A 110,338-nucleotide genomic window follows, 5' to 3' on the forward strand; every position below is an offset into this window, starting at 1 on the left:
GCTCGGTGCCGGTACTGCATTTCTGCACCCCGGTTTCGGAGTTCAGCACGCAGTGCCGGGTCGTCGTCGCGGCCACCGCCGGAACGGCGCCGAGAAGGCTCACGCTCGCCGCCGCGGCCGCCGTCGTCATGGCTGTTCTGGTCCAATTGCACGCCATTGTTTTCCCCTTTCCAGGGAATCGAAAAGATCTTCCGTTCCGAAAGTACGACGGTCCCGGCGGATACGCGCGGGTGTTGCCCGTCGGGGCATCGGGGTCTGCCCATTCCCTCGCGGGGCCCGGAGCCGCCGTGCGGACCAACCGGGGCCGCGGTACAGTACGCCGTCCCGGTGACAGCTGACGTCGATCACGTCACCCTCGGTGACGCGATCATGAAAATTCATCCGGTCATAACTTGACTCATTCCAGAGAAGGCCCCTAGGGTGGCCGACGTGATGACCGACTTCGAGGCGCAGCTGCGAGCGGTCTCGTTGCGGGTGACGCGGCCGAGGCTGGCCGTGCTCACCGCGTTGCGGGACCACCCGCACGTGGACACCGAGACGGTGATCGAGCTGGTGCGGGCCGAGCACCCGACGGTGTCGCACCAGACGATCTACGACGTCCTGCGGGCGCTCACCGACACCGGCCTGGTGCGGCGCATCCAACCCGCGGGCGCGACCGCCCGGTACGAGTCCCGGGTCGGGGACAACCACCACCACGTCGTGTGCCGCACCTGCGGCGCGATCGCGGACGTCGACTGCGCCGTCGGCCACACCCCGTGCCTGACCGCCTCGGACGACCACGGTTTCGTGATCGACCAGGCGGAGGTCGTGTACTGGGGCACCTGCCCCGACTGCGCGGCCACCCGAACTCCCGAATGATCGCCGGCTCCGGAAGGAAGTAGATGAGCAACACCCAGGACAACACCCCCTCGAGCGCACAGGGTGTGGACCAGAAGGCGGCGGCCGGCTGCCCGGTCGCGCACGACTCGGTGACCTCGCACGGCAGTGAGAGCGAGAACCCGGCGATCGATTCGCCGCAGCCGAAGACGGGTGGCCGTCCGCGCACCAACAAGGACTGGTGGCCCAACCAGCTCGACCTGACGGTGCTGCACGCCCACTCGTCGAAGAGCAACCCGCTCGGCGAGAACTTCGCCTACGCCAAGGAGTTCGCGAAGCTCGACGTCGACGCCCTCAAGCGGGACATCACCGAGGTGCTCACCACCTCGCAGGACTGGTGGCCGGCGGACTTCGGCCACTACGGCGGCCTGATGATCCGGATGAGCTGGCACGCCGCGGGCACCTACCGCATCCACGACGGCCGCGGCGGCGCCGGTGACGGCGGCCAGCGCTTCGCGCCGCTGAACAGCTGGCCGGACAACGCCAACCTCGACAAGGCGCGCCGCCTGCTGTGGCCGGTCAAGCAGAAGTACGGCCAGAAGATCTCGTGGGCCGACCTGCTCGTGCTGGCCGGCAACGTGGCCCTGGAGTCGATGGGCTTCAAGACCTTCGGCTTCGGCTTCGGCCGCGTCGACACCTGGGAGCCCGAGGAGATCTTCTGGGGCCCCGAGGACGACTGGCTGGGTGACGAGCGCTACGTCAGCGACTCGGAGATGGCGCCCGAGGTCGGGGCGACCGAGATGGGCCTGATCTACGTCAACCCCGAGGGTCCCCGCGGCAGCGCGGACTTCGAGGCGGCGGCCCACTTCATCCGCGAGACCTTCGCCCGGATGGCGATGAACGACGAGGAGACCGTCGCCCTCATCGCCGGCGGTCACACCTTCGGCAAGACCCACGGCGCCGGTGTCGCCGACGACCACGTCGGCCCGGAGCCCGAGGGCGCGCCGCTGGAGGCGCAGGGCCTCGGCTGGCTGAGCACCCACGGCAGCGGCAAGGGCGCGGACGCGATCACCAGTGGCCTCGAGGTGACGTGGACCGACAAGCCGACCCAGTGGAGCAACCGCTTCTTCGAGATCCTGTTCGGCTACGAGTGGGAGCTCACGACGAGCCCGGGCGGCGGCAAGCAGTACGTCGCCAAGGACGCGCCGGAGATCATCCCGGACCCGTTCGACCCGGACAAGAAGCACAAGCCGACGATGCTCACGACGGACCTGTCGCTGCGCTTCGACCCGGTGTACGGCCCGATCTCGCGCCGGTTCCTCGAAAACCCGGACGAGTTCGCGCTGGCGTTCGCCAAGGCCTGGTACAAGCTGCTGCACCGCGACATGGGCCCGGTCAGCCGCTTCCTGGGCCCGTGGGTGGCCGAGCCGCAGCTGTGGCAGGACCCGGTGCCGGCCGTCGAGGGCGAGCTCGTCGACGACGCCGACATCACCGCGCTCAAGGCGAAGGTGCTGGAGTCCGGTCTTTCGGTGTCCCAGCTGGTTTCGACCGCGTGGGCGTCGGCCGCGAGCTTCCGCTCCACCGACAAGCGCGGTGGCGCGAACGGCGCCCGGATCCGCCTGGAGCCGCAGCGCGGCTGGGAGGTCAACGGGCAGGTCGGGCCGGTGCTCGACAAGCTCGAGGCCATCCAGCGCGAGTTCAACGAGGCGGGCGGCGCGCAGATCTCGCTGGCCGACCTGATCGTGCTGGCGGGCTCGGCGGCGGTCGAGAAGGCGGCGCGCGACGCCGGCGTCGAGACCACCGTGCCGTTCCACCCGGGCCGCACGGACGCCACCCAGGAGCAGACGGACGTCGACTCGTTCAAGGTGCTCGAGCCGCGCGCCGACGGGTTCCGCAACTACCTGCGGGCCGGCGAGAAGCTCCAGCCGGAGACGCTCCTGGTCGAGCGCGCGTACATGCTCAACCTGACGGCCCCGGAGATGACGGTCCTGGTGGGCGGCCTGCGCGCGCTGGGCACCAACGCGGGCGGCACCCAGCACGGCGTGCTGACCGACCAGCCGGGCGTGCTGACCAACGACTTCTTCGCCAACCTGCTCGCCCCGGGCACGAAGTGGCAGGCGTCGAAGTCCGAGGAGAACGTGTACGAGATCCTCGACGTGAGCACGGACAAGCTGAAGTGGACGGCCACGGCGGTCGACCTGGTCTTCGGCGCCAACTCCCAGCTGCGGGCCCTGTCCGAGGTGTACGCAAGCGACGACGCCCGCGAGAAGTTCGTGTCGGACTTCGTGTCGGCGTGGACGAAGGTCATGGAGCTGGACCGGTTCGACCTGGTGTGATCCTTGGCTTGTGACGGGCCCGGCCGATCTTCGGCCGGGCCCGTTTCGTTCCCCTATCGGCGGGCGGTGATTCCCACCGCCACCGCCAAGCCCGTTCCGGCGAGAGTTCTTCACGCCAGCGAATGCAGCACGTGTTACACAGGCCGCAATGCGTCGACGATCAGGTCGAGCAGCCGCGCGATCCGCTTCGCGTCCGGGTCGGCCGACGTCGACAGGAACACGCCGAGCAGCATCAGCGTGACGTCTTCGGGGTCGACACCGGCGCGGAACGTGCCGTCGCGCCCCCCCGCGGCGAGGATCGCGCCGATCGCCTCGGTGATGCGCCGCCGCGTCACCGGGGTTGTGATGCGGCCCGACGCCACGCTCGCGCGCAGGACGTCGCCCATCCCGCGTTTGGTCTCGATGAACGCCGCGTACCGGTCCATCCACGCGCGCAGTGCGGGCTCGGGTGGCAGCTCCGAAAGCAGCGCCGGGGCGCTCGCGGTGACGTCGTCGAGCTCGGCCGCGTAGACGGCTTCGACGAGCGCCTCGCGGGTCGGGAAGTGGCGGTAGAGCGTGCCGATCCCGACGCCGGCCTCCCGGGCGATCGCTTCCAGCGCGACGGTCCCGTCGGCGGCGCCGAAGGCGGCCCGCGCGACGGCGACGAGTTTCTCCCGGTTGCGGCGCGCGTCGGAGCGCACCGGCCGGTCAGGTTCCGGCGAAGGCAAAGCGGAGGCACCTCCGGTTGTGCTACGGTCGGTCTAGCGGAGGCTCCTCCGCTTCACCATCATCGCACGAAGACGGGACCACGCATGCCCTCCACGAAAAGCGCCCTGCTCGCCGGCCGCACCGTCGCCCGCGTCGGCTACGGGGCGATGCAGCTCGAACGCCTCCACACCGACCGCGACCAGGCCGTCGCGCTGCTGCGCCGCGCGTTCGACCTGGGCGTCGACCACGTCGACACCGCCCAGTTCTACGGCAACGGCTTCGTCAACGAGGTCATCCGCGAGGCCCTCCGGCCCGGGGACGACGTCCTGGTCGCCAGCAAGGTCGGCGCCGACCCCGACCCCGGCGGCCCGATCCCGCTGCGCCTCGCGCAACGCCCCGAGGAGCTGCGGGCGAGCGTTGAGGACAACCTCCGCTCGCTGGGCCTCGACCGGATCCCGCTGGTGAACCTGCGCCGCGCCGACCGGCGGCCGGGCGTTATCGCCGACGGAGACCAGCTGGTCGACCTCGACGACCAGCTCGCGGTCATGACGGACCTGCGCGACGAAGGCAAGATCGGCGCGATCGGGCTCAGCAGCGTCACCCTCGACGCCCTGCGCCGGGCGCTCCCGGCCGGCATCGCCTGCGTCCAGAACGCCTACAGCCTGGTCGGGCGCGACGACGAAGACATGGTCGGGCTCTGCGTCGCCGAGGACATCGCGTGGGTGCCGTATTTCCCCCTCGGCGGCGCCTTCCCCGGCCTGCCGAAGGTGACCGACGAGCCGGCGGTCCAGGCGGCCGCGCGCGACCTCGGCCACACGCCCGCGCAGATCGGCCTCGCGTGGCTGCTGCACCACGCGCCGAACGTCCACCTCATCCCCGGTACCGCCAGCGTCGATCACCTGGAGGCCAACATCGCGGCCGGCGATCTCGAGCTGGACGCGGACACCTTGGCCGCATTGGACGCCGTCCCGACGCGGTCGCTGGACGCCTCGCTCGGCTGACGCCGTCACCGCCAGGGCAGGACGGCTCCGTCGCGGACCAGCTCGCCGTACTGCGCCGGGTCGAGGGGCCGGAACACGAGCTCCAGCAAGGTATCCGCCGCTTGGGCGGGGCTCGGCGCGGTGCTGACGTCCCACCACAGCGCGGACGTCGGCGTGTTCATCATCCCGGGGCAGACGGCGGCGAGCAGGATCCCGCGGGCCAGGTCGTCGTCACGGCGCTGGGTGGCGAGCGCGCGCACGGCCGCGACCTGGCCGATCTTGGACGGGATGTTGACGAAGCCCGGCCAGTCGCCCGCGCGGGCGCTGCCGTCCTCGACCGCGTCGCGCCAGGCGGCGACCTGCTTGTCCACTTCGTCCAATGAGGACAGTGCGTCGAACCGGTCGTGCAGCGCGGGCGCCAGGTGCCGCAGGGTGCCGAACGAACTGGCGACGACGAGGAACCGGCCGTCGTCCCGCAGCAGCGGCGCGAAGGCGCGGAGCAGGCGGGTGGTGCCGAAGTTGTTCACCTCGGCGTAGTCGTGGACGACCGCGCGCGGGTCGTCGTCGGGGCCGACGCGCATGACGGCGTTCCCGACGACGACGTCCACGCCGCCGTGCTCCTCGGCCAGCCGCGCGGCGAGCCGGCCGGGGGCCGCGGGCTCGGCGACGTCGAGGACCTCACCGCGGACCTCGGCGCCGCCGGCGGGCATGGCTTCGACGGCTTGGGCGACGCGCCGGGCATCGCGGCCCGTGAGGTATACGGTGTCCTCAGTGGACAGACGCTGGGCGAGCCCCTCGACGAGCGCGAGGCCCAGGCCTTGGGTGGCGCCGGTGACGAGAGCGACTTTCGGGGTCATGCGATTCCTTTGGCGAGCAGGGTTTCCGAGAGGGTCCAGAGGCGCTCGGCGCCTTCGGGGTCGAGCGCGTAGCGGACCACGCCTTCCACGCGCGGTGCTTCGCGGCGGCGGTCGATGGTCATGGTCTCGTTGCAGTCGACGAAGTAGCGGCCGCCGGTGTGGCGCTGCAGGTTCGTGTAGATCGCGCCCGGCATCAGCGCGTTGGCGGTGATGCCGTCGCCGGCCCAGCGGCGCGTCGCCTCGACGGCGAAGAGCACGTTGGCGGTCTTGGACTGGCCGTACGCGAGCCACGGGTCGTACGGCCGGAAGGCGAAGTCGACGTCGTCGAAGACCACCGGGGACAGCTGGTGGCCGCTGGAGCTGACCACCACGATCCGGGCGGCGCCGTCGGTGGCGAGCGCGTCGTGCAGGCCGGTGGCGAGGGCGAAGTGGCCGAGGTGGTTGGTGGCGAACTGCAGCTCGCGGCCCTGCGGCGTGTGCTGCTCGGGCGTGGCCATGACACCCGCGTTGGCGACCAGGACGTGCAGCGGGCCGTCCCAGGCCGCGACGAACGCGTCGATCGAGGCGGGATCGGTGAGGTCCAGCGGCGCGACGCGCACCGAACCGGCGATGCCCGCGGCCGCGCGTTCGCCCGCCGCGACGTCGCGAACGGCCAGGGTGACCTCGGCACCGGTGCCGGCCAGGGCGCGCGCGGTCTCGACGCCGAGGCCGGAGGACGCGCCGGTCACCACGGCCCGGCGGCCGGACAGGTCGGCGCCCGCGGCGACCTCGGCCGCGGTGCTACCGAATCCGAAGGGGGTGCGGATCAAGTTCATGACTCCAAGCTAGGTCGGCCGGTCCCATGCGGAAAGCGAAAGATCCGCAGACCTGGTATGCGTAGACGTCATGGCCTTCTCCGACGCGTCCCTCACCGCCCTGCGGGTCTTCCGCGAGGTCGCCGAGCGGGGCACGCTCACCGCCGCGGCCGCCGCGCTCGGCTACACCCAGTCGGCGGTCTCGCGGCAGATCGCGTCGCTGGAACGCGCCGCGGGGACACCATTGCTGGAACGGCGCCACGACGGCGTGCGGCTCACCTCGGCCGGGCAAATCGTCGTGCGCCGGGCCGCCGGGGTGATCGACGCGCTCGACGCCACCGCGCGCGAGCTGGCCGGGTTGCCCGGTGAGCAGGGCACGGTCCGGCTGGGCTGGTTCCCGACCGCCGGCGCCGACCTGCTCCCCCGCGCGCTGGCCGCGCTGCGGCGCACCCACCCGGCCATCACCGTGCTCAGCCGGGAGGGTGGGACGCCGGCGCTCGTCCGCGCTCTGCGGGCCGGCACCCTCGACCTCGCGCTGGTCGCCTCGGCGCCGCCGTTCCGCCCGCCGGACACCGAAACTCCGGCGCTGGCCCTGCGGGTGCTCACCGAGCGCAGCCTGCGCGTGGCCGTCCCGGCGACGCACCCGCTCGCGCGCCGGGACTACATCGACGTCGCCGACCTGCGGGGGCAGCGCTGGATCGCCGGCTCGGGCGACGACCGGGTGCTGGGCGTGTGGCCGGGCCTGGACGAACGGCCCGAGATCGCCCACACGGCCCGCGACTGGCTGGCGAAGCTGCGGCTCGTCGCGGCCGGCTGCGGGATCACGACGGTGCCGGGTTCGCTCGGCGCGGTGGTGCCGCCGGAGGTCCGGGTGCTGGCCGTGCGCGGCGGCCCCGGTGAGCAGCGCCGCATCCTGCTGGCGCACCTGCCACGGCCCCTGTCCGACGCGGCGAGCTGTGTCGCCACGGCCCTGCGCGAAGCGGCGGTCAGCGAGTGACGCGGCCGGGGCCGCACCTGCTGGCGGCCATCCGCCCGGCGGTCGAGGGAACGGCGCCGGCGATGGTGGCCGAGGCCGCCTGACCGCAAAACCGCGGGCCACCGAACCGGCGAGCCCACCACCAGCCCCGGCGACGGTCACCGAGACCAGCTGACCACAGAACCGCGAGCCACCGAACCGGCGAGCCCACCACCAGCCCCGGCGACGGTCACCGACACCGCCTGACCACAGAACCACGGGCCACCGAACCGGCGAGCCCACCACCAGCCCCGACGATGGTCGCCGCGCTGCGGGCGGCGCACGAAACGGCCCCCTACGGAAGCCCCACCACCACCCGCGGCGTCAACCGCCCCTTCTCCGGGTCCCGCACGACCTCCCCCGCCGTGATCGCCGAAGTCAACGCTCCGATCGCGTCCTCCGGGCGGTAGATCGTCTCCAGCAACGTGAACCGCTGCAGCTCCGCCACCGAACACCTCCCCCGCCGCGCCAATTCCGCCGATAGGGCCCGGCGCAACGGCAGCAGCTGCGGTGTCAGCGAAATGTCCACCAGCGTGCGCTCGCCGTCGCGGGGGTCGCGGTAGCGGATGCCCGCGAACTCGTCCACCGCCCACAGCTCGCTCTTGAACGTCGCGAGGTGCTTGGTGTCCGCCGTCGCGAACAGCAGCAGGCGCGCCTCTCCGTCGTCGGCGACCAGCTCGACCGCGCACCCCGGCTCCGCGCGGGGGGCCTCGGGCGGCAGCGGTGCCGTGACCACCACCTCGTGCCCCTTGCCGCGGTTCATCGAGGCGAACTGCGGCCACGCGCCGGGACCGTCCAAATGGGTCAGCACCGGTCCCGCCGGGGTCAGCTCGGCGAGCGAGGAAATCATCCGCACGGAAAGCCCCGGAGGCGCCCCGGACGGCGCGGAGGAACCGACGACCACCAATTCCAGGTGGTGCCCGTCGAGCCGGTCGGCGAACTCGCCGAACACCCGGAGCGCGTCGGCCGCGAACCCGCCGCACTCGACGTACGTGCCGCCGCGCTGGGTCCGCAGTGCCTTCGCCGTCCACGCGTCGAGGTACCGCACCAGCACGTCCCGCTCCACCGCGGTATGCCCGGCCACACCTGAAGGTGTACCTCAGCAAACCGTTCGGCACCAGGGTCGCTACCCGATAGGCTCGGCCGATGCCGATCACCGCGGCCGACGTCGAAGACACCGTGCGCACGACCACCGCGACCCTCGCCGGAGCGCGGGACACCGGCTGGGACGCCCCCGCCGGCGCGATGGACTGGTCGTGCCGGGAGACCGTCGAGCACATCGCCGACAACTTCTTCTTCTACGCCGCCCAGCTCGGCCCGCGGGTCGCCGACACCGAGCGGTCGGTGCCGTTCGCGTGGGCCCAGCGCCGAAAAGGCGGCCCCGGCCTGGTCCTCTACGCCGACCGCGACGCGGGGCCGGCCGGTCTGCTGCGGTGCGTCGACGCGTGCGGCGCTCTCCTCGTGGCCGTGGTGCGGACGACGCCGCCGGACGTCCACGCGCACCACGACGACGGCGTCCTGGACACCGAAGGCTTCGCCGCGATGGCCATCGGCGAAACGCTGGTGCACATGCACGACGTCACCACCGGGCTCGGACTCCCCTGGGCACCGCCGGCCGATCTCTGCGCCCGGCTGCTCGCCCGCTTCTTCCCCGGCGCGCCCGCGGACACCGATCCGTGGGCGACGCTGCTCTGGGCGACCGGTCGCGGCGACCTGCCCGGCCACCGCCGGCAGACCGACTGGCGGTGGGGCGTTCAGCCCTCCGGGTAGAACAGGAACAGCGTGCAGCCGGTGGCGCTCGCGGGCACGTGCCACGAACCGGCCGGCGCGTGGATAAAAGTGCCCGCCGGGTAGTCGCGCGCGCCGTCGTCGAACGTCCCCTCGACGACGAACACCTCCTCCGGTCCCGGTTCGTGGACGTCCCGGCGCGGCCACGACGTACCGACGTCCATTTCCAGGACGCCCGCGTGCGCGCCGCCCGGACCGGTCCACAGTGGACGGAAGCGGACGCCGGGGAACAGGTCGCGCACCGGCGCTTCCCGGACGGTGGCGGAGGTGTATCCCGGCTGGTCGAGGATCTCGGGGTGCATGACCGCCACGATGCCCGCCGCCGACAGGGCTCGGCCAGTGTCCGGCAAGACACCTTGGGGTACTTTCCTGCCATGCATCGCGTGGTGGCCCTGGTGCGGCCGGTGCAGTCGACGTTCGAGCTCGGGTGCGCCGCCGAGGTGTTCGGCACGCCGCGCGACGGCGTGCCCCAGCACTACGAGTTCGAGGTCTGCGCGGAGACGCCCGGCCCGGTGCCGACGACGGCCGGGTACGCGATGGCCGTCCCGCGCGGCCTGTCGGCGCTCGACACCGCGGACACCGTGATCATCCCCGGCTGGGCGCCGGTCGAGGCGCCGCTGCCCCCGCGTGTCCGCCGCGCACTGCTGCGGGCCCATGCCCGGGGCGCGCGGCTGGTCACCATCTGCTCCGGGGTGTTCGCCCTCGCCCGCACCGGTCTGCTGGACGGCCGGTCGGCCACGACCCACTGGGGCCGCGCCGAGCAGCTGCGGCGGGAGTTCCCGCGCGTGCGCGTCGAGCCCGACGTGCTGTACGTCGACCACGGGGACGTCGCGACGAGCGCCGGGGCCGGTGCGGGGATCGACCTGTGCCTGCACCTCGTCCGCGAGGACCACGGCGCCGCGCACGCCGCCCTGGTCGCCCGGCACATGGTGATGCCGCCGCACCGCGAGGGCGGCCAGGCGCAGTTCGCCCCGCCTCCCCGGCCGCCGGACGCCCTCGACGGGCTCCTCGGCTGGGCGGGCGACCGGCTCGGGACGCTGTCCGTGGCCGGCCTGGCCGCGCACGCCGGGGTCTCCCAGCGCACGCTCGCCCGGCGCTTCGCCGCCCAGCTGGGCACCAGCCCGGGCGCGTGGCTGCTGGCCCGCCGGGTGAGCGAGGCCCGCACCCTGCTGGAGGACACGGACCTCCCGGTCGAGGCCATCGCGGCCCGGGTCGGCCTGACGTCGGCGGTCAACCTGCGCCGCCGCTTCCGCGCCCGGGTCGGCACGACACCCGGCGCCTACCGGCGGGCGTTCCGGACGCCGTAGCGGCGCTCGGTCCCGGCCCCCGTCCGCACGTGCCCGGGTGGCCCGGGAAAGCGGCGTTCCCCGGCCACCCGAGCCCGAATCACTTGCGGGGCAGGCCCCGCGGGTTGACCTCCGACGCGGGCAGCGCCTCGGACGCCAGGTTCCAGCGCTTGAGGACTTCCGCGTATTGCCCGTTCTTGATCACCGTGTCCAGCGCCTGCTGCAGCGCCTCGACCAGGCCGTCGTCCTTCTTGGTCATCGCCGCGATGTCCGCCGGGATGGTGCCGCCGCCGGAGACCGTGCCGACGATCTTCGTCTTGCCGTCGACCGCCACGTGGTAGGCCGACGTCGGGTTCGGGCCGACGTAGGCGTCGATGCGGCCGGACTGCAGCGCCAGGTAGTAGTCCGAAGTCGCCTGGTAGTACTGGAACTTCACCGGGGCCAGCCCGGCCGCCTTGTTCTGCTGGTCCCAGCGCAACAGGATCTGCTCCTGGTTGGTGCCCGCGCCGACGCCGACCGTCAGTCCGGCGATGTCCTTCGCCTCCTTGACCGCGATGTTCTTCTCGGTCTTGACCTCGAACGCGATCGTGTCCTTGCGGTAGGTCGCGAAGTCGTACTTGTCCTTGCGCTCCTCGGTCACCGTGATGTTCGAGAACCCCGCGTCGAACTGCCGGTTTTCCACCGAAAGGAAGAGGTTCTCCCACGACGACGCCCGCAGGTCGAGCTTCAGCCCGAGCACGTCGGCGACGAGCTGCGCGACGTCGGGCTCGACGCCGATGACCGTCTTGTCGTCGTCGGCGCGGAACGACAGCGGCGGCGTGCCGTTGCCGGTGGTCCCGACGACGAGCGTGCCGCGGGCCCGGATCTCCGCGGGGACGAGCGCGGCGATGGCGTCGACCCGCTGCGCCCGGATCCGGTTCTGGTTCGCGGTGGTGTCGACCCCGCCCGGCTGGTCCGCGGGCGCGGTGGTCGCGGCTTCCGGGCTGCCGCACGCGGCGAGCGCGAACACCGACGCGAGCAGCAGGGTTCTCAGTTTCATCGTTCTCCTCAAAGGACTTTCTCCACGAACGCGCGGGTGCGGGGGTGCCGGGGGTGGTCGAGCACTTCGGCGGGCGGGCCTTGTTCGACGACGCGGCCTTCGTCGAGGAAGACGACGGTGTCGGCGACCTCGCGCGCGAAGCCCAGCTCGTGGGTGACGACGACCATGGTCGTGCCCGCCTCGGCCAGGTCCCGCATGACTTCCAGGACCTCGCCGACCAGCTCGGGGTCGAGAGCCGACGTGGGTTCGTCGAAGAGCAGGACGCCGGGTTCGAGGGCCAGCGCCCGGGCGATCGCGACCCGCTGCTGCTGGCCGCCGGACAGCCGCCGCGGGTACTGGTCCGCCTTGTCCGCGAGCCCGACCCGGTCCAGCAGCTCGCGGGCCTTGGCTTCGGCTTCGGCGCGCGGGCGGCGTTGCGCGGAGATCGGCGCTTCGACGACGTTCTCCAGCACGGTCAGGTGGCCGAAGAGGTTGAAGTTCTGGAAGACGAACCCGATCTTCGTGCGCTGCTTGAGGATCTCGCGTTCCTTGAGCTCGTGCAGCCGGTCGCCGGCCCGGCGGTAGCCCATCAGCTCACCGCCGACGCTGATGAACCCGCGGTCGGCGCGCTCGAGGTGGTTGATCAGCCGCAGCAGCGTCGACTTCCCGGAGCCGGACGGTCCCAGCAGGACGGTCACTTCCCCTTGGCGCACCTGGAGATCGACGCCGTCGAGGACCTTCAGCGCCCCGAAGCTCTTGTGGACGCCACGGACGTCCACTGTGGACTCGGTGCTCATGCGCCCCGCCCCAGCCGACGCTCGACGTAGTACTGCGCGACCGACAGCACGGTCGTCAGCGCGAGGTACCAGGCGGTGGCGACCAGCAGCAGCGGGATCACCCGGCCACTGCGCGTGTAGATCACCTGGACCTGGTAGAAGAGCTCCGGCAACGCCATCACGTACACCTGCGACGTCGCTTTCAGCAGGCCGATGATCTCGTTGGCCGCGGTCGGCACGATCGTGCGCAGCGCCTGCGGCAGCACGATCCGGCGGAACTGCCGACCGGCCGGGAGCCCCAGCGCGGCGGCGGCTTCGCGCTGCCCCGCGTCGACCGAAAGGAACCCGGCGCGCACGATCTCCGCGGCGTACGCGCCCTGGTGCAGGGCGAGCCCGAGACCGGCGGCGAAGAACGGCGGGATCAGGCTCATCGTCCCGACCGAGACGAACGACGGCCCGAACGGGACGCCGAAGGAAATCTCGTTGTACAGGATCGCGAGGTTGTACCAGAACAGCAACTGGAGAATGAGCGGAACCGACCGGAAGATCCACGTGTAGGTCCAGCTGACCGCGCGCAGCAGCGGATTCCGGGAAATGCGCATCAACGCGAGCACGGTGCCCAGCAGGAATCCCGCGACGACGCCGAACACCGTCAGTTCCAGCGTCAGCGCGACGGCTTCCAAGATCGATTTCTGGAAGACGAACTTCGCGAAGGTGGGCCAGTCGAACGCCTTGTTGGTGACCAGCGCGTGGCCCGCCATCGCGACGAGGACGGCCACCACGGCGGCGGCGACCCAGGTCAGCGGGTGCCGCGCGGGCACGATCTTCAGCGACTCCTCCGGCGCGGCGGCGGGCGCGGGCCGGGTTCCGAGATCACTGGTCATCGCGGGCCAGGTCGGCGGGCAATGGCCGGACCCGCGGATCAGACCGGTCGACCCAAACGGATTCGGGCATTGGGGTACCTGCTCCGGAAAAGGAAGGGAAGAAAAGCGCGGGCGCTTTCCGCTGACGTCGTCGACTCTAGGAAGCGGGACCCGGGACGGTCAACGAGCCGGCGCCGGGTTCCAGATCCTGGACGACTTCGCGTCACCTTCGGCTGACGACGGCCGCCGCGGCCAGCGCGACCGCGAACACCGCGTAGGAGGCTGTCAACCCGCCGGCCGAACTCAGGGCGCCGCCGACCGCGCGGCCCAGCAGCTGTCCGACGCACTCGGCGGTGATCACGGCGGTGGCCAGCTCCGTCGCGGTGAGCCCGCTCGTCCCGGCGGTGCTCGCCCGGACGTACAACGCGGGATAGGCGAGCCCGACGCCGATCCCGGCCACCGTCCATGCGACGAGCACCACGGGAAACGGGCCGCCAATCGCCAGGACGGCCGTGCCGAGCGCGGTCAGGCCCAAGCCGGTCGCGGGAAAGTGCCGACGAGCCAGGAGGCTCGTCACCGCCCAGGCGAGCGGGGCGGCGCTCAGCACGATCGCCGCCTGGCCGAGGCCGACGTGGAAGCCCGTCGTGAGCAGCACGGTGATCAGGCTGTCGGCGCCGAAGTAGCCGACCGCGAACAGCGTCATCGCGGCGAGCGCGGCGGGCGCCCCCCGGCGCAAACGTGCCGTGCCCGCCGGCAGGATCGCCACCATCCCGGCCGCGGCGACGGCCGCGCCGGCGAGCGCGAGCGGCCACCACCCCTCGCTCAGCACGACACCCGCCGCGCCGAGGGGCACCAGCAGCGTCCGGCCGAGCGGCCGCGGCGACGTCTCCGGCTCGTCGCCGGCGGCCCGCACGACGAGCAACCGTCCGAAGAGGACGAACGGCACGGGCAGGAGCAGGGTCCAGCGCCAGCCCACGAGGTGCGCGAGGCCGAGCGTCGTGGCCGGGCCGACGAGGGCGGGCAGGATCCACATGGCCGACGACGCCGCGACGACCTTGAGGCGCAGCCGGTCGTCGAGGTGGCGGATCGCGGAGCTGATGCCGAACACCGCGAGCAGGCCACTGGCGAGACCGGTGGAAAGCTGGCCGAGCGCGAACGTCCACGCGTTCCGGGACGTGGCCGCCACGACGAGCCCGCCGAGGTAGGCGAGCATCCCGGCGGCGAGGGTGCCGCGCGTCCCGAGCCGGCCCAGCACCCGGCTCGCCAGCGGTAGCGCGACGAACAGCCCGAGGGTCGAGCCGGCGATGAGCAGCCCGAGCCGGTTCCCGGCGTTCAGGTCCCCGGCGACGACGGGCAGCAGCGTGGAGGCGACGAAGCTGGTGACCGCCGCGGCGAACTCGAGCGCGACGATCCCCGCCGCGAGGGGCAGGGACCCGGTCCGGGTCACGTGTAGAGGTCTCGCTCGTAGGCGTTGATCTGCACGGGGACGCCGTCGGGGTCGCGGACGCGGAGGGACCGGCCGAAGCCTTCGTCGAGCACGGGTCCGGGTTCGTACCCGGCTGCCCGCAGGCGGTCCCGCACGTCTTCGAGTGGTTCGTCGGTCTCGAAAGCGAGCTCGCACCGGCCCGCGTCTTGTCCTTTGTGGACGGCCAGGGTGCCGCCGCCGGCGGGGAGCTCGACCCAGCCGCCGGGCCGGGAGACGGGCCCGGTTTCCAGGCCGAGGGTGGTGTAGAAGCGCGTCACGGCTTCCACGTCCGAGGTGTAGCGGATGGGCAGCACTCGCATCATGGGCGCTCCTCGGTGCGGCGCAGGTGGTCTTCGAGAACGCGTTCGACGTAGGCCGACAGGGACTCGTCGGCGTCGACGGAGGCGTGCTTCACCCGCCGGATGAGCGCGACCGGCAGGTAGACGCTGAACTGCCGTTTGGCGTCTGCGGGCATGCCCACATGCTAGCAAATGAGCATGCCCTGTCGCCGGTCCCGGCCGGACTTCTCAGCCGGCCGTGGCCATCGCACCCGAAATCAGCAGCGTCAGCCCGTGCGCGAGCGCCGGCGCCAGCTCGAGGTGGAGCGTGGCCAGCGCCGGATCCACCTCGTAGGCGGCGAGGGCGCTCGGCGACGGGCGGCAGTGCGTCCACAGCCCGCCGGTCAGGATCATCGCCAGCAGGCAGATCGACGCCGCCTGGTCACCGACCTCGGGCACGTACCGGCGCATCAGCTCGGCCATCGCGTCCAGCCCGGAGAGGGCGGACCGCTTGAAGCGCACGACCGCGTCGGTGGACACGTTGTGTTCCAGGACACCGGCCTGCGCGCCGATGAGGTCGCACAGCACGGTGCGCCGGGCCAGCGAGTGGGCGACGACGGTGGAGAACCGCTCGCCCCGCTCCCCCGCCGGCAGCCCCGGGTCGACGCCGTCGGCGAGTTCGTCCGCCACCTCGGCGAGCCAGTCCCGCAGCGCCCGGTCGAGCAGTTCGAGCAGGACGGCTTCGCGGGATTCGAAGTAGCGCAGCACGTTCGACTTCGCCAGCCCGACGCGTCGGCTGAGCTCGTTGAGGCTCACCTCGGCCACCGGCATCTCGTCGAGCATCGCCAGCGCCGTGTCGAGGATCGTGCGGCGCCGCGCCTCCCGCTGCTCGGCACTGCGGGCTCGCTGGAACGTCATGCCACCCAGCGTAACGCCCGGCGGCCGAAATTGGAGACCGGCAGTCTCTTGACAACAGACCGACGGTTCCTTAGCGTCGAGGCATAACAGACCACCGGTCCGAAAGGGCCGACACGGAGGGAACCGCCATGGCCGAGAACTGGACCGAACGCGACGTGCCGAGCCAGAAGGGCCGGGTCGCCGTCATCACCGGCGCCAACACCGGGCTCGGGTTCGACACCGCGAAGGCGCTGGCCGAGAAGGGCGCGACGGTGGTGCTGGCCGTGCGTGACGTCGAGAAGGGCAAGCAGGCCGCCGCGCGGCTCGGCTCGACCGCCGACGTCACCGTGCAGGAGCTGGACCTGTCCTCGCTGGAGTCCGTCCGCGCGGCCGCGGCCGACCTGCACGGCTCGCTGCCGAAGATCGACCTGCTGGTCAACAACGCCGGCGTCATGTACTCGCCGAAGCAGACCACCCGCGACGGCTTCGAGCTGCAGTTCGGGACCAACCACCTCGGGCACTTCGCGTTCACCGGCCTGCTGCTGGACCTGCTGCTGCCGGTCGAGGGCTCGCGCGTCGTGACGGTCGCGAGCATCGCGCACCGCATCCGCGCGGCGATCCACTTCGACGACCTGCAGTGGGAGAACTCCTACGACCGCGTCGCGGCGTACGGGCAGGCCAAGCTGGCCAACCTGATGTTCGCCTACGAGCTGCAGCGCCGCCTCGCCCCGCACGGCACGACGGCGTCGCTCGCCGCCCATCCGGGTGTGGCCCGCACGGAGCTGATGCGCAACTCCCCCGCGATCGCGCGCGCGCTGTTCCCGGTGGTGGCGCCGCTGTTCACGCAGAGCTCCGAGCGCGGCGCGCTGCCGATCCTGCGCGCGGCCACCGACCCGGCGGCCCTCGGCGGCCAGTACTACGGCCCGGCGGGCGTGGGCGGCTACCGCGGGCGCCCGCAGGTGGTGGCGTCGACGCCGCAGTCGTACGACGCGGCGATCCACCGTCGCCTGTGGACGGTTTCGGAGGAGCTGACCGGAGTCAAGTTCCCGGTCGGCTAAAGCCAGTCGTGCTCGCGGGCGTAGCGGGCCGCTTCGTGGCGGGTGCGGGTCTGGGTCTTCTGCATCGCGTTGGACAGGTAGTTGCGGACCGTGCCCTCGGCCAGGTGCAGCCGGCCGGCGATCTCCGCCACCGAAAACCCCTCCCGCGTCGCACGCAGGACGTCGATCTCGCGGTCGGTCAGCGGGCAGTCGTCCACGACCGCCAGCGCCGAGACGTCCGGGTCGATCCAGCGCTTGCCCTCGTGCAGCGTCCGGATCACCGACGTGATGTGCGCCGGCTCCGCCGCCTTGCTCACGAACCCCTGCACGCCCAGCTTCAGCGCCTTGCGCAGCACTCCCGGCCGGGCGTGCCGGGTCAGCATCAGGATCACCTGCTCCGGCCGGGCCCGCCGGATCTCGGCCACCGCGCCGAGACCGTCCACAGTGGGCATTTCGAGGTCGATGACGAGCACGTCCGGGCGGTGCCGCAGCGTGGCGGCCACCGCCTGCTCGCCGTCCTCGGCCTCGGCGAGCACGGTGATCTCGCCCTCGAGCGGCAGCAGCGCCGCCAGTGCCTTGCGCAGCAGGGCCTCGTCGTCGGCGAGCACCACGGTGGTCATCGGCCGTCCTCCCACGCCGGGAACGCCGCCGCCGTCCGGAAGCGGCCGTCCGTACGCGACACGTGCAGCTCACCGCCGTGCTCGGCCAAGCGGTGGCGCAACGCCGAAAGCCCGCTCAGCTCGGGCTCGCCGTCTTCGGCCACGCCGTCGTTGACGATCTCGATCCCCGACCGCGACAGCGTGATCCGCACCTGCCGCGCCTGGGCGTGGCGCAGGATGTTGGTCGTGGTCTCGCGCAGGACCTGGCCGAGCAGCTCGCCGGCGCGGGTGTCCACTTCGGACTCCCGCTCGACCCGCACGTGGATGCCCGCGGCCTCGAACAGGTTCTTCGCGTTCTCCAGCTCGGCCGAGAGGTTCAGCCGCCGCTGGGCGTGGACGAGTTCCTTCGTCTGGACGATCGTGTCGCCGACCAGGCCGCGCACCTCCGCCAGCTCCGCGCGCGCCCGGTCGAGGTCGCTGTCCAGCAGCTTTTCGGCCAGGGCGACCTTCAGCTTCACGACGTGCAGCGTGTGCCCCTGGATGTCGTGCAGGTCGCCGGCGAACCGCGCGCGCTCCCGGGTCACGGCCAGCTCCGCCTCCCGCTCGCGGGACTGCTCCAGCTCGGCGATCAGGTCGAAAAACCGCTGGCTGACGAACATGAGCCCGGTCGAGACGAGCACGGCGGCCGCGGGGATGGCGGCGAACTGGATCAGCCGGGGTCCGACGCGGTCGTCGTGCACCAGCACGTTCGCCGCGCCCAGGACCGCGACCAGCGCGGTGAACCCGGCCAATGCCGCGACCCGGCGGCGCGGCAGCGGCGGGATGAGGAACGACCCGACCACGGACACGCCGAAGAACGCGGAGGGGTCGTCGATCAGCGCCCCGGCCAGCCAGACCACCGCGGTGACGGCGAAGCTCGGCCCGGCGACGCGCAGGTAGTCCCCCGCCGTCCAGCGTTCCGCGGTCGCCAGCGCCGCGACCAGCCCGACGACCTGAATGACGACGTGCCACCAGGTCCGGGCGGTCAGCAGGAGCAGCAGCACGCCGATGATCGCGAGCGGCGGGACCGTGGTGATCAGGTTGAGCCGGCGCAGCCGTTCCTGGACCGCCCCGCCGGTCCAGGTGCTCCTGCGCGCGATCGCCGGTACCTCCACGGGTCCGAGCGTATCGGGCACGGCGGCCCGCACCAGTGACACCACGTCATGTGTCGGGGTGACGCGGCCGCACTGCCGGCCGCGCGCCGATCCGGCTGGAATCGGAGCATGTCCACGACACCCGTCATCGACGTCGACCGCCTCACCCTCAACTACGGCGGCTTCCCTGCCGTGCAGGACCTTTCGTTCCAGGTGGAACGCGGGGAGCTGTACGCGCTGCTCGGCACCAACGGCGCCGGCAAGACCTCGACCCTGGAGACCGTCGAAGGCCACCGGGCGCCGACGTCGGGCGCCGTGCGGGTGTTCGGGAAGGACCCCCGCGACCGCGCCGCCGTCCGCCCGCGGATGGGGATCATGCTGCAGGAGAGCGGGTTCTCGCCCGATCTGACCGTGCGGGAGACCGTCCGGCTGATCGGGCGGCTCACCGAGCGGGCCGACGACGTCGGGCGCGTGCTCGGCGTCGTCGGCCTCACCCCCAAGGCCACCACCAAGGTCGGGCAGCTCTCCGGCGGCGAGAAGCGGCGGCTGGACTTCGCCACCGCCGTGTTCGGCTCGCCCGAGCTGGTCTTCCTCGACGAGCCCACCACCGGTCTCGACATCCAGTCGCGGGACGCGCTCTGGGACGCGGTGGACCGGCTGCGCGAGGACGGCGCCACGGTCGTGCTGACCACGCACTACCTGGAAGAAGCCCAGCAGCGCGCCGACCGCATCGGGCTCATGCACCAGGGCGCGTTCCACCGGGAAGGGACCGTCGCCGAGCTGACGCGGACCCTGCCCGCGACCATCCACTTCGGCCTGCCGCCGCGCGCGCCCGCGCCCCCGCTGCACGCCACCCGCCAGGCGGACGGCCACTTCCTCGTCGAGACCTTCGGCCTGCAGAAGGACCTGCACACGCTGCTCGGCTGGGCGCAGGACCACGCCGTGGAGCTGCGGGACCTGCGGGCCGGGCCGACGCGGCTCGACGACGTCTTCCGCGCCATCGAACACTCCTGAGAGGACACTCCCATGTGGACGATCGCTCGCGGCGAGCTGATCCAGATCTTCCGCAACCGGCTGGTGCTGGTCACCGCCCTCGTGCTGCCCGCCGGGCTCAGCGCGTTCTTCATCACCAAACACGACGTCTTCACCGAGGTGGGCAGCCTCGGCTACATCGCGACGCTCGCCTTGTTCTTCGTGACCGGCATCGGGCTCTACACGACGTCGGTGACGACCCTGGCGTCCCGCCGCCAGAACCTGTTCCTCAAGCGCCTGCGCTCCACCGCGGCGCGCGACGCCGGGATCCTCGGCGGCCTGCTGCTGCCGATCACCGTGCTGTCGGTGGCCCAGATCGCCGTCATCCTCGGCGCGTTGGCCGCCGTCGCCGGGCCGCCGGCGGACCCGGCGCTGCTGGTCGCGGCCGTCGTCGCGACCGGGGCCATGATGCTCGCGCTCGGGCTGGCGACGGCGGGGCTGACGAACTCACCCGAGCACGCGCAGGTCACGACGCTGCCGGTCAGCCTCGGCGTCATCGCCGTGGCCGGCTGGGTCGGCGTGACCGGCACCGGCGAGCTCACGCTGCTCAAGCGCCTGCTGCCCGGCGGGTCGGCGACCGAGCTGGTGCTGAACGCCTGGAACGGCGGCAAGCCGCTGACCGATTCGCTGGTCCTGTTCGGACCGACGCTGGCCTGGGTGGTCATCGCCGTCGCGCTGGCCACGCGGCTCTTCCGCTGGGAACCGCGTCGCTGACCAGCGGCGCGCACGAGAGAGGGGAAACACCGATGCGCAGGATTCTGCTCGCCACGGCCATCGCCGTGCTGGGTGCGACGGCGGTGGCGCCACCGGCGTCCGCCGCGCCCGAGGGGCTGACCTGGGGCCCGTGCCCGGCCGGGGCGTTCCCGACGCCGGACCTGGAATGCACGACGCTGAAGGTCCCGCTGGACTACCGGAACCCGGACGGCCGGAAGATCGACGTCGCGGTGTCGCGACTGCCGAGCAAGCACCCGGAGAAGCGGCGCGGCGTGCTGCTGACGAACCCGGGCGGGCCGGGCGGTGAAGGCCTGGACTACCCGCAGCTGCTGAAGCTCGTCAAGCTGCCGCAGGACGTTCTCGACGCCTACGACGTCATCGGCTTCGACCCGCGCGGCGTCGGGCGCAGCACGCCGGTGGCCTGCAATCTGACGCCGGAGCAGCTGGCGATCGGCAACCTGCCGTACGCGAACGGCCCGGCCGACGTCGTCAAGCAGGCGGCGGTCGCGAAGGCCGAGGCGAAGGAATGCGCGGCCGCTTCGACGGCGTCGATGCTGCCGTACGTCACGACGGCGAACACCGCGCGGGACATGGACCGCATCCGCCAGGCGCTCGGCGAGCCCGCGGTGTCCTACCTGGGCGCGTCCTACGGCACGTACCTGGGCGCGGTCTACACGACGATGTTCCCCGAGCGCAGCGACCGGTTCGTCCTCGACAGCAACCTCGGGCCGGGCGGGTACGACATCGACGCGATGCGCAACTTCGGCCGGGGCATGGAGGACCGCTTCCCCGACTTCGCGAAGTTCGCCGCGGCGCACCCGGAGTACGGCCTCGGCACGACACCGGCGCAGGTGACGGCGAAGTTCCACGAGCTGGCCGCGCGGCTGGACCGGGCACCGATCGACTGGGTCACGGGATCGGCCTTCCGCGGCTTGACGTTCCAGGGGCTCTACGCCACGAACCTGACCCAGCTGGCCGAGGACTGGCGGGGCCTGAACGAAGGCCGCGCGCCGAAGCCGCCGGACGGTTCGCTGACGACGTCCGTGCAGAACCTCTTCGCGGCCCGGTTCGCGGTGCTGTGCGGCGACACGGCGTGGCCGCGGTCGGTGGCGGGCTACCAGGTGGACGTCGCCGTGGACCGGATCCGCTACCCGCTGATCGGCGCGGCGACGGCGAACATCGCGGCGTGCGCGTTCTGGCCGTCGGCGCCGGTGGAGCCGAAGGTGCGGATCACCGGGCGGGGGCCGTCGAACGTGCTGATGGTGCAGAACGAGCGTGACCCGGGAACGCCGCTGGTGGGCGCCCGCAAGCTGCGCGCGGCGTTCGGCGACCGCGCCCGGATGGTGACGATCGACCAAGGCGGGCACGGGGCCTACCTGTTCGGGCCCAACCGGTGCGGGAACACCGCGGTGACGGAGTTCCTGGTGACGGGGTCGCGCCCGGCGCACGATCTGGCCTGCGCGGCGGAGACCGCCTGACGAGGGGGATGGGGCGGTGCGGCGGGCACGGGGGCTCGCCGCACCGCACCGCCGTCAGTCCGCCACGCGGATGATGGTCTTGCCCGGCCCGCGCCGGCGCCGGGCGAACGCGTCCACCGCCTCGGCGAGCGGGCGCACCTCGCCGACGAGGGGCTTCAACCGGCCGTCCCGCACCCGCTGGGCCAGCTCCGCGAGCCGCACCCGGTCCGGCTCGACCACGAAGAACACCGCGCGGCCGTGCTCCGGCCAGACCTTGGGCGGCTCGGCGATCGTCACGAGGGTGCCGCCGGGACGGACCAGCGCCGCCGACTGCGCGAGGACCTCGCCGCCGAGGACGTCGAAGACCACGTCGACGGGCTGCTCCCACTTCTCGGCGGCCAGGTCGACGAAGGCGTCGGCGCCCAGGCCGAGCACGAGGTCGCGGTCGCGGGCCCGGCCCGTGCCGACCACCCGGGCGCCGGCCTCGCGGGCGAGCTGGACGGCGAGCGATCCCACGCCCCCGGCGGCGCCGTGGACCAGCACCGTCTGGCCCGTGGTGAGCCCGGCGTGGTCGAACAGTCCTTGCCACGCGGTCAGTCCCGAGATCGGCAGGGCCGCGGCGACCGTGTGGTCGAGGTCGGCCGGCAGCGGCGCGAGGTTGCGCGCCTCCACGGCCACGTACTCGGCCAGGGAGCCGTTGCGCGCCCAGTCGGCGAACCCGAAGACGCGCTGGCCGACGGTCACGCCGGTCGTCCCGTAGCCCAGCTCGGTGACGACGCCGGACAGCTCGTGCCCCGGCACGCTGGGCGCGCGGTCGTGGCCGGCGCGGTCGGTCCACGTGGCCGGCCAGGTCAGCTCGCCGGGGGTGAACCCGGCGGCGTGGACCCGGACGACGACGTCGTTCTCGGCGGCGTGCGGGTGGGGCAGCTCGGTCAGGGTGAGGCCGTCGACGCCCGCGTCGGGACCGCTCGCGGTGATGGCACGCATGTCAGCTCTCCCAAGCGGAGCCGAGGACGCGCTCGACGGTCGTCGGACGCTTGAAGTCAGGCAGGAAGTGCGCCAGGACGTCGGCGTTCACCGTGCCGTTGGTGGTGTCCGGGCGGTCCTTCTGGCCCTCGAAGTAGGCGGTCAGGAACTCGTTCTTGAAGTCGCCCCGCGGGTGCGCCGCGACGACCTGCGCCAGCCGGCCGGCGTCCAGCTCGCCGAGGCCGAACCCGACGACGTCGGTCAGCACGCCGAAGTGCGTCGCGGCGATCTCCGGGCCCATCCGGCCGGGGATGCCGGGCGTGGTGTGCAGCGCGATCGCCGTCCACACGGTGTCCGCGGCCGCGGCGGTGAAGCCGTGTTCCAGCAGGAATCGGCGCGCGTGGTCGGCGCCGTCGACCTCGAAGCGCTGTTCCACGTCGGAGAACGGCGTCGCGAGGCCGGTGTCGTGGAACAGGGCGGCCAGGTAGAGCAGCTCGGGGTCCGGGTCGAGGCCGAGCCGTTCCGCGTGGATCCGGGCGAAGAAGTAGACCCGGCGGGAGTGGTGGTAGACGAGCGGGCTGGTGGTTTCCCGGACGAGCCGCGCCGCTTCGGCGACCGCAGCCGTCCCGGGGACTTCCACTCCCGCGATGACTTCCGTCATGACCTTTGCCTTTCCTCCTCGAGTACCGCGACGAGGTCGTACAGCAGCTTCCGCGCGGGTTCCGGGGTCTCCTGGGCGAAGGCGGTCTGCCGGCGCCGTCGCCGCGCGTTCGCCACCGACGCTAAACCGGCGTTTCGTTACACGCAAGTACTGTAACCCGTCTAACACGGGCGCCGGACTCACTTGGTGGAGGCGATGAAGTACACGACGATGCCGATCAACGCGAGCACCTCGCTCAGCACGAACGTCGAGTACCCGATCGTCTGCAGTTTCCCTCGCATTTCCGGCTGCCGCGCGGTACCATTGATGACGGCCGCGAAAATGAGACCGACGCCGATTCCCGGGCCGATCGCACCCAGTCCGTAGCCGATGGCGGCAAGGCCGGGGTTGATGTTGGCGGTCTGGGCCAGAACAACGTCGTTCATGGACATTCCCCTCACATCGGTCCACGCGCACACTCGCGTGGAGCAGCGGCTTCTGGGCGGAAGAATCGACGTCGGGAATTCACCGGAACCGATGGTTCGAACACGGCAAGGATATCAGAAAAAGGCATCCCTGGTCCGTGCACGGAATGCGTTACCCCGGTTCGCCCACAGCGAAAGAGGCCGCGAAAGGGAACCGTTCAGTCCTCGTCGGCCATCGCCGAGGCGAACGCCGCCAAGTCGTCGGTGAACCTCAGCAGCAAGTCGTAGAACGTCCGGCGATCCGTCGCCGACCACCCCGACAACGCCTCACCGAACCAGCCGAGCAACGTCGTGACGTACCGGTCGGCCAGCTCGGCGCCGTCCGGGGTGAGCTCGACCAAGCGGGCCCGGCGGTCGTCCGGATCGGCCAGGCCGCGCACCAGGCGGCGCCGCTCGAGCACGTGCAGGTGGCGCGTGACGTGCGGCCCGGCGACCTGCATCCGGTCCGCGATCTCGCCGACGCGCATCGCCTTCCCCGTCGCGTGCAGGGCGAGGATGATCGACAACCCGGGCCGGTCGAGGTCGGCGCCGGCCCGCTTCATCGCCCGCTCCCCCAGGCCGCTGCGGTTCAGCACCGTGCTCAGCTGCATGAGCCGGGGCAGCACCGAGCGCAGGTCGGGCCCGTCGCCGGCTTCGGTGTCGGCCATCACACTCCCTTAGATAGCTAAGTTAGGTATATAGTTGCGTCATGCCGCAACGTCCTCCGCGGCATTGTCGCACCCGCGACATAGATACCTAACTTAGCTATCGGGGGTTGCCATGAACACCACACGATCGGTCCTGATCTCCGGCGCGAGCATCGCCGGTCCCGCGCTGGCCTACTGGCTGCGGCGGTCCGGCTTCGCGGTCACCGTCGTCGAGAAGGCGACGGTCTTGCGCGACGGCGGCTACCCCATCGACGTCCGCGGGACGGCCTTGGACGCCGCCCGGCGGATGGGGATCCTCCCCCGCCTGCGGGACCTGCACATCTCCACCCGCCGGCTGACCTTCCTCGACACCGACGGCAGCGAGATCGCGGCGCTCGACCCCAACGTGGTCATCGGCGGCGTCGACGGCGAAGACGTCGAAATCCGCCGGGGCGACCTGACCCGCACGCTGTACGACCTGGTCCGCGACGACACCGAGATCCGGTTCGGCGACAGCGTCGACACCCTGGCGCAGCACGCGGGAGGCGTCGACGTCACCTTCCACAGCGGCCGGCAGGAGACCTACGACCTCGTGTTCGGCGCCGACGGCCTGCACTCGCGCACCCGCGAGCTGGTCTTCGGCGACGAAAAGCAGTTCCACCACTACCTCGGCTACAGCTTCGCCGGGTTCACCATGCCCAACGTCTTCGGCCTGCACCGCGAAGGCGTCGCGTGGAGCACGCCCGGCAAGGGCGCGGTGCTCTACTCGGTCCTCGACAGCGAAGAAGTCCACGGCTTCCTGGTGTTCGCGCGGCAGGACCCGCCGATCGAGGCGTTCCGCGACCCCGAGGCGCAGCGCGACCTGGTCGCCGAGACGTTCGCGGGCGAGGGCTGGGAGACCGCGCGCCTGGTCGCGGCGATGCGCGAGGCCGACGACCTCTTCTTCGACGTCGTCAGCCAGATCCACCTGCCACAGTGGACGGACGGCCGGGTCGCGCTCGTCGGCGACGCCGCCCACGCGCCGTCGTTCCTGACCGGGCAGGGCACCAGCCTGGCGCTGGTGGGCGCGTACGTGCTCGGCCACGCCCTGGCCACGATCCCCGACCACACCGCGGCTTTCGCGGCCTACGAGAGCCGGCTGCGGGACTTCGCCGAACGCAACCAGGCCAGGGTGTCGGAAGGCAAGTCGACGCTGTTCCCCGCGACGGCCGAAGACCTCGAACGCCGCAACGCCGCGCTCCGGCAGCTGGCGAAGTCCCCTGCCGGCAGCCCGCGGCCCGAGCACTCGGCGTTGACGCTGCCGGACTTCCCCTGACGGGGAGGGCGAGCGAACCGCAGTCTCCCCGGCGCCGGCACGACCAGGGGCCGATTTCCCGTCACCGGCGGGAAATCCGGATCGGGCCGGACCAGTCGCCGCCGGGGTCGAGCGGGCGGCCGCGCTGGGTCAGGCGGACCTCGCCGGACCCGGCCAGTTCGCGGGCCAGCTCGCGGGCCTCGTCCAGCAGCGGCCGCCAGTCGTCGGCCACCGCGCGCGCTGCGTCCGAGGGGCACGTGCTGCTCTTCGGTCCCCGCGCCGACGCCAGGGCCACGATCGCGGCCCGGAGCCGGTCGCGTGGGGACGTCGCCGTCAGCGCCGAGCGGGCGTCGTCCGCGCCCGGGCCGCCGCCGTCGCGGATCCGCTGCAGTTCACGCCGGGGTCCCGGCTGCTCGGGCATATCCTCAGCATCGCACCGATCACGCCGACGCACCGAGCCGTCCGACGAGCATCCGCCGGACCTCGTCCGCGGTCTCCGCGCCCGCGGCCTGCGTCACCGCCTCGGTGACCGCCGGGACCAGCTCGGCCACCAGCTTTCCTTCGAGCGCCGCAGCGAGCCGCTCGGAGTCGACCGGGTTGGCCGGGCTGTCGGTGATCAGCTTCGTCACCGCGTCGAGCGACGAGCCGAGCGCCGTGATCTTCGCGTCCATGTCCTTGATGAACTGGGCGTAGTTGCGGTTGCCCGCGGCGTCGAACGTGTTCCCCCACATCATGCGGACGAAGTCGTCGTTGCTGAATGGCATGTCACCCTCCGGGTCGAGCTGGTTGCCGGTGTAGGACTCGTCGAAGTCGACGGCGCCCGCCGAACCGGGCAGGCTGCCGCTGCTGGTGTACTGGTGGACGTCGTAGCGGCCCGGGTACCGGCCCGCTCCCGGCGCTTCGGGCCGGGCGCCGTACCGGGCGATCACGATCACCAGGTCCGGGACGTCCCACTGGTCCGGGCGCAACGCGGCGGCGAACGACGCGCTCATGTAGACAGCCGGCCGCAGGCCCGCGTCCCCGACGCGGCGGCAGAACGCCGTCCCGAACGCCCGCGCCGCGCTGTCCGGGCGGAACGGCGCCTCGAGGTCCAGCATCGGCGCGACGCCGGTCGCGCCGAGCCGCCGGACCTCGGCCAGGAGCAGGTCGGCCTGGGCCTCCGGGCCGAGGGTCAGCTGGGCGTAGTGGTACCCGCCGACCGGGATCCCGCGCGACTTCGCCCCCGCCACGTGCGTGTCGGGCCGGTAGACCACACCCCCTTCCGCGCGCGTGTAGGGCGCTCCCCCGTCGGAGACCTTCACCCACACGAACGCGAGGTCGCTCACCTGGTCCCAGCGCAGGCCGCGCTGGTAGAACGGATGGACGTCGGCTCCCCTGGCCATGGCGGGAACTCCCTTCGGTCACGAGCCGGGTCATCGACCCGGCGACAGCGGGGCCACCGGGCAGGTCGGCGCGACGTTCCACCGGTTGCCGGTCGAGACGATCGACGGCGGGAAGCCGCCCGGTGCCCGTTGCGAGCACTGCAGCGACCGGGCGGCGCCGCGCGAGGAGTTGAGCGCGACCGTGACGCCGCCGAACGGCCCGGGCCGTGAGTCGAGGCGGACGGCCGCGAAGTACGGGCTCGGGCCGGCGACCGTGTTGCCCGTGATGGTCGCGTCTTCGATCGGCCCGCTGATGCCCTGCAGCGCGATCCCCGAGCCGTCGGGCGCGGCGCCGGTGAACGTGATGTCGTTGTCCCGGACGCCGATCTCGCGCACCGAGTGGCCGTAGATCGCGTCGGCGTCGCCGTCCAGGGCGATCGTGTTCCCGGTGACGGTCACCTGGGCCGGGATCCCGCCGCTGTGCGGCGTGATCCGGATGCCGGAGCCGGAGACCCCGTGGCGGCGGATGATGTCGCCGGCGATCTTGTCGCCGGTGGTGGCTTCCCCGTCGAACGCGGTGTCGCCGATCTGCTCGCCGAAGTGGTTGCCCAGCACCGTCAGCGAGAGCACGTTGCGCTGCACACCGATCCCGGACCGCGCGCAGCTGACGAACGACCCGCCGATGATCGTCACGCGCTCGACCGCCGTGGCCGGGGTGTTGCCGAGCACGCGGACGCAGTCACCCTTGCGCGACCCGGCGATCGCCGGGTGGTCGAAGACGACGTCCCGCACCGTCACGTCCGCGACCGGCAGCGAACAGGTCCCGTTCGCGGTCGTGCAGACCCCGGAGCCGATCGCGATCGCGTGCGTCTGCTCGTCGGTGTTCGTCGCCGCCGAGGTGTCGATCGCCAGCCGCTGCACGGTGACGTCGCTCGCCCCCGGGTCGAGCGACACCACCGCGACCGCGCCGGCCTGCTGGTCCCCCACCAGTTCGAGCACCGTGCCCGGGCCGCCGAGGCAGACCGTGCCACCGCCCGCCGCGTCGATGGCGGCCTGCACCGGTGCGCGGTCGTCCACGCCGTCGTCCGGCACGGCCCCGAAGGCCGCGGGGTCGAAGCAGCCGCCGGCGCCGGAGCCGGCCCGGGGCACCGCGGCCGCCGACACGACGACCGCGGTCCCGAGCGAAAGGGTGGCGATCGCCGCGGTCACCAGCAGCGCCCGTCTTCGGATTCGTTTCACGGGAACACTTCCTTCACCAGAAGAAGATCCAGCGGCCGTCGAGGCACACCCCGTGGCCCTGGTAGGTCACGCGCCGCTGGTCCGGCGTGAGGCAGTGGGATCCGGAGATCCGGTGCAGCAGCTCGGATTCGGTGAACAACATCGTGCCGGTGCGGTAGGGCACCGTGATCGGCTGACCGCCGCCCCGCCTACCCGGCCGGGCATCGGGGGCGTCGGCTTGCAGGTCCAGCCCGCTTCCCCCGTCCGGCAACGCGAACGGCACGGTGAAGTTGACCACCGCGGTGATCTCGGCCCGGCGCGCGAACAACGCCGGCGTCTGCAGCTCCAGCGCATCGATGTGCCAGCCGCCGCCGTCGTACTCGCCGGGGGCCCCGAATTCGAACAGGTGGAAGCCGGGGACCGCGAGTTCGTCGGCGTACACGACCGGCAGGCCGTACCGGTGCTCGAAGAACGTCGCGACCCGGTCGTGGGCGAGGCGGAAGTGCCGGTAGAGCGGGCGGCTCTCCGCCCGCGCGCGCTCCTCGTAGTACGCGAGGCGCGCGCGGTTGCGGTAGAGCGGCTCGCCGATCGTGGCCATGCTCCTGGCCTCGGGCGTGCCCCAGCACTCGTGGCGCAGCCCGGCCGGCACCGCGTCCACGGCCGCGACGATCGCGGCGACCTCCGCCGGGGTGAACAGTTCGGCGCTGTGGACGGTCGCGCCGCCGAACCGGATCTCTTCCACCGCCTGGGTCGCGGTCATGAGGCACGCTCCTTGCACAGTGCCGCCGCGGCGAGCAGGCCGGCGATGGCCGCCGCGATCGGCTGGCCGGTGTTCGATTCGTAGTACGTGAAGCCCGGCGACGGGTTCACCTCGAAGCAGTACCACTCGCCGTCCGGGGTCCGGCGCAGGTCGATGCCGGCCACCGGGAGCGGCAGCCGCTTCGACAGGTCGAGGCAGCGAGCCGCGACGTCCGGCGGCAGCCCGGTTTCGGTCAGGACCGCCGGTGGATGGCCCTGCGCGCGTGCGTAGCGGTAGTCGTCGGCGTCGCTGCGCACCTCGGAGGCGAACAGCTCGGCGCCCACGACGTGCACCCGCACGTCCGTGCCCGGCACGTGCTTCTGGAACAGCGTCGGGCAGTTCCCCACATCCGCCAGCCGGGCTGCGTCGGCCGGCCCGACGCGGCGCACGCGGCTGCGCACGCCGCCGGCCGACTTGACGATGACCTCGCCGTGCTCGCGGACGAACGCCGCGACCCGGTCCGGGTCGTTCGTGACGAGCGTGACCGGCACGAGGAACCCGGCCGCGGCGATGCCCCGGAGCTGGTAGGCCTTGGACCCGTTGCCCGCGGCGGCCTCCGGCCGGTTCAGCACGAACGCGGCCGTGCGATCGGCCCACCCGTTCAGCGCCAGGTCCACGCCGGCGGCGTGGCCCCACCGCGGCGACGACCGCGGCAGCGTGCGCAGGGCGGCCAGCCGGGTGCTGTCGTACGGGCGGACGTAGGCGGCCCGCACGCGGTCGAGGTCGAACTCCTCGTCGCCGACGGTCACGGTGGTTCCCCCGCGCGGGCCGGCGTCGACGCGCACGGTCGTGTCGAGGACGCGACGCTGGTCCAGGAAGCGGACGGGGGCGCCGAGGTGCCGCAGATGCTCCAGCACCGCGGCGATCGGGTGGTCCCGGATCAGCCCCCACAAGAGGATCGTCATGCGGTCACCTCGGCGAGGTCGCCGGCCGGCAGCAGGGCCGCGAGGGCGTCGGCCACCTCGGGCCGCCCCACATCGGGCCAGGCCGAGATGTCCCGCACCGCCGCGCGGGGTCCCGGGCCGGACACCGTCGCGGTGAGGAGGGTTGTGTCCGCCGCCTTGGCGAGTGCGCACAAGCGCGTGCCGATCAGGGGGTGCACGGCTCCGACGCAGACGTCCCCGACGACGTGCGCGGGGATGGGGCTGGTCCACTCGAGCACCGGGACGGGTGGCTCGGCGAGGCTGAGCCTGCGGTGGACCGCACCGGCGCGCAGGCCGGCCGAAGCGGCGGCGTCCGCCCACTGCTCCGCCGACCACGCCGGGCCGTTGAGGCTCCGCGGGCCGGGCGGGTTCAGCACGGGGGCGGGACACGCGTCGAGCCAGGCCAGCAGGAACGCGGTCAGCTCGGCCGCGGCGTACTCCCGGTCGACCGGGTGCACCCTGGCCAGGTCGGCGGGCGAGATCCAGCCCAGCCGGTTCACCACGCCCGTCACGGGAACCGGGGTTCTGTCGGCAGCCGCCAGCTCCGCGGCGACCCGGCCGTCGACGGCGACGTCGAGGCGCCAGCGCCACCGGTGCATACCGGCGACGGTGAGCAGCAGCGCGCGGCTCCCCCACCGGGCGGCCAGCGCGCGGGCGGGGAGATCGTGGGCGTGGGCGAGGATCAGCAGCATCTCAGCTGTCCTCGTCCGGGTCGGCCAGGGCCCGGCCGCCGACCTCGGGGCGGTCGTCGAGCGAGATGAACGTGCGCTCGTCGCCGTCGGGATGGTCGAGCCTGGGCGCGGCGGCGCCCGGCGGGGTGAGGCCGGTGAGGTCGGTGCTCTCCTTGGACCCGTCCTTCGGGTGCTTCTCGCTCTCCTTGCCGTCCTTGTGTTCCTTGGGCTGCTCCTTGGTCTCCTTGTCGTCCTTGCCCTCCTTTTCCTTCTCCTTCTCCTCCTTGCTCTCCTTGCCTTCCTGCTTTTCCTTGCCCTCCTTGCCTTCCTTGTCCTTGACGCCGTCGAGCCGCGCGTCGATCTGGGTGATCTTCACCTGCAGCTCCTGGACCACCCCGAACAGCTCCAGCCGCAGCTCCTTCATGCAGTTGCTGACGGTGCGCAGGGCCTCGGCGACGGCGGCCAGGTCGTCCTCGATCGCGTGGAACCGGTGGTTGAAGCCGATCTCGCTGGGCGTCTCCCCCGCCTGCACGACCGTCACGCCGTCGATGAAGTCCGGGTGGGTGAACCCGGGCTCGAAGTGCACCTCGCACTGGGGTGCCAGCTGCGGGACCTGGGTCTGGAACACGAACGGCGGGGTCACCGCCGCGGCCAGGCCCGAGGACCGGGCGATGGCCCGGCCCAGCACCGCGATGACGTCCTCTTCCGCGACGCCCGCACCGCGCAAGGCGTCCACTATCGTGCCGGCCGGCACGCCGTAGACGAGCTGTTCGCGGCCCGGCCCTTCGGCTTCTCCGCTCATGAGATCTCTCCTTGTCCTGCCTGCGCGGAACGCGTCAGGCGGTAGTGCCGGTAGGCCCGGGCGGCGGCGATGGTCAGGACCGTGGGCTTGCCGGAGCCGTCCACGTCGACGTGGCGCCGCCGGATGGCGAACGTGTCGGCCCGCACGCCGACCGGGGTCACCAGCTCCACGACGTTGAGCAGGTGCTCGTACTGGCGCAGGGTCAGCAGCACCCCGTCGGGCAGCGCCGGGCGCCATTCGTAGGTGTCGTTCGCGCCGGTGTGCGGACCCACGACGCACGAGACGACGCTGATCCCGTCGTTGAGGATCGGAATGGTGACCGTGGCGCCGCGCCGGGGCGTCACGGCGGCGGACTGCGTCCCGAGCCCGCGCACCTGCCACCGGTGGACCACGGTGTGCTCGCCGGCCAGGTTGCTGCCGGCGAGCGGGAGCCCCGCCACCCCGAACACCAGCGCGAGCGTCCCGGCGGCGGTGGCCAGCGCGACCACGCTGCTCGCGCCGGCCGCGGCGGCGGTGGTGAACAGCGGGCTCAGCAGAGCCGGGTTCGCGATCACCGCGGCCGTGCGCGGCGCGCCGAGGTCGAAGAGCACGTAGTCGCGCGCGGACACCGTGCTCAGCTGCCGGGTGAAGGCTTCGACGTCGACCACCTTCGGCACCCCACGGGCGCTCAGCGCGGCGTCCAGGCCGGGAACGGTCGTGGTCGGGCGCGCACCGGCCAGCACCGCGGCGGGGTCCGCGACCGGGGTGAGCTGCGCTCCCGCGAGCGCGGTGATCACGGCGACCACCGGCACGTCGTGATCGGGATCGGCCGCCGACACGAGCCGCGCGGTCAACGTGATGGGAACGTCGCCGTCGGAGTCGGGGTCGACGTCCACGACGAGCGGCCCCATCGGCGCGGTGCTGGCGAACACCGTGCCGTCGGCCCCCTGCTCGACGGTGCGCATGCCGCACGCGCGCAGCAGCCACGCCCCGGCCGGATCCGCCGACCGCGGCTGGGGCACCAGGTTCGGGTCCTTCAGCCTGCCGGCCGCGGCGACCGCCGCGTCGAGCTGGGCGGCGACGGGCGCAGCGAGCAGCGCGCCGAACCCGAGCTCGAACCGGGACCCGCCCGAGTTGTCCTGTCCTTTGAGGACACGCGGCCACGGCCGGGCGCCCAGCTGAACGCACCGGGCGTCGAGCGTGGTCAGCGCCTCCGCCACGGCGGGTGCCACCGGCTGGAAGGATTCCACCTGCCACGTCGCGAGCGCCGCGCGCTGGACGTTCACGCGGGCCACCTCGTCCGGCGGCAGGAGGCGGGCCGCGTGCGTGTCGTCGCCTTCCGCGCTGTCGGCGGGCCAGATCAGGTGCACGCGCCGGATCGCGTTGAGCAGCGCGGGGATCGCCCCCGGTGCGCCGGGGGCGACCAGTCGCAGGGCGATCAGCTGCGGCTCCACCGATTCGTCGGCGGTCACCGTGCCCGTCACGCCGACGTCGGCGAGGAAGCCGTCGGTGCCGCCCAGCGCCGAGTCGATCCACGGCTTGCTGGGCAGCCGCACGCCGCGCAGGACGCGCAGCCGGGCCCGGTAGGACGCGTCGTCCTCGCGGGCGCCGGGCTGGAGCGGGCGGGTCGCGGCGGTCTGCTGGTCGGCGTCCCAGAACAGCTCGTCGGAGAACCGCGGGCAGGACAGGTCGGCACCGAGGCGGTCGAGCGCGTTGCCGCTCGCCACTTCCAGGGTCCGCATCGCCCGGAGCTGCCGTGCGGCGCGCCGGATCCGGCCCTTCTCGTCGAGCAGCACGGTGAGCAGCCGCCCGAGCACGCCCTCGACCAGGTCGAACCGGACGGCGGCGATCAGCTCCTCCGCGCTGAGCCCGGTGCCGTCCGGCCCGCCGCGGTTTCCGCGCACCAGCACGGAAAAAGGCGCGGAGACGGCCCCTTCGCCCACCGGCGGCACCGCGGCGACCAGAGCGGTGCCGGCGGCGGTGTGCGACGCGAACGTCACCACCGGAAGCGGTTGCCCAGGGCCGGTCCCGGCCCGCAGCGCGGGCTGGACGATGAGCCCGTGGGTGTCCACATCGGACAGCACGGTGCACAGCACCAGGGCGTGCCGGGTGGTGGCGTCGACCGCGGCCTCGGCCTGCCCCGCGGGCCCCGGCGGCGGGGTGGCGCGCAACGTCAGGGGCCGCGGGGTGGCCGCCGGGGACAGCGGCCCGATCAGCTCGGCCGCCGCGGCGGCGAGCACGCCCGCGCCGAAGCCCGCCGGGTCCAGGGGCGTATCGGTGGTGGTCATCGGTCACCGCACCGTCAGTCGTTCGGGCGACTCGACGAAGACGGCGATCTGGTCGGCCCCCACGATCAGGTTCTCGTCCACCTCGAGCGCCTCGGGTGCGGTGCTGTCCGCCCCGCCGGACCCGATGGTGTCGACCGGGGACGGGAAGCGCACCAGCTGGAGCCCGACGACGTCGACGATGCCGGGCTCGGCCATCAAGGCCGCGGACAGCGCGGCGGCCCGCACCGGCTCCGCGAGGGTCAGCCCGTCGACGACCCCGCGCATCCGGGCCGCCAGCCGCTGCTTGAGCGCGAGCGCGGCGGGACTGAGGTTGCGGCCGGCCACCGACCCGGACGGCAACGGCAGGCCGGAGGTCACCACGTCGACGTCGACGGTGAAGAACACCTGCTCGGCGCGCACGACGTCGGGGAAGATGCCGACCGGGCGGACGTCCCGGATCGCCTGCTGCACGGCCACGCGCAGGCCGGACGCGCCCTCCCAGACCGCGGCCTCGGTCGGCGCGACCAGGACCGTGACGAAGAACGGCGACGACATGTCCCGGTCGGCCGCGAAGAGCCGTTCGAAGAAGTTGAACTGGCCGAAGATCGACTGCGACAGGTCGAGCCCGCCCCACCCGTCCCGCACCGCGACCTGCCGCACGCCGGGCACCAGCGCCACGGTGGCCGCGATGGAGTCGGCCGTCCACACCGACCTCGGCGCGTTGAGCAGCACCGCGCGGTAGCGGTCGTCGTCGAACTGCGCGTTGCCCCCGGTCAATGGCTGCGTGTGCTGCACGCGCACCAGGCCCTGGCCGATCGACGCGGCGGTGTCGGGAAAGCCGGCCGCCACGTCGGCGTCGATCATCGCGGTGAGCTTCGCGTCGGCGACCTCCCAGCGGTCGATCCGCTGCGGGTGCCCGCCGCCGGCGTCGGTCGCGGCGGGGTCGAGGTTGCCGACGGGTCCCGAGTCGAAGCTCGTCACCGGCACGGACGCCGACGTCAACCCGGCGGTGAACTCGACCGCGGCGGCGAGCGCGACGCGGTGCCCGCCCGGGGTCGCCAGCCGGGAACCGCGCGGTAGCACCAGGTTCGGCACGCCCGAGGGCAGCGCCCCGGCCAGGGTCAGCGTGACCGAACCGGTCGCGGTGAGGAACGGCCGCGTGATGCCGAGCTCCGCGCCGAGCTCCGAGAGCGCGCGGCCGCGGGCGGTGCTGACGAAGCTGTCGTCGTACTCCGCCGCCAGCGCCGCCCAGGTCCGCGCGTCCTCCAGGGCGGTGACCTCCAGGAGCTTGCGCAGGACGCTGCCGCTGGACAGGTCGACGGCCGGGTCGATCAGCTGCTGCGCGAGGGCGATCTTCTCGGCCAGCAGCCGGGTGAACGGCTTGGGCAGGAACCCCGCCGGCGTCACGCCGAAGCTACCGCTGCCGGTGGACCGCGTGACGGAGTCGTCGACGGCGAGGACGTCGGTCAGGTCGATGCTGCTGTCGGAGCTCATGGCGTCCTCCCGGTGGTCCCGGACGCGACGACGCCCGGGGTGTCGACGGCGCCCCACTCGGCGCCGGTGGCGAGGCCGCCGGTGGCCAGGGTCGCCGGGTCGCCGGTGATCGCCTCGAACGAGACGGTGATGTCGAACGACCGCGAGGCGCGGCCTTGGGTCGGCGTCGGCGTGGTCAGGTCGACCACGCGCCGCACCCGCGGGTCGGCGGCGACCATCTCGATCACCGCGCTGCGCAACCCTTCCCGCGCGAGGACCGGCGACGTCTGGCGCACCAGCGGCGTCAGCCCGAGGAAGCCGAACCGCACGTTGAACGGGTCGCTGCCGCGCAGCGTGGTGAGCCCGATCGCGAGGTCCTGGCAGAGCGCGGCCACGCCCTCGACGAGGTCGAGGTCGACGCCGGTCGCCGTGGCGCGCAGCACCAGGTCGCGGGCGGTGTCCCCGGGGTCGGCCAGGTCGGCGCGCGGGCCGAACCCGAGCAGCTGGCGGCGCCGGACGGCGGAGTCGTCGCCCGGTGGAGGCGGTGGGAGTGCAGCGGTCATCGTCGTTCCTTCACGAAGCGGTGAGCTTGTCCTGGCCCGCGGCGACCGCGACGGTCTTCGCCGGGTCCGGCGGCGGGGTGAACGGAGGGTTTTCGGTGGTGGCCAGCAAGGAGTCGAGCAGCACGGGAGCGCTGTCGACGGTGAGCTTCCGCGCCGCCCCCGCGTTGGGCTCGGGAGCCGAGGTCGTCTGGCACGGCTTGGGCGGGCCGCCCTGCGGGAACGAGCACCCCGCATACGGCGCCGCCGTCGCGGAGTCGGAGAACAGCAGCACGGCCTTCTTGCCGACCGTGAGCTTGCCTTCGGTGGTCGCCGGCGTGCGGACTCCCGAGTGGGAACACGTGAACTCGCCGGCGATCGTGACGGGGAAGGCCATCAGCTCACGTCCATCGTTCCGCCGGCCAGCGCGACCCGGACGTCCTTGGCCTTGAAGTCGATCTGCCCGTCGCCCGCGTCGAACGTGATCGACGAGCCGGTGATCGTCACGCTCCCGTCGGCCCGCAGCAGGATCCGCGCCGGCGTCCCGGACTCGGGCTTGGTCTCGATCACCACGCTGCCCACCGGACTGGCCGACGCCGGGTCCGGCCGTTCCGGGACCTTCGTCAGGTGGGCGGGGTCGTCGACGACGCGCAGCACGAACCGCGCCGTCTCGATGACGCGGTTGCCCACGGCGTCGATCAGGTCGTGCGCCGCGGGGCCGTCCGGCGGCTGCTGGTCCACTTCGGACGGTCGGCCGCCGTCGCGCGGCAGGTGCTCGGTGGCCACGGCGTTCGCGGGCAGCGCCAGCCAGTAGTCGCCCGGCTGGGCCGCGGGGCCCGCGTTCACCGCCCACAGCGCCCCGACGTCGACGTACTCCCCCGGCCCGCCCGCGCCGTCGACCAGCAGCACCCGGGTCGCCGGGTAGCGCGGCAGCACGAGGCCGAAGTTCCCCCACGCGAACGGGGTCGTGTAAGGCACCCGGTGCGCCTCCGCGGGCAGCTCCTGGGTCACCCTGGCCCGCTGCGCGGCGCTGCCCGAGCCGTCACCCGGGTCCCGCGACACCCAGAAGTCGCTGGTGTGCCGGGTTTCCGTGGCGCCGGCGGCCACGTGGTCGTGGAGAGGCCGACGTGCGAGCGCGCCCGCTGCGCGACCCCGGCGGTGAGGGTGGCCGTCGCGCTGCGGAGGCTGACGGCGAAGGCCTGCGCCGGGTCCGCGGCCGGCTCGCCGATCGGCGGCACCGCCCGGGCTTCCGGTGCCGGGGTGACGCCGCCGACGTCCCACCCGTCGTCGCCGTCGGCCAGCACGAACGCCTTCGCGACGGTGATGAAGCCTTCTTCGCGCGAGATCCGGTGGGTGACCTCGGTGATCCGGCAGCGCACCGGCGTCGGGTCGGGGGCGAGGTCGCCGAAGGGCCGCGTGTTCAGCGAGCCGAGCAGGGTCGCGCCGATGCTCGGCGGCTCGACCTGCGGGAAGTCTTCCGGCGGCAGCTCGACGACGAGCGTGTCGCCGGGCTTGAGGTCCGGCCGGCCGAGGGTGGTCACCGACAGCGTCAGCCGGGACAGCGGCGCGCCCGGCCGGTCCCCCGCCGCCTGCTCCCGCGCGCGGGGGGACCCACGCTCGATCGCGAGCAGGCCGCTGTCGTCGTCGAGGTGGCGCTCGTTCGGCAGCCGCGGTCCCGCGGCGCCGGCCCACACCCCGACGTGCAGGACGCCGTTGCGGATCAGGGCGAGCGGCTGGCCGTGGAGCCGCAGCAGCTTGCGTGCCTGGTCCTCCAGCACGCCCGTCAGCGCCTGCAGGCAGGTGCCGTGCTGGACGGGGACCTTCACCGGGGCGAGGATCCCGGGCGGCGGCTGGAAGTCCGCCAAGCCGTAGTCCTGGACCAGCCGCACCCCGGCCTGCTGCGCGATCGCCCGCACCGCGTCCCGCAGCCCCGGCTGGGGCACGGGCACGACGGCTGCGTCCGACAGCTGGGCCGTCACCAGCTCGCGCCCGCTCACCACCACTTCGAAGCGGCGGGCGCCCGAGCGGCGCCAGAGCCGGTCCACGCGCAGGACGGCGACGAGGCTCAGCGGCGGCGGGTCCGGGGTGATCGCCCCGAGCGGGTGGTCGAGCCCGGTGAAGCGGGCGAGGTCGCCGGCCAGGCCGGTCGGGGAATCCTTCCACCACAGGTACAAGGACGCGGTCAGGTGCCGGTCGCCGTGGACGTGGATCTTCCCGTAGTCCGCGTCGGTCATGCCTTCGAACACGACCTCGTACGCGCCGCCGGTGAGGTCGGCGGGCATGACGGCGGACACCGAACCGGCGTAGGTCTCGCTGCCGATCGTGGCCAGCGGGGTCGCGGTCTTCTCTTCGGAGAACACGACCGCCCAGGCGGGCACCGTGCCCGGCGTGACGTCGGGTCCGTCGGCGGTCGCGTTCGCGGTGGCGATGGTCATCGGTGACCTCCTTCCTCAGGTGTTCAGGTCGGGGATGCCGGGGTCGCCGGCCGGACGCGGCGGGCCGGTGTCGGGCGCGGGCCCGAGGTCCCGCCAGCGCAGCGCGAGCCGGCTGGTGAACTGCCCGGGGCTGCGCAGCGTGCCGATCGTGACGACCAGCAGGTCGACGGTGACCTCGACGACCGCGACCGCGCCGAGGCGCAGCGCGACCGGCACGCCGGCCACCACGGGGACCGTCTCGCCGATCACCCCGTCGGAGAGCAGGGTCAGGCGGGGCCACGCGGCGCCGGGATCCCGGGCGGCCGCCGGATCGCCGGCGACCCGGGTGTCGAAGACGACGGCCTGCGGGTCGGCGGCCAGGACGCTCCGGGCCACCCCGAGCGGGACGGCCAGCACGAGACCGCGCGCGCCGTCGAGGTCCACCCGGACCGGCAGGCCGGCGGTGAGCTCTTGCTTGAGCACCCGGGGTGCGGCGGGGCCGCTCGCCGGCACGGCGGGTCCCGGCAGCGGTGGTACCTCGAACGGCGGCCGGCCGAGCAGGCCCGGCAGTGCGGGAAAGGTCATCGTCGCCATCCTCAGATCGGCAGCGCGTCGGTCAGGGCGCCGACCCCGACGGAGGCGACTTCGAGCAGCTTGGCGAGGCTGCCCGGCCGGGGCAGGTGGATCAGCTGCATGGACACGTCGATCGCGTCGCGCCGGCCGGCCGCCTGGGTGAAGGTGAGCGACTGGACGGCGAGGTCGGTGCGGATCGTGGCCGCGGTGATCAGCACCAGGCCGCCGACGGCGTTCTTGGTCAGCCGCGACAGCGCGGTGCCCTGCCGCCCGGACTCGGCCAGGTTCTCCAGCGCGACCTTCCACGCGAACCGCGACGGGCCGAGCAGCACGGCGCTGAAGCTCAGCGTGTCGTCGTGGGTGACGACCGCGACCCGCCGCCGGCTGCCGCCGATCTGCGGCACGAAGTAGGTCGAAGCGATGGACAGCTGGGTGATGGCCCAGAGCGGAACCGGCACGATCCCGTCGGACAGGATGGCGCTCGGCGTGTGCAGGCCGGGTTCGTAGCCGCTCACGGGGCACTCCCTTCGGGCAGTTCGATGCGGCGCTCCGGTGGGTGGGGACCGGGCTCTCCGAGGTTCTTGAAGGCGAGGTACTTCCCCGCCGCGCCGGTCAGCCAGGACAGCTCGCCACCGGCGTTGGTGACGACCCGGCCGACGCCCTTGCGGGCGAGGATCTTGGTGATCCGGCGCTGCACGGCATCGGTGGTGATGTCATCCCGTCGCGGCAGCCGCGCGGTGTACGCGCTCACCTCGGCCGAGGCCTCCTGGGCCCGGCGGATCGCGTCGGCGAGCTTGGGCGGCAACGGGACGTCGTCGCGCTGGAGCCAGGTCCCGAACTCGGCGACGTCGGCGGCCATGTTGTCGCCGATGTTGTCGAGGAGGCTGCTGACCTCGCCCAGGCCGCGGCTGGACAACGCCTTGTTGTCGCCGAACCAGACCTCGCCGGTCCGCGTGTCCACCGCCACGAAGTCGGTCCCGCCGACCGTGACGCCCAAGTCGGGGACCTTGATCACCCAGGCGTCGTCGGCGAGCTGGAAGGCCGCGGTGAGCTCGCCGACAGGCCGCGCACGTGCGAGCGGGCCAGCGCCCGCGCGTACCGCTCCAGGGTGGCGACAGGCTTGCCCTCCTGCCGTTTCTCCAAGGCGTACCGCAGCCACTTCTCGGCGAGTTCGGCCAGGTGCCCGGGGCTGCGCGCGGCCAGTTCGACGACGGCCGAGCTCTGGCCCAGCCGCCGGGTGATCTCGTCCTGCGTCGGCAGCCCGATCGCGGTCGCCGCGCGGTCGAGGACCGCGGCCCGCGTCCGGGCCTGGATGGTGCCGGTCTCGCCGGGCACGACGTCGTGCAGTGACTCCCGGTGCACCTCGTTGAGGCGGCGCACGGCGGCTTCGAGGTCGGTCCGCTCCTGCCCGGTGATGCCGTGCTCGGCGCAGAACCGGTCGATGAGCCGGCTGAGCTCCCCTTCGCTTTCCCGCAGCACGGCGAGGCGGAGGAAGTCCGGGTCGAGGACGTTGGCGCGGTTCACCAGACCCCGTTGCGGCTCCGGCAGTTCGCGGTACGCGGCGTGCACCCGCGCGGTCGTGATCTCCGCCCGGCCGGGACCCGCGCCGAAGGCGAAGTCCAGCCCCGGGTTGCGGACATCGTCGAGGGCGTCGACGACGTGCCCGATCGACTCCTCGTCCATCCCCTTCTCCGCCAACGCGCGCCGCAATGCCGCCTCCGACCGGGGTTCCTCGCGCAGCGCGGCGTCCAGCCGTTCGGGCGCGAGCGCCTGGGCTCGTTTGAAGGCCTCTTGCCGTTCCGCGGGCAACGCGCGCACGCGGGTGTCCCGCTGCCGCGCGGCGGCCGCGGGCGGCGCCGGCCGCGCGTCCGGGGAAAGCCGCTTGCCCGGCCGGTTCGGCCGGTCGCGCGCCCAGCTCTGCGGATCCGCGAGCGCCAGGATCTCCTCGGCCAGCGCCGCCTCGAGGTCCCGCAGCTCCTGCAGATCCGCCTCGGCCACCGGCCCTTCGAAGAACCGCTCGTAGATGTCGTGCACCCGTTCACGCAGCCGGCGCACGCTCGCCACCGCCGCCTCGAAGTCCTGGACGTACCCGAGCCCGAGGACGTCCAGCGACGACCCCACCGACTCGTCCCAGAGCTCCCGCAGGCGCTCCTCCGTCAACCGCGTGCGGCGCCGGACCTCCGCCAGGCCTTCCTGCAGCCGCGGGTGGTCGCGCAGCGCGATGTGGACCGGGTGCGTCCCGGTTCTCCCCGTCACGGCGTGCCCTGCCCGGCGCCGGCGGCGCGGGCCGCCTCGGCCATGACCGCGCGCAAGTGCTCCCGAGAGACCTCGCCGTGCGGGTCTTCGCTGACGACCGCGTCGATGAACCGCTCGATGGCCGACGACAGCACGAGGTTCAGCACGTACCCCTTGACCGCTTCGTGCAGGAAGGCGCTCAGCAGGTCTTCGGCGGTGACGAGAGCGAACACCTGCGCCGCCTCGGCCTTGGCCAGCCGGATCGCGGCGATGGCCGCGGCCCGCCGTTCGGCACCCGGCAACGCCAGCCGCGCGACCCCGGAAAGCCCGCGGACCGCCGGTTTCACCAGCGGGAGGAACGCGATCGCGGCACCGATCCAGGCCGACCACAGCTCGGCCTCCGCCTGGGCCCGGGTGATGATCTCGTCTCCGCCGAGCAGCGCCCGCTGGATCCCGCGGTGCTCGTAGGCGGTCGCCAGGGCGCTGATGGCCTGCCCGGCGCCGGTCAGGAACGCCGCCGGCGGGCAGAACACCGCCAGGAACGTGAGGCCCGCGAAGTTGAAGAACTCCGCCAGCTCGGCCTTCCCCAGTTCGGCGTCCGCGAGGGCGTGCAGGGCGTCGACGTACACGGCTTCGTAGTCGAACATCGGGCGCAGGCGCAGGTCGGCCTTCCGGTGGATGCCGGTCAGCCGGGCGCCGATCTCGTCCGAGCGGTCCTCGGTGAAGCTCGCCAGGCCGAAGGCGATCGAGCGGTCCTGGCGCACCCGCGCCGTCCGCTCGACGTTCTCGCGCCGGACTTCCGCGAGGACGGCGGAGAACTCGGCGTCCACCGCTTCGGTGACGGCGTCGCCCTGCTGCTCGCTGCGCGCGTCGTCGCGGCGCTGCGCGTCCTTGAGCCGGGTCACGACGTCCGAGAGGTCCTTGATCTTCTCGAGGAAGGGGTCGATGAGGAACGCCTCCTGGCGGGCGCTGCCGATCGCCAGCGCCAGCTGGTCGTCGTTCCACCAGTGGCCGTGCGCGTCCTTGGCCCAGTACTTGCCGTCGAACAAGACCACCGCGCCGGCCGGCCGGCTCGCCGACGCGGCGTCGTGGAGGGCGGCCACGACCTCGGCGCTCGCCTCGCGCCAGCCGGACCGGACGAGGTTCGGGGCGCGCCAGGAGAGCGCGGGGTCGCGGTCGCGGGCCCGCGCGGCCCCGATGCGGCGGCGCAGGTCCTCCAGCTCGACGCTGCGCGAGAGGACGATCACCAGCAGCGTGCGGGTGAACCGCATGTACTGGGGGAAGTTCGTGCGGTCGAGCCGGCGGTCCAGCTCGAGCAGGCTCTGCTCCAGCACTTCGAGCAGGACGTCCTGGCAAGCCGACGCGAACAGCTGGGCGACGGTGTCCCGCCGCACGCGGAAGAAGAGCTGGTGGAAGTGGAACGCCCACTGTCCACTGTGGCCGGCCACCGGGCACCGCAGGGTCTGCGCGCGGTCGCGGGAGTACATCGCGTCGACGTAGGCCGCGGCGAGGTTCGTGGCGAGCACGGTCGCCTGGGCCAGCCGGCGCAGCTCCGCCTGCCGGGCCCGGGTGCCGCCCCCGAGGACGCCGAGCCGCTCGCTCCGGCGGCCGATCTCCTGCGTGGCGACGAGGACGAACGAGCCGACGTAGTCGCCTTCCGGCATCTCGAGCCGCGCGGCGATGTCGCGGATCAAGGCGGCGAAGTGGTCGCGGTCGGCCGCCCAGTCGTCCAAGGGGGGCTCACCGAGGTACGGCTTGCCGAGCTCGGCTTCGCCGTCGGAAGTGACGTCGAGCGGCGCGCAGTCCTTGCCGTATCCGACGGGCCGGACCTCTTCGGTGAGCACCGCGACCGGGAGCGTCCCGGCCGTGAGCCCCGCCGGTCCGCGGTACCAGCCGACGCGGGTCGCCCCGTTGAGGAACTCGTACCACGCGCCGCCGCCGGTGAACGGGAACTTCCTGGCCGCGGCCAGCGCCCGGTCGGCCAGTTCCCGGGCGGCCACCGACTTCCGCAGCCACGCGAGGTCTTCCGTGATCAGTTCGGCCAATACCGCGTGCCACTGCGCTTCGGTGGTGAACCGGCGCCAGAACCGCAACCCGTCGGCGGCGAGGCCACCGGCCGGCCGCTCGCCGCTGCCGTCCCGGGTGAACGCGGTGAAGGGCCCGCCGGCCCGCACCAGGGGCGGCCCGTCCGGCGTGGTGAACTCCACGACCCACTGCCGGGGGTGGCCGTTCAGCCGGGCGATGACGAGCAGTTCGCTCGGCGGCGCACCGCCGTAGAAGGCCACGACCGCGCCCCAGACCTCGGCCTCGTCGGCGAAGTCCCGGAGCCGCAGCTTCCTCGGCGTGTGCGCCGGCGCCTTCACGGCCGGACCGCCCGCGGTCGCGGCCCGCAAGCGGGTGGTGGCCGCGTGGAGACCGGTCCGGGTCGCGACGGCCAGGCCGGTGGCCAGTGCCGGCGGCAGCGGGTCGCCGGTGAAGCGGACCGTCGTCGCGGGCGGGCCGCCGTCCCAGTTCCCGTCGCGGACCGCGGGCACCCGGCGGGCCCGTTCGGCCGCGCGGGAGGTGGCCTGCTCGGTCGCGTCGCGCAGCAGCCCGGCCAGCGTCTCCGGCGGCCGGGCCGGATCGACGTCGAGCCGGATCCGGACCGGGATGCGCACGGTCGTCATGCCAGTCCCTCCAATGCCGCGGTCAGCCGGTGGATGGTGGTGTCGGCCAGCAGGTCCGGCCGCTCGGGCGAGACGAGCCGGACCTCGACCTCGACGGGGAACTCGAGGACCAGGCCGCCGGAGCGTTCGGTGGCGTACGCGCCCGTCTCGTCCCACCAGTCCCCGGCGGGCGGCAGCAGCGGGCCGGACGTCTTGGCGCCGCCGGCGTCGGTCGCGTCGACCTGCATGGAGAAGCCGGAGAACGTCGCCTGCGGCGCACCGAGCACGGTGGCCGCCGTCGGCGAGGCGCTCGTGATGACGCACCGGCTGAGCACGATCGTGGAGAACGACCAGTCGTCGCCGGAGCGCTCCTGCATCGAGATGCTGAACTCGGTCGCGTTGAGCGCCAGCGCGGTCAGCTGGGCGGTGGCCGGGCCGATCGCGTTGACCGTCATCGAAAAGGTCAGCGCGTAGGGCTGGGTCACCACGCCGACGTGCGTGCGTTCGATGCTGTGCAACGGCTCGGCCGTCGTGGCGAACGTCGGGGTGAACGACTGGATCGGCGAGATCTCGTGGTCGGCACCCTTGTCGTCGGTGTAGTGCACGGCGAGGCGGGTGTTCCAGCTGGTTTCGGGACTCGACATCGTGGCTCCTGGTCAGGGCTCAGAACTGGGGGGCGAGGGTCACGTTGAGCCGGTGCACCGCGGGCCCGTACGTGACGCTGATGAGGACGGACACCTGCCGCGTCTGGCGGGCGCTGACCACCTGGGCCTGCTCGGCGGTGCTGCGGGCGCTTTCCGGCAGCGCGAGGATCGGCAGCAGCGGGATGGTGACGGAGAAGTCGTCGATCACCGCGCCGAGCTGCAGCGGGCCGAGGATCCCCTCGACCCGGACCCGCACGGCGGTGAGGCCGGCCTTGGTGATCCGGGCGTCCCCCACCGTGCCGATCAGCCCGGCCCGCAGCCGGAACTCGAGGTCGTCGAGCACCCGGCAGACGTCGACGTAGTTGCGGGCCGGGTCGGCGGAGAACGTGCCGCCGTCGGCCAGGAACAGCCCGGCGCCGGGCACGAGCGCCGGGTCGATCAGCGGGATCACGCCCTGGCTCGCCAGGCCGGTGACCTCGGCGGGCACGTACTGCTGGGTGATCGGCACGGTGAAGCCGCGCACCTGCTTGAGCACGACGCTGGTGGCCGGGGCCTGGCCGGCGATCGCGCCCATCACGGCCGCGGCGGCGTCGGCCACCGGGTTCGGGCTCGCCGCCTCGTCGGTGGTCGCGCCCCGCGCGGCGACGAGGATCATCCGGCCGGTCGCGCTCTTCAAGGCGCCGTAGGAGTTCGTCGCCAGCACGGTGTCCACATAGGTCGCGGTGCGGGCGATGGCCGGGTCGATCATCGCCACGGCCATCCGCCGGTTCCCCGCCGCCGACATGGTTTCCACGTGCTCGGCCAGCGCGCGCAGCCCGGTCGCCGGGGTGCCGCCGCTGGTCGCCGCGCCGACCGCGACCTCCCCCGCGAGGCAGACGAACGTGACGTCGTCCGCGGCTTCGAGGCCGGCGAGCGCGGCCGCGTAGTTCCCGGCGGCCGGCGTGCGGACGCCGTAGACCTTGCTGGGCCGGGGGTCCTGGGCGAGCACCAGGTCGAGGCTGCGGCTCAGCGGGGTCGCCGCGCCGGCCTTGCCGAAGAGGGCGAGCGCGTCGTCGTGGCCGGTGATCACCAGCGGCGTCGACACGGGCGCGGCGGCGCCGTCGGCGTTGCCCACCACGGCGACCACGCCGGGCGAGCGTTGCGCGGCCGGGACCAGCGCGCTGGTGTCGATGATGACGTCGACAAAGGGGAATGCCGGTTGCACGAGCGTGGCCATACCGATCTCCGTACTGGGTCGCGACGAGGTCGATGCGCGCTTGGCGCGGGACTTGGTGGTCATGTGGGCTCCGTGGTGGTGATGACGGCGACGCCCTGGCCGGCGAGCCAGCTCCGCGCGGCGCGCAGCCGGTCCGCCCGCTGCTGCTGCGGCGTCGTGTCGTCCGCCGCTCCCGGCCAGCCGGGGTCGTCGAACGTCGATTCGGGCACGACCCAGCAGACGAGGCGCTCGAACCGGCGGACCGGGACACCGGCCGGGAGGACGGCGACCGGGTACCGGCCCGCGCCGAGCCGGGCCGCCGTCGTCGCCCGCAGCAGGTCCCGGGGGGACGGGGCCTCGCCGGCGGCGAGGAATGCCACGAGAACGGGCAGCGGCACCGGAACCGGCGCGGGGTCTGCTTCCGGTGGGCTCATCCGCACCGTCGCGTCGAGCGCGACCGGACTGTCCACACCGGACTGATCGGCGGTGACGGCGACGACGGTCCCGTCCAGGACCGCCGTGCGCACCACGACGGCACCCGCCCAGACCGCGTCGGCCGCGAAGGGCGGGACTCCCCCGGTGTCCCAGGACGCGGCGACCTCCCACGGCACCGGCTCGCCGGTGCGCCGGAACTGGGCCATCGCCGTCGCCCGGGCGTCGAGCGGCACGGCGACGTCGAAGCGGTCGAACACCGCCGTCACCGGCTCGGTCACCACCGCCGGGTCGAGTTCGTAGGCCACCACGGCGATCGCGAGCAGCGCGTCGGCGGTCAGCACCGCCGCCCGCGCCACCGGATCGGCGAGCCGTACCACCGTCTCACTGGCGACGTCCATGCCCTCACCCCCGCGGTTTCCTCGCTGTCACCCGAACTCTGCCCGCCGCGGACCACCGGCGGCATCGGGTGACTCCCTCGACTGCGGCGCGCGCTCGGCCGGGAGCCCGCTGTGGTCACCCCGCGCGTTCAGCGCGTTCGCGAGCTGCGTGCGGGAGTGGACGCCGAGCTTGCGGTAGACCTGCGTCAGGTGGGCTTCCACGGTTTTGCGGGACAGGAACAGCATTTCGGCCGCCTCGGCGTTGTTGTGCCCGGCCGCCACGAGACTCGCGATGCGCAGCTGCTGCGGGGTCAGGACGTCCGTCGCGAGCGGCCCGGGTTTCGCGCCCGGGTGGTCGCCGGCGGCGGACAGCTCGGCGGCCGCGCGTTCGGCCCAGACCTCGGCACCGAGGCCCTCGAACACCTCCGCCGCCTGGCGCAGGGCCGGCCGCGCGGCCACGGGCCGGCGCAACCGCCGGAGCACTTCTCCTTCGCAGAGCAGGGTTCTGGCGAATTCGAACGGGGCCGTCCGGACGTCGCCCGCGTCGCGGGCCGTCGCGAAGGCGGCCGTCGCCTCCGCCAGGTCCGCGGCCAGCAGGCCCCGGCACCGCCACGCGGCCGCCAGCTGACCCCGCAGTGCCGCTCCCGCCGCCCGTTCTTCCAGCCAGGCGAGGACTTCCCTTGCGCGGCCGGGGTTCCCGGCCCGGATGTGGGCTTCGGCGAGGTCGGCCGCGAACGGCACCACGGCCGGGTTGCCGACGCCGCCGGCTTCGGCGTGCGACCACGCCGCTTCCAGCGGTTCCAGCGCCGCGCCCGGTTCGCCCGCGCTCAGGGCGGCGAGCCCCCGCACGGCCGGTTCCAGCAGGAGGCGCAGGTCGACGCCGAGCGGGCCGGCCTCCTTGCGGCTGCGGGCCAGCAGTTCCGCGCACCGGTCCGGCCGGCCGCGCACCGCTTCCAGCCGGGCGAGGGTGAGCAGCCCGAACGCGATCACGCCGTTCGGCGGGGTGCGGCCCGCGACGGCGATCGACTCGACGGCGTCGGCGGAGGCGGCCGCCCAGCCGCCGGTGCGGAAGCCGAGGTCCCCGCGGACGGCCAGCGCGACGGCGAGCAGGGCCGGCGCGTGGCCGCGGCGCAGCCGGCAGAGCGCGGCGTTGATCGCCGTCCGGGCCGGGTCCGGCCGTTCCGACCACAGTTCCGCCAGCGCCAGCCAGACCAGCGCGGCCGGGTCGCCGACCGACTCGGGCGGCGGCAGCTCGCCGCCGGGCAGGCCGTGCATCACGCGGGCGGCCGCGGCCGCCGGTCGCGCCCGGACCGGGAGGGGGACGCCGGCCAGCGACTCGGCTTCGGTGACGGCCACGCACGCCAGGCGCGCCTCCCCCAGCGCCAGCGCGGGTCCGGTCGCCGCGCACAGCAGGTCCGCCGCCCGCTCCGGGTCCCGTCGGGCGAGCCACGCGGCCGCGCCGGCCAGTTCGTCGAACGCCTGGCGGTGCCGCCCGGCGAGCCCCAGCCCCCGCGCGCTGCGCCCGGCGGCCGCGGCGAGGAAGGCCGGGTCGTCGCGCAGGGACACGGCCTCGCGGCACCACGACGCCGCCTGCTCGCCGCGTCCGGCCCGCAGCGCCCCGGCCGCGGCGGCGAGCAGGCGCATCGCCCGCCGGCGCGGGTCGGCGGTCAGGTCGGCCGCGCGCCGCAGGAACCGCGCCGCGACGACGGGATCGGCGGTGCCCCTGGCCAATGCGGCCAGCCGTGCGGCGAGCTCGTCCGCCGGTCCGGTCACCGCGAACGACTGGTACCAGATCCGCTGGTCCCGGTGGGCGTGGGCGGAAAGCGCCGCGTAGACGGCTTTCCTGGCCGGCTCCGGCGCGTCGGCCAGCAGCACCGGGCCGAGCAGCGGGTACCGCAGCAGCCGGCGGCCGCCCTCGTCCGCGGTCACCAGGCCCAGCCGTTCGCCGGGCACGACGTCGCGCCCGGACAGCCCCAGCTCGGCGAGCGCGGCCTCGACGGCAGCCGGTTCGGCGGGGCCGGCGACGGCGAGGACGGCCAGCGCCCGGCGCGTCGGCCCGGACAGCCGGGCGAGCACGTCCCGCCAGGCCGGCAGCGCCGACCGGCCGACCTCGACCGCGAGGTCGGCCGCCCGGTCCGTCGTCGCCAGCCGGCGCAGTGTTTCCACGACGGCCAGGGGGTTTCCGCCGGCCACGTCCACGATCGCGTCGACGTCGTGGTCCGGGGCGAGGAAGCCGTGGACCCGGGCCAGCCGGCGGCCGTCGGCGCGGTCGAACCCGGCCAGCCGCACGGCGGGCAGGTCCGGCGGTCCGGCGCCCGCGCCCGGCTCGTCGCGCAGGGCCAGGACGAGCGCGACCCGCTCGCGGTCCAGCCGCCGCCCGAGGAACTCGAGCACCCGCCGGGACTCCGGGTCGATCCACTGCAGGTCGTCCACGAGCACCAGCACCGGCTCGCGCGCCGACGCGGCACCCAGCACGCCGAGGGCACCGGCGCAGACGGCGAGCGCGCCGGCGGCCGGGCCGTCGTCGAGGGCGAGCGCGACCTCCAGCGCGCGCCGCTGCGCCGCGGGCACCCGGCCGAACCAGCCGGTGAAGGGGGCGAGCAGCTGCGCCGCGGCGGCGTAGGGCAGCTCGGCTTCGGCCCGGCTCCCGCGCACCCGGACGACGCGGTGCGGCGAGCGGTCGGCGAGGTGCCCCAGCAGGGCGGTCTTCCCGATCCCCGGCTCCCCGACGACGACGCGCGCGGAGCCGTGGCCGCCCACCGCCCGGCCCAGCAGACCGCTTTCCCACCGCCGGCCGGCGAAGGGCGCCGGGCGCTCGTCCCCCGGTCTCACCCGCCACACCCGCCCGGCATCCGTCTTCCCCACCGCACACCCCCCGCTCGGCTCCCGTGGCGTTCGACCACGTCGTCCAGCCCGGAAGGGAGGTCCCCTCGCCACCACCCGGACGATCCGGCGACGCTCGCACGGTCCGTCGACAATCCGTCGACAGTGGGCGGGGCGGGTACTCAGGGTGCTTCGGGGGCTACGCGATGGTGCCGGACCAGCCGTTCGATCTCCAGGAACAGCTCGCGACCCGCAGGCGCATCTCGGGGCCGCCATCGGGGCCGGTCCAGTACCGGCGGACCGCGCCGAGCAGCCGGTAGCACGCGTCGACCGGGACCAGGAAGCAGTCCGTGCCGCCCTCGGTGCCGCGGACCACGATCGCCTCGAGGTCCGGTTCGGCCGCCGCCAGCAGGGGATGGCCACCGATGATGTCCGGGGGCAGGACCACCTCGGTCGCGCCCGCCGGGCCGGGCCGGAACGCCGTCACGCGCGTGCCCCGGCGTATGAAGAAGGCGAAGCGCGCGGGGATCCCGAGGCCGCACCAGTCGAGGTGCGCGGCCGGGTGGCGGGGCACGCGCAGGTAGCGCTCCGGCACCGCGCGGTAGCGCGGCTGCCCGCCGGCGCCCCGGATGACCAGCAGGAAGCACGCCCGGCACGAGCACAGCAGCCCGCGGCGGCCGGTGTCGGCCACGTGACCGTGCCGCGCGGCCACCGGCGTCCCGCACAGGTCGCACCGTTCCGGCGCCGCGAACCGGCTGCCGGCCGGCGTCTGCTCCAGTCCGATGTGGACGCTCATGACGCGCGCCCCGCCGGCGGCCCCATCCCGATCCGGTACAGCCGGACGACCCGGACGCCGGTGACGTCCGGGGCCGCGACCCGGACGGCGGCCTCGATCGCCGCCTCCGACGCGGCCGGGCACCCGTCCTCGAACTGCACCCGCACAGTCCCGGCGTCGATCCCGAGGTAGTGGGCGCCCGTCGGCGCCAGGGCCCGCCGGATCCGCGCGGCGGTGTCGAGCGGGTGCAGGTCGTGCAGCACCAGCAGGTCCGCGACGACGGCGTCCGCGGCGAGCGGTTCGAGCAGGGCCGGCGCGTGCTCGCGCAGGAGCGCCACGACCCGCGTCAAGCCTTCTCCGTACAGGTCGGTCAGCTCGCGGACGAGCTCCTCGGTGGTCCGCCGGTGCGCCCCGGCGAGCAGTGCGCCCAGAAGTGTCTCCAGCCGCGGCGCCGTCACCTATCGCCCGCCGCCCGGATCTCGCGCAGGATGCGGATCGCCGTGCCGGACACGCTGCTCGTCGCCGCCGGCACCCCGGCACCGGCCGGGTCCTCCATGAACGGCATGAACTTGTCCGGGAACCCCGGCATGGTGCAGCCGATGCAGATGCCGCCGACGTTCGGGCAGCCGCCCACGCCGTTGATCCAGCCCCGCTTGGGTACGTTGCACTGGACGACCTGGCCCCAGCAGCCCAGCTTGACCAGGCACCGCGGGGTGCCGTGCCGGTCGGCGAACTCGTCCTGCTCGTAGTACCCGGCCCGGTCGCAGCCTTCGTGCACGGTGCTGCCGAACAGCCACTTCGGCCGCAGCGCCTCGTCGACGTCGATCTCGGGCGCCCGCCCGGACACCTGGAACAGCAGGTGCAGGATGGTCTCGGAGATGTTGTCCGGCTGGGCCGGGCACCCCGGCACGCACACGATCGGCAGCCCGGCCCGCGACCGCCAGTCCCGGCCCAGGTACTCCGGCACGCCCATGGCGCCGGTCGGGTTGCCCGCCATCGCGTGCACCCCGCCGTAGCTGGCGCAGGTGCCGACGGCCAGCACCGCCAGCGCCCGGGGCGCCAGCCGGTCGAGCCACTCCGAGGCCGTCACGGGCTGGCCGGTCTCCGGGTCGGTGCCGAACCCGGACCAGTAGCCCTCGGCCTTGTTCGACTCGTCGGCGATCGACCCCTCGACGACCAGGATGAACGGGTCGAGCTCGCCGCGCGCCGCGCGGTGCCACCACGCGATGAAGCTGTCCTCGCCGCCGTCAGGCCCGCTCCGGAAATCGAGGAACGGCCAATGCATCTCCACTTCCGGCAGCCCGGGAAGCCCGCCGAGAATGATCTCTTCGATGCTCGGCTGGGTGGCCGCGGTCAACGCGACCGATTCCCCGTCGCAGCTCAGCCCGCCATTCATCCACAGAATGTGGACGCTCGGGCGCCGATTCCCGGAATCGTCCGCCGGGCCGGCGCCGCCCTGCGTGGACCTGGTCATCTCTGGACACCTTCCCGGAGGACGCTCACCGTAGACCTGTCCCGCAGCAGCGGCAAGACCGGCCGGACACCCCTGTCGGCGCCCCGTTCGGACGCACTCGGAAACGGCCGCGGCGGATACACTCGACGTCCACCGGAAGGAGCGAAGATCGTGCGGGAGTCAGCCGGCCGGGCGCGCGGCGAATCGATCGAGGTCGTGCCGGTCGAAATCGTCACCGAGGTCTTTCCGGCCCGCCCGTCCTCCGTTCCGGGAATCCGCGAATTCGTCCAGCGGTCGCTGGCGGACGCGCCGCTCACCGAAGCCGAAGACCGCGCGGTGGGCAACACGATCCTGCGCGCCCTGCTCGACGCCGCCGGCCCGGCCGGCGTGCTGGAGGTCTCCTGCCGGAAGTACCCCGGGCGCGTCGAGTTCGACGTGGTCCCGGCCCGCGCCGCCCGGCCCGGCCCGGTCACCGCACCGCCGGCCGGACCGGCCGCGACCTTCGCCGACTGGCTGGCCGAAGCGTTGCGCGGCAAGGGGATCACGAAGGAGGCGGCGGCCGAGCGGCTGGGCGTGTCCGCGAAGACGATGACCCGGTGGCTCGGCGGGCAGACCGAGCCGCGGCTGCGCGACCTGCGCCGGATCGAGGACCAGTTCGGCGCGGTCCGGCTGCGCTGAAGCGACGGGTGTGTCCTCAGGCGGCGGAGTCGGGCATCGCCAGCTCGATGGTGCAGCCGGCGGCGTCGGAGCTGACGTCGAGCCATTCGCAGATCTGGTCGGTCATCCACAGGCTGGTGCCGGGCCGCGCCGCGGGCCGGAGCCCGTAGAAGGCGGGGCCGTCGACCGGCCGGTCGCTGTGCAGCGTGCACACCACCCGGCCGGCCGCCGGCCGCACCCGCACGGCCGCCCGGTCGATCCCGTGCTCGATCAGGTAGACGATCGCTTCGCCCACGGCGATGCCGAACATCGTCGCGGCCTCCGCCGAGCGCAGGAGCGCGCTCGCCCGGTCGAGCACGTGCCGCCGGACGGCGACCAGGTCGCCCTCGAAGCGGAAGAGATCGGCGCCGGTGCCGGGCGGCGAGACGACGCCGGCGCCGTCCGGGTCCGCGGGCGCCGTGAACCGCGGGGACGGCCGGATTTCGCCGCGCACCACGCATTCGGGGTGCGTGCGGCACGCGTCCGCGACCACGCCGGCGTCGACCGTCCTGGTGTCGTACGGGCAGATCATCCAGATCCGGGTGCCCGCCAGCGCCACGTTGAAGCCGGCCTCGGCGTGCGGCCAGGCGGCGTCGTCACCGGAACCGCCGGTCCGGTCGGGCTCGGCGACGACGCGGACCGCGCCGGTCGGCGCGGTGGACCGGTGCCGCGTCCAGTAGCGGTGCAGGGCTTCGGCGACCCGGCCCGGCCGCCGGCCGAAGTAGCCGGGCTCGGCGACGGCGATCCGATCGGCGTCGGCTCCCAGCACGGCGGTCAGCAACCGCAGGTTGGCCGTCGGCGTGGCGACCAGCACGGGCTCGCCGAGCTCCAGGCCGTCCCGCACGAACGGGACGGCCATCGCGAGGAACTCGGCGTCGCTGCCGTAGACGCAGCCCTGGTGCCGGAAACCGGCTGCCGCCGGTGCGGCACCGGTCGCCGGGGTGGTCTTGGGCACCGGGCCTCCTGAGAACTCACTTCGCCGGCTGTGGACGAGATCGCGATTTCCCCCGGAACTTCACGGATCGCTGGGAGCGTACTCGCGGACGGTCGATCCGGCTATTGCCTGGCGAATTGAATGCACCCGATCGGAGCAGGTGCCATTCCGGCAACAAGGTGGTTCTCACCTGCGCGGATCCGGTCAGATGTGTCCGCCGGACAGAAGTGTCCGCACCCATTTCGCGGCCGTTCGAAAACAATTTCCCCGAAACGCGGCCGGGTCGGCGGAAATCACACCGCCCGGAACAGGAATGGGGTCGCGGCCGGCCCCGCGCCGCCGGAAGCGCGGATCGCCGTGACGAAGCCGCGGACGCGGGCGGGCGCGGGGACCAGTTCGCCGCCGAGGTAGGCGAGCACCAGGAGGTCCTCACCGGAGTGGGTTTCGACGGCGAAGGCCCAGCCGTGGCGTTCGTCCCACAGCAGGGCGGTGTCCCGGCCGACGTGGCTGCGCACCCGCAGGTCGAGGGCAACGTACGCCGAAACGGGGTGGTCGACGCTCGCGGCGAGTCCAGAATGCCGCTTCCGCCACCGGGGTGTGGCGGCCGGACGCGTCGAGATATTCGATCTCGCCACCTTCGCTCAACGCCGCGGACTTCAGCGCGGCCCGCGCCGCCGGAGGCACCACCTTGTCCAGCAACGGCCGACGATTCGTGTGCCGCCGGAACACGGCTTCGGCAAGCTTGCGCTCCACGGCGGCGGCTTTCTCGTTGCCGTCCAACCGGATCACCGCGACCAAATCGGGCGCGGCCGGGTCCGGCAATCTGAAGGTTGAACGCCGCCGCACCGCAAGCGAGTCGGGCTTCCCGCCCGTGCGGGTCCGCTACGGTGAGGACGCGTTCGCGGTCGAGCCGGACTTCGATCAGGTCGTGTTCGATGACGAACCGCCAGGGCTGGGTTTATGCGGCGAAGGCGCGCGCACGGCCGAGGCGAGGGCCTGGTCGAACACGTCGGGCACCGGTCGGTTCATCGCGGCCTCCGGTTTCCGGACGGCGGACCACCCCGGCATCCCCGGCCCCGCGTCCGCCGGCGACGGTCGCCGGTCCCGACTTTTCCGGGACAAAGACCCGTCCCCCGCCGGGCGCGCACCCGCACGTGCTCGCCGCACGTGCGGATTCCCTTACCGGGTAACACTTTCGTGAAAGGTCCACCACTCTCAGCCACCCGGGTGAAAATCGCCCGGATCGTTCCGGGCCGTTGCGCGGACCGGCCCGCGGACTAACGTGGTGGCCATCGAACTGACAGCGAAACCCCACGCCACCAGCGTCTTGGCCACGGCCCGCGGGCAGCTCGACCTGGCCGGGTACGCGGTGCTGCGGGACGGCCTGCTCAAGATCGCCGCCGACGTGCCGCGCGGCCTGATCGCCGACGTCAACGACCTCACCATCGGCGCGGGCTCGCCCGCGGCGGTGTTCCCGCTCGTCGCCTCCCGCATCAGCGACTGGCCCGGCGTCCCGTTCGGGTTGGTGACCCGGCACCCGGACCACCTGCGGCTCTTCCGCCGGTTTGCCACCGATCGGTTCATCTCGGTGAGCCCGGACGCCGACGCGGCCGAAAGCGCGTTGCTCCGTCCCGTCCGGCGGGGAGCCCGCCGGGACGTCCCCCGCTCCCCCAACGCGGAGGACGTCGCGCGCGAGTTCGTCCGGCAGCGCTGCCTCGACTGGGCGGTCCCCCAGCTGATCTACGACGGCACGTTGATCGCCGCGGAACTGGTCCGCAACGCGATCCAGCACACGGAGTCGGTGCCCCAGATCCGGCTGGACCTGCGCCGAGAGCTGCTGTCGGTCTCGGTCTCCGACGACGACCCGAGCCCCGCGACGGTCCTCGAGCGGCTCGACCCACGCGACCCGGGACTCGGCCTGCGCATAGTCGCCCACGCCGCCCAGGCCTGGGGCAGCAGCCGACGCTGGTCGGGAGGGAAGGTCGTCTGGGCGGTGCTGCGGGTCAGCCGCGGCGACGCGGACTGAGCGGTCCACAGTGGACCGCTCAGGCGCGGCTCGTGCCGATCGCCCGCGAAACCGACCTGGAGAAGCCCGCGCCCGGCCGCCGTCGCAGGTGCGCTACTCAAGCCCGCCTCGGCGTGCCCACGCCGCGGCAGCGCCGCTCGCGCAGGCGTACTCGGGGTTCATTTGAGCGCCGGGAACCGTCACTCCGCGGCGAAGCTCTCCGTGCCGAGCACCGCGAGCAGCGCCAGCTTCTCGTGGCTTTCGGTCCCCGGCGTCGCGGTGAAGACGAGCAGCGACTGGCCTTCGTCCGGCTCCAGCAACACCTGGCAATAGAGATCGAGCCGCCCGACCTGGGGGTGGGTGAACCGCTTCGTTTCGCTCCACCGCAGGGCCACTTCGTGGCGTTCCCACAGCCCGGCGAACTCGTCGCTGACGCGTCGCAGGGCTTCGGCCAGCTCCGCCGCCGCCGAGCCGGGTCCGTCGCGCGTGACCGCTCCGCGCAGCTGTGCGACGGTGATCCGGCTGTTCTTCTCGTGCTCGGACGGGTCGTACCGCGAGCGAGCGGCCGGGTCGGTGAACCAGCGGTACGCCGCGCTGCGGGCGTTCCCCGTGTAGCGGGTCTCGTCGCCGAGCAGCGCCACCGCGGACGGCGTCTGCAGCAGCGTCTCGCCCAGCGGGCCCAGCACCTGGGCGGTGGTGCCCGCCAAGCCGTCCATGATCCGCATCAGCCCGGGGCTCACGTGCCGGGCCCGCAGCTCGCGCCGGGCGGCGCGGTAGCCGGCGAGCAGGAACAGGTGATCGCGCTCGGCGGGCGTCAGCCGCAGGCCGCGGGCGATGGCCGCGACCATCGGTTCCGACGGCTGCGGCCCGGTGCCGCGTTCCAGCCGGGCGAAGTAGTCGGCGGACATGGCGCACAGCTGCGCCACCTCCTCGCGCCGCAGGCCCGGCGCTCGGCGGCGGTGCCCGCGGCCGAGCCCGACGTCCTCCGGCTGCAGCGCCGCGCGTCGGGTGCGCAGGAACGCGCCCAGTGAGGCGAGGTCGAAGCTCATGGTCACCATCGTCGACGAACGGACCGGGCTTAGCCACGGTCTGCCAGTCAGTGGCTGAGCGCGTCCTTCCGCCGCTCGCGGCCACCGCGTTCACTCGCCGAATCGATCGGACTTCGAGTGAGGAGCGGAAATGACCAAGTGGACGACGGACGACCTGCCGGACCTGGGCGGGCGGACGGTGGTGGTCACCGGCGCGGGCCGCGGCCTGGGGCTGATCACGGCGCGGGAGCTCGCCCGCGCCGGCGCCCGGGTCGTGCTGGGGGTGCGGGACGTCGGCAAGGCCCGCACGGCGGTCGCCGGCCTGCCCGGCACCTTCGACGTCCGGCCGCTGGACGTGGCGGACCTGGCGTCGGTGCGGGCGTTCGCGGGCTCGTGGTCCGGCCCGCTCGACGTCCTGGTCAACAACGCCGGCGTGATGGACGTCCCGGCCGCGCGGACGGCCGACGGGCTCGACCGGCAGACCACCACCAACCACACCGGCCCGTTCCTGCTGACGAACCTGCTGCTCGGGCACGTCACCGACCGCGTCGTGCACGTCACCAGCCAGCTGCACCGGCAGGGCAAGCTCGACCTCGGCGACCTGGACTGGCGGACGCGCGCCTACCACGGGATGGCCGCCTACCAGGCGTCGAAGCTGGCGGTGGTGCTGTTTTCCCTGGAGCTGCAGCGCCGGCTGGACGCGGCGGGCAGCCCGGTCCGCTCGGTGCTGGCCAGCCCGGGGATCGCACGCACCGCGCTGGCCGCGCACTCGCGGTCGAACGTCGTCAACCGCTTCAAGTTCCTCACCAACTCACCGGAACAGGGCGCGCTGTCGGTGCTCTACGCCGCCACGGCGGACGTACCCGGCAACGCCTACGTCGGGCCGGACGGACCGGGCGGCCTGCGCGGCGGCCCGGCGGTGCGCCGCGCGGGCAAGGCCGGCCTCGACGCGGAGCTGGCCCGCCGCCTGTGGGACGCGACCGACGGCCTCCTGAACGCGGCAAACCGGTGAAGCGGGACGGGATTTCGCGTTCGCTCGTATCCGGCACCGGTACCTCCTACTCTCACAGGAGTGGACGGCATCGACAGTCTCCGGCACGCCATCGAGACCATTCCCATTCCCGGCGCCCCGCCCCGCCTGTCGCGGCAAGGGGCCGCCGTCGGGCTGGCCCTGCTCGACACCTCCTTGCGGCTCAACCACGTGCGCCGGCTCACCGAGCGGCTGACCGTCGTCGAGCACGGCACCGCCCGGCGCAGCACCGAGGTCGACGTCAGCCTGAAGCTGCTCGACGAAGGCCAGCGGCAGGCCACCGCGCAGCTGCAGGACCTCATCGGCCGCGAACACGGCGAGCGCGCCGCGTCCAGACCCGTGCGACAGCGGTCCCTGTGGGTGCCGCTCGCCCGGCTGCCGCGCCGGGACGTCTCCCCCGTCGACGTCTTCGACAGCTCCGGCCAGAAACTGCCGCGGCTGACGCAGCACGAGGCGTCGCGGCTCGTCGCCGCCGGGCTCTACCGGCTGCTGCGCGGCATCCTCGCCAGCGACGAAAACGCGCAGACCGCCAAGCACGAGCTGAACACCTTCCTGTTCCAGGTGCACGAGCCCCGCTGGCTCATCCAGCAGGCGCTGCTGACGCTGCTCACCGAACGGAACCACCCCGAAGCGGAGTTCACGCTGGCGCCGGCCGGCGGCACCATGCCCGGGTACGGGCGCCAGTGCCGGGAACTGGCGCTGGACATCCTCGCCGGTTATTCGGAACTGCTGGTCGAATACGCGTACCTGCTCAACGTCGCCGTCCGCGACTACATGCTGGTGGTCGCCCTCGACGACTCGGTCGAGGAACACCGGCTCAGCTACGAAACGCCGTTGCACGTCGACGCGCGGCGGCCCGTCGCGCAGGAGCAGTGGCGGCGGCTGGCCTCCAGCCGGCGCGGCTACGTCGTGAGCTACGAGACCACGATCCCGGCGACGCTGAAGTCCTACCACCTGGTGGCCCGCACCGCGCCGGAAGCCGAGATCTCGCGGATGTACCTGTCCACCGACGCCGACCAGCACCAGGTCGACGGGCTGGCCGAAGACCTGGTCTCGCTGGCCGAACGGCAGGACGCCGCGCCGCTGCAGGAAGCCGACGGCGCCCGGCACAAGATCCTCGAGCTGCAGGCGCAGACCGTGCTGCGCCGGCTCGCCGACCTGCTGCGCCGCCGCAAGTGGGAGGCCGGCCAGTCCGGGGTGGAGCTGTCCTCGCTCAGCCTGCCCGCCTGCCACAAGCTCGCCGCCGCGGCCACGACCGGCGAGGCCGTCCGGACCGACTCGGGCGAGCTGGACAACTCGCTGCGGCGCCACCCCGAGTTCACCGCCGCGAACCTGCGCGAGGCCGCGCGCGAGCTGACCGACCGGGAGTTCGGGCAGGACCTCGTGCTGGTCAACGGCATCGCCGAGGACGAGGCCCGCGCGTACTGGCGCCGCTCCGGCGGCCGCGACCCGCGCGGCGACCACGTCCGCGTGCGCGCGACGCTCGTGCTCAAGGACTCCACGAAGTCCGGCCCGCTCAACGTGACGTTCTACGCGCTCGCCGTCGCGGCGGTTTCGTTCGTGCTCGGCTGGATGCTCGTGGGCAGCCCCTGGCCGTACGGCCGGGCCGCCACCGAAGCGCTCGGCCACATCGGCGACGGCCAGTCGGTGATCACCATGCTGCTGCTGTTGCCCGGTTTCCTCTACAGCCGCCTGTCGCTGCCGCCGCGCCGGACCGTGCTCGGCTACCTCGGGACGCTGCCGCAGGCGCTCGTCCAGCTGAGCATCGCGGCCGTCGCCGCGTTCGCCGCCGCCGTGGCGACGCAGAGCCGCGGCGAAGTCGTGCAGGCCACGCTCACGGTCGCGGTGGGGCTGCCGGTGCTCGCGGCGCTGGTGCTGTTCGGCCAGGCGTCGTGGCGCGAGTCGGCGATCCCGTTGTCGCGCATCGGGGCGCCGCGGTGGGCGGGCACCGGCGCGTGGAACCGCCGCAAGCCGCTGGAAGCCGACGTCCGGTTCGACTCGTCCGGGGGGTGGTGAAGGTGCGCAGCCGGCGCGTCTCCGTGCGGAACGTAGCCGACCTCGCGCGGGCCGGCTTCGAGATCGCGCGGCAGCCGGTGACCAAAGTGGACTTCGAAGTGCACCACGCGCTGGCCCGCCACGGCTACCTGCGCGACCTCGTGTCCGCGGACGCCGACAGCGCGGTGTTCCTCGAGACGCTGCGCTCGGCGACGAACGGCGCCGGCGTCGTGATCGGCACCCGCACCCGCAAACCCTTGGACGGCACCGAAGCCATCGAGCACAGCGACGGCCGGCAGCCGGCGGAGCGCCCGGAGGAGACCGCGGGCAGCTGGGTCTTCCGCCAGACGACCTCGCCCAACCCGACGTTCATCTACGAGTCCGCGCAGACGTTCGAGGGCCTGATCGCGGTCGACCCGGGCGCGCGCGAGGTGTGCGAGTGGCACGGCCTGGCGGTCCGCGACCTGGTGCGCGAGATCTCCGACGCGGCGTCGGCGCTGATCGACGCGCCGCTGCTGTCGCTGCAGTGCCCGGCCCAGCTGCCGACGATCGTGAAGACCCGCAACCACGACCTGAGGACCCGCAAGGAGGTGGCACCGCCGTGCTCGTCGCTGGCGGTCCGGTTCGCGATCGCGCTGCGGGACGTCTCCGCGGCGGCGCGGTTCGAGCTGGCCGACCGGTTCCGGGAGCTGTGCGAGAAGCACGGGTACAGCTTCTGGCTCGCCGACACGCGGCCGGGGCACCGGCAGGGCAACTGGTTCGAGGTCTACCACGCCGAGGGCGAGTTTTCCCCGCTGTACAAGGGTGATCTCCGGTCCCGCCAGCGGATCGGGACGTGCCTGCCGGTGACGTTCGTCGGCCCGGCGCGGATCGGCTCGACGCACGCGATCGCGTCGTTCCTGCAGCGCTACCCGCAGGTGGGGGTGGTCGGCTGCGCGGGCACGACGCTGTCGGACGTGGCGTTCGTCCACCTCCAGCTGTCGATCCAGGGCGTCGCGGCGGACCGGCTCAACCGCATCCTGACGAAGCTGCTGGGCGAGTCGACGACCCCGGCCCGCCCGCACAAGCTGCTGCGCGAGCTGTTCAAGCGCCTCGGCCTGCCCCCGGACCCGGAGGAGGCGAGCGGCTCGTCCGCCGACCCGACGGCGGACTACCAGACGTTCGCGGGCCCGGCGCTGCCGTACCGCCCCTACCAGATGCCGGAGAGCATGGCGGTGTGGGTGTCGTGGGAGATCGCCCGCCAGCACCGCGGCTTGGCGGCGCCGCTGGACTGCTTATACCGCGCGTTGGCCCAGGTGGCCTCGGCGGGCGACCTGGCGACGGTCGAGTACCTGATCTGCCGGGCGACGGAGCAGTCGGTGGTCCGGGGGAAGGCGAAGCTGGCGGTGCCGAAGTCGGTGCTGAAGCAGTTCACGGCGGGCGGGGTGGAGCTGCCGGCGTCCAAGCTGTGCGCGTCGCTGGAGGAGGCTTGGAAGGCGCAGGTGGACCGGTCCGGCGTGGACGGCGTCAGCGAGTTGACGGTGGCGTGGCGCGAGTCCTGGCTCGGCCACTGGACGTACTCGTGAGCGTCACAACGTCAGCACGACCTTGCCGTGCACGTGGCGCCCCGCCTGCAGCTCCACCGCCTCGCGCACCCGCTCGAGCGGGAACGTCGCCGCGATCGGGACCACCAGCTCGCCCGCCGCGATCGCGTCCGTGATCTTCTTCAGCTCGGCCGGGCCCGCGTCGATCCCGCCCGTCGCGCGCACACCACCAGGCGGGTTCGGACCCGCCGCGATCGTCGAGATCCGCGAAGGCGCCACCCCCAGCGAGAGCGCCGCCGACGCCGTCTCCGTGCCGAACAAGTCCGTCGCCGCCGTGGGCTCGAAGGCGCGCACCCGATCCGCCAAGCCCGGGCCGTAGGCCACCGGCTCCGCGCCCAGCTCGCGCAGGAACTCGAACGTCGCCGGGGCCGCCGTTCCGATCACCCGCGCGCCCGCCGAGCGGGCCAGCTGGACCGCGAACACCCCCACACCGCCCGCCGCGCCGCCGATCAGGACCGTGTCCTCCGGCCGCAGGTCGATCGCCGCCAACGCCGCCGCGGCCGTGAGACCGGCCACCGGGAGCGTGGCCGCCACGAGGTCGGGGATGCCCTCCGGAGTCGGCCAGAGCGTCTCGGCCGGCGTCCGCACCACCGCGAAGTCGGCCGCCGCCGAGGCCATCACTCCACCGAACACGCGCTGCCCGACCGAAAAGCCCGTCGCGCCCGGGCCGACCTCGTCGACCACCCCCGCCAGGTCGTAACCGAACCCGGCCGGCACCGTCACCCCGAACTGCGCCGCCAGATCCCGGTGGGTCGCCAGCCCCCAGTCCATCGGGTTCAGGCCGGCCGCCGCCACGCGGACGCGGATCTCGCCCGGCCCCGCGTGCGGCTCCGGTACCTCGCGCACTTGCAGGACTTCGGGACCGCCGAACTCTTCGTAAACCACCGCACGGCTCATGGGCCACCTCCGAGTGATGAGACTTGGTCCCATCACCGTACACGAGATGACGGGACCAAGTCCCGTACACTCGGGCCATGGCCCGCTGGCAGCCCCACGCCCCGGAGCGGCTCGTCGTCGCCGCGCTCGACCTGTTCGAGGAACGCGGCTACGAGAACACCACCGTGATCGAGATCGCCGAACGCGCCGGGCTGACGAAGAGCACCTTCTTCCGGCACTTCCCGGACAAGCGCGAGGTGCTCTTCGGCGGCGACGCGATGGCCGGGCTCCTCGCCGGCGGCATCGCCGACGCCCCGGCCGGCGCCACCCCGCTCGAAGCCGTCGCCCACGCTCTCGACACCGTCGGCCGGCAAGCCTTCACCCCCGAACGCCGCGAGTTCAGCGCCCGGCGGCGGGCGGTCATCGCCGCCAACCCGGAGCTGCGGGAACGCGAAGCACTGAAGGGTCTCGGGCTCACCGCGGCGATGGCCGAAGCCCTCGAACACCGCGGTGTCTCCGACCCGGCCTCCCGCGTGGCCGCCCAGCTCGGCGCGCTCGTCATGACGCTCGCCTACGAACGCTGGTGCGACCCCGCCGAGAAAACCGGGTTCGGCGAGGCCGCACGAGACGCTCTCCGCGACGTGCAAGCGGCTACAGCGGCTTCCTGACGTCGTTGGCCCGGGCGCCGGCGGTGGGAGCGCCCCCGATGTCCGACTCGATCGCCGCCGTCACGATCCGGTTGCGGTCACCCGAGGACAGCACCCCGGTGCCGACCAGTTCCCGGGTCACCGCCTTGACGTGCTTGACGAACCGGTCGTGCGACGCGTACTCCGCGTTCGCGTCGATGACGTCGTTGATCGTGCAGCCGTTGCCGATGTCGATGTTCTCGACCTGGCTGTCGATCTCGCCGATCACCACGGTCTCCCGGGTGTCCGAGACCGGGCAGGCGTCCGGTGGCGGCGGGGCCGCGACCACCGTGAACGTCCCCGGCGCCTCCGCCGAGACGTTCCCGGCGACGTCCGTGGCCCGCGCCCGCACCGTGTGCTCGCCCAGCGCGGTCAGCACCACCGGCGCGGTGTACCGCGTCCACACTCCACTGTCCACTTTGTACTCGATCGAGGCCGCCCCGGACTCCGGGTCGACGGCGGACAGCGTCACGGTCGCCTGCCCGACGAAGTCCCAGTTGCCGTCCTGGTTCCCGGTCACCTGCATCGAAACCACCGGCGCCGTCGTGTCGCCGCCCGCGACCACGGTGAACGCCACACTCCCCTCGGCGGACGCGTTCCCGGCGACGTCGCGAGCGCGATAACCCACCGTGTGTGCTCCGGCCGACGAAACCTGGACCGGCGCGGAATAAGCCGTCCACGCTCCACTGTCTACTTTGTACTCCACCGCGGCGACGCCGGACCCGGTGTCCGAAGCCGTCACCGTCACGACGGCCTTGCCGACGTAGTTGCCGTCCGCGTCCTGCGTTCCGGCCACGGAAGCCGCCACGGTCGGCGCGGTCGTGTCGCGCTTGACCACGGTGAAGCTCGACATGCCCTCCGGTGAGGTGTTCCCGGCGGTATCGGTCGCCCGGAAGTGGACCATGTGAGCACCCGCGCCCGTCACCGGAACCGGCGCCGAATACGAGGTCCACGCGCCGCCGTCCAGCTGGTACTCCACCGAAGCGACCGCGGAATCGGCGTCGGTCGCCGTCAGGGTGACCGTGGCCGCGTCGAGGTAGTTGCCCGCCGGATCCCGATCACCCGCGAGAGAAGCGGTCACCGTCGGCGGCGTCGTGTCTCCCTGGCCCTCGACGACGGTGAAGTGCGCCATCCCCTCCGGCGACGTGTTCCCGGCGACGTCGGTGGCCCGGTAGTGCAGCATGTGCATGCCCACCGCGGAAACCACCACCGGCGCCGAGTACGTGGTCCACGTGCCGCCGTCGAGCTGGTACTCGACCGACGCCACGCCGGATCCCGCGTCGGTGGCCGACAGCGAAACCGTGGCCGACCCGATGTAGTTGCCCGACGGGTCGCGATCTCCCGCCACGGACGCGGTCACGACCGGCGCGGTCGTGTCGCCACCGCCGTCGGAGACGACGAACTCCGCCACCATCGCCGTGTGGCCGGGGATCGTGCAGAAGTACCGGTACTTGCCCGGCGTGAGCGTCACGACGGCCTCGTGCCGGCCGTTCTGGGGGTCGAACGGGTTGGCCAGGATGTTCAGCGAGACGTCGTGGTTGTAGCCCGGCGTCGAGGTGTCGAACGTCAGGGTGTGCGACATCCCCGTCGTGTTGCCGGTGGCTTCGCTGTTCTCGAAGACGATGGTGGTCTCGCCGGGCAGCGCGCCGCTGGGCGCGGACGCGTATTCGGTGGTGCTGTTGCTCCCGGTCCAGGTCAGCGTCTGGACCGGCGCCGCCACGGCGGGCGTGGCCAGTCCGAGCAGCACCAGGAAAGCGGCCAGCAGCACGGCGATCGGTCGTGGGGACATCGCGGGAAAACCTTCCTGGGAGGGAAGGGGGCCGGACGCGCGCCCGGCCCCCTTCGCGCTACAGCTGCCGCACCCGGATGTTGCGGAACTCGATCAGGTCGTTGTCGCTGTGGTTCTGCAGCCCGATGAACCCGCTGACGAACTGCCGCAGGTCGGTCGGCGGGTCACCCGCCCGCGACGACTGCCGGCCCGGCGTGTTGTCGAACTCGTTGATCACCACGCCGTTGCGGATCATCGTGTAGTGCTGCCCGACGACCTTGATCTCGTACTCGTTCCACGTGCCCTTCGGCCGGGCGCCCGCCTGGTCGAGCGGGCGCGGGTCGAAGTTGTAGACCGACCCGGTCTTCTGCGGCTCACCGGAGTCGCCGTCGTAGATCTGGATCTCGTGACCGCAGTAGATGGCCACCCAGGCCTGCGACGTCCGCGCCGACCCGACCGTCCCGCAGCTGCCCGGCGGCCGCTGCTCCAGGGGTGTCCGCGGGTCCGGGAACCGGACGAACACGCCGCTGTTGGCCCGGTTCGGGTCGGGGGCGATGTCCTTGAACTGCACCTTCACCGAGAAGTCGCCGAACTGCCGCTGGGCGTACCAGAGCATGCCCAGCCCGCCGGCCGAGCGGATCGACCCGTCGGGCTGCAACGTGAACTGCCCGGACGGCGCCTGTTCCCAGCCGCGCAACGACGCCGCTGTGCCGTCGAACAGCGCCTCGTAGCCCGTCGTGCCCGCCTTCCCGATCGGCGACGCCTCGGCCGCCGCGTTCAGCTCGGCGGACTCGTCGGCGTTGAGGACCCCGAGGTCGGACAGCGTCTCGGTGGCCTGCTCGACGTGGTTTACGAACGCCGCGTGGGTGGACCACACGCCTTCGTCGTCGATGAAGTCGTCGACCGTGCAGCCGCCGCCGGCGTTGCGGTTGACCACCTTCGTGAGGGTGTCGCCCAACGTCACCACCGGGCTCGGGTCGGCCACCACGCAGCCGACGTTCACCGACGTCCGGGTGGTCACCGCTTCGCCGTCCGCGTAGGTCACGGTCAGCTTGGCGGTGAAGAGGCCGGTGCGCGGGTAGGTGTGCCGCGGGTCGGCCTGGGTGGACACCGAGCCGTCGCCGAACTCCCAGCGGTAGGACACGCCGCCGGACTTCGAGCCGGTGAACGCCGCCGTCAGCGCCTTGTTCTGCACCATCGTCGACGACGCCGCCGGCGCCGGGGTCGGCGCGCCACCCGTGTAGCTGATCTTCAGCAGCTTCTGGTTGGCATCCAGGGAAAAGAACCCGTTGCCGTAGTCCAGGACGTACAGCGCGCCGTCCGGGCCGAACTTGGCGTCCATCCAGCTCTGCACGCGGTTGTCACCCGCACCGCCCGGGATGATCTGCCGGAACGTCTCGCCGAACACCGGCGGCTGGTGCGTCGGCACGCCCGCCGGGTCGACGGTGACCGCGACGCGGTTCTGCGCGTTCGACTCGTCGCCGATGAACCACTTGTTGTCCCAGTACGCCGGCCACGCGACGCCGCTGTTCGTGTTGACCAGCGAACGGTGGTACGTCGGCCCGGACATGATCGCCTGGCCGCCGCCCCGCAGGTACGGCTGGGTGTAGGTGGCGTCCGCCGCGACGTAGGTCGGGATGGACGAACCCGGCCGCTTCGGGAAGACCGGGCCGCCGCCGTCCGGCGAGTACCAGATCATGTTGTCCTTGATCGGCGGCAGGTTCACCAGACCGGTGTTGCGCGGCGAGGTGTTGACCGGGTTGTCGCAGTCGTACCAGCCGGTCAGCTCCGCGGCGTTGGTGCTGCTGCGGTCGCGGTAGGGCTGCCGGTTGCCCATGCAGTACGGCCAGCCGTGGTTGCCCGCCTCGGTGATGATCGTCGCCGTCTCGTACTTCGCCGGGCCCAGCTCCGGGCTCGGCGAGGACGCGTCGGGGCCGACCCAGCCCGCGGTCATCCAGTTGTGCACCGGGTCGATCTGCAGACGCGAGATGTTGCGGACGCCCATCACGTAGATCTCCGGGCGCGTCTTGTCCGCCGGTCCTCCTCCGAACAGGTTGCCCTGCGGGATCGTGTAGGTCCCGTTCGCCTCCGGGTGGATGCGCAGGATCTTGCCGTCCAGGTCGTTCGTGTTGCCCGCCGTGCGGCGCGCGTCCTGGAACGAGAGGCCCTTGTAGTCCAGCGTCCAGTTGTTGCCGGAGTAGCCGTTCGAGCCGCCCGAGGAGTTGTTGTCCCCGGACCCGATGTAGAGGTTGCCGTCCTTGTCGAACGCCATGCCGCCGCCGGCGTGGCAGCAGCTGTGGATCTGGACGTCCCAGGACAGCAGGTCCTTGCGGGTCGCCTGGTCGAGCGTCTGCGCGGTGAGGTTGTAGGTGAACCGCGAGACCGTGCGCTTGCCGATCCGCTTGTCGCGGTCGATCGACTCGTGCGGCATCCAGTAGGCGTACATGTAGCCGTTTTCGGCGAACTTCGGGTCCAGCGTCAGCCCGAGCAGGCCCTCTTCGTTCTTCACGAGCTCGTCACCGCTGCCGCGGTTGCCCATCACGCGCAACGTCGTGAGCAGCTTCGGCTTCTTGGTGACCGGGTCCCACTGGTGGATCGTGCCGCAGCCGAGGCCGACGTTCGGGTCGTCCCAGCTGACCACCGGCCCGGTCGGGCAGGCCGCCTTGCCGATGTAGAACACCTTGCCGTCGGGGGCGATGGTCAGCCCGTGCGGCTCGCCGATCTGGTCGAGCTGCCCGGCCGCGTTCTTGCCGGTCAGCCGCTCGACCTTGTAGTTCGCGGCGATCCCGGCCTGGCAGTCGCCGCGCACCATGCCGGTCGTCCAGCGCAGGGCGCCGAGCAGGTGCATGCGGAACTGGTCTTCGCCGTAGGACCCCTCGGTGCGGCCCATGCCGGTGTAGAAGGAGCGGCCGCCGTCGTAGTCGCGGCACCAGGAGATCGGGTGGAACGCGCCGTTCGCGCCGACGCCCGGGTTGTAGCCCTTCTCCTCGACCTGCGCGACCGTGTGGACGGTCCCGACCGGGTTGGTCTCCCAGTTGAGCCAGCGGTCGGTGCGCGTCCAGTTTTGCGGCAGCCCGGCGGTGGCCGGGTGCTGCGCGTCGAGCACGTCGATCACGGCCTGCTGCGGCGCCGGTTCGGGCGGCGGCGGGGTCGTCGAGGTGTCCTTGAACAGCTTGAGGTCGGCGAGCTGGATGAGCGGCTCACCCGAGTTCGCGGTGATGTTCAGCCGGTAGTTCGGGTACACCGTCGTGTTGGCGAAGGTGAAGGTCCGAGTCTGGAACCGGTCGGTGAACACCTCGTTCGTGCGCGTGTCCAGGTCGACCCAGGTGCTCCCGTCGGCCGAACCCTGCAGGGTCCAGTTCTTCGGGTCGCGGCCGGGGAAGTCGTTGGCCGACACCAGGGAGTAGCTGCTGACGGCGACCGGGGTGGCCATCTTGTAGGCCGCCCAGCCGGTGGTGGCGAACGTCAGCCACTTGGTGTTCTCGTTGTTGTCGGCCAGCTTCTCCTTGGTCTCGTTCGGCGGGTTCTCCGCGCTCGCGGTCACCGACGCCACCGCTTCGGGCGTCGGACGGGCGCCGACCGGCCGGGCGCCGATCAGCCCGGTGAACCACTGGGACGAGTCCTGCGCGCGGGCCGCGTCGGAGACGCCGAGGAACCCGCCGCCGCCCTTCATGTACGCCTGCAGCGCGCCTTCCTGGTCCCGGCTGAGCGGCACGCCCTGCGCGGACAGGAACACGACCCCGCGGTACTTCGCGAGGTTGGCGGTGCTGAACACGGCCGGGTCCGAGGACGCCGTGACCGTGATCCCGTTGTCCGTGCCCAGCCGCGCGATCGCGTCGGCCGCGCGCAGCACCGGGTCCTTCTGGTCCGCCGCCACGCCGTGGAAGACCAGCACGTTCACGGGCACGTTCACCACGGCGGGCGCGGCCTGCGCCACCGGCATCGTGATCAGCGGGGCCCCGGCCGCCAGGACCGAACCGATGGCGAGCACGACCGCGCCGCGCCTGCCGAACCATCGTCTTTTCATAGCTCCCGTCCTCATGCGTGTGTCCGGCCGTCGGGGTTCATGTCGTGCCCGGCGTGGCCGTGCGCCTTGAACCGGTCGATCGCGTCCTGCGCCCCGTCGGGGAGGCTGCCGTCGGCGTTGCGGACCAGGAACAGGCCCACCATCCCGCCGTCGGAGTGGGTCTGGACGTGGCAGTGGTACATCCACACCCCCGGCCCGACGCCCTCGCCGGCGATCACCTGGAAGCCGAACGAGCTGCCGGGGTCGAGGTTCTTGTTGTCGACGGTCTGGGCGTTGTCGCTTGCGCTGCCGAGCATCCCGGTGCGGGTGTCGGCCCAGCGGTGGGCGTGCAGGTGGAACGTGTGCGGCAGGCTGCCGTACCCGATGCAGACCCACTCGACGCGCTCGCCGAGCCGCGCCTCGAGGATCGGCGTGTCCGGCGCCATCTTGTGGTTGATCATCATCTCGTTGAACACGACCGTGTACTGCTTGCTCGGCAGCAGGTCGCCGCGCTTGCGCACGATCAGCCCGCCGTAGAGCCCGCGGGCGAGACCGGCCGTGCCGTGGTCGGTGCCCATCGCGTGGTCGTGGTAGTGCCAGTAGCCGGCGTTGCCCGGCATCCAGAACCCGCCGCCGGCGTCGTACCGGGTCCGGGTCTTCCAGGTGTAGGTCCGCGTCTCGCCCGGTTTGTTGAACGACGCGTTGAGCGGGGCGCCGTCGGAGCCGGTGTCGTAGTTGACGCCGTGCGGGTGGATCGACAGCCGCTGGTCGGTCCGGTTGACCAGTTCGATCTCGAGGGTGTCGCCCTCGTAGATCTCCAGCAGCGGCCCCGGGATCGTGGCCTTGCCCGGCTCGAGGCCGTAGCCGTAGAGGCCGCCGGGCAGGGCTTCGGCGTAGATCGTGATCTGGCGGGTCAGGCCCGCGGCCGCCGCCGTCCCGGCCGTCGCGGCCAGCCCGACGGCGGGCGCGAGCACGCCCGCGGCGGTTCCGGCCAGCATCGACCGACGTGACACTCGCATGTGGATTCCCCCGGGGTCAGAAGCGCACGGTGCGGAGGTACTCGAACCCGACCTTCGCGGTGTTCAGCGGGTCGGCGGGCTGGTCGTGCTCGACGATGTACTCGCCGATGGTGTGGCAGGACGCGGCGAAGATGCGCGGGAAGTTGATGACACCGGCGCCGGGGTCGACCATCCGCCCGTCCGCGGTCCGGTCCTTCACGTGGTACTGCGTGACGCGCGGGTAGTTGCGCCGGAACAGCTCGACCGGGTCCGCGCCGCCGTTCACCGCCCAGAACAGGTCGATTTCCAGGTGGACGAGCCGCTTGTCCGTCTTCGCGGTGAGCACGTCGTAGGGCACGGCACCGCCGATCGGGGCGAACTCGTGGTCGTGGTTGTGGTAGCCGAGCTTCAGCCCGGCCTTCCGGAAGGTGACCGCGGCGGTGTTCATGCGGCCCGCGAAGGCCTCCCACTCGGCGATGGTGCCGAAGTTCGCATACGGCACGACGACCGAGCGGTTGCCGAGGACCCTGGCGTCGGCGATGGTCTGGTTCAGGTCGCCGTCGATGCCGACGTGCGTCGAGGAAGCCTTGATGTGGCACCGGTCGAGGATGGCGCGGAACTCGGCGGCACTGCGGCCGTAGGTGCCGGCCAGCTCGACCTTCCGGTAGCCGATGTCGGCCAGCGCGGACAGCGTGCCTTCGGGATCGTTCTGCAGCAGCGACCGCAGGGAGTAGAGCTGGATGCTGATCTTGTCGAGCGGGACGCGCTGCCGGGCTGGGGTGGCGTCCGCGGTACCGGGCAACGCGATCGCCGCCGCCCCCACCGTGAGGGCCGCTGTCGCCACGTTCAGGAACGTTCGTCGGGAGTGCTGCTCTGGCAAGTCACCGCACATGGAACTCCCTCATCTCTGGTTGCTGAAAGCCGCGTCGAAAGCCGCCGACGGCTGGTCGAACAGGTGCTCGCGCAGGTACTTCACCGCCTCCGCCGCGCCCCGGAGCCGGTCCATCCCGGCGTCTTCCCACTCCACCGAGATCGGGCCGGTGTAGCCGATCGAGTTCAGCGCCCGGAAGCAGTCCTCCCACGGGACGTCGCCGTGGCCGACGGACACGAAGTCCCAGCCCCGCCGCGGATCCGCCCAGGCCAGGTGCGAGCCGAGCCGGCCGTTGCGGCCGTCGAAGCGCTTTCTCGTGTCCTTGCAGTCGACGTGGTAGATCCGCTCGGCGAAGTCGAGGATGAACCCGACCGGGTCGAGGTCCTGCCAGACGAAGTGCGACGGGTCCCAGTTCAGCCCGAACGCGGGCCGGTGGCCGACGGCTTCGAGCGCGCGCTTGGTCGTCCAGTAGTCGTAGGCGATCTCGGACGGGTGGACCTCGTGCGCGAACCGGACGCCGACCTCGTCGAAGACGTCGAGGATCGGGTGCCAGCGACGGGCGAAGTCCGCGTAACCGTCATCGATGTCATCGCGCGTGACCGGGGGAAACATCGCCACGTACTTCCAGATCTTCGACCCGGTGAAGCCGATGACGGTGTCGACCCCGAGCTTCGCCGCCGCCCGCGCGGTGTCGGCCATTTCGGCCGCGGCCCGCTGCCGGACGCCCTCCGGTTCGCCGTCGCCCCAGATGCGGGACGGCAGGATCGCGCGGTGCCGGGCGTCGATCGGGTCGTCGCAGACGGCCTGCCCGACGAGGTGGTTCGAGATCGCCCACACCTTGAGCCCGTGCTCGGCCAGCAGCGCCAGCCGCGCCGGCACGTAGTCCTCTTCGGACAGTGCGCGGTCGACCTCGAAGTGGTCGCCCGAGCACGCGATTTCCAGGCCGTCGTAACCCCAGTCGGCGGCGAGCTTGCAGACCTCGGTGAACGGCAGATCGGCCCACTGGCCGGTGAACAGCGTGACGGGACGGCTCATTTCCCCTCCTCCACCGCAGTCCACGCCGCCTGCGCGGCCGCGCTCTTCTCGACGGCGTCCAGCACGCGCTGGACGCGCAAGCCGTCGTCGAAGCTCGGTGCGGGGTCGGTGCCCGCGCCGATGGCGTCCAGGAGGTCGGCGACCTCATGGGTGAACGTGTGCTCGTAGCCGAGCAGGTGCCCCGGCGGCCACCACGCGCCGACGTACGGGTGCTGCGGCTCGGTGACGAGGATGCGGCGGAACCCGGCTTCGGTCCCGCTGCCCTCGTACCACTGGAGCTCGTTCATCGACTCGAAGTCGAACGCGAGGCTCGCCTTCGAGCCGTTGATCTCCAGCCGCATCGCGTTCTTGCGGCCCAGCGCGAACCGGGTCGCTTCGAAGGTCGCCACCGCGCCCCCGGCCAGCCGGGCCAGGAACAACGCGGTGTCGTCGACCGTCACGTCGTCGGTCCCGCCGTTCTCGGCCGGCCGCTGCTTCACGAAGGTGTTCGTCAGCGCCGAGACGCCGGTGATCAGGTCGCCGGTGACGAACTGGGCGGCGTCGACGATGTGCGCGCCCAGGTCGCCGAGCGCACCGGAACCGGCGGACTCCTTGCGGAGCCGCCACGTCATCGGCGCCTCGGGATCGGACAGCCAGTCCTGCAGGTACACCGACCGCACGTGCCGGATCTCCCCGAGTGCCCCGCTGGACACCAGCTTCCTGGCGTGCGCGAGCGCGGGCACGCGGCGGTAGTTGAACGCGACCATGGCTCGCACCCCGCGTTCCCGGGCCCGCCGCGCCGCCTCGGCCATCGCTTCGGCTTCGGCGACCGAGTTGGCCAGCGGTTTCTCGCACAGGACGTGCTTACCGGCCTCGAGCGCGGCGATCGCGATCTCCGCGTGGCTGTCCCCCGGCGTGCAGACGTCGACCAGGCCGACGTCGTCCCGGGCGACGAGCTTGCGCCAGTCAGTCTCGACGGCGTCCCAGCCGAACTTTTCCGCGGCGGCCTTGGCCCGGGCCTCGTCGCGCCCGGCGAGGACGGCGAGTCGCGGCACCAGCGGTGGATCGAAGAACCGGTGGACGCTGCGCCAGGCGTGCGAATGCACCGCACCCATGAACGCGTGGCCCACCATCCCGATCCCGATCGTTTCCCGTGCCGGGCTCATACCCCTCCTTTGTTCTCTGTGGACAGACCGGTCAGGAGTCGAAGCCGACATCCAGGTACTGGTCGACGTTCTCCTTGGTGACGACCGCCGAGTACGTCGTGATGTCGGCCGGGATGTCGTGCTCGGCCAGGTCGCCGATCCCCTTGTGCTGCCCGAGCAGCCGGGCGAGCGCGACCGCCGTCGAGGCCATCGACGGGCTGTAGAGCACGGTCGCCTTGATCGGCGACGCGTCGGCCTTGATCAGGTTCATCATGTTCTTCGAGCCGGCGCCGCCGACCATGATGAACTCCTTGCGGCCCGCGGTGTCGATCGCGGCGTTGACGCCGATGCCCTGGTCGTCGTCGTGATTCCACAGCGCGTCCAGCTTCGGCGCGCCCTGGAGCAGGTTCGCCGTCTGCTGCTCGCCCGACTCCGACGTGAACTGCGCCGACACGCGCGGGCCGACCTTGAACCCGGCGCGGCCCAGCGCGTCCTTGAAGCCCTTGCTGCGTTCCTGGGTCAGCGGCAGCGAGTCGATCCCGGCGACCTCGCCGATGATCGGGTTGGCGACGTTCTTCTTCTTGAGCTCCGCGGCGATGTAGTTGCCCGCGTTGACGCCCATCCGGTAGTTGTCGCCGCCGATCCAGGTTCTATACGCCAGCGGAGTGTCGAAGACGCGGTCGAGGTTGATCACCGGGATGCCGGCGTCCATCGCCTGCTGGCCGACGGCGGTCAGTGCCTTGCCGTCGAACGGCAGGATCACCAGGACGTCGACCTTGGCGTTGATCAACGTCTCCACCTGGGAGATCTGCTGGTTGACGTCGTTGGTGCCCTCGGTCGCGTTGAACTTCACCTCGCTGAACTTCTGCGCCTGGGCCTTGGCGTTCTTGGTGATCGCCGCGATCCAGCCGTGGTCGGCGGCGGGCGCGGAGAAGCCGATGGTGATCGGCTTGCCCGGCTGGGCGTTGTTGCCCGCGTTGGCGACCGGTGCGCCTGCCTCCGAGTTCGCGGGCGTGTTCGACGTGCAGCCGGCCAGCAGCGCGCCGGCGCCGACGGCGGCCCCGCCCAGCAGGAATCCCCGGCGGCCGAGGAAGGGTTGTTCGGCCATGGTGAACCTCCATCGGTGGTGACTACGGACCGGTCCTGGCTTTCCTGGCCCGGAACTGCAAGAGCACGGCGAGCACGATGATCACGCCCTTGGCGATGTTCTGGATGTCGGTGTCCAGGTTGTTCAGCGTGAAGATGTTCGACAGCACCGTGAAGATCAGCACGCCGATGAGGGTGCCGATGAGCGAGCCGCGGCCGCCGGTCAGCAGCGTGCCGCCGATGACCACCGCCGCGATCGCGTCGAGCTCGTAGAACATGCCGTTGGTCGACGCGCCCGCCGTCGTCCGCGCGACGACCATCAGCGCGGCGATCCCGCAGCACAGCCCGGCCACGCCGTAGACGAGCGCGAGGTGGCGCTTGACGTTGATGCCGGCCAGCCGCGACGCTTCGGCGTTGCCGCCGACCGCGTACGTCCGGCGGCCGAAGGTGGTGCGGTTGAGCACGACCCAGCCGACCGCGAAGACCAGCGCGAACAGCCAGATCAGCGTCGGGATGCCGAGGAAGCTCCCGCGGAAGAAGGCCAGGAAGTCCTGGTCGGCGACGACCTGCGTGCGGCGGCCGCTGATCCGCTCGGCGAGCCCGCGGGCCGAGACGTACATCGCCAGCGTCGCGATGAACGGCACGACCTTGCCGTAGGCGACGAGCACGCCGTTGATCAGCCCGCAGCCGAGGCCGACCGCGAGTCCACAGAGGACCATCACCCACGGGCCGTACGACTGCGTGGCCAGCGTCGTCAGCCAGACGCCGGCCAGGCCGACCATCGAGCCGACGGACAGGTCGATCCCGCCGCTGATGATCACGAACGTCATCCCGACGCTGACCACCCCGATCGCCGCGGCCAGCCGCAGGATCGTCGAGATGTTGCTTTCGGTGAAGAACAGCTCGGGCCGGGTGAACTGGCCGACCAGGCACAGGACCACGAGCACGCCGGCCAGGCCGAGCAGCCGCGGGTCGGCGGAGAAGGCGAACCGCCGCTTCCGGTCGGCGGGAAGCGCTTCCTGTGGCGGTGCTTGCGTTTCGGTCATGCCGCGCTCCCCTCGAGAATCACGTCGAGCACCTCGGCCTCGGTCAGCCCCGCGGAGCGCCGGTCGGCGAGGACGCGGCCCTCGCGCAGCACCAGCACCCGGTCGGACAGCCCGAGCACCTCGGGGATTTCACTGGACACCAGGACGATCGCGACGCCGGTCGCGGCCAGCTCGTCGATCAGCCGGTACAGCTCGGCGCGCGCGCCGACGTCGACACCGCGCGTGGGCTCGTCGAGCAGCAGTACCCGGCACCCACGGACCAGCCACCGCGCGAGCACGGCCTTCTGCTGGTTGCCGCCGGAGAGCGTCCGGACGATCCGGCGCGGATCGGCGGGCCGCAGGTCGAGGCGGCGCAGGCTCGCGCCGGCGTCGTCGAGTTCCTTGGCGCGCTCGGTGAAGCCGAGCTTCGCGTAGCGGCCGAGGCTGGCCAGCGTCACGTTGTGCACCACCGGCAGGTCCAGCAGCAGGCCCTGGCTCTTGCGTTCCTCGGGCGCGAGGCCGATGCCGGCCTTGACGGCGGCCCGGACGTTGCCGGTTCTCAGCGGTTGCCCCTGCACGGTGATGGTGCCGCGGTCGGCCTTGCGCGCCCCGAAGATCGTCTCGAGCAGCTCGCTGCGGCCCGAGCCGACCAGCCCGGCGATGCCGACGACCTCGCCCGCGTGGACGGTGAAGCTGACGTCCTCGAACTCGCCGTGCCGGGAGAGGTGCTCGACTGCGAGGGCCGTCTCGGGCCGGGCGTGGCCGTCGTGACGCGGCCCGAAGACCGTCTCGACCTTGCGCCCGGCCATCAGCGCGACCAGGTCGGCGGTCGGCGTCGCGGCGGCGTCGAGGCCGGTACCGACGGTCCGGCCGTCCTTGAGCACGGTCACCCGGTCCCCGATCCGGCGCAGCTCCTCGAGCCGGTGGGAGATGTAGACGACCGCGACGCCGTCGGCGGTCAGCTCGCCGACGATCCGGAAGAGGTTGTCGACCTCCTCGCCGGCCAGCGCGGCGGCGGGTTCGTCCATCACGAGCAGCCGGGCGTCGTGGGCGAGCGCGCGGGCCATCGACACGAGCTGCTGCCCGGCGGCGGACAGCTTGCCGACCTCGGTGTTCGGGCGGATGCCGGGGTGGCCGAGCCGGGCCATCAGGCGGGCGGCCTCGTCGCGGGCCTGCGAGATGCGCGAGAAGCCGAAGCGGGCGCGTTCGTGGCCGAGGAAGATGTTGTCCGCCACCGAAAGCCCGGGCACCAGGTCGAGCTCCTGGTACATGGTGGCGATGCCGAGGCGCAGGGCGTCGACCGGCGAGCCGAGCGTCACGGGCTCGCCCTGCCAGGTGATCTCGCCGGTGTCGGGCTGGTGCGCGCCGGCGAGGACCTTGATGAGCGTCGACTTGCCGGCGCCGTTCTGCCCGAGCAGGCAGTGCACCTCGCCCGGTTCGACGTCGAGGTCGACGCCGTCGAGCGCGCGGACGCCGGGGAAGGTCTTCACGATCCCGCGGACGGACAGCAGGCTCATACCGAGGCCTCCTCGACGAGCGTCGGGTTCTCGAACAGCCGCTCGGCGGCCAGGTGCGCGGCGCCCCGCAGCGGAGCGCCCAGGCCGAGCCGGGACGGCACGATCCGGGCGTGGCCGAGCGGCCGGGCGGCGAGCTCGACACGGATCGGTTCCACCAGCCAGTCGCCGAGTTCGGCGAAGTAGCCGCCGAGCACGACGACGTCCGGGTCGAGCACATCGACCACAGTGGACAGTGCGACGCCGAGCGCGACGCCGAGTTCGTGGACCGCCGTGGCCGCGCGCTGGTCTCCGAGCCGGACGCGCTGCTTGAGCAACGCCACCCGGCCGCCGACGCCGAGAGCGGGATCGTGCAGCGGATCGCCGGGTGGTGCCGCGGCTCGCAGGACCGCGGCCAGGTTCGCCTTCGTTTCCAGGCAACCGGTCCGGCCGCAGGAGCAGCGTTCGCCGGACGGGTCGACGGCGATGTGCCCGACCTCGCCCGCGAAGCCGCGCGCGCCACGCAAGATCGTTCCCCCGGAGACGAGCCCACCGCCGACGGCGGTGCCACCGCTGAGGTAGAACAATTCGCTGCCGACGCCGTCGACCGCCTCGGCGAGGGCCCCGAGGTTGGCTTCGTTGTCGACGGCGACGGCTTCGGCGGGCACGCCCAGCCGGGCGGCCATCAGGCCGGCGATCTCGGCGTCCCGCCAGCGCAGGGCGGGGGCGAGCCGCAGCACGGCGGCGGCCGAGTCGACCAGCCCGGGTACGGAGACGGCGACCCCGACGGGGGTGCCGGGCAGCACGTCGTGGGCGAGGTGGGCGAGCTCGTCCATGCAGCGCGGAACTCCGAGCGCGGCGACGTCGACGGTCTCGGCTCTTTCGGCGAGGGTCCGGCCGGTGAGGTCGGTGACGACGGCGGAAAGGCGGTCGGCTTCGATGCCGAGGGCCAGGGCGTAGGCGTCTTCGCCGTGGAGTTCGACGAGCCGGCTCGGCCGCCCGTTGCCGGTCCGCACCCCGGCGGCCCGCACGAGCCCGCGCCCGGCGAGATCGGCGAGCAGCCCGGGAAGGGCCGACTTCGCGATCCCGCACCACGCGGCGAGCTGGGTGCGAGAGAGGGGGCCTCCGCGGAGGGCGCGGAGGACGGAGGCGAGGTTGGCCGTCCGAGGGCTCGCCGGGTCGGCTCGCCTGGTGTCGGCCACGATGCCCCCACTTGTGTCGCGAGTCGACAGACTTTGTCGCTCAGGCAGCGAAAGTAGGGTGGCGCGCATCACTCGTCAAGGTGATGGAGTCGGGTTTCGTCCGGTTTTCACCCGGATAGACGTGCGAAACCGGACACGCTTTCGGTTGTTTGATGCGAAAGTCTGTCCGGTTTTGACATTTCGCGACGGGGCGCGGACGGCGAGGAAGGGCGCTCGGCGGGGGTTCTCGGGGCGGGTTCCGGCGAGATTGGACCCACGCCGATTGGGCTCGGCCGGGCGCCCGCGGCCGCCGCGCGTGGGCTCGGCCGGGCCCAACCACGCCCGCCGCGCGTGGCCAGCTCGCGCCGGGCGCCCCAGCCGGGCGGGCTGAGCTGGCACCGCGAACCCGCGCTCGCGTACCGGGCGCCCACCGCGCGAGGCGGCAGGGTCGGCGGCCGCGAGGCGAGCCGAGCGGCGGCGGGCTCCAGCCTCCGTGCGCGATTGCCGCGGCAAGGCGCGCTCGCCGCGCTCCGGCACCCGTGGGCTTTCCCTAGCCGCTCCGGTAAGCAGCGCTCAGCCGACACCGGCGAATCCGCGCTCGCGTACCGGGCGCCCACCGCGCGAGGCGGCCGCGAGGCGGGCCGAGCGGCGGCCAGCTCCAGCCTCTGCGCGCGCTCGCCGCGGCAGAGCGCGCACCCCTATTGCCATCCCCGAGCCACTCCGGTGAGCCGCGTTCAGCCGTCGCGAGCCACCCGAAACCTCAGCTGCTGAGCGTGAAGGCCCGATCAGTAGCCGACCAAGCAGCCCCGATCACCCCGGCCGTCTCCCCCAGCTCCGACAGCACGATCGGCAGATTCCCCGTCGCCAGCGGGAGCGACCTCCGGTACACCGCACTCCGCACCTCCGCCAGCAACTGGTGCCCGAGCTGGGACACCCCGCCGCCGATCACCACCATGCCCGGGTTGATGAAACTGACCAGCGAGGCGATCACCTGGCCGAGCCGGCGGCCGCCGTCGCGGATGAGGTTCACCGCGCCGAAGTCGCCCGCCGCCGCGGCGAGACCTACGTCGCGGGCCGTGATCGCGCCGCGTTCGGCTGCCGCTTCCGCCAAGTGCGCCGAACGGCCGCTGCGGGCCAGCGCCAGCCCGTCGCGGGCCAAAGCCGCGCCGCCGAAGTACGCCTCCAGGCAGCCGACCTCGCCGCACGCGCACGTCGGGCCGTAGTCGTCCAGCCGGATGTGCCCGATGTCGCCCGCCGTGCCCGCGACCCCGCGGTAGACCTTGCCGCCCAGCACGATGCCGCAGCCGATCCCCGTGCCGATCTTGACGAACATCAGGTCGTCGGTCGACCGCGCGACCCCTGCGTGCCGCTCCCCCAGCGCCATCGCGTTGACGTCGTTGTCCACCGCCACCGGGCAGCCCCACAGCCCGCCGAGGTGGTCGCGCACGTTGAACCGGTCCCAGCCGGGCATGATCGGCGGCGCCACCGCCATCCCCTCGGCGAAGCTGACCGGCCCCGGCAGGCCGATCCCCGCCGCGACCAGCCGGCCGGGCGCCTGGTCCCGGACCTTCGCCGCGAGCTCGGCGACCCGCCGCAGCACCGGGTGCGGCCCCTGCCGGACGTCACAGTCCTCGACGGTGTGCGCGAGCACCTCGCACGAAGCGTCGGTGACGGCCAGGCCGACCGACGTCGCGCCGACGTCCACCGCGAGCACCCGCAGGTCGCCGGCGAGCCGGACGAGCGTGGAGCGGCGGCCGCCGCGGCTGGCGGACGGTCCCGCCGTCTCGACGAGCCCGACCTCCCCGAGCCGGGTCACCTCGGCGCCCACGCGGGCCCGCGGCAGCTCCAGCCGCTCCCCCAGCTCGACCCGCGACATCGGGCCCTCGTCGCGCAGCAGGGTGAGCAACCGGGTCTGGTGCCGGGTCTCGACCATCGACTGCTCCGGGCTGGATACCGCGCTCATTGGGCTCAGCGTAGTGCGTCGGTGCCCGCGACCGGCTCATTCCGGCCAGTGCACCACGTCCGGGTACTCGTGGAACTGCCGCAGGTGGCGCTCCTCGGTGCGGCCCTGCAGGGGGAACTTGAAGCGGGAACCGTCCGGCCAGGTCAGCGTGCGCTTGCGGAAGCTGACCTCCGGAGCCGCGCTCCCCCGCGCCTCCCACACGACGACCGGTTCGGGCGCGTCGGCCGGGTCCAGGTAAGTCGATCCGGTGTCCACGAACGCGACCGACGACGGCGAGCACACCAGCCACGGGCCCTTCGCCCGCCGCAGCCGGTCGAGCGGCTCGAGGACCTGGGCGCCGGGCGGGCCGGTCACGTGGACCTCCGGCTCGCCCTTGCCGCCGCCGCTGCCCGCCGAGCTTGCCAGGTACGCGACGAACCCCACCGCCGCGCCGATCCCGCGCGCGACGGTCAGGAAACCCTGCCGCACCAGGCCTTCGCCCTCGACCGTCCCATCCGGACGGCGGCCGGGGACGGCGTACCGCAGGTCCGCGTCGCCGAGGCGCAGCACGATCACCGGCTCGCGCCAGTGGTCGCGCATCAGCGCTTCCACGCGCTCCCGGAACCCGGGACGTACGTGCGTGACTTCCTGCAAGGACTCCATCCGGTCGCCGAATTCGACGGCTTTACGCTCTAGATGTCCAAGTTCCGCCGGGTCTCGTCCGGCGTCCGGTCGCCACCGATCCGGCTCTTGTCGAACCACGGTTCGTCCTCCTCGGGAGTAACGGCTTCCTTGCCCTCGCTGAACGCCGTCTTGCCCGCGGCGATCCCGGCCTTGACGCTCGCGCCGGCCACCAGCGGGCTGGCGCCGACCGACGTGCCGAACATCGTGGTGAGCGCCCGGTTCCCGGGCGTGAACGCCACCCCGGCGGTGTTCTCGAGCGTGTCCAGGCCGAACCGCGACTCCCCGGCGTACCGGCCGAGGCGGAACTTCCGGGTCATCTCCACGACCTTCGTCGAGTACTTCGCGAGGAACTCGATGAACGTGTCGAGCAGCTTGCCGAACTTGCCGAGGTAGCGGGTGACCTTCTGCAGCACGCTCGCGGCCTTGGCGATCGACGCCGTCATCGCGGCGGCGACCGAGCTGCCGAAGCTGATCACCGACGCGGCCAGCGCGGGCAGCCAGATGGTGATCAGCCAGGACACCAGCTCGGTGATGATCGCCTTGATCACCTCTTCGATGACCTGCATGACCATCGACCACATCTGCAGCACCTCGGCGACCGACCCGGCCGCCGAGCCGACGCCGCGGATGCCCGAGGAGAAGTCGCCGAGCGCTTCCTTGGCCGCGTTGCCCGCTTCGTCGACCCACTCGGCCAGCGCCGTGTCGCCGGTCTGCTCGAAGTCTTCGGCGAGCGCGACGAAGCCGTGCGCGATCGAGGCGAAGTTCTCCGACGCGTGGCCGATGGCCGGCCCGTCGCCGGTGACGGCGTGCAGCGCGTCCTGCAGCGGCTGGACGAGCTCGAGCAGCATGTTCAGCCCGTGGCTGACCAGCCAGCCGATCGGGTCCATCGCGAAGGTGACCATGTCGGTCGCGGCGGCGCCGACGAACGCCGCGCCGTCGCCGACCAGCGCCTTGCCCGCCGAGGCCAGCTCACCCACGCCGTCGGCCGAAGCGGCCTGCTGGGCGTGCTCGGCGATCGACTTGCCGGACTTGTAGACGGTGCCGACGACCGGCGCGGCCGCCGCGGCGCGGTCGAGGTTCGCGCTCATGCTCTCGTCGTACGGCTGGACGTCGAGGGCGTCCGCGATGCTCTTCTTGGGCTCGGTCACTTGCCCTGTCCCCCGATCGCGTCGATCTCCGCCTCGTACCGGCCGAAGGCGATCACGCCGGCCTCCTCGGTCCCGCGGTACATCTCGGCGGCCTTGGTCATCTTGGTGGTGAGCCCGTCGACGCCGTCCTTCAGCTCGCCGAGCAGCGACCGCAGTTCGCCGAGGCGCTCGGTGTAGCCCTGCTTCGCCCAGATCCCGACGACGCCCCAGGCCGTGTCGGTCACGTCGGCGGCGTCGATCTTCGCTCCGAACTTGTCCGCTTCCTGCTCGTAGAAGGGCAGCTGGCGCGCGTATCCGGAGATCGCGTCGATGTTGGTCTGGATTCCGTCTGACATCGCGGAAGTTCCCTCGGTCGGTTTCAGGAGCGGCGGAGGATCGGGCCTTGGTCGAAGTCGTCGTCGTCCCCGGGATCGGGACGGCGCCGCGGGCGCGGCGCCTGCGGCTCCGACGCGGGTTCGGGCGCCGCGGTTCCGAACGCCTCGGCCTGCGCCTGCCGGACCTGCGCGCCGACGTCGAAGCCGAGCTGGTCGCCGAACGCCTCGTCGACGATCCCGGCCTGCTGCTGCGCGGCCCCGGCCACGGCCTCGCGCAGCGTCGCCATGATCCGCTGGGCGAGCTGACCCGCTTCGAGGTGCATCGCCCCGGCGGTCAGCCGCAGGTCGGTGACGGTGCCGCCGGCCCCGGCGACGACGGTCACGGTGCCGTCCGGCGAGGTCACCGACGTCGAGACCTGCGCGACCCGCTCCTGCACGTCCCCGACCTCGGCGAACCGGGCCTCGGCCTGGCGCACCTTGGCCTGGAAGGTCTCGAACTGGGCGATCAGCTGGTCCATCTCGGCCGACATCGTCACTTCCTTCGCGCTACTGGGCTTGGCCGGATCATGACAGATCCGGCGCGTCCCCGCGGCATTTCGCCGGAATGCGAAGTTCAGCCGATGAAGCCCGCCGCCCTGAGCCAGTCGTGGGCCACCGTCGCCGGCTTCTGACCGTCCACGCTGACCTTCTTGTTGAGGTCCGTGAGCGTCGCGGTGTCGAGCTTCGCGGCGATCGGGGTGAACACCTGCTCCAGCTGCGGGTACTTCTGCGCGATCCCGGCGGCGATCGAGATGGCCGGGTTGTACGTCGGGAAGAAGTGCTTGTCGTCCTCCAGCACGGTCAGCTTCTGGCCGGCCACCCGCCCGTCGGTGGACGCGACCGAGCCGAAGCCACACGGCTCCCCCTTGCCGACGCTCGGGTAGACGACGGCGTCGTTGAGCAGGTGGACCTGCGGGTCGGGCAGCGTGAACCCGTACGCCTTGGCCAGTCCGGGGAACCCGTCGTCGCGGCTCTTGAACTCCGGGCCCATGCAGGTCGACGCCGCCGCCGGATCGCGCTTCACCAGCGCCGCGTAGTCCGAGATCGTCTTCACGCCGGTCCGGGCCACCGTCGCCGCGTTGCCCGCGATCGCGTAGGTGTCGTTGGCCGGCGAGCGGGCCCACCACGTGACACCGTTGGCCGCGTCGGCCTTCTTGACCGCGTCGTACTGCGCCTGCGCGTCGGCGATCGGCTTGGTCTCGTGGAGGTAGCTGATCCACGCGGTGCCGGTGTACTCCCAGTACAGGTCGACCGCGCCGCTGGTGAGGGCCTGGCGCACGTTGCTCGACCCGGTGATGTTGGTCTTGTCCTGCGGGCTCGCCCCGGCCGCCTGCAGGGCGACGAGCGCGATCTGGCCGAGCAGCAGCTGTTCGTCGAACTCCTTGGAGCTGACCCGGATCTGCGCGCCGCTCAACGCGTCGATCTTCTTGATGGACCCCTCGCCCACTCCGGCGCCGGTCTGGTCCTTGCCGATCGTGCACCCGGCGGCGAGCGCCGTGACGAAGGCGAGAACGACGGCTGTCGTGCGTCGCATGGCTTGTCCTCCTTGGGTTTCACGTTCCGCGGGGGTGCAGGACCTCCTCGGCGACCAGGCCCAGCCAGTCGGCGAAGAGCGCCAGTGCGGCGACGACGATGCCGAACGTCAGGCTCAGGATCGGCCGGTACAGCCCGATCCCGGCGACGAGCCCGCCACCGAGCCCGCCGCCGTCGATGAACGTCGCCAGCGTCGCGCTCGCGACGGTGAGCACCAGCGCCGTCCGGATTCCGGCGAGGATCACCGGGACGGCGAGGGGCAGTTCGATCCGCCACAGGATCGCCGTCTTCGTCATGCCCATGCCGCGCGCGGCGTCGACGAGCGTCGGGTCGACGCCGTCGAGGCCGACCATCGTGTTGCGCAGCACCGGCAAGGTCGCGTAGACGACGAGCGCCGCCACCGCCGTCGCGGTGCCCGTGCCGACCCAGAGGGCGAGCAGCACGACGAGCCCGATCGACGGGATCGCCTGGCCGAGGTTGCCGAGCCCGAGCCCGATCGGGCGGGCCCACCGGGCGCCGGCGCGGGTGAGCAGGACGCCCAGCGGCAGGGCGATGGCGATGGTGCAGACCGTCGAGATCAGCGTCAGCCGCAGGTGCGCGCCGAGTTCGGCGAAGATCTCGCCGGCGTTGAGGTAGCGCTGTTCGATCGAGTCGAGCGGGTACGCGCGCACGACCAGGAAGAGCGCCAGCAGAGCCAGAGCCAGCAGTACCGGGCGGACCAGCAGCCCGAGCCGGCGCCGCCGCGGCCGTGCCGGGACCGTCTTCCGCGGGGTTTCCGCGACGGCCGCCGGCGGGGTGTCGACGACGGGCTGGAGGGCCGAGAGAAGCCGCGGGAGGTCGAGCGTCCGCCCATTCACCGAGACCGCGGGACTCCCGGTGCGCACCATCGTGTCCAGTGCGTCCCTCAGGGTGGCCTCGCGCGGGATCGGCGGCAAGCCGTCCGCCGGCGGCCCGAGGTCGAGGTCCGCCACCGGGATCAGCGCCAGCCGCTTGAGGTTCCGCTTCGAACCGGCGAAGGACGCGACGAAGTCGTCGGCCGGCGCGGCGAGGATCGCCTGGGGCGTGTCGTACTGCGCGAGCACCGAACGCGGGCGCAGCACGGCGATCCGGTCGCCGAGCTTGAGCGCCTCGTCGAAGTCGTGCGTGACGAACACGATCGTCTTGCGCACTTCCCGCTGCAGGCGCAGGAACTCGTCCTGCAGCCGGGCTCGCGTGATCGGATCGGTGGAGCCGAACGGCTCGTCCATCAGCAGCACCGGCGGGTCCGCGGCCATCGCCCGCGCCACGCCGACGCGCTGCTGCTGGCCGCCGGAAAGCTCCCGCGGGAACCGGTCGCCGTGCTCGCGGGTCAGGCCGACGACGTCGAGCAGCTCGCGCACGCGGCCGGCGATCCGCCGCCGCGGCCAGCCCAGCACCCGGGGCACCACCCCGATATTGGCGGCCACCCGCAGGTGCGGGAAGAGCCCGACCTGCTGGATGACGTACCCGGTGTGCCGGCGGTGCTCGTCGAGGTCGAGGGCCGAGACGTCGGTGCCGCCGACCGTGACGACGCCCGAGGTGGGCTCGACGAGCCGGTTGATCATCCGCATGGTCGTCGTCTTGCCGCAACCGGACGGGCCGGTCAGCACGACGATCTCGCCGGCGGGGATCCGCAGGGTGAGGTCCTCGACCGCGGGCGCCGCCTGTCCGGGGTAGTGCTTGCGCAGGTTCTCGAGCTCGATCGTCTCGCCGGCGGTGCCGTTGCTCTGCTCCGGCTTGATCTCGCCAAGAGTGCGCGGCCGTCGCCACGTCGTGAGCTTGCCGAGCAGCACGAAGGCCAGGTCGAACAGCAGCGCCAGCAAGACGATCCCGAGCGTCCCGGTCAGCACCTGGTTCAGCGAGTTGACCGAGCCGAACCGGCCGAGGCCGTCGAAGATCTCGTTGCCGAGACCGGGTCCCTTAACGTACGCGCCGATCGCCGCGATCCCGATGGTGATCTGCGTCGAGACGCGGATGCCGGAGAGGACGACCGGCCAGGCCAGCGGCAGCCGCACCCGCCACAGCACCCGCGCGCGGCCGAGGCCCATCCCGCGCGCGGCGTCCACGACGGCCGGGTCGACGCCCCGCAGCCCGACGATCGTGTTGCGCGTGATCGGCAGGAGCGCGTAGAGCACCAGCGCGAACAGGACGTTGGTGAGCCCGAGCCCGAACGGGCCGATCAGGATGCCCAGCAGCGCGATGGAGGGGATGGTCAGGAACGCGGCGGTCGTCGTGGTCGCGAGCTCACCCAGCCACCGCCGCCGGTAGGTGAGCAGGCCGAGCGCCATCCCGACCAGCACGGCCAGCGCCACCGCGGCGAGCGTGAGGTCCACGTGGAGGATCGCGTCGTTGACGACGTCGATCCAGTTTTCGCGGAGATACTCCCACAGGCTCAGTGCCGCGCTCCTCGACGTCGGTGAATAACCGCCCGGCTGCCCACCCAGCCCAACACGCCCACCGGGCTCTTGTCCACCGTCCGCTTCGGAATCCGGGTGTATCACCGGCCCCGCTCGCGGCTCCGTCTCGATGAGGGAAGGGGAGAAACCGTGGGCCTCCTGCTGATCGCTTTAGTCGTGGTGCTGGTGGCCGTGCTGCTCCTGCGGCGGCGTCGCCGCGTGCGCACGGCCGCGGTTCTCACCGGTCCGCCCGGTGGGATCCCCGCGTTCCGGATCGTGACGCTGGGGCTGCAGGGCTCGGGCAAGACCTTGCTGCTGACCGGCATCTACCGCCGCCTGCAGACCCCGGGTGACCGCGGCTTCTACCTGCGCGTGCCGCACGAACAGCTGATCGAGCTGAACCGGTGGTACCGCAAGGCGGCCGACGTCCACGAGGAGTGGCCGCGCGGCACCACCCGCGGCGAGCTGCGCGAGTTCGAGTTCAGCGTGATGGCCGACGTCGGCGGGGCTACCGAGCCCGTCGTCAAGCTCGGCTACCTCGAGTACCCCGGCGAGCTGCTGACCGACCCGGACGCGCCCGGCTCGACCGCGCAGGCGACACTGCTGCAGGCGATCGCCGGCGCCGACGCGCTCGTCGGCATCATCGACGGCTTCCGGCTGCTGCAGGCCCACCAAGGCGACCAGCGCGGCGCGCTCATGCTCGAAGCGTCGCTCGACGCGATGATCAACGCCATGCTGCCGGTGCGCAGCCCGATCGCCTTCGTGATCACCAAGTGGGACCTGCTCGACCACCTGCACCCGGACGAGAACGAGCGTCTGCGGATGGTGCGCGACCGGCTGATGGAAACGCCGGGGTTCGCCGACCTCGTCAAGGTGCACAGCGCCCGGCGGATCGTGCGGCTGATCCCGGTGACCGCGGTCGGACACGACTTCGCCGTCTTCCGCGACGGCGCGGTCCGCAAGAAAGCCGAAGGCCGGTTCCGGCCGGGGAACGTCGAAGCCGCGTTGTCGGTGGTGGTGCCGGACATCCTGCGCCAGACCGAACTCGCCCTCGACCGCGCCACCCGCGAGGAACTCCTGAACGCCGCGCAACGGCGGATGCGGATGGGCCCGGCCGAGGCCCTGCGGACGCTCGGCGCGCACTTCACCGCGCACGCCGCACGGGCGCTGGCCGCCGCGGTCGGCGCCGGCGTCGTCGCCGAATCCGGCCTGATGCTGCTGCTCGACACCCTGTCCCCGCCCGACGACCCGAACGAGCGCACCGACCGCCTGGCCCGGCTCGGCGAGGCCGACCGGCTGGCCGAGGACTTCGTCCAAGCCCGGCGGCGGGTCGTCGGCGAACTGCAGCGGCAGGTCGCGGTGCTCGAGGCGAAGCTGCCGGTGTCCCGCCTCGGCGGCGACCGCTGGGGTGACTGGTGACGGGCCGCGCGTGGCCGTTCCTGGTCGCCCGGGGCCGCCGGCGCGGGTACTCGGCGCTGCTGGTCCCGGGTTTCCTGGAGGAGCACGGATTTCTGGAGGCGACCGCGACCCCGCTGGACGACGTGCCGTCCCGGGCGGCAGCGACCCCGCACGGCGTGCTGGTCTGGGCCGAGCACGCGGTGACGGCGGCCGAAGCTCACGGCGAACCCCGCGACGAGTACGGCCGTCCGCTGGTGCTGTTGCACGGGTTCCTGTGCCCGGACGGCGATCCGGTGACGGTCGCCGGCGCCCTGGCCCGGACGGAGACCACCGCGCTCGCGGTGTACGAACGGTTTCTCGCCGACGAGGAAGGCTTCGCGCCTCGGCGTTCGGAGCCGTTCGGGATCGAGGTCGCCGCGGTGATCAGGCCGCGGGTGGCCCCGCCGGTGCCGCCCTCGCGGCCCGCTCGCACGCTGGTGTGGGCGGGAGCGGGCGCGCTCGTGCTGGCGGCGGGCGTGGCCGCGGTGGTCGGCTTCACCTCCGGCGGCGACGAAGCTCCACCGCCACCGCAGTGCGCCCCCGAGGTCGTGGCGCTGACAGTCACGCCGACGACGTCGGCGGCGACCTGCGTCCGTGACGGGAAGACGGTGCAGTACTCGCCTTCCTGGCCCTAGCCGGCGGGCAGGACGCGGCCGCGGACTTCGCCGAACGCGATGCGCTCGCCGTTCGCGCCCGGGGCGGTCGCCGTGATCAGCACCTCGTCGCCGTCCTCCAGGAAGCTGCGCTCTTCGCCCTTGACCGTCAGCGGTTCCTTGCCGCCCCAGCTCAGCTCCAGGAACGCGCCGCGCTGGTGCTTCTCCGGGCCCGAGACCGTGCCCGAGCCGTAGAGGTCGCCCGTGCGCGAGGACGCGCCGTTGACCGTCAGGTGGGCCAGCATCTGCGCCGGCGACCAGTACATCTCGCGGTACGGCGGGCGGCTGACCTCCTGGCCGTTCCACTCGACGACCAGCTCGACGTCCAGCCCCCACGGCCGGCTTTCCCGCAGGTACGGCAGCGGTTCCGGGTCCTGGCCGGGCAGCGGGGTCCGCGCGGCCTCCAGCGCGAGGATCGGCACGACCCAGGCCGAGATCGACGTCGCGAAGCTCTTGCCCAGGTTCGGGCCCAGCGGCACGTACTCCCACGCCTGGATGTCGCGCGCGGACCAGTCGTTGAGCAGCACCGCGCCGAACACGTGCCGCGGGAAGTCGTCCGGCGCGATCGGGGTGTTCAGCGGCGTGCCCGTGCCGACGACGAAGCCGAGCTCCGCCTCGATGTCCAGGCGGGTGCTCGGGCCGAACACCGGCGCCGGGTCGCCCTTGCGCTGGCCGCTCGGCCGGACGACGTCCGTGCCCGACACCAGTACCGTCCCGGCCCGCCCGTGGTAGCCGACCGGCAGGTGCTTCCAGTTGGGCAGCAACGGTTCCGCGTCCGGCCGGAACAGCCGCCCGACGTTCGACGCGTGGTGCTCGGAGGCGTAGAAGTCGACGTAGTCCGCGACCTCGATCGGCAGGTGCAGGGTGACGTCGGCGACCGCGTGGACGGCGTCGTCCGGGACCTCGCCGGCCACGAGCTCGGTCACCCGCGACCGGACGGCCACCCAGCGGTCGTACCCCTGCGCCATGAACGGGTTCAGCGTCGGCGCGGCGAAGACGTCGTCGCCGAGCGCGCGAGCCAGGTCGAGCACCGAGTCCCCGACGCGGACGCCGACGCGCGGGGCGTCGCCGTCCACCGAGAACACGCCGTAGGGCAGGTTCGCGGTGCCGAACGGGGAACCGGCGGGGATGTCGATCGTGGTCATGCCTCTCCTCGGGGCAGCAGGCCGAGCGCGGCCAGCTCGGTCAGGGGGTCGGTGATGCTGCACGTGCCGAACGACGCGAACCGCGTGCGGACGCCGTCGTCGAGGTCCCGGACCAGTCCTGCCACGACCGCGCCGTCCCGCTCGGCCAGGTGCGCCTCGGCGTGGTCTGGGTCGCCGGCGGCGAGCAGCAGGTTGAGGAACCCGTGCTGCTCGAAGCCGGTCTCCGGGTCGGTGTTGCGCAGCGCGTGGTGCAGCCCCGCGGTCGCCTTGAACGGGACGTCGGCGTCGACGGCATCGCAGATCGCGGCGGCCAGCTCGGCCTCCGACGGGTACAGGTCGGCGCGGACGCCCCCGGTCCGGAACTTCGCCCGGTGGCCCGTCCCCGCGAGCGCCCGCAGCAGCGGGCCGCGCCGGTCGTCCCGCGGGATCTCGACGTACACGGGAGCGGTCGCGGCCGACACGGCGTCGAGGACTTCGTCCGGCCCCATGCCGTCCGGCACGGCGATCTCCAGCGCCCGCAGGTCCACCGGCAGGGCGGGTACGGCGGCGAGCACGCCGGGCAGCTGCGCGGGACCGCCGGGCAGCGTCACCGCGACCGGCAGCGGGTTCTCGCGCGGCCCGAGCAGGTCGGCCAGCGCGTCGAGCGCCGGGGCGGCGAGCACCAGCGGGCCGACGAGGTCGCGGTACCAGGCCTTCGTGTGCCTGTCGTGCGCGGCGACGGCGTCCGGCAGCGGTGCCAGGCCCGGCGGGAACACCGCGGCGTCGTCGCACAGCCCGGCGAAGAGGTCGGGGATCACGCCACCGGCCCCCGTCCGGACCAGGTCCACGCGTAGCCGGGGTCCTCGCTCGCCAGCCCGCCCTCGCCGAGTTCGAGCGGCCGGAACGTGTCGACCATGACGGCCAGCTCGTCGAAGAACTCCGCGCCGAGCGAGCGTTCGACCGCGCCGGGCTGCGGGCCGTGGCTGTGCCCGCCCGGGTGCAGGCTGATCGAGCCCTGGGCGATCCCGGATCCCTTGCGGGCCTCGTAGTTGCCGCCGCAGTAGAACATCACCTCGTCGGAGTCCACATTGGAGTGGTAGTACGGCACCGGCACGGCCAGGGGGTGGTAGTCGACCTTGCGCGGGACGAAGTTGCAGATGACGAAGTTGTGGCCCTCGAACACCTGGTGCACGGGCGGCGGCTGGTGCACGCGGCCGGTGATCGGCTCGAAGTCGGCGATGTTGAAGGTGTAGGGGTAGAGGAACCCGTCCCAGCCGACGACATCGAAGGGGTGCGTCGGGTAGACGTACCGCGTGCCGGTGATGCCGCGCGAGCCGCGGTGCTTGACCAGCACCTCGACGTCCTCGCCCTCGGCGAGCAGCGGCTCCTCGGGCCCGTGCAGGTCGCGCTCGCAGTAGGGCGCGTGCTCCAGCAGCTGGCCGAACTTGGACAGGTACCGCTTCGGCGGCGTGATGTGCGAGTTCGCCTCGACGACGTACGCGCGCAGCGGCTCGTCACCGGTCGGTACCCAGCGGTGCGTGGTGGCGCGCGGCAGGATGACGTAGTCGCCCTGCCGGGCTTCCAGCAGGCCGAACACGGTTTCGACGCGCGCTTCGCCGGACTCGACGTACACGCATTCGTCGCCGACGGCGTTGCGGTAGAGCGGCGAGGCCTCCCCCGCGGCGACGTAGGAGATGCGGACGTCGCCGTTGCCCAGGACGAGCCGCCGGCCGGTGACGACGTCGGCGCTCTTCCAGTCGTTGCCCGCGAACAGCTCGTGCAGCTTGAGGTGGCGCGGCACCAGCGGGCGGTTCTCGGTGAGCGTCTGGTCGGGCAGGTCCCACGGCGTCGCGCCGACGATCGCCGAGGGCACCCCGCGGTGGTAGAGGAGCGAGGAGTCCGAGGAGAAGCCCTCCTCGCCCATCAGCTCTTCGTAGTACAGCCCGCCTTCGGGGGTGCGGTGCTGGGTGTGCCGCTTCGGCGGGATGGTCCCCGCTCGGCGGTAGTACGCCATGGTTCGCCTCCTGGCCGATTTAGTTCACGCTTTTACTATCTTCTGGGCAGCCTAGCCCCCGGCCCGCTCCGCGGGTAGGGCTAGTTGCGGCTGCGGGTGTCGGCCCCGGCCCGGCCGGTGATCAGCTTGCCCAGCAGCAGCACCAGGATCCGCTGCTCTTCCTCGGTGAGGGCGCCGGTCCAGCCGAACTCGCGCTCGTTGTGCTCGCGGAACACCGACACCATCTCTTCGTGGCCCGCGTCGGTCAGCGACAGCTGGACCGAGCGGCCGTCGCGCTCGTCCGGGGCGCGGTCGAGCAGGCCGTCCGCGACGAGCGGCTTCATCAGGTTCGACACCGCCGCCCGGCTCATCCCGGTGAGCCGGGCGGCGCTCTTCGGTTCCAGGGGCCCGGCCAGCCAGACCACGAACAGCAGCCGGAACGCCGACCACGACCGCCCGCGCGGCCGGTGCACCGCGGCCTCCAGGTCGTAGGTGACCAGGTCGGACGCCCGGTTGAGGGTCAGCAGCACCTCGGTGGCCAGCTGGTGGCGGAAGCCGTACTCCGTCGCGAGCCGGCGGTTGGCCAGCTCGACGAACGACCAGAAGTCCAGCTCCGCCTCCATGCCCGCACCCTACCAACTGGTCAATATCGAAACTAGTTGCGCTCGCGGGGCACCTTCAGGAACGCGAGCATGATCGCCGAGAGCACCAGGCAGCCGATCGGGAAGTACAGCCCGACCGTGACGTCGGTGTCCGTCGCCGCCAAGCCGATCGCGTACGGGCCGAAGAACCCGCCGAGCGCCGCGATCGAGTTGATCGCCGCCAGCCCGACGGCCGTGTGCTCCTTCGACAGCACCTTCGCCGCCATCGCCCAGTACGGCGCCAGGTAGCCGAGCACGCCGATCGCCGCCAGCGACAGGCTGATCAGCGACAACGCCGGCACCGACTTGAACTGGATGGCGCCGAAGAAGCCCAGTGCCGCGATGAGCACCAACGCGATCACGTGCCCCTTGCGTTCGCCGGTCCGGTCGGAGTTGCGGGCGAGCAGCAGCATGCCGACCGCGCCCACGACGTACGGGATCGCGCCGAGCAGCCCGATGTTGGTCGAGGAGTACTTCGGGTCGAGCTGCTTGACGATCAGCGGCAGGAAGAACGTCAGCCCGTACAGCCCGCAGGCGATGAACAGGTTCGAGAACGCCAGGTGCAGCACCTTGCCGTTGCGGACCGCCCGCAGCTGGCCGAGGAAGGTCTCCTTCTCCTCCGGCACGTACTCCTTGTCGATCTCGGTCTGCAGCCAGGTGCGTTCCTCGGTGGTGAGGAACTTCGCGTCGGCGGGCTTGTCCGGCAGCCACAGGAACGTGACGACGCCGATGAGCACGGCCGGCGCGCCCTGCAGCACGAACACCCACTGCCAGCTGCTCATCCCGAGCCAGTGCGCGTGGTCGAGGATCCAGCCGCCGGTGAGGCTGCCGAGGATCAGCGCGATCGGCTGGGCCAGGGCGAGCGTCGCGATGGCGCGGCCGCGTTCCTTGCCGCGGAACCACAGCGTCAGGTACAGCAGCAGGCCGGGGAACAGCCCCGCTTCGGCGATGCCGAGCACGATCCGGGCGATGAACAGGTGCGTCGTGCTCGCGACGAACCCGGTCACGACCGTGACGATGCCCCAGCTGACCGCGATCCGGCTCAGCCACAGCCGCGCGCCGACCCGCTTCATGATCATGTTGCTGGGGACCTCGAACACGACGTAGGCGAGGAAGAAGATCGCCGACGCGGCCCCGAACGTGGCCGCGTTGATCGCGAGTTCCTTGCCCATGCCCAGCTGGGCGTAGCCGATGTTGGCCCGGTCCATGTAGTTGAAGATGTAGAGCAGGCCGACGATCGGCATGATCCGCACGGCGACCTTGCGGACGGTGCGTCTCCCGACCGCGACGCTCGCGGGTCCGGTGTGGACGGTCATGGGGTGCTCCTCGACGGTGAGTGAGTGGCGGTGCGGCCGGCGACCCGGCCCATGGTGATGGCGTTGGCGACGGCGTTCCCGCCGCCGACGTACCGCGGCCCGAGCACGCCGGCTCCGGCCTCCCCCGCGGCGAACAGGCCGGGCACGCGCTCCCCGCGCGCGTCGAGGACGGCGGCGGTGCCGTCGATCTCGAGTCCGGCGTGGGTGCAGACGAGCTCGGCGGGCCGCGTGCGCGCCGCGTAGAACGGCGGTTTCCCGAGCGGCTCCGGCGGTTCGGTGCGGCCCTTGGCTTTCAGGGTTTCGTGGCGCAGGAAGTCCGGGTCCTCGCCGGTGGGCAGGTGGGCGTTCCAGCGGTCGATCGTCGCCCGGAGCGCGTCGGCGGGCACGCCCAGCTTCCCGGCCAGCTCCTCGACGCTGTCGGCGCGGACCGTCCGGCCGGCCTCGGCTTCGGCCAGGACGTGGTCGGCGTCCCAGTGCGCGTACCCGGCGGGCAGGCTCACGCGGGCCTGCTCGTCGAAGACCGTCCACACGGGACCGTCCTGGAGGTCGATGATCCCGCCCGACACGGCGTAGGAGGCGTCTTCGTCCATGAACCGGCGGCCGTGGGCGTTGACCATGATCCGCGACACCGGTGGGAAGCCGGACTGCCAGTGGTGCAGGCGCTGGAAGTAAACGGTGGGCAGCAGCAGGCCCCAGCCGTCCCCGGCGATGGCGGCGTCGACCTGCGCGCCGAACGCCAGGTGGTCACCCCGGGAGCCGTCCGCCGCCACGACGAACAGGTCGTCGCCCGCGGCGTCGGCGGCCGGGTAGTACCGCGTGACCAGGGCCGGGTCCTGGGCGAACCCGCCGGTCGTGACGATCACGGCCTTCGCGGTGACCTCGATGCCGTCGGCGACGACGCCGGTGACGCGCCCGGCGTCGACGAGCAGCCGTTCCACGCGCGTGTTCAGCACGGCTTCGACGCCGGCCTTGCGTCTCGCCCGGTCGAGGACCTGGACGAGGCCGTAGCCCTGGTCCTTCGGGACGTGCGCGCGCCAGACGTCCTCGACCCCGGCCCGGGTCAGGCCCGGCGAGTGCGCGTTGTGCGACACCTTCGCCGGGATCTCGGCGCCCAGCCCGATCAGCCACTCCAGCGCCGGGCCGGCCTCTTCGCAGAACGCGCGGACCAGCCCGGGCTTGAGCTGCCACTGGTTCAGGTCCATGTAGTGCTGGAAGAACTTCTCCGGCGTGTCCTCGATGCCCAGTCCCCTTTGGACACTGGTGCCGGCCGCGGTGAACATGCCCGCCGACAGCTGCGTCGAGCCACCGAGCTCCTTCTCGGCCTCGAACAGCAGGACGGAAGCGCCGCGCTCGGCGGCGGACACGGCCGCGGCGAGGCCCGCTCCCCCGCCGCCCACGACGACGACGTCGTACTCCCCGGTGCTCATCCGAGGTCACCTCCCGACTCCGCGACGATGCGGTGGTAGAGCCCGTTGGAGACGAGGCCGCCGTCGACGGTGACCTCGCTGCCGGTCATGTAGGTGGACCGGTCCGACAGCAGGAAGAGCACGGCGTCCGTGATCTCCTCCGGGCGGCCCATCCGGCCCGCCGGGACACTCTCCACAGCGGACTGCACGAACTTGTCGGCCCCGGCCAGCAGCGCCGTGCCGACGAGTCCGGGGTGGACGGAGTTGACCCGGATGCCCCACCGCGCGAAGTTCCCGGCGGCCGATTTGGACAGTCCCGTCAGGCCCCACTTGCTGGCCGAGTACGCGGGCGAGAAGTACCCGATCTGCCCGGAGATCGACGAGATGTTGACGATCGACCCGCCCCCGGAGTCACGCATGAGCGGGGCGGCCGCGTGCATCCCATGGAAAGGTCCGGTCAGATTGACCGCGAGAACCCGGTCCCACACCTCGGCGGTGGTGTCCAGGAACTCCAGCCGCCGCGAGATCCCGGCGTTGTTGACGAGCCCGCCGAGTTTTCCCTGCTGCGCCTTGATATCCGCGATCACGGCGTCCCACTGCGCGGCATCGGTGACGTCGAGGTGGTGCGCCGAGGCCGACCCACCGTCGGCGACGATCTTGCCGACCACCTCGGACGGATCGGCGACGTCGGCGACACAGACGTGGACACCGACGGCCCCGAGCGCGTGAGCATGGGACGCGCCCATGCCGCCCGCCGCACCGGTGACGAGGACGACGTCCGGGTACTCAGACATGACGCGACCCGCCGTCGACGGCGATGCTGTGCCCGGTCACGTACCGGGCGCTGTCCGAGAGCAGGAACAACAGGACACCGGCGACCTCTTCGGGCGAGCCGATCCGGTGCAGCGGGACGGCATCGAGCGCCTTGGCCAGCGCGGGGGCGTCGTCCTGGATCCACCGGGTCATCTCGGTGTCGATGTAGCCGGGCGCGATCGAGTTGACGCGGATGCCCTGGTCGCCGAGCTCGACGGCGAGCGACTCGGTGAGGTGCGCGACGGCGGCCTTGGAGCTGCAGTAGGCGCCACGGCCCTTGCGCACGCGCACGGCCGACACCGAGGACATGTTGACGATCGCACTACCCGGACGCATGTGCTTCGCCGCGGCCTGGGCGCCGAACAGCACGCCCTCGACGTTGACCGAGAGCGTCGCCCGGATCTGTTCCGGCGTGATCTCGGGAACCTCGGCGAACGGGAAGATGCCGGCGTTGTTGACCCAGAAGTCGATCCGCCCGAACTCGTCGATCGCGCGCTGCGCGAGGGCGAGGTGGTCACCGGCCTTGGTGACGTCGAGAGTGGCGGACACGATCCGGCCGGGCTTGGCCTCGAGGGAGCTTTCGGCCAGGGCCGCGGTCAGCTCGGCGGCGGTGGCGGTCATGGCGTCACCATCGATGTCGCCACCGACGACGTCGACCCCGCGCGTGGCGAGCGAGGAAGCGAAGCGGGCACCCATGCCCCGGGCGGCGCCGGTGACCACGGCGACCTTGCCGGGGAACTCGGGGTACAGCGTGGTGACCGGCTGGTGCAGGACCCGCCCGGGACCGGTGGGCTCGTGGGTCGTCATCGTTCGTTCTCTCTTCTTTCGTGGTGGATCAGGAATCGCGGTGAACGGTGCGCCGCCGGACGAGCCAGCCAGCACCGACGCGGACGAGCTCGTCCTCGAGGACGGTCAGGCGCACGAGGTGCGTACTGGCGACGATCTGCAGGTAGGCATCGGCGCGCAGGGTGTCCGCGGTATCGCCCGGGCGGACGTGGATGGTGCTGACCACGTGCCTGAGCGTCTCCCCGGAGGCGTGAAAGCGCTCGGCGAACGCGGTCAGCGCACCACTGCCGACGGCGGGCTCGGGATAGGTCGGCGAGTGGAACTCACCATCGGAGGTGAAGGTGGCGGCCCATTCGGCGGCGCGGCCGGAGTCGATGGCGTGGCTCTGCCGCCCGTAGAGCTGGTGAACGGCCACGACGTCCTCGGTCGCCACCATCGGAACCTCCGTTGTCCCTGTTGCCTATACGTGCTATATTCGCACGCAGTGTGCGAATATGTGTAGGACAGTAGGTCGCCACTTTCGCCTCGTCAAGGGAGCCGCGTGTTGGAATCGACGCTGCCCGCGTCCGGGACATCGAAGACGTTGCACCACGGGCTGCAGGTACTGGAGCTGCTGGTCCAGCACCCGGGAGGCCTGACGCTGACCGAAATAGCGGACGGCATCGGCGTCCACCGGACGGTCGCGCACCGCCTGGTGAGGACGCTGGAGGCGCACTACTTGTGCCGCCGCGACCGCTTCAAGCGCATCTCGCTGGGCACGGGCTTGGTGAGGCTGGCCGAGCCGGTGGAGCAGGACTTGCGCACGCTGGCGAGGCCGGTGCTGGAGGAGCTGACGGACTCGGCCCAGGCATCGGCCCACTTGGTGGTGCGCGAGAACGCGGACCAGGTCCGCATGCTGATGATCGTGGAGCCGAGAAGGGCGGCGATGCACGTGGCATTCCGCTCAGGGCAGCTGGACCCGATCGGCCGAGGCTCGGCGGGCCTGGCCCTGCTGGCGGCGGGGCCACCGCTGGAGGGCGAGCGCGAAGAGGTGACTTTGGCGCGGGAGCGGGGGTACGCGGTGTCGAAGGGCGAGATAGCACCGGGCATAACGGGCATTTCCGCTGTAGTACGCACGGGGAGAGACCAGCCGGAGACGAGCATCGGGTTGTCGCTGTTCGAGGCGCCAGACCCGGAAGAGCTGGGGAGATTGGTGATGGCGGCCGCGCAGAGGTTGAGCGCTCAGCTCGGCTGAGCCCTCCGCGCGCTGAGCGCCAGCTCGGCTGGGTCCCTGCTTGGCTGAGCACCCAGCTCGGCTGAGCCTCCGTGAGGCTGAGCGCCAGCTCGGCTTAGCCCGCCGCGAGGCTGAGCGCCGGCTCAGCGAGCGACCGGGCCGCGAATGCCCCCCCCCCGGAGCCCAGACCTCCCGCAACCCCGATCCGAAGCCAGAACACGGCCGGCGACGCCGGGTCAAGGCACGCTTTCCCGCCTTGACGCGGTGCCGCCGGCCGTAGTCACAATCAGGCTTCGGGGTTGCGAACAACCCAAGCCCAGAGCGCACGGGTTCCTCACTCAAGACCGACCACGAGCCAAACTCTCCGAAAGAGCATGAGCCTCCCGCAGCAACAAAGCCCCCAACTGCGGAATCCGATCAGCCCCAAACCGATGCTCAACCCCAGTCAAAGTCAAAGCCCACCGAGGCGACTCACCCTGATCAAAAACAGCAGCAGCCAAACCCCAACTACCCTCCACCACAAGCCCCGGGTTGACCGAATACCCCCGCTGACGAGTCAAAGCGATGTGCCGCCGAATCTCACCGACATCATGCTGCGGCCCATGATCGGCAACCAGATCCACCCGAGCCAGATACTCATCGACCTCCCGATCCGGCAGATGAGCCAGCACAACCATCCCCGCCGAAACGACCCCCAACGGAAACCGCGCCCCCTCGAACAAAACATGGCTCCGAATCGGAAAAGCCCCATCCTCCCGAATCAAACAAATGGTCTCCTCCCCCCGCCGCGCGGAAAAGAAGGCACTCTCCCCGGTAGCCAAAGCCAACCGCCGCACAACCGGCAACGCGGCCTCAGTGACGTCGTAACGCCGAGAAGCGGCAACCCCGAGGAAGTAAAGCTCCGGCCCCAGCACCCAGCGGTCGGCGTCGCGCTCCACCAACCCGACGCCCTGCAGCGAAGTCAGCAGCCGATGCACGGTAGGCCGCGGCAACCCGGCTTCCCGAGCCACGGCAGTCGTCGTAGCCCCACCAGGCTCAAACGCCGCAACGGCCCGCAAAGCCGAATGAGCCCGCCCGACGAGATCCACAGGTGCGTCCACTCAACGGACACTACCCCATCGAAACCGACCACCAGACGAACGATTCCCAGCTCAAGGGCGTTCACTGGTTGACCACAGACAACCCACCGAAGTCTGATGACCGCCATGGACAAAGTGTTCGCTTCAGCCGGGGAAGCCATCGCCGACGTCCCCGACGGCGCCACGCTCGCTGTCGGCGGGTTCGGGATGTGCGGGGTCCCCGCCGTTCTCGTCCAAGCGCTCTTCGAAGCCGGAGCCACGGACCTCGAGGTCGTGTCGAACAACGCCGGCGTGGACGGCTGGGGCCTCGGCGTCCTGCTGGGCGCGGGCCGCCTCCGCCGCGTCGTCGCCTCCTACGTCGGGGAGAACAAGGAGTTCGCGCGCCAGTACCTGTCCGGCAAGCTCGAGGTCGAGCTGACGCCGCAGGGCACGCTCGCCGAGCGGTTGCGCGCCGGCGGCTCCGGCATCCCCGCGTTCTTCACCGCCACCGGCGTCGGCACCCAGGTCGCCGACGGCGGCCTGCCGTGGAAGTACGCCGCCGACGGCACCGTCGCCAAGTCCAGCCCGGCGAAGCAGAAACAGACGTTCGACGACCACGAGTACGTCCTCGAACGCGCGATCGTCGCCGACTTCGGGCTGGTCCGCGCCTGGCGCGGCGACCGGCACGGCAACCTCGTCTTCAAGGACGCGGCCCGCAACTTCAACCCCCTGGCCGCGATGGCCGGCCGGGTCACCGTCGCCGAGGTCGAGGAGCTGGTCGAGCCCGGCGAGCTGAACCCGAACGACGTCCACCTGCCCGGCGCGTTCGTCCACCGCGTGGTGGCGTTGACGCCCGCGCAGGCCGCGGACAAGCCGATCGAAAAGCGCACCGTGCGCATCGCCGAGGAGGGCGCCTGAGATGGCCTGGACCCGCAACCGGATGGCCGCCCGCGCCGCCGCGGAACTGCGTGACGGCGACTACGTCAACCTCGGGATCGGCCTGCCGACCCTGGTGCCCAACTACGTCCCCGACGACGTCGAACTGGTCCTGCAGTCGGAGAACGGCATCCTCGGCGTCGGCCCCTACCCGGCCGAGGACGAGGTCGACGCGGACCTGATCAACGCGGGCAAGGAGACGGTCACCGTCCGGAAGGGCGCGTCGTTCTTCGACTCGGCGATGTCGTTCGGGATGATCCGCGGCGGCAAGATCGACGCCGCCGTCCTCGGCGCGATGCAGGTCTCCGCCTCGGGCGACCTCGCGAACTGGATGATCCCCGGCAAGATGGTCAAGGGCATGGGCGGCGCGATGGACCTGGTCCACGGCGCGAAGAAGGTCATCGTCCTGATGGAGCACGTCGCCCGCGACGGCTCGCCCAAGATCCTCGACGAGTGCACGCTGCCCTACACCGGCCGCGGCGTCGTCCAGCGGATCATCACCGACCTGTGCGTCCTCGACATCACCCCGGACTGGCTCGAGCTCGTCGAACTCGCCCCGGACGTCGAGTTCGACGAGGTCCAGGCGAAGACCGGAGCGAGAATCAATCACTGATTGAATCAGTGCTTGAACGCCGGACCGCGCGGTGGTGTACTCGGCGGATGGCGGAAACGATCGACTCGACGCGGGACCGGCTGCTGGCCACGGCGGAACGGCTGCTGCTGGACACCGGCTACGACCGCGTGTCCGTCCGGGCGATCTGCACGGCGGCCGGGCTCAACCCGGCCGCCGTCCACTACCACTTCGGCTCGAAGGACGCGCTGGTCGCGGCGATGCTGGAGGACCGGCTGGCACCCGTCTGGCGGGACGTGCTCGACGACCTCGAGCGACGGCGGCAGCAGGGCTGGGTGCCCGCCGCGGCGGACCTGGCGGACGCCGTCCTGGAGCCGCTGGCCGGCCTGGCCGCGGACCCGGTCGGCCACCTCCGGCTGCACCTGCTCGGCCGGGTTCTCCTTTCCGGGCAACGAATGCACTGGCAGTCGCCGTGGTTCAGCCTCGACCCGTGGGTCGGGCTGCTGCGCGCGGCCCGGCCGGACCTGACCGCCGAGCAGGCGGCCGCCCGCTGGACGCTCGCGTTCCAGGTGCTGCTGCAGGTGTTCGGCACGCCCGCGGCGCCGGCACCCCGCCCGCCGGGGCTCCCGCTCGCCGCGGTGCGGTCGTTCGTCGTCGCCGGGCTGGACGCGCTGTGAGCGCCCCCGACGTGTTCGCCCCGGCCCGGCTGGGCCCGGTCGAGCTGCGCAACCGCGTCATCAAGGCGGCCACGTTCGAAGGCCGGACGCCGGACGCGCTCGTCACCGACGAGCTGATCGAGTACCACCGGCGGCCGGCCCGCGGCGGCGTCGGGATGACCACGCTGGCCTACTGCGCGGTGTCCCCGGAAGGCCGCACGGACCGCCACCAGATCTGGATGCGCCCCGAAGCCGTCCCCGGCCTGCGCCGCTTCACCGACGCGATCCACGCCGAAGGCGCGGCGGCCTGCGCGCAGATCGGGCACGCCGGGCCGGTGGCGAACGCGGCGTCGAACCGGCTGCCCGCGCTGTCACCGACCCGCCGGTTCAGCCCGCTCGGCCTGCGTCCGACGCGCGCCGCCACCGCGGCCGACCTGACCCGGATCGTCGAGGCGCACGCGGAGGCGGCCCGCACGGCGCTGGCGTCCGGCTTCGACGCCGTGGAAATCCACTTCGGACACAACTACCTCGTGAGCGCGTTCCTCAGCCCGCGGCTCAACCACCGCACCGACGGCTACGGCGGCAGCCTCGCCAACCGCGCCCGCCTCGCCCTGGCGATCGCCCGGGCGGTGCGCGACGCGGTCGGCGACCGCCTGGCGATCACCGCCAAGCTGAACATGGACGACGGCGTCCCCGGCGGGTTCTGGCTGGACGAAAGCATCGAAGTCGCCCGGTGGCTCGAAGCCGACGGCGGCCTCGACGCCCTGGAACTGACCGCGGGCAGTTCACTGCTCAACCCGATGTACCTGTTCACCGGCGACGCCCCGGCCCGCGACTTCGCGGCGGCGTTCCCCCAGCCGGCGCGGCTCGGCCTGCGCGTGGGCGGCCGGTTCTTCCTGCGCGAGTACCCCTACCGCGAGGCGTACCTGCTCGACCGGGCCCGCCAGTTCCGCGCCGCGCTGAGCATGCCGCTGATCCTGCTCGGCGGGATCACCACGGTCGAGACGATGAACCGGGCGATGGCGGAGGGGTTCGCGTTCGTCGCGCTGGCCCGGGCACTGCTGCGCGAACCGGATCTGGTGCACCGCATGCGAGCGGACGCGGGCGTCCGGGGCCTGTGCGTCCACTGCAACCGCTGCATGCCGACGATCTACCACGGGACGCGGTGCGTGCTCACCGAACCCGGCGCCGGGTAGCGACCGGGCTCAGCCGACCAGCCGCGGGAACAGCTCGCGGACACCGGCGCGGAAGTCGTCCAGCGCTTCGGGCGTCCCCGAAAGGTGGCGCAGCAGCGCCTGCTGGAACAGGCCGTCGAAGAGCGCGTACGCCTCCGATGGGGAGCAGTTCGGCGACGCGTCCGCGAGCTCGGCGTACGCCGACACGTTGCGCCAGATCATGTCCTGCAGCCCCGTGTCGATCTCGGCGACGTCGGCGCGGAACGCTTCCTCGAACATCGACTGCGTGCGCAGGTCGTACCAGAGCCGGTGCATGAGCGGGGCTTCCTCGAGCGCCGCCGCCAGACCGTCGGCGCACGCCGCCGCGAGGTCCTCGGGGGTGTCGGCGTGCCCGACCCCGCCCTCGTACCGCTGCACGCATGCTTCCTTGTACCGCCGCACGCAGTAGGTGATCAGCTCGACCTTGTCGGCGAAGTAGTAGTGCAGCAGCCCGTGCGAGAACTTCGTGTGCTCGGCGATCGTGCGCAGGCTCGTGCGGGCGTAGCCGAGGTCGGCCAGGGCGAGAAGCGCCGCGTCGGCCAGTTCCCGGCGGCGGTCCTCGAACTTGTCGACTCGGCGCCTCACGGCGGCTGCGCTGGTCACCGGCCGAACATACCATCGCAACCTTCTCTGACCAATCGTCCAAGAAAATCTTGACATTCGTCCAAACGGCGGCCAAGGTCGTCACCAGCCGCCGGCGGAGTTCGGAAGGGACGACGATGTCTCTGTTCTTCTACCTGGAAAAAGGCGCCTCACTGGACCCCGGGGCGCCCTGCCTCACCCTCGACGGGGTCTCCCGCTCCTACGGCGAAGTCGTCGAACTCGCCGAGGCCGTCGCCCGCGCCCTGCGCCGGTCGGGGGTCGCGCCCGGCGACAAGGTCGGCATCCTCTCGGCCAACGACCCGACCGCGTTCACCTGCGTCTTCGGCATCTCCCGGGCGGGCGCCGTCTGGTGCCCGATCAACCCGCGCAACGCCGCCGGCGAGAACGCCGAGCTGCTGGACCTGTTCGACTGCACCACGCTGATCTTCCAGCCCGCCTTCGAAGACCTGGTCGGCAAGATCGCCCCGAACCTGCCGAAGCTGACCACGCTCGTCCGCCTCGGCGACGGCGACGGCTGCGCGCCCGGTTTCCGGGACTGGATCGCCCAGGCGGAAGACGACCCCTCCGCCGCGGCCGCCCAGCCCGACGACGTCGTCGCCCTGGTCGGCACCGGCGGCACCACCGGCCGCCCCAAGGGCGTCATGCTCACCGACCGCAACCTCGAGGTCATGTCGGCGATCACGCTGATGAGCTACCCCTTCGAGGGGCGCCCGGTGTACCTGGCGCTGGCCCCGCTGACCCACGCGGCCGGCGTCCTGTGCTTCCCGGTCCTCGCCCGCGGCGGCGAGGTCGTGATCATGCCCAAACCCGACGTCGGCCGGTTCCTGGAGCTGATCGAACGCCACCGCGTCACCCACACGTTCCTGCCGCCGACGCTCATCTACCTGGTGCTCGGCCACGAGGCCCTGGACACGACGGACCTCTCGTCGCTGCAGTGCTTCTGGTACGGCGCGGCGCCGATGTCGACGGCCCGGCTCACCGAAGCCCTCGACCGGATCGGGCCGATGGCCCAGCTCTTCGGCCAGTCCGAGGCCCCGATGATGATCTCCACGATGTCGCCGGCCGAGCACCGGCACCCGGACGGCACCGTCCACACGGGACGGTTGTCGTCGGCGGGCCGCCCGTCCCCGCTGGTCACGGTGGCGATCCTGGACGCCGAAGGAAAGCCGGTACCGCAAGGCGAACGCGGCGAGATCTGCGTGCGCGGCTCGCTGGTGATGGCGGGCTACTACCGCAACCCCGAGGCGACGGCGGAGGCGTCCGCCTACGGCTGGCACCACACCGGCGACATCGGCTTCCTCGACGGCGACGGCTTCCTCCACATCGTCGACCGCGCCAAGGACATGGTCATCACCGGCGGGTTCAACGTCTACTCCGCCGAGGTCGAGCAGGCCGTGATGGCCCACGAGGCCGTCCGCGACTGCGCCGTGATCGGCCTGCCCGACGACAAGTGGGGCGAGCGCGTCACGGCGGTCGTCCAGCTGAGACCCGGCGCCGAACTGGACGCCGGCGAGCTGGTCGCGTTCGTCAAGGACCGGATCGGCAGCGTCAAGGCGCCCAAGCAGATCGAAGTCTGGCCGGAGCTCCCCCGCTCGACCGTCGGCAAGGTCCTCAAGGCCGAGATCCGCACGACCCTCACCACCCAGCTGGAAGGAACACCATGAAACTCGCCCTCTACCTGCCGAACTTCCGCGACAAGGTGACCGTGCGGGAGCTCGAGGACCTGACCGCCCTGGCCGAGGACCTCGACTTCGACTCCGTCTGGACGCTCGACCGGATCATCGTCCCGGAGACGTCGGACACCGAGGAGATGGAGCACGCCTTCGGCATGATCGAGGGGTTCCCCAAGGGCCTGCCGGTGAGCTCGCGGGGCGAGTTCCTGCAGGGCATGCCGCTGATCCCCTGGCTCGCTGCGAAGACGTCGAAGGTGCGGATCGGGATGAGCATCATCGACACGCCCTACCGCTCCCCCGGCGTCCTCGCCGCGGAGCTGGCGACCATCGACCACTTGTCGGGCGGCCGGCTGAACGTCGCCGTCGGCTCCGGCTGGATGCCCGAGGAGTTCGCCGCCGCGAGCGCGTCGCACATCTACCCGAAGCGGCACAAGCACGTCCGCGAAACCCTGGAGATCATGCAGGGCATCTGGACCAACGACCTGTTCGAGTACCACGGCGAGTTCGCCGACTTCCAGCGCAGCGGGTTCGGCGCGAAGCCGGTGCAGAAGCCGCACCCGCCGATCTTCTTCAGCGGCCTCAAGGACGCCAAGCGTTCGGCGAGCCGCATCGCGAAGTACAACCTCGCCGGCTGGATCGGCATCCAGGACTCGCCCGACGACATCAAGAAGTGGCGCACCGAGATCCAGCGCGAACTGGAAGCCCTCGACACCCCGCGCTCGGTCGACGACCTCGAGATCTCCAGCATGATCTGGTTCGTCATCACCGACCAGGACATGGACCAGTCCTTCCTGGGCAAGGGCACCAACCTGCTCGTCGGGTCCGAAGGGCAGATCACCGACCAGCTCAAGCGCTATAAGGAAGCCGGGCTGACGATGCCGTTCCTGTGGCCGCCGTTCCAGGACGTCCCGGTTGCGAAGACGCTCGACGACATGAAGCGTCTCAAAGAAGAGATCCTGCCCAAGATCGAAGCGATGTGAGAGGAACCAGCATGTCCGAACTCGAGGGAAAGCGCGTCTTCGTCACCGGCTCCGGCGCGGGCATCGGCAAGGCGATCGCGACGCTGTTCACCGAACGCGGCGCCCGGGTCGTGGTGAGCGACATGAACGCCGACGCGGCCAAGCAGGCGGCCGACGAGATCGGCGCCGCCGGCGTCGCCAACTGCGACGTCACCGACGAAGGCCAGGTCCAGGCGGCCGTCCAGCAGGCGGTCGACCTCCTCGGCGGCCTCGACGTCCTGGTCAACAACGCCGGCATCGAGGTGGCGTCGCCGCTGCTGCAGCAGTCGACGGAGAGCTTCGACAAGATCTTCGCGGTCAACGTGCGCGGCACGTTCGTGACGATGAAGGCGGCGACCCCGCACCTGGTGGAGTCCAAGGGGAACATCGTCAACATCGCGTCGATCGCGGGCATCGGCGGCAGCCCGCTGCTCGGGTCCTACTGCGCGACGAAGGCGGCGGTCATCCAGCTGACCCGCGTCGCGGCGGTCGAGATGCGGCCGGCCGGCATCCGGGTGAACGCGGTGTGCCCGGGCTTCGCCGACACGGCCATGGTCGAGCGCCTGGTCCCCGACTTCGAGGCGGCGACCCAGGTCCCGTTCGGCGACCTCGTCGCGGCGAAGCAGGGCCGGCTCGGCACCCCGCAGGACATCGCGGAGGTGGCGGCGTTCCTCGCGTCCGACCGCGCGACCTGGATCACGGGCAGCCACTACGTCCTCGACGGCGGCCTGACGGCGTCGCTGGTGTGAGGAACCGGCCGGCGGGCCATGCCCCGGCCCGTCGGCCCCCTCATTCGAAGAACTTCAGGCTGAACCCGGTGTCGGTGTTCGCGCCCGGGACGTTCGCGCGGCTGTAGGTCGTCGACCCCCACCAGCAGAACGTGCCGGTGTACCAGGAGCGGTTCGCCCAGGAGTACGGCGTTCCCTTCGGGACGGCGTGGAACATCAGGGGGAACCGCGGGCCGGCGGGCGGGCTGGTCGCGATGTCGCCGTTCAGCAGGACGAAGGTGTTGTGGCCGGGCCCGTTGACGTACAGCGTCGGATCCCAGCCGGCCATCATCGTGGCGCGGTTCGACCCGAAGAGGCACCCGTTCGACTTGTACCAGTCCCACACGTAGGTCGGGTCGCCGCCGGCGCGCAGGCGGAGCTCGGCGATGCAGTACTGGTCGCTCCAGCTGCCGTTGGCCGAGTAGACGATGTGCAGCCGGCCGTTCGGGTCCTTGATGGCCTCGGGTGCTTCGTTGATGTACGGGTTGCCGACGACGCGCTCCCAGCTTTCGCGCGGCTGCGAGATGATGTACCGCGCACCGGTCGGCTGAGTCGGACTGCTCATCCGGGCGATGTAGAGGTTCTGCTCGACGTTGGTGTCGCCGGCCCACCCGGACCAGACGAACCACCGCTGGCCGTTGAAGGTGAAGAGGGTGCCGTCGATGGCCCACTTGCCATCGGGGAGCGCGAGCTGGGTTTCGCCGGTGTACCCGCTGTCGGCGGTGGTCGAGCTGATGACGTACATCCGGTGCGCGGCCCCGGTACCGGCGGTGAAGTAGACGTAGAAGCGGCCGCCGTCGGTGACGATCTCCGGCGCCCAGACTTCCCCGAGTCCCCGGGTGTCCGCCCAGATCCGCCGCGCGGCGGCGCTCGCGAGGCCGTCCGGTGAGGGGGCTTGCCGGACGACGATCCCGCCGCCCGACGACTGCACGCCGATGTAGGTGGAGCCGACCCGGAGAACGCTGGGGTCGGCGGCTTTGAGCGAGGTCTGCCCGGCTTCCGCTGGTGTGCCGGCGAGGATCGTCGTCAGGAAGAGCAGGAAAGCGGCGGCGAGTTTCATGACCCCACCCCTCGGTCGAGTGCGGTCCCGGAGAGCGGGAACCCTCAGGCAGGATCACCGGTGATCGAGAGGGATGGGTAGGGCTGGGCGAACTTGCTCGATCCAGTACCGCCGAAATTGGTCTGAACCGGTGACCGGGACTCGGGGCACGCACGCACGGCCATCCGGGTGACGTCGGCGGTTCGTGATCAACCGGGCCCGTGTCCGGGGCGTGGGCAGGTCGGCGGTTGCCGGACCGGCCGGACCGCCGCCCCGAGGAGGGACCCATGACGTTCACCCGTATCACCGCGGCACTCGGCGTGGCAGCGGCCGCGGCCGCCCTGCTGGCCACGCCGGCGGCGGCGACCACGACCGCGAACTGCGGCTACTTCATCCGCGGCATCGAGGCCTACTACGGCCACTGCACGTCGGACGGCTCCCACATCCAGATCCGCATGGACCTGGTGGGCGAACCCGACAAGAACCGGTGTGTCGGCCCGGGCGAAACGCACCTCGGGCCCGCGCTCATCTACCGCGGGGCCTACTACACCGGGAAGCTGTGCTGAGGCGCCTCAGTCGAGGCAGAACTCGTTGCCCTCGACGTCCTGCATCACGATGCACGATTCGTTGACCCCGTCGGCGTACAGCGTCTCGAAGTGGCTCGCCCCCAGCGCGATCAGCCGGTCCTGCTCGGCCTCCAGCGCCGCGAGCCGCTCCTGGCCCGCCAACCCCGTGCCCACCCGGACGTCCAGGTGGACGCGGTTCTTCACGACCTTGCCCTCCGGCACGCGCTGGAAGAACAGGCGCGGTCCCTCTCCGGACGGGTCGACGCAGGCGAAGGCCGCCCCCTGGCGGTCGGCGGGCAACGAGGCGTCGAACTCCGACCAGGAGGCGAACCCCGAAGGTGCCGGCGGGACGACGTACCCCAGCACCTCGCACCAGAACCGGGCGACGCGTTCGGGTTCCGCGCAGTCGAACGTGATCTGCACCTGCCTGATCTTCCCCATCCGCCCACCTTAGACGGCCCGGTGCCCGCGCCGGGCCCCGGGCCGCCGGGGCCTCAGCGCACCATCGCGTCGTGGCCCAGGAGGTCGCCGAACACCGAGATCGCGCGGTCGACCGCGTCGTCGTCGATGCCCGCGTGCGTCACCGCGCGGATGCGGTCCGTGCCCAGCTCCTCCACCCGGATCCCGCGACGGCGGGCCGCCTCGATCAGCGTGCGGGTCGTGTAGCGGTCGTCGCGGACCTTGAAGAACACCATGTTCGTCAACGGCGGCCCCGGGTCCAGCCGGACGCCGGGGATGCGCGACAGGCCACGCGCCAGCCGCGCCGCGCGGGCGTGGTCGTCGGCCAGGCGCTCGGTCATGTCCGTCAGCGCCACGATGCCGCACGCCGCGATCATCCCCGCCTGGCGCATGCCGCCGCCGAGCATCTTGCGCATGCGACGCGCCGCCGCGATCGTCACGCGGTCGCCCACCAGCACCGAGCCGATCGGCGCGCACAGGCCCTTCGACAGGCAGATCTGCACGGTGTCCGCGTGCTTGGCCACCTCGGCCGCGCTGACGCCGAGCGCCACCGCCGCGTTGAACAACCGGGCGCCGTCGAGGTGCAGGGCGATGCCGTGCGACCGGATCAGCCGCGACACCTCGCTGAGGTAGTCCAGCTGCAGAGGCAGCCCACCGCACCGGTTCTGCGGCGTCTCCAGGCTCAGCACGGCCGGCGGCGCGATCTGCGGGTCGCTGCGGTCCACCGCGCACGCTTCGGCAATGGCCGCCGGATCGATCGTGCCGTCGGGCAGGTTCGGCAGCGGGTCGTAGACGATGCCGCCGCACAGCGACGCGCCGCCCGCTTCGTACACGTACACATCGGACTCGTGCCCGACGATCGCCTTGCCGCCACGCGGGCAGTGCGCGAGCAGCGCGGTCAGGTTGGCCATGGTGCCGCTCGGCATCAGGCAGCCGGCCTGCTTGCCGAGCAGCTCGGCGGCGAGCTGCTCCAGCCGGTCCACGGTCGGGTCTTCGCCGTAGACGTCGTCGCCGAGCGGGGCGCGCGCGGCGGCTTCCAGCATCGTCGGCGTGGGCAGGGTGAACGTGTCGCTGCGCAGCTCGACGTAAGTGTCCTGAGTGGACGCGGTCTCCGGGCGCAGGGTCGCGAGGTCGTCGGCGAAGGTGGTCACAACAGGCTCCTTGGAGGTCAGCGGATGAGGGTTCGGACGGCGTCGTCGAGGCCGACTTCGGCCTGGCTCCAGCGCCAGCGGCGTTCTTCCGCGGCGGCGCGGATCCGGGCGAACGCCGTCTCGGCTTCGGTGACGGCGGCGAGCACGGACGCCCGCGCCGGGCCGCCGCCGTGCGCCGCGTGCTGCGCGACCTCGGCCGGGTCGAGCGCGGCGAGGACGTGCTCGGGCTGCCCGGCCAGCCGGACGCGGGCGATCTCGTGCAGCGGCGACCCGGCGTCGAGGGCCTCCTTCGCGATGGCGCCGACTTCGTGGTGGGCCTGCCGGAACGGGACGCCCGCGTCGACGAGCCGTTCGGCCAGGTGCGTCGCCGCGGTCTGGCCGTCGACGGCCCGCGCGTACATCCGGTCCGGCACCGGTTCGGCGCCCTCGACGACCAGCCGCAGCAGGACGACGGCGTCGGTCGCGGCTTCCAGCGCCGACCACGCCGGCGCGACTGCCTCGGTGCCGACGGCGATGGCGTTGGTGAACCGCGCGGTGGCCATCGCGCTCGCCGACGCCGTGAACGCGCCGAGCGGCGCGAGCGCCCGGCCCTGGACGTGTTCCAGCAGGAACGGGTTGCGCTTCTGCGGCATCATCGAGCTCGACCCGACGACGTCGTCGGCCAGCCGCAGCAGCCCGGCCTCGGCGCTGGTCCACGCCTGCAGGTCGTGGGCGACGCGGCAGAGCAGGACGCCGAGGACGGTGGCCGCGGAGAGCTGCCGCAGCACCAGGTCCCGGGACGCGACGGCGTGCAGCGAGTTCGCGATCGGGGTGGCGAAGCCGAGCAGCGCGGTGGTGCGGTGCTGGTCCACCGGCAGGGACGTGCCGCCGACCGCGCCCGCGCCGAGCGGGTTCTGGTCGATCTCGGCGCCGGCCTGCCAGAGGCCTTCGACGTCGCGGACCAGCGCGCTCGCCACCCCGGCGAGGTAGTGGCCGTAGGTGATCGGGACGGCGGGCTGGTGGTGGGTGTAGGCGGGCATGGTGACGCCGGCCCAGCGCCGCGCCCGGTCGAGCAGGGCGCGGCCGAGCGTGTCGGACTCGGCGAGCAGGCGTTCGTGCGGTTCGCGCAGCCGCAGCCGGACGACGGTGGCGTTGAGGTCGTTGCGCGAGCGTCCACTGTGGAGGATCCCGCCGACCTCGGCGCCGAGGGTGTCGATGAGGTGGGACTCGTAGGCGAGGTAGCGGCCGCGCGGTGCGGGGAGGTCGTGCAGCGGCGCGAACCGTTGCGCCCGCAGGGTTTCGATGCCGCGCAGGAGCTCGGCCGCGGGCCCCGGCTCGACGATGCCGCGTTCGGCGAGCATCACGACGTGCGCGCGGTCGACCTGGCTGATCAGCCCGAGCTCGGCGGCGACGGGGTCGGGGGCGGGTGCGGTGTCGCGGTCGAAGAGGATTTCTCGGGCCGCGGCGGAGATGGGGCTGGTGAGCCGGCCGGTCCCGCCTGGGGCGATGGTCATCGAGGTGCTCCTTCCGGGGTCTCCGGGTGGGGTGCGGGACGTTCTTCGTCCCGTTCGTCGTCCGCGCGATCGGCGCGGGCGGTCTGGGCCACGGTGGTGATGAGGAACCGCAGGGTCATCGGTGTGCTCCTTCCGGCACGAGGGCGGCACGAAGGCGATCCAGTCCCGCCACCGCGGCCGCGCGGGCACCGCGGGGACGGTCCGCCACGGCCAGCACGTGCCCGGCCCGGTCGCGGTAGTCGCGCGCCGGGCGGACGAGAGTGCCGTCCGCGCGGTAGAGCCGGGCTTCGGCCACGCCCGGCACGCATGACGCCTTCGCCACCGCGTCCCTGGCCGAAAGCACCGACGTGGCGGTGGCCGTGAGGAACCGCAGCGACGCACACGCCCGGCGAGTGGCGCGGAGGTCCGGGGGAAGCCCCAGCACCGCGGAAACCTGCGCCGCCACCAGGTCGACGCCGGTCGCCGCGCGGACCAGCTCCGGGATCATGCCCCCGGCCGGACGCGGGTTCACCTCCATCAACCGCGGCCCGGACGGCGTCAGCCGGATCTCGACGTGCGCCGCGCCGAAGCCCAGGCCCAGCGCGGTCACCGCGGCCCGGGCCGTGTCGATCAACGCCGTCTCGTCCGCCGGAGGCAACGCGGCCGGGACGTCGTGGCCGACCTCGACGAAGAACGGCGCCGGCCCGAGGTGCTTGCGGACCACCGCGACCACGACGTCGCCGAACATCTCCACCGAGTACTCCGGCCCGCTCGCGTACGGCTCGACCAGCACCTGCGCCGGCACCGGCAGCCCGCGTTCGTTGTGCGTCACCGAAAGCAGTGCCGCCGCCTGGGCGGC

111 protein-coding genes (2 of these 111 cut by a window edge) are annotated in these 110,338 nt (G+C 72.4%); 29 read left to right on the plus strand and 82 right to left on the minus strand.

What is annotated here, in order from left to right:
• Positions 1-130, minus strand: partial view of a hypothetical protein gene (locus ACZ7OH_RS30430; protein WP_470283948.1) — the beginning only. 314 nt of this gene lie to the left of the window's left edge; 130 of the gene's 444 nt are visible here — the first part of the coding sequence; the start codon lies at positions 128-130; the stop codon falls past the left edge of the window.
• A gap of 302 nt (positions 131-432) precedes the next feature.
• On the opposite strand from ACZ7OH_RS30430, the gene ACZ7OH_RS30435 reads away from it, so the two are divergent.
• Both ACZ7OH_RS30435 and katG read left to right on the plus strand, forming a co-directional pair.
• A complete protein-coding gene (locus tag ACZ7OH_RS30435; RefSeq protein WP_086682245.1) occupies positions 433-858 on the plus strand; it encodes a Fur family transcriptional regulator in 426 nt (141 codons plus the stop codon).
• Positions 859-881: 23 nt separating this feature from the next.
• Positions 882-3,152, plus strand: coding sequence for a catalase/peroxidase HPI (katG, locus tag ACZ7OH_RS30440; protein ID WP_470283949.1), 2,271 nt, complete (start codon positions 882-884; stop codon positions 3,150-3,152).
• Between the two features lie 134 nt (positions 3,153-3,286).
• Here katG and ACZ7OH_RS30445 read toward each other — a convergent pair whose 3' ends face one another.
• Positions 3,287-3,859 (minus strand): TetR/AcrR family transcriptional regulator, encoded by a 573-nt coding sequence (locus tag ACZ7OH_RS30445; protein ID WP_470283950.1) that lies wholly within the window; start codon positions 3,857-3,859, stop codon positions 3,287-3,289.
• Positions 3,860-3,943: 84 nt separating this feature from the next.
• On the opposite strand from ACZ7OH_RS30445, the gene ACZ7OH_RS30450 reads away from it, so the two are divergent.
• Positions 3,944-4,840 carry an aldo/keto reductase gene (locus ACZ7OH_RS30450; RefSeq protein WP_470283951.1) on the plus strand — a complete coding sequence of 299 codons (897 nt, stop codon included), beginning with the start codon at positions 3,944-3,946 and terminating at the stop codon, positions 4,838-4,840.
• Positions 4,841-4,845: 5 nt separating this feature from the next.
• On the opposite strand, the gene ACZ7OH_RS30455 is transcribed toward ACZ7OH_RS30450, so the two are convergent.
• Together ACZ7OH_RS30455 and ACZ7OH_RS30460 are read right to left on the minus strand one after the other, a co-directional pair.
• The gene (locus tag ACZ7OH_RS30455) at positions 4,846-5,676 is read right to left on the minus strand and encodes an SDR family NAD(P)-dependent oxidoreductase (protein ID WP_470283952.1); all 831 of its coding nucleotides are present in this window, start codon (positions 5,674-5,676) and stop codon (positions 4,846-4,848) included.
• A complete protein-coding gene (locus ACZ7OH_RS30460) occupies positions 5,673-6,491 on the minus strand; it encodes an SDR family NAD(P)-dependent oxidoreductase (RefSeq protein WP_470283953.1) in 819 nt (272 codons plus the stop codon). Before ACZ7OH_RS30460 ends, ACZ7OH_RS30455 begins: the two co-directional genes overlap by 4 nt.
• Before the next feature lie 70 nt (positions 6,492-6,561).
• Between ACZ7OH_RS30460 and ACZ7OH_RS30465 the strand changes: the two genes are divergently transcribed.
• Positions 6,562-7,467, plus strand: coding sequence for a LysR family transcriptional regulator (locus tag ACZ7OH_RS30465; protein ID WP_470283954.1), 906 nt, complete (start codon positions 6,562-6,564; stop codon positions 7,465-7,467).
• A 313-nt stretch (positions 7,468-7,780) separates the two neighbouring features.
• On the opposite strand, the gene ACZ7OH_RS30470 is transcribed toward ACZ7OH_RS30465, so the two are convergent.
• Positions 7,781-8,569 (minus strand): hypothetical protein, encoded by a 789-nt coding sequence (locus tag ACZ7OH_RS30470; RefSeq protein ID WP_470283955.1) that lies wholly within the window; start codon positions 8,567-8,569, stop codon positions 7,781-7,783.
• Between the two features lie 62 nt (positions 8,570-8,631).
• On the opposite strand from ACZ7OH_RS30470, the gene ACZ7OH_RS30475 reads away from it, so the two are divergent.
• A complete protein-coding gene (locus ACZ7OH_RS30475) occupies positions 8,632-9,255 on the plus strand; it encodes a maleylpyruvate isomerase N-terminal domain-containing protein (protein WP_470283956.1) in 624 nt (207 codons plus the stop codon).
• On the opposite strand, the gene ACZ7OH_RS30480 is transcribed toward ACZ7OH_RS30475, so the two are convergent.
• On the minus strand, positions 9,240-9,575 hold the full coding sequence (locus tag ACZ7OH_RS30480; protein ID WP_470284083.1) for a cupin domain-containing protein: 336 nt from the start codon (positions 9,573-9,575) through the stop codon (positions 9,240-9,242). The two genes, ACZ7OH_RS30475 and ACZ7OH_RS30480, sit on opposite strands and share 16 nt — an antisense overlap.
• Before the next feature lie 72 nt (positions 9,576-9,647).
• Between ACZ7OH_RS30480 and ACZ7OH_RS30485 the strand changes: the two genes are divergently transcribed.
• The gene (locus ACZ7OH_RS30485; RefSeq protein WP_470283957.1) at positions 9,648-10,580 is read left to right on the plus strand and encodes a GlxA family transcriptional regulator; all 933 of its coding nucleotides are present in this window, start codon (positions 9,648-9,650) and stop codon (positions 10,578-10,580) included.
• A gap of 79 nt (positions 10,581-10,659) precedes the next feature.
• Here ACZ7OH_RS30485 and ACZ7OH_RS30490 read toward each other — a convergent pair whose 3' ends face one another.
• The 7 genes from ACZ7OH_RS30490 to ACZ7OH_RS30520 all read right to left on the minus strand — a co-directional run bounded on the left by ACZ7OH_RS30490 (position 10,660) and on the right by ACZ7OH_RS30520 (position 15,877).
• Positions 10,660-11,598, minus strand: a complete 939-nt coding sequence (locus ACZ7OH_RS30490) for an ABC transporter substrate-binding protein (protein ID WP_470283958.1) — start codon at positions 11,596-11,598, stop codon at positions 10,660-10,662.
• 8 nt (positions 11,599-11,606) lie between these two features.
• Positions 11,607-12,374, minus strand: a complete 768-nt coding sequence (locus ACZ7OH_RS30495) for an amino acid ABC transporter ATP-binding protein (protein WP_470283959.1) — start codon at positions 12,372-12,374, stop codon at positions 11,607-11,609.
• Positions 12,371-13,237 (minus strand): amino acid ABC transporter permease, encoded by an 867-nt coding sequence (locus ACZ7OH_RS30500; protein WP_470283960.1) that lies wholly within the window; start codon positions 13,235-13,237, stop codon positions 12,371-12,373. Before ACZ7OH_RS30500 ends, ACZ7OH_RS30495 begins: the two co-directional genes overlap by 4 nt.
• A gap of 202 nt (positions 13,238-13,439) precedes the next feature.
• Positions 13,440-14,663 (minus strand): MFS transporter, encoded by a 1,224-nt coding sequence (locus ACZ7OH_RS30505; protein WP_470283961.1) that lies wholly within the window; start codon positions 14,661-14,663, stop codon positions 13,440-13,442.
• A complete protein-coding gene (locus ACZ7OH_RS30510; protein ID WP_470283962.1) occupies positions 14,660-15,004 on the minus strand; it encodes a VOC family protein in 345 nt (114 codons plus the stop codon). Before ACZ7OH_RS30510 ends, ACZ7OH_RS30505 begins: the two co-directional genes overlap by 4 nt.
• Complete coding sequence (locus ACZ7OH_RS30515) at positions 15,001-15,156, minus strand: CopG family transcriptional regulator (RefSeq protein WP_470283963.1); 156 nt, start codon at positions 15,154-15,156, stop codon at positions 15,001-15,003. The genes ACZ7OH_RS30510 and ACZ7OH_RS30515 overlap by 4 nt, the downstream gene beginning before the upstream one ends.
• A 52-nt stretch (positions 15,157-15,208) precedes the next feature.
• A complete protein-coding gene (locus ACZ7OH_RS30520; protein WP_470283964.1) occupies positions 15,209-15,877 on the minus strand; it encodes a TetR/AcrR family transcriptional regulator in 669 nt (222 codons plus the stop codon).
• Positions 15,878-16,005: 128 nt separating this feature from the next.
• Between ACZ7OH_RS30520 and ACZ7OH_RS30525 the strand changes: the two genes are divergently transcribed.
• Complete coding sequence (locus ACZ7OH_RS30525; RefSeq protein ID WP_470283965.1) at positions 16,006-16,914, plus strand: SDR family NAD(P)-dependent oxidoreductase; 909 nt, start codon at positions 16,006-16,008, stop codon at positions 16,912-16,914.
• Here ACZ7OH_RS30525 and ACZ7OH_RS30530 read toward each other — a convergent pair.
• Both ACZ7OH_RS30530 and ACZ7OH_RS30535 read right to left on the minus strand, forming a co-directional pair.
• A complete protein-coding gene (locus tag ACZ7OH_RS30530; protein WP_470283966.1) occupies positions 16,911-17,513 on the minus strand; it encodes a response regulator in 603 nt (200 codons plus the stop codon). The genes ACZ7OH_RS30525 and ACZ7OH_RS30530 overlap by 4 nt on opposite strands.
• Positions 17,510-18,646 (minus strand): sensor histidine kinase, encoded by a 1,137-nt coding sequence (locus tag ACZ7OH_RS30535; protein WP_470283967.1) that lies wholly within the window; start codon positions 18,644-18,646, stop codon positions 17,510-17,512. The genes ACZ7OH_RS30530 and ACZ7OH_RS30535 overlap by 4 nt, the downstream gene beginning before the upstream one ends.
• Before the next feature lie 108 nt (positions 18,647-18,754).
• Here ACZ7OH_RS30535 and ACZ7OH_RS30540 point away from each other — a divergent pair, with 108 nt between their 5' ends.
• The 3 genes from ACZ7OH_RS30540 to ACZ7OH_RS30550 are packed head-to-tail and all read left to right on the plus strand — an operon-like array spanning position 18,755 to position 21,849.
• On the plus strand, positions 18,755-19,639 hold the full coding sequence (locus ACZ7OH_RS30540; protein ID WP_470283968.1) for an ABC transporter ATP-binding protein: 885 nt from the start codon (positions 18,755-18,757) through the stop codon (positions 19,637-19,639).
• Between the two features lie 12 nt (positions 19,640-19,651).
• The gene (locus tag ACZ7OH_RS30545; RefSeq protein WP_470283969.1) at positions 19,652-20,371 is read left to right on the plus strand and encodes an ABC transporter permease; all 720 of its coding nucleotides are present in this window, start codon (positions 19,652-19,654) and stop codon (positions 20,369-20,371) included.
• A 32-nt stretch (positions 20,372-20,403) separates the two neighbouring features.
• Entirely contained in the window at positions 20,404-21,849 is a 1,446-nt protein-coding gene (locus ACZ7OH_RS30550; RefSeq protein ID WP_470283970.1) for an alpha/beta hydrolase, read from the plus strand.
• A 54-nt stretch (positions 21,850-21,903) separates the two neighbouring features.
• Here the strand turns inward: ACZ7OH_RS30550 and ACZ7OH_RS30555 are convergent, their stop codons facing one another.
• The 4 genes from ACZ7OH_RS30555 to ACZ7OH_RS30570 all read right to left on the minus strand — a co-directional run bounded on the left by ACZ7OH_RS30555 (position 21,904) and on the right by ACZ7OH_RS30570 (position 24,566).
• Positions 21,904-22,815 (minus strand): NADP-dependent oxidoreductase, encoded by a 912-nt coding sequence (locus ACZ7OH_RS30555; protein ID WP_470283971.1) that lies wholly within the window; start codon positions 22,813-22,815, stop codon positions 21,904-21,906.
• Between the two features lies 1 nt (position 22,816).
• On the minus strand, positions 22,817-23,455 hold the full coding sequence (locus ACZ7OH_RS30560; RefSeq protein ID WP_470283972.1) for an HD domain-containing protein: 639 nt from the start codon (positions 23,453-23,455) through the stop codon (positions 22,817-22,819).
• Positions 23,456-23,634: 179 nt separating this feature from the next.
• Positions 23,635-23,880 (minus strand): ATP synthase subunit c family protein, encoded by a 246-nt coding sequence (locus tag ACZ7OH_RS30565; RefSeq protein ID WP_470283973.1) that lies wholly within the window; start codon positions 23,878-23,880, stop codon positions 23,635-23,637.
• A gap of 197 nt (positions 23,881-24,077) precedes the next feature.
• Entirely contained in the window at positions 24,078-24,566 is a 489-nt protein-coding gene (locus ACZ7OH_RS30570; RefSeq protein ID WP_470283974.1) for a MarR family winged helix-turn-helix transcriptional regulator, read from the minus strand.
• A 112-nt stretch (positions 24,567-24,678) separates the two neighbouring features.
• On the opposite strand from ACZ7OH_RS30570, the gene ACZ7OH_RS30575 reads away from it, so the two are divergent.
• Positions 24,679-25,860: an FAD-dependent monooxygenase gene (locus tag ACZ7OH_RS30575; RefSeq protein ID WP_470283975.1), complete on the plus strand. Its 1,182-nt coding sequence runs from the start codon at positions 24,679-24,681 to the stop codon at positions 25,858-25,860.
• A gap of 61 nt (positions 25,861-25,921) precedes the next feature.
• Here the strand turns inward: ACZ7OH_RS30575 and ACZ7OH_RS30580 are convergent, their stop codons facing one another.
• From ACZ7OH_RS30580 to ACZ7OH_RS30700, 25 genes are all read right to left on the minus strand, one after another.
• Positions 25,922-26,260 (minus strand): DUF3253 domain-containing protein, encoded by a 339-nt coding sequence (locus ACZ7OH_RS30580; protein WP_470283976.1) that lies wholly within the window; start codon positions 26,258-26,260, stop codon positions 25,922-25,924.
• Between the two features lie 19 nt (positions 26,261-26,279).
• The gene (locus ACZ7OH_RS30585; protein ID WP_470283977.1) at positions 26,280-27,221 is read right to left on the minus strand and encodes a glycoside hydrolase family 25 protein; all 942 of its coding nucleotides are present in this window, start codon (positions 27,219-27,221) and stop codon (positions 26,280-26,282) included.
• A gap of 30 nt (positions 27,222-27,251) precedes the next feature.
• On the minus strand, positions 27,252-28,439 hold the full coding sequence (locus tag ACZ7OH_RS30590) for a right-handed parallel beta-helix repeat-containing protein (protein ID WP_470283978.1): 1,188 nt from the start codon (positions 28,437-28,439) through the stop codon (positions 27,252-27,254).
• Positions 28,440-28,452: 13 nt separating this feature from the next.
• The gene (locus ACZ7OH_RS30595; protein WP_470283979.1) at positions 28,453-29,178 is read right to left on the minus strand and encodes a hypothetical protein; all 726 of its coding nucleotides are present in this window, start codon (positions 29,176-29,178) and stop codon (positions 28,453-28,455) included.
• Entirely contained in the window at positions 29,175-30,122 is a 948-nt protein-coding gene (locus tag ACZ7OH_RS30600) for an ATP-grasp domain-containing protein (protein ID WP_470283980.1), read from the minus strand. The genes ACZ7OH_RS30595 and ACZ7OH_RS30600 overlap by 4 nt, the downstream gene beginning before the upstream one ends.
• Entirely contained in the window at positions 30,119-30,832 is a 714-nt protein-coding gene (locus ACZ7OH_RS30605) for a hypothetical protein (RefSeq protein WP_470283981.1), read from the minus strand. Before ACZ7OH_RS30605 ends, ACZ7OH_RS30600 begins: the two co-directional genes overlap by 4 nt.
• A 1-nt stretch (position 30,833) precedes the next feature.
• A complete protein-coding gene (locus ACZ7OH_RS30610) occupies positions 30,834-31,613 on the minus strand; it encodes a hypothetical protein (RefSeq protein ID WP_470283982.1) in 780 nt (259 codons plus the stop codon).
• Positions 31,610-33,880 (minus strand): hypothetical protein, encoded by a 2,271-nt coding sequence (locus tag ACZ7OH_RS30615; RefSeq protein ID WP_470283983.1) that lies wholly within the window; start codon positions 33,878-33,880, stop codon positions 31,610-31,612. Before ACZ7OH_RS30615 ends, ACZ7OH_RS30610 begins: the two co-directional genes overlap by 4 nt.
• Positions 33,881-33,883: 3 nt before the next feature.
• Positions 33,884-35,353, minus strand: a complete 1,470-nt coding sequence (locus tag ACZ7OH_RS30620) for a hypothetical protein (RefSeq protein ID WP_470283984.1) — start codon at positions 35,351-35,353, stop codon at positions 33,884-33,886.
• Complete coding sequence (locus ACZ7OH_RS30625) at positions 35,350-35,895, minus strand: hypothetical protein (protein WP_400899263.1); 546 nt, start codon at positions 35,893-35,895, stop codon at positions 35,350-35,352. The genes ACZ7OH_RS30620 and ACZ7OH_RS30625 overlap by 4 nt, the downstream gene beginning before the upstream one ends.
• 10 nt (positions 35,896-35,905) lie before the next feature.
• Positions 35,906-36,268, minus strand: a complete 363-nt coding sequence (locus tag ACZ7OH_RS30630; protein WP_470283985.1) for a hypothetical protein — start codon at positions 36,266-36,268, stop codon at positions 35,906-35,908.
• Positions 36,268-36,882, minus strand: a complete 615-nt coding sequence (locus ACZ7OH_RS30635) for a hypothetical protein (RefSeq protein ID WP_470283986.1) — start codon at positions 36,880-36,882, stop codon at positions 36,268-36,270. The genes ACZ7OH_RS30630 and ACZ7OH_RS30635 overlap by 1 nt, the downstream gene beginning before the upstream one ends.
• The gene (locus ACZ7OH_RS30640; protein WP_470283987.1) at positions 36,879-38,306 is read right to left on the minus strand and encodes a hypothetical protein; all 1,428 of its coding nucleotides are present in this window, start codon (positions 38,304-38,306) and stop codon (positions 36,879-36,881) included. The genes ACZ7OH_RS30635 and ACZ7OH_RS30640 overlap by 4 nt, the downstream gene beginning before the upstream one ends.
• 15 nt (positions 38,307-38,321) lie before the next feature.
• Positions 38,322-38,870, minus strand: coding sequence for a hypothetical protein (locus tag ACZ7OH_RS30645; RefSeq protein ID WP_470283988.1), 549 nt, complete (start codon positions 38,868-38,870; stop codon positions 38,322-38,324).
• Between the two features lie 11 nt (positions 38,871-38,881).
• Positions 38,882-39,373 carry a hypothetical protein gene (locus ACZ7OH_RS30650; RefSeq protein WP_470283989.1) on the minus strand — a complete coding sequence of 164 codons (492 nt, stop codon included), beginning with the start codon at positions 39,371-39,373 and terminating at the stop codon, positions 38,882-38,884.
• Positions 39,370-39,873 (minus strand): hypothetical protein, encoded by a 504-nt coding sequence (locus ACZ7OH_RS30655; protein WP_470283990.1) that lies wholly within the window; start codon positions 39,871-39,873, stop codon positions 39,370-39,372. The genes ACZ7OH_RS30650 and ACZ7OH_RS30655 overlap by 4 nt, the downstream gene beginning before the upstream one ends.
• Entirely contained in the window at positions 39,870-41,114 is a 1,245-nt protein-coding gene (locus ACZ7OH_RS30660; RefSeq protein WP_470283991.1) for a hypothetical protein, read from the minus strand. The genes ACZ7OH_RS30655 and ACZ7OH_RS30660 overlap by 4 nt, the downstream gene beginning before the upstream one ends.
• Positions 41,111-43,759 carry a hypothetical protein gene (locus ACZ7OH_RS30665; protein WP_470283992.1) on the minus strand — a complete coding sequence of 883 codons (2,649 nt, stop codon included), beginning with the start codon at positions 43,757-43,759 and terminating at the stop codon, positions 41,111-41,113. Before ACZ7OH_RS30665 ends, ACZ7OH_RS30660 begins: the two co-directional genes overlap by 4 nt.
• Complete coding sequence (locus ACZ7OH_RS30670) at positions 43,756-44,382, minus strand: hypothetical protein (RefSeq protein WP_470283993.1); 627 nt, start codon at positions 44,380-44,382, stop codon at positions 43,756-43,758. The genes ACZ7OH_RS30665 and ACZ7OH_RS30670 overlap by 4 nt, the downstream gene beginning before the upstream one ends.
• A 19-nt stretch (positions 44,383-44,401) precedes the next feature.
• The gene (locus tag ACZ7OH_RS30675) at positions 44,402-45,598 is read right to left on the minus strand and encodes a hypothetical protein (protein WP_470283994.1); all 1,197 of its coding nucleotides are present in this window, start codon (positions 45,596-45,598) and stop codon (positions 44,402-44,404) included.
• Positions 45,599-45,657: 59 nt separating this feature from the next.
• Positions 45,658-46,410: a hypothetical protein gene (locus ACZ7OH_RS30680; RefSeq protein ID WP_470283995.1), complete on the minus strand. Its 753-nt coding sequence runs from the start codon at positions 46,408-46,410 to the stop codon at positions 45,658-45,660.
• Positions 46,411-46,437: 27 nt separating this feature from the next.
• Positions 46,438-49,221: an AAA family ATPase gene (locus tag ACZ7OH_RS30685; RefSeq protein WP_470283996.1), complete on the minus strand. Its 2,784-nt coding sequence runs from the start codon at positions 49,219-49,221 to the stop codon at positions 46,438-46,440.
• A gap of 190 nt (positions 49,222-49,411) precedes the next feature.
• Positions 49,412-50,008 (minus strand): DUF5947 family protein, encoded by a 597-nt coding sequence (locus ACZ7OH_RS30690; protein ID WP_470283997.1) that lies wholly within the window; start codon positions 50,006-50,008, stop codon positions 49,412-49,414.
• The gene (locus ACZ7OH_RS30695; protein WP_470283998.1) at positions 50,005-50,445 is read right to left on the minus strand and encodes a NifU family protein; all 441 of its coding nucleotides are present in this window, start codon (positions 50,443-50,445) and stop codon (positions 50,005-50,007) included. The genes ACZ7OH_RS30690 and ACZ7OH_RS30695 overlap by 4 nt, the downstream gene beginning before the upstream one ends.
• Positions 50,442-51,461 carry an NADH-quinone oxidoreductase subunit B family protein gene (locus ACZ7OH_RS30700; protein ID WP_470283999.1) on the minus strand — a complete coding sequence of 340 codons (1,020 nt, stop codon included), beginning with the start codon at positions 51,459-51,461 and terminating at the stop codon, positions 50,442-50,444. Before ACZ7OH_RS30700 ends, ACZ7OH_RS30695 begins: the two co-directional genes overlap by 4 nt.
• A 150-nt stretch (positions 51,462-51,611) precedes the next feature.
• On the opposite strand from ACZ7OH_RS30700, the gene ACZ7OH_RS30705 reads away from it, so the two are divergent.
• Positions 51,612-52,118, plus strand: a complete 507-nt coding sequence (locus tag ACZ7OH_RS30705; RefSeq protein WP_470284000.1) for a helix-turn-helix domain-containing protein — start codon at positions 51,612-51,614, stop codon at positions 52,116-52,118.
• A gap of 16 nt (positions 52,119-52,134) precedes the next feature.
• Here the strand turns inward: ACZ7OH_RS30705 and ACZ7OH_RS30710 are convergent, their stop codons facing one another.
• Positions 52,135-53,091, minus strand: coding sequence for an anti-sigma factor RsbA family regulatory protein (locus tag ACZ7OH_RS30710; RefSeq protein ID WP_470284001.1), 957 nt, complete (start codon positions 53,089-53,091; stop codon positions 52,135-52,137).
• Positions 53,092-53,363: 272 nt separating this feature from the next.
• Positions 53,364-53,705, minus strand: a complete 342-nt coding sequence (locus ACZ7OH_RS30715) for a DUF6292 family protein (RefSeq protein WP_470284002.1) — start codon at positions 53,703-53,705, stop codon at positions 53,364-53,366.
• Positions 53,706-53,758: 53 nt separating this feature from the next.
• On the opposite strand from ACZ7OH_RS30715, the gene ACZ7OH_RS30720 reads away from it, so the two are divergent.
• Both ACZ7OH_RS30720 and ACZ7OH_RS30725 read left to right on the plus strand, forming a co-directional pair.
• Entirely contained in the window at positions 53,759-54,271 is a 513-nt protein-coding gene (locus ACZ7OH_RS30720) for a hypothetical protein (RefSeq protein WP_470284003.1), read from the plus strand.
• 84 nt (positions 54,272-54,355) lie between these two features.
• Complete coding sequence (locus ACZ7OH_RS30725) at positions 54,356-55,096, plus strand: ATP-binding protein (RefSeq protein WP_470284004.1); 741 nt, start codon at positions 54,356-54,358, stop codon at positions 55,094-55,096.
• Between the two features lie 179 nt (positions 55,097-55,275).
• On the opposite strand, the gene ACZ7OH_RS30730 is transcribed toward ACZ7OH_RS30725, so the two are convergent.
• Positions 55,276-56,124 (minus strand): helix-turn-helix transcriptional regulator, encoded by an 849-nt coding sequence (locus ACZ7OH_RS30730; protein ID WP_470284005.1) that lies wholly within the window; start codon positions 56,122-56,124, stop codon positions 55,276-55,278.
• Between the two features lie 130 nt (positions 56,125-56,254).
• Here ACZ7OH_RS30730 and ACZ7OH_RS30735 point away from each other — a divergent pair, with 130 nt between their 5' ends.
• From ACZ7OH_RS30735 to ACZ7OH_RS30745, 3 genes are read left to right on the plus strand one after another with little or no spacing between them, the layout of a single operon-like run.
• On the plus strand, positions 56,255-57,115 hold the full coding sequence (locus ACZ7OH_RS30735) for an SDR family NAD(P)-dependent oxidoreductase (RefSeq protein WP_470284006.1): 861 nt from the start codon (positions 56,255-56,257) through the stop codon (positions 57,113-57,115).
• Positions 57,116-57,175: 60 nt separating this feature from the next.
• Positions 57,176-59,149: a hypothetical protein gene (locus ACZ7OH_RS30740; protein ID WP_470284007.1), complete on the plus strand. Its 1,974-nt coding sequence runs from the start codon at positions 57,176-57,178 to the stop codon at positions 59,147-59,149.
• A gap of 2 nt (positions 59,150-59,151) precedes the next feature.
• Positions 59,152-60,693 carry a hypothetical protein gene (locus ACZ7OH_RS30745; RefSeq protein ID WP_470284008.1) on the plus strand — a complete coding sequence of 514 codons (1,542 nt, stop codon included), beginning with the start codon at positions 59,152-59,154 and terminating at the stop codon, positions 60,691-60,693.
• A 3-nt stretch (positions 60,694-60,696) separates the two neighbouring features.
• Here ACZ7OH_RS30745 and ACZ7OH_RS30750 read toward each other — a convergent pair whose 3' ends face one another.
• Positions 60,697-61,608, minus strand: coding sequence for an NADP-dependent oxidoreductase (locus tag ACZ7OH_RS30750; protein WP_470284009.1), 912 nt, complete (start codon positions 61,606-61,608; stop codon positions 60,697-60,699).
• 77 nt (positions 61,609-61,685) lie between these two features.
• Here ACZ7OH_RS30750 and ACZ7OH_RS30755 point away from each other — a divergent pair, with 77 nt between their 5' ends.
• On the plus strand, positions 61,686-62,255 hold the full coding sequence (locus ACZ7OH_RS30755; RefSeq protein WP_470284010.1) for a TetR/AcrR family transcriptional regulator: 570 nt from the start codon (positions 61,686-61,688) through the stop codon (positions 62,253-62,255).
• On the opposite strand, the gene ACZ7OH_RS30760 is transcribed toward ACZ7OH_RS30755, so the two are convergent.
• The 17 genes from ACZ7OH_RS30760 to ACZ7OH_RS30840 all read right to left on the minus strand — a co-directional run bounded on the left by ACZ7OH_RS30760 (position 62,239) and on the right by ACZ7OH_RS30840 (position 84,871).
• Positions 62,239-64,062 carry a cupredoxin domain-containing protein gene (locus ACZ7OH_RS30760; RefSeq protein WP_470284011.1) on the minus strand — a complete coding sequence of 608 codons (1,824 nt, stop codon included), beginning with the start codon at positions 64,060-64,062 and terminating at the stop codon, positions 62,239-62,241. The two genes, ACZ7OH_RS30755 and ACZ7OH_RS30760, sit on opposite strands and share 17 nt — an antisense overlap.
• Before the next feature lie 58 nt (positions 64,063-64,120).
• Positions 64,121-68,083 (minus strand): ThuA domain-containing protein, encoded by a 3,963-nt coding sequence (locus tag ACZ7OH_RS30765; protein WP_470284012.1) that lies wholly within the window; start codon positions 68,081-68,083, stop codon positions 64,121-64,123.
• On the minus strand, positions 68,080-69,066 hold the full coding sequence (locus ACZ7OH_RS30770) for a multicopper oxidase domain-containing protein (RefSeq protein WP_470284013.1): 987 nt from the start codon (positions 69,064-69,066) through the stop codon (positions 68,080-68,082). The genes ACZ7OH_RS30765 and ACZ7OH_RS30770 overlap by 4 nt, the downstream gene beginning before the upstream one ends.
• 16 nt (positions 69,067-69,082) lie before the next feature.
• On the minus strand, positions 69,083-69,937 hold the full coding sequence (locus ACZ7OH_RS30775; RefSeq protein ID WP_470284014.1) for a TIM barrel protein: 855 nt from the start codon (positions 69,935-69,937) through the stop codon (positions 69,083-69,085).
• 9 nt (positions 69,938-69,946) lie between these two features.
• A complete protein-coding gene (locus ACZ7OH_RS30780; RefSeq protein WP_470284015.1) occupies positions 69,947-70,951 on the minus strand; it encodes a sugar phosphate isomerase/epimerase family protein in 1,005 nt (334 codons plus the stop codon).
• Positions 70,948-72,096, minus strand: a complete 1,149-nt coding sequence (locus ACZ7OH_RS30785; RefSeq protein ID WP_470284016.1) for a Gfo/Idh/MocA family protein — start codon at positions 72,094-72,096, stop codon at positions 70,948-70,950. Before ACZ7OH_RS30785 ends, ACZ7OH_RS30780 begins: the two co-directional genes overlap by 4 nt.
• Before the next feature lie 31 nt (positions 72,097-72,127).
• Entirely contained in the window at positions 72,128-73,183 is a 1,056-nt protein-coding gene (locus ACZ7OH_RS30790; protein WP_470284017.1) for a substrate-binding domain-containing protein, read from the minus strand.
• Positions 73,184-73,205: 22 nt separating this feature from the next.
• Complete coding sequence (locus ACZ7OH_RS30795; protein WP_470284018.1) at positions 73,206-74,207, minus strand: ABC transporter permease; 1,002 nt, start codon at positions 74,205-74,207, stop codon at positions 73,206-73,208.
• Positions 74,204-75,703, minus strand: coding sequence for a sugar ABC transporter ATP-binding protein (locus tag ACZ7OH_RS30800; protein ID WP_470284019.1), 1,500 nt, complete (start codon positions 75,701-75,703; stop codon positions 74,204-74,206). The genes ACZ7OH_RS30795 and ACZ7OH_RS30800 overlap by 4 nt, the downstream gene beginning before the upstream one ends.
• Positions 75,700-76,881 carry an ROK family protein gene (locus ACZ7OH_RS30805; protein WP_470284020.1) on the minus strand — a complete coding sequence of 394 codons (1,182 nt, stop codon included), beginning with the start codon at positions 76,879-76,881 and terminating at the stop codon, positions 75,700-75,702. Before ACZ7OH_RS30805 ends, ACZ7OH_RS30800 begins: the two co-directional genes overlap by 4 nt.
• A gap of 739 nt (positions 76,882-77,620) precedes the next feature.
• Positions 77,621-78,793, minus strand: coding sequence for an ROK family transcriptional regulator (locus ACZ7OH_RS30810; protein WP_470284084.1), 1,173 nt, complete (start codon positions 78,791-78,793; stop codon positions 77,621-77,623).
• 66 nt (positions 78,794-78,859) lie between these two features.
• Positions 78,860-79,465: a hypothetical protein gene (locus tag ACZ7OH_RS30815; protein ID WP_470284021.1), complete on the minus strand. Its 606-nt coding sequence runs from the start codon at positions 79,463-79,465 to the stop codon at positions 78,860-78,862.
• A gap of 29 nt (positions 79,466-79,494) precedes the next feature.
• Positions 79,495-80,634: a hypothetical protein gene (locus ACZ7OH_RS30820; protein ID WP_470284022.1), complete on the minus strand. Its 1,140-nt coding sequence runs from the start codon at positions 80,632-80,634 to the stop codon at positions 79,495-79,497.
• Positions 80,631-80,969 (minus strand): hypothetical protein, encoded by a 339-nt coding sequence (locus tag ACZ7OH_RS30825; RefSeq protein ID WP_400899174.1) that lies wholly within the window; start codon positions 80,967-80,969, stop codon positions 80,631-80,633. Before ACZ7OH_RS30825 ends, ACZ7OH_RS30820 begins: the two co-directional genes overlap by 4 nt.
• A gap of 23 nt (positions 80,970-80,992) precedes the next feature.
• Positions 80,993-81,478 carry a YbaB/EbfC family nucleoid-associated protein gene (locus tag ACZ7OH_RS30830; RefSeq protein ID WP_470284023.1) on the minus strand — a complete coding sequence of 162 codons (486 nt, stop codon included), beginning with the start codon at positions 81,476-81,478 and terminating at the stop codon, positions 80,993-80,995.
• Positions 81,479-81,561: 83 nt separating this feature from the next.
• The gene (locus tag ACZ7OH_RS30835) at positions 81,562-82,521 is read right to left on the minus strand and encodes a glycine betaine ABC transporter substrate-binding protein (protein ID WP_470284024.1); all 960 of its coding nucleotides are present in this window, start codon (positions 82,519-82,521) and stop codon (positions 81,562-81,564) included.
• Positions 82,522-82,540: 19 nt separating this feature from the next.
• Entirely contained in the window at positions 82,541-84,871 is a 2,331-nt protein-coding gene (locus ACZ7OH_RS30840; protein WP_470284025.1) for an ABC transporter permease subunit, read from the minus strand.
• 213 nt (positions 84,872-85,084) lie between these two features.
• Here ACZ7OH_RS30840 and ACZ7OH_RS30845 point away from each other — a divergent pair, with 213 nt between their 5' ends.
• Positions 85,085-86,353: a hypothetical protein gene (locus ACZ7OH_RS30845; protein ID WP_470284026.1), complete on the plus strand. Its 1,269-nt coding sequence runs from the start codon at positions 85,085-85,087 to the stop codon at positions 86,351-86,353.
• The gene (locus tag ACZ7OH_RS30850; RefSeq protein WP_470284027.1) at positions 86,350-87,006 is read left to right on the plus strand and encodes a hypothetical protein; all 657 of its coding nucleotides are present in this window, start codon (positions 86,350-86,352) and stop codon (positions 87,004-87,006) included. Before ACZ7OH_RS30845 ends, ACZ7OH_RS30850 begins: the two co-directional genes overlap by 4 nt.
• On the opposite strand, the gene fahA is transcribed toward ACZ7OH_RS30850, so the two are convergent.
• From fahA to ACZ7OH_RS30895, 9 genes are all read right to left on the minus strand, one after another.
• Positions 87,003-88,169 carry a fumarylacetoacetase gene (gene fahA, locus ACZ7OH_RS30855; protein ID WP_470284028.1) on the minus strand — a complete coding sequence of 389 codons (1,167 nt, stop codon included), beginning with the start codon at positions 88,167-88,169 and terminating at the stop codon, positions 87,003-87,005. The two genes, ACZ7OH_RS30850 and fahA, sit on opposite strands and share 4 nt — an antisense overlap.
• A complete protein-coding gene (locus ACZ7OH_RS30860) occupies positions 88,166-88,996 on the minus strand; it encodes a hypothetical protein (protein ID WP_470284029.1) in 831 nt (276 codons plus the stop codon). The genes fahA and ACZ7OH_RS30860 overlap by 4 nt, the downstream gene beginning before the upstream one ends.
• Positions 88,963-90,162 (minus strand): cupin domain-containing protein, encoded by a 1,200-nt coding sequence (locus tag ACZ7OH_RS30865; RefSeq protein ID WP_470284030.1) that lies wholly within the window; start codon positions 90,160-90,162, stop codon positions 88,963-88,965. The genes ACZ7OH_RS30860 and ACZ7OH_RS30865 overlap by 34 nt, the downstream gene beginning before the upstream one ends.
• An 80-nt stretch (positions 90,163-90,242) precedes the next feature.
• Positions 90,243-90,764: a MarR family winged helix-turn-helix transcriptional regulator gene (locus ACZ7OH_RS30870; RefSeq protein ID WP_470284031.1), complete on the minus strand. Its 522-nt coding sequence runs from the start codon at positions 90,762-90,764 to the stop codon at positions 90,243-90,245.
• A 32-nt stretch (positions 90,765-90,796) separates the two neighbouring features.
• Positions 90,797-92,098, minus strand: coding sequence for an MFS transporter (locus ACZ7OH_RS30875; RefSeq protein WP_470284032.1), 1,302 nt, complete (start codon positions 92,096-92,098; stop codon positions 90,797-90,799).
• Positions 92,095-93,525, minus strand: a complete 1,431-nt coding sequence (locus tag ACZ7OH_RS30880) for an FAD-dependent oxidoreductase (RefSeq protein WP_470284033.1) — start codon at positions 93,523-93,525, stop codon at positions 92,095-92,097. The genes ACZ7OH_RS30875 and ACZ7OH_RS30880 overlap by 4 nt, the downstream gene beginning before the upstream one ends.
• On the minus strand, positions 93,522-94,298 hold the full coding sequence (locus ACZ7OH_RS30885; protein ID WP_470284034.1) for an SDR family NAD(P)-dependent oxidoreductase: 777 nt from the start codon (positions 94,296-94,298) through the stop codon (positions 93,522-93,524). Before ACZ7OH_RS30885 ends, ACZ7OH_RS30880 begins: the two co-directional genes overlap by 4 nt.
• Positions 94,291-95,124, minus strand: a complete 834-nt coding sequence (locus ACZ7OH_RS30890; RefSeq protein ID WP_470284035.1) for an SDR family NAD(P)-dependent oxidoreductase — start codon at positions 95,122-95,124, stop codon at positions 94,291-94,293. The genes ACZ7OH_RS30885 and ACZ7OH_RS30890 overlap by 8 nt, the downstream gene beginning before the upstream one ends.
• A 28-nt stretch (positions 95,125-95,152) precedes the next feature.
• Complete coding sequence (locus tag ACZ7OH_RS30895) at positions 95,153-95,539, minus strand: nuclear transport factor 2 family protein (RefSeq protein WP_470284036.1); 387 nt, start codon at positions 95,537-95,539, stop codon at positions 95,153-95,155.
• Between the two features lie 105 nt (positions 95,540-95,644).
• Here ACZ7OH_RS30895 and ACZ7OH_RS30900 point away from each other — a divergent pair, with 105 nt between their 5' ends.
• Positions 95,645-96,337, plus strand: coding sequence for an IclR family transcriptional regulator (locus tag ACZ7OH_RS30900; protein WP_470284037.1), 693 nt, complete (start codon positions 95,645-95,647; stop codon positions 96,335-96,337).
• A 317-nt stretch (positions 96,338-96,654) separates the two neighbouring features.
• Here ACZ7OH_RS30900 and ACZ7OH_RS30905 read toward each other — a convergent pair whose 3' ends face one another.
• A complete protein-coding gene (locus ACZ7OH_RS30905) occupies positions 96,655-97,416 on the minus strand; it encodes an IclR family transcriptional regulator (protein ID WP_470284038.1) in 762 nt (253 codons plus the stop codon).
• A gap of 105 nt (positions 97,417-97,521) precedes the next feature.
• On the opposite strand from ACZ7OH_RS30905, the gene ACZ7OH_RS30910 reads away from it, so the two are divergent.
• Genes ACZ7OH_RS30910 through ACZ7OH_RS30925 form a run of 4 tightly spaced genes read left to right on the plus strand, consistent with a single transcriptional unit; the run spans position 97,522 to position 100,733 of the window.
• Positions 97,522-98,292 carry a CoA transferase subunit A gene (locus ACZ7OH_RS30910; protein ID WP_470284039.1) on the plus strand — a complete coding sequence of 257 codons (771 nt, stop codon included), beginning with the start codon at positions 97,522-97,524 and terminating at the stop codon, positions 98,290-98,292.
• A gap of 1 nt (position 98,293) precedes the next feature.
• On the plus strand, positions 98,294-98,923 hold the full coding sequence (locus ACZ7OH_RS30915) for a 3-oxoacid CoA-transferase subunit B (protein WP_470284040.1): 630 nt from the start codon (positions 98,294-98,296) through the stop codon (positions 98,921-98,923).
• Positions 98,924-98,970: 47 nt separating this feature from the next.
• A complete protein-coding gene (locus ACZ7OH_RS30920) occupies positions 98,971-99,558 on the plus strand; it encodes a TetR/AcrR family transcriptional regulator (protein ID WP_470284041.1) in 588 nt (195 codons plus the stop codon).
• A complete protein-coding gene (locus ACZ7OH_RS30925) occupies positions 99,555-100,733 on the plus strand; it encodes an NADH:flavin oxidoreductase (RefSeq protein ID WP_470284042.1) in 1,179 nt (392 codons plus the stop codon). The genes ACZ7OH_RS30920 and ACZ7OH_RS30925 overlap by 4 nt, the downstream gene beginning before the upstream one ends.
• 9 nt (positions 100,734-100,742) lie before the next feature.
• Here ACZ7OH_RS30925 and ACZ7OH_RS30930 read toward each other — a convergent pair whose 3' ends face one another.
• Positions 100,743-101,354, minus strand: a complete 612-nt coding sequence (locus ACZ7OH_RS30930) for a TetR/AcrR family transcriptional regulator (RefSeq protein ID WP_470284043.1) — start codon at positions 101,352-101,354, stop codon at positions 100,743-100,745.
• A 116-nt stretch (positions 101,355-101,470) separates the two neighbouring features.
• Between ACZ7OH_RS30930 and ACZ7OH_RS30935 the strand changes: the two genes are divergently transcribed.
• The 3 genes from ACZ7OH_RS30935 to ACZ7OH_RS30945 are packed head-to-tail and all read left to right on the plus strand — an operon-like array spanning position 101,471 to position 104,774.
• Positions 101,471-103,018, plus strand: coding sequence for an acyl-CoA synthetase (locus ACZ7OH_RS30935; RefSeq protein ID WP_470284044.1), 1,548 nt, complete (start codon positions 101,471-101,473; stop codon positions 103,016-103,018).
• Positions 103,015-104,007 (plus strand): LLM class flavin-dependent oxidoreductase, encoded by a 993-nt coding sequence (locus tag ACZ7OH_RS30940; RefSeq protein WP_470284045.1) that lies wholly within the window; start codon positions 103,015-103,017, stop codon positions 104,005-104,007. The genes ACZ7OH_RS30935 and ACZ7OH_RS30940 overlap by 4 nt, the downstream gene beginning before the upstream one ends.
• An 11-nt stretch (positions 104,008-104,018) precedes the next feature.
• On the plus strand, positions 104,019-104,774 hold the full coding sequence (locus tag ACZ7OH_RS30945) for an SDR family NAD(P)-dependent oxidoreductase (protein ID WP_470284046.1): 756 nt from the start codon (positions 104,019-104,021) through the stop codon (positions 104,772-104,774).
• Between the two features lie 40 nt (positions 104,775-104,814).
• On the opposite strand, the gene ACZ7OH_RS30950 is transcribed toward ACZ7OH_RS30945, so the two are convergent.
• Positions 104,815-105,852 carry a glycoside hydrolase family 43 protein gene (locus tag ACZ7OH_RS30950; protein WP_470284047.1) on the minus strand — a complete coding sequence of 346 codons (1,038 nt, stop codon included), beginning with the start codon at positions 105,850-105,852 and terminating at the stop codon, positions 104,815-104,817.
• Between the two features lie 266 nt (positions 105,853-106,118).
• On the opposite strand from ACZ7OH_RS30950, the gene ACZ7OH_RS30955 reads away from it, so the two are divergent.
• The gene (locus ACZ7OH_RS30955; protein WP_400899099.1) at positions 106,119-106,397 is read left to right on the plus strand and encodes a DUF6355 family natural product biosynthesis protein; all 279 of its coding nucleotides are present in this window, start codon (positions 106,119-106,121) and stop codon (positions 106,395-106,397) included.
• Between the two features lie 6 nt (positions 106,398-106,403).
• Here ACZ7OH_RS30955 and ACZ7OH_RS30960 read toward each other — a convergent pair whose 3' ends face one another.
• The 5 genes in view from ACZ7OH_RS30960 to ACZ7OH_RS30980 are tightly spaced (at most 53 nt apart) and all read right to left on the minus strand, a layout consistent with a single transcriptional unit that may run on beyond the window.
• Positions 106,404-106,838, minus strand: a complete 435-nt coding sequence (locus ACZ7OH_RS30960) for a VOC family protein (RefSeq protein WP_470284048.1) — start codon at positions 106,836-106,838, stop codon at positions 106,404-106,406.
• A 53-nt stretch (positions 106,839-106,891) separates the two neighbouring features.
• Entirely contained in the window at positions 106,892-108,007 is a 1,116-nt protein-coding gene (locus ACZ7OH_RS30965; protein WP_400899095.1) for a GntG family PLP-dependent aldolase, read from the minus strand.
• 17 nt (positions 108,008-108,024) lie between these two features.
• Complete coding sequence (locus tag ACZ7OH_RS30970; protein ID WP_470284049.1) at positions 108,025-109,500, minus strand: argininosuccinate lyase; 1,476 nt, start codon at positions 109,498-109,500, stop codon at positions 108,025-108,027.
• Entirely contained in the window at positions 109,497-109,619 is a 123-nt protein-coding gene (locus tag ACZ7OH_RS30975) for a hypothetical protein (RefSeq protein ID WP_400899092.1), read from the minus strand. The genes ACZ7OH_RS30970 and ACZ7OH_RS30975 overlap by 4 nt, the downstream gene beginning before the upstream one ends.
• Positions 109,616-110,338, minus strand: the 3' portion of a protein-coding gene (locus tag ACZ7OH_RS30980; RefSeq protein ID WP_470284050.1) for an ATP-grasp domain-containing protein. Its footprint extends 510 nt past the window's final position; only the last 723 of its 1,233 coding nucleotides appear in the window; its start codon lies off the right edge, out of view — the gene reads right to left on this strand; it ends in the stop codon at positions 109,616-109,618. The genes ACZ7OH_RS30975 and ACZ7OH_RS30980 overlap by 4 nt, the downstream gene beginning before the upstream one ends.

Source organism: Amycolatopsis sp. NPDC114478 (assembly GCF_055633805.1).

Coding starts and splice junctions, on each gene's coding strand:
- ACZ7OH_RS30435 (WP_086682245.1), top strand. CDS start 433: ATGACCGACTTCGAGGCGCAGCTGCGAGCGGTCTCGTTGCGGGTGACG.
- katG (WP_470283949.1), top strand. CDS start 882: ATGAGCAACACCCAGGACAACACCCCCTCGAGCGCACAGGGTGTGGAC.
- ACZ7OH_RS30450 (WP_470283951.1), top strand. CDS start 3,944: ATGCCCTCCACGAAAAGCGCCCTGCTCGCCGGCCGCACCGTCGCCCGC.
- ACZ7OH_RS30455 (WP_470283952.1), bottom strand. CDS start 5,676: ATGACCCCGAAAGTCGCTCTCGTCACCGGCGCCACCCAAGGCCTGGGC.
- ACZ7OH_RS30460 (WP_470283953.1), bottom strand. CDS start 6,491: ATGAACTTGATCCGCACCCCCTTCGGATTCGGTAGCACCGCGGCCGAG.
- ACZ7OH_RS30465 (WP_470283954.1), top strand. CDS start 6,562: ATGGCCTTCTCCGACGCGTCCCTCACCGCCCTGCGGGTCTTCCGCGAG.
- ACZ7OH_RS30475 (WP_470283956.1), top strand. CDS start 8,632: ATGCCGATCACCGCGGCCGACGTCGAAGACACCGTGCGCACGACCACC.
- ACZ7OH_RS30480 (WP_470284083.1), bottom strand. CDS start 9,575: ATGCACCCCGAGATCCTCGACCAGCCGGGATACACCTCCGCCACCGTC.
- ACZ7OH_RS30485 (WP_470283957.1), top strand. CDS start 9,648: ATGCATCGCGTGGTGGCCCTGGTGCGGCCGGTGCAGTCGACGTTCGAG.
- ACZ7OH_RS30490 (WP_470283958.1), bottom strand. CDS start 11,598: ATGAAACTGAGAACCCTGCTGCTCGCGTCGGTGTTCGCGCTCGCCGCG.
- ACZ7OH_RS30495 (WP_470283959.1), bottom strand. CDS start 12,374: ATGAGCACCGAGTCCACAGTGGACGTCCGTGGCGTCCACAAGAGCTTC.
- ACZ7OH_RS30500 (WP_470283960.1), bottom strand. CDS start 13,237: ATGACCAGTGATCTCGGAACCCGGCCCGCGCCCGCCGCCGCGCCGGAG.
- ACZ7OH_RS30510 (WP_470283962.1), bottom strand. CDS start 15,004: ATGATGCGAGTGCTGCCCATCCGCTACACCTCGGACGTGGAAGCCGTG.
- ACZ7OH_RS30515 (WP_470283963.1), bottom strand. CDS start 15,156: ATGCCCGCAGACGCCAAACGGCAGTTCAGCGTCTACCTGCCGGTCGCG.
- ACZ7OH_RS30520 (WP_470283964.1), bottom strand. CDS start 15,877: ATGACGTTCCAGCGAGCCCGCAGTGCCGAGCAGCGGGAGGCGCGGCGC.
- ACZ7OH_RS30525 (WP_470283965.1), top strand. CDS start 16,006: ATGGCCGAGAACTGGACCGAACGCGACGTGCCGAGCCAGAAGGGCCGG.
- ACZ7OH_RS30530 (WP_470283966.1), bottom strand. CDS start 17,513: ATGACCACCGTGGTGCTCGCCGACGACGAGGCCCTGCTGCGCAAGGCA.
- ACZ7OH_RS30540 (WP_470283968.1), top strand. CDS start 18,755: ATGTCCACGACACCCGTCATCGACGTCGACCGCCTCACCCTCAACTAC.
- ACZ7OH_RS30545 (WP_470283969.1), top strand. CDS start 19,652: ATGTGGACGATCGCTCGCGGCGAGCTGATCCAGATCTTCCGCAACCGG.
- ACZ7OH_RS30550 (WP_470283970.1), top strand. CDS start 20,404: ATGCGCAGGATTCTGCTCGCCACGGCCATCGCCGTGCTGGGTGCGACG.
- ACZ7OH_RS30555 (WP_470283971.1), bottom strand. CDS start 22,815: ATGCGTGCCATCACCGCGAGCGGTCCCGACGCGGGCGTCGACGGCCTC.
- ACZ7OH_RS30560 (WP_470283972.1), bottom strand. CDS start 23,455: ATGACGGAAGTCATCGCGGGAGTGGAAGTCCCCGGGACGGCTGCGGTC.
- ACZ7OH_RS30565 (WP_470283973.1), bottom strand. CDS start 23,880: ATGAACGACGTTGTTCTGGCCCAGACCGCCAACATCAACCCCGGCCTT.
- ACZ7OH_RS30570 (WP_470283974.1), bottom strand. CDS start 24,566: ATGGCCGACACCGAAGCCGGCGACGGGCCCGACCTGCGCTCGGTGCTG.
- ACZ7OH_RS30575 (WP_470283975.1), top strand. CDS start 24,679: ATGAACACCACACGATCGGTCCTGATCTCCGGCGCGAGCATCGCCGGT.
- ACZ7OH_RS30580 (WP_470283976.1), bottom strand. CDS start 26,260: ATGCCCGAGCAGCCGGGACCCCGGCGTGAACTGCAGCGGATCCGCGAC.
- ACZ7OH_RS30585 (WP_470283977.1), bottom strand. CDS start 27,221: ATGGCCAGGGGAGCCGACGTCCATCCGTTCTACCAGCGCGGCCTGCGC.
- ACZ7OH_RS30595 (WP_470283979.1), bottom strand. CDS start 29,178: ATGACCGCGACCCAGGCGGTGGAAGAGATCCGGTTCGGCGGCGCGACC.
- ACZ7OH_RS30600 (WP_470283980.1), bottom strand. CDS start 30,122: ATGACGATCCTCTTGTGGGGGCTGATCCGGGACCACCCGATCGCCGCG.
- ACZ7OH_RS30605 (WP_470283981.1), bottom strand. CDS start 30,832: ATGCTGCTGATCCTCGCCCACGCCCACGATCTCCCCGCCCGCGCGCTG.
- ACZ7OH_RS30610 (WP_470283982.1), bottom strand. CDS start 31,613: ATGAGCGGAGAAGCCGAAGGGCCGGGCCGCGAACAGCTCGTCTACGGC.
- ACZ7OH_RS30615 (WP_470283983.1), bottom strand. CDS start 33,880: ATGACCACCACCGATACGCCCCTGGACCCGGCGGGCTTCGGCGCGGGC.
- ACZ7OH_RS30620 (WP_470283984.1), bottom strand. CDS start 35,353: ATGAGCTCCGACAGCAGCATCGACCTGACCGACGTCCTCGCCGTCGAC.
- ACZ7OH_RS30625 (WP_400899263.1), bottom strand. CDS start 35,895: ATGACCGCTGCACTCCCACCGCCTCCACCGGGCGACGACTCCGCCGTC.
- ACZ7OH_RS30630 (WP_470283985.1), bottom strand. CDS start 36,268: ATGGCCTTCCCCGTCACGATCGCCGGCGAGTTCACGTGTTCCCACTCG.
- ACZ7OH_RS30640 (WP_470283987.1), bottom strand. CDS start 38,306: ATGACCATCGCCACCGCGAACGCGACCGCCGACGGACCCGACGTCACG.
- ACZ7OH_RS30645 (WP_470283988.1), bottom strand. CDS start 38,870: ATGACCTTTCCCGCACTGCCGGGCCTGCTCGGCCGGCCGCCGTTCGAG.
- ACZ7OH_RS30665 (WP_470283992.1), bottom strand. CDS start 43,759: ATGACGACCGTGCGCATCCCGGTCCGGATCCGGCTCGACGTCGATCCG.
- ACZ7OH_RS30670 (WP_470283993.1), bottom strand. CDS start 44,382: ATGTCGAGTCCCGAAACCAGCTGGAACACCCGCCTCGCCGTGCACTAC.
- ACZ7OH_RS30675 (WP_470283994.1), bottom strand. CDS start 45,598: ATGGCCACGCTCGTGCAACCGGCATTCCCCTTTGTCGACGTCATCATC.
- ACZ7OH_RS30680 (WP_470283995.1), bottom strand. CDS start 46,410: ATGGACGTCGCCAGTGAGACGGTGGTACGGCTCGCCGATCCGGTGGCG.
- ACZ7OH_RS30690 (WP_470283997.1), bottom strand. CDS start 50,008: ATGAGCGTCCACATCGGACTGGAGCAGACGCCGGCCGGCAGCCGGTTC.
- ACZ7OH_RS30700 (WP_470283999.1), bottom strand. CDS start 51,461: ATGACCAGGTCCACGCAGGGCGGCGCCGGCCCGGCGGACGATTCCGGG.
- ACZ7OH_RS30730 (WP_470284005.1), bottom strand. CDS start 56,124: ATGAGCTTCGACCTCGCCTCACTGGGCGCGTTCCTGCGCACCCGACGC.
- ACZ7OH_RS30735 (WP_470284006.1), top strand. CDS start 56,255: ATGACCAAGTGGACGACGGACGACCTGCCGGACCTGGGCGGGCGGACG.
- ACZ7OH_RS30750 (WP_470284009.1), bottom strand. CDS start 61,608: ATGAGCCGTGCGGTGGTTTACGAAGAGTTCGGCGGTCCCGAAGTCCTG.
- ACZ7OH_RS30755 (WP_470284010.1), top strand. CDS start 61,686: ATGGCCCGCTGGCAGCCCCACGCCCCGGAGCGGCTCGTCGTCGCCGCG.
- ACZ7OH_RS30760 (WP_470284011.1), bottom strand. CDS start 64,062: ATGTCCCCACGACCGATCGCCGTGCTGCTGGCCGCTTTCCTGGTGCTG.
- ACZ7OH_RS30765 (WP_470284012.1), bottom strand. CDS start 68,083: ATGAGGACGGGAGCTATGAAAAGACGATGGTTCGGCAGGCGCGGCGCG.
- ACZ7OH_RS30770 (WP_470284013.1), bottom strand. CDS start 69,066: ATGCGAGTGTCACGTCGGTCGATGCTGGCCGGAACCGCCGCGGGCGTG.
- ACZ7OH_RS30775 (WP_470284014.1), bottom strand. CDS start 69,937: ATGTGCGGTGACTTGCCAGAGCAGCACTCCCGACGAACGTTCCTGAAC.
- ACZ7OH_RS30780 (WP_470284015.1), bottom strand. CDS start 70,951: ATGAGCCGTCCCGTCACGCTGTTCACCGGCCAGTGGGCCGATCTGCCG.
- ACZ7OH_RS30785 (WP_470284016.1), bottom strand. CDS start 72,096: ATGAGCCCGGCACGGGAAACGATCGGGATCGGGATGGTGGGCCACGCG.
- ACZ7OH_RS30790 (WP_470284017.1), bottom strand. CDS start 73,183: ATGGCCGAACAACCCTTCCTCGGCCGCCGGGGATTCCTGCTGGGCGGG.
- ACZ7OH_RS30795 (WP_470284018.1), bottom strand. CDS start 74,207: ATGACCGAAACGCAAGCACCGCCACAGGAAGCGCTTCCCGCCGACCGG.
- ACZ7OH_RS30800 (WP_470284019.1), bottom strand. CDS start 75,703: ATGAGCCTGCTGTCCGTCCGCGGGATCGTGAAGACCTTCCCCGGCGTC.
- ACZ7OH_RS30810 (WP_470284084.1), bottom strand. CDS start 78,793: ATGGTCGAGACCCGGCACCAGACCCGGTTGCTCACCCTGCTGCGCGAC.
- ACZ7OH_RS30815 (WP_470284021.1), bottom strand. CDS start 79,465: ATGGAGTCCTTGCAGGAAGTCACGCACGTACGTCCCGGGTTCCGGGAG.
- ACZ7OH_RS30825 (WP_400899174.1), bottom strand. CDS start 80,969: ATGTCAGACGGAATCCAGACCAACATCGACGCGATCTCCGGATACGCG.
- ACZ7OH_RS30830 (WP_470284023.1), bottom strand. CDS start 81,478: ATGTCGGCCGAGATGGACCAGCTGATCGCCCAGTTCGAGACCTTCCAG.
- ACZ7OH_RS30835 (WP_470284024.1), bottom strand. CDS start 82,521: ATGCGACGCACGACAGCCGTCGTTCTCGCCTTCGTCACGGCGCTCGCC.
- fahA (WP_470284028.1), bottom strand. CDS start 88,169: ATGACCACGATCGACATCCCCGCCGGTTCCCCGTTCGGCACCGCGAAC.
- ACZ7OH_RS30865 (WP_470284030.1), bottom strand. CDS start 90,162: ATGGCGTACTACCGCCGAGCGGGGACCATCCCGCCGAAGCGGCACACC.
- ACZ7OH_RS30870 (WP_470284031.1), bottom strand. CDS start 90,764: ATGGAGGCGGAGCTGGACTTCTGGTCGTTCGTCGAGCTGGCCAACCGC.
- ACZ7OH_RS30875 (WP_470284032.1), bottom strand. CDS start 92,098: ATGACCGTCCACACCGGACCCGCGAGCGTCGCGGTCGGGAGACGCACC.
- ACZ7OH_RS30880 (WP_470284033.1), bottom strand. CDS start 93,525: ATGAGCACCGGGGAGTACGACGTCGTCGTCGTGGGCGGCGGGGGAGCG.
- ACZ7OH_RS30885 (WP_470284034.1), bottom strand. CDS start 94,298: ATGTCTGAGTACCCGGACGTCGTCCTCGTCACCGGTGCGGCGGGCGGC.
- ACZ7OH_RS30890 (WP_470284035.1), bottom strand. CDS start 95,124: ATGACGACCCACGAGCCCACCGGTCCCGGGCGGGTCCTGCACCAGCCG.
- ACZ7OH_RS30895 (WP_470284036.1), bottom strand. CDS start 95,539: ATGGTGGCGACCGAGGACGTCGTGGCCGTTCACCAGCTCTACGGGCGG.
- ACZ7OH_RS30910 (WP_470284039.1), top strand. CDS start 97,522: ATGGACAAAGTGTTCGCTTCAGCCGGGGAAGCCATCGCCGACGTCCCC.
- ACZ7OH_RS30915 (WP_470284040.1), top strand. CDS start 98,294: ATGGCCTGGACCCGCAACCGGATGGCCGCCCGCGCCGCCGCGGAACTG.
- ACZ7OH_RS30920 (WP_470284041.1), top strand. CDS start 98,971: ATGGCGGAAACGATCGACTCGACGCGGGACCGGCTGCTGGCCACGGCG.
- ACZ7OH_RS30935 (WP_470284044.1), top strand. CDS start 101,471: ATGTCTCTGTTCTTCTACCTGGAAAAAGGCGCCTCACTGGACCCCGGG.
- ACZ7OH_RS30940 (WP_470284045.1), top strand. CDS start 103,015: ATGAAACTCGCCCTCTACCTGCCGAACTTCCGCGACAAGGTGACCGTG.
- ACZ7OH_RS30945 (WP_470284046.1), top strand. CDS start 104,019: ATGTCCGAACTCGAGGGAAAGCGCGTCTTCGTCACCGGCTCCGGCGCG.
- ACZ7OH_RS30950 (WP_470284047.1), bottom strand. CDS start 105,852: ATGAAACTCGCCGCCGCTTTCCTGCTCTTCCTGACGACGATCCTCGCC.
- ACZ7OH_RS30955 (WP_400899099.1), top strand. CDS start 106,119: ATGACGTTCACCCGTATCACCGCGGCACTCGGCGTGGCAGCGGCCGCG.
- ACZ7OH_RS30960 (WP_470284048.1), bottom strand. CDS start 106,838: ATGGGGAAGATCAGGCAGGTGCAGATCACGTTCGACTGCGCGGAACCC.
- ACZ7OH_RS30970 (WP_470284049.1), bottom strand. CDS start 109,500: ATGACCATCGCCCCAGGCGGGACCGGCCGGCTCACCAGCCCCATCTCC.
- ACZ7OH_RS30975 (WP_400899092.1), bottom strand. CDS start 109,619: ATGACCCTGCGGTTCCTCATCACCACCGTGGCCCAGACCGCCCGCGCC.